Below are 115,343 nucleotides of genomic sequence, written 5' to 3'. Positions count from 1 at the left end.
CAAGTCATATTTACTGGAGAAGAATTTTCCAGAACTTCGAGATATTCTCGTGTCAAAAAAATGTTGTTTGCTGCTAGCGAGTTCCATTCTAAAGGCAATAACGATGCGCTTTTATAAATTTGGAAAGAATATGTTGTATTCAAAAGAGTGAGCTAATTTCTTCAAAATTAGATAATATTTGCAATAACTAACGGAGTTTGAGCTATTATTTGAGAAAAACCCGTTTGAGTTATCTTTCCAAACGGGTTTGAGTATTTTTTATTTAAGCAAATCCGCAGATAATTCCTCCCATAAGAGTTAAGGTAAGCATCCAGTATCCAGCGTGAATAAAAATATATTTCCAAGATTTTCTTTCGAATAAACCATTAATTCCAATTAGCGGAAACGCAAAAAACAATCCAGACATAAAACCATGAAGAGCGCCATGTTTGAAAGTTCTGTAAGCCATTCCGTAATCTGCCATAAAAGCTGCAAATGAAGGTTTTGCACTATCCATTAATGGTGGTCCGCCAACCATTCCGATTGCGCCAGATTGATGGATGGTTAGCGACATTAAAGTCATTGTAATCATTAAAGAAAAGAGGTAAGTCAATCCGAAGATTTTAAGCATATTTCCTTTTCTTAATTCCTCTTGGGTAAGATTGTTTTCCTTCATCCAGATAGTTCCGAATACTTTTGGGCTGTACCAGATAAAACCAGTTACTAGTGTTACAATTGCTGCAATAAATAAGGCAACGAAGTTAATTTGCATAATATGAGGTTTTTAGAATTAGTTAGTCAAATGTAGTTAAAATAAACGCAGATTTTATGAAATATTATAAAGTAGTTTAAATCTTACTAATTATTTTTTTATTAACAGTTTATCGATATTTAGCGTATTATAGCTATGAATTATATAATTTTACGATTGTAACAAATCCCAAATCTGTTATGAAAATTTTAATTACATTTTCTTTAGTGTTTGCTTTTTCGCTAAGTGTTTTGGCAGATACCATTTCGGATAAAGAAAAAGAAGCGCTTATAAAATTATATCACGCAACAAATGGTTTGGAGTGGAAAACAAAGTGGGATTTAAATCTGCCGGTTTCTACTTGGTATGGGGTTAAAACTCAAAATGGAAAAGTAGTGGCACTTAATTTAGCAGATAATAATCTGCAAGGCGAATTGCCCGAAGCTTTTTACGATCTTGTAAATTTAGAATCGCTAAATCTGGAGAAGAATAAAATTGAAGGGAGTTTGTCTCCTTCGGTTTTTAATTTGAAAGAATTAGAATTGCTCAATATTGCTAATAATAAATTGTCTGGCGTAATTCCGGCTTCAATTTGTCAATTAGCAAAATTGAAAGACTTGGAGCTTTTTATGAATGCTATTTCAGGAGAGCTTCCGTCAGAAATTGGAAAGTTGAATAAGTTGGAAATTTTAGCAGTTTTTAATAACGAAATTAACGGAAAACTGCCTGTTTCGATTTATAAAATTTCTGGATTAAAAGTGTTGCTTTTGAATAATAATAAGCTTTCAGGAAGTTTGACCAATGAAATTATGAATTTGAATGCGCTGCAGAATTTCAGTTTGTTTGATAATGATTTTACAGGAGCGATTCCGATAGAAATTGAAAAGCTTGCCAATCTGAAAGAATTGAATCTTTCGTACAATAAGTTTACAGGCGAAGTTTCAAAAAAAATAGCACTATTAGATGTGTTGAATATGACAATGATGGATGAGAACGGAAATCCATTTTTATTAGAAATAAACCAAGAAAATAAATTACAATAGTTTACCAAAACCAATCGATGCTTATGAATGAATTTTACATTTAGTTAATTGTTAAAACCGTAATTCCTTACGGTTTTCGTTTTTTTAGACTTTAAGGTTTCTTAAAAAAATAACATATAATTTAGAAAGGATTTTTTATGTTTGTCTTAAATTTTTATAACTTTAATAAAAGTATCTAGAGAATCAAAAGCCAAGTAATAGGCGGTAGTACTAATCATTTAATAAAAAGAAATCATGACGCTACAATATCAGGGAGAACAATACGGAAAACCAACAACTTTTACAATTAGAATTATTGGTAACAACTTGTCAAAAAGCAGTTCAAACTACCAGATTGATCTTTTGGTAGGAGATAAAAAATTGCCAACATTTACAAGCGAAATCCACCAAAGCCTTTCTAATTGTTTGAAAGAAATTTATTTGTTTAGAAAACACAACGGAATCCAATTTGACGAGTCAACAGAGAAGATAGTTTCGCTTTATGTTCCTTATGATAAAGTTTTGTATAGCTACAATAAATATGCTTTGTTTAGAGCATAATTTTTCTCAAAAATAAGATAGTAAAAAGACCATTTATAATGGTCTTTTTTATTTGTTGCAATCAAATAAAAAAAGAAGCTTTTTCATTTGAAAAAGCTTCTTTTTTTATTATCGAATTATCTTTAAATAAGCGCTATAAGGATTGTCTGTAATTGAGGTGCGCATATAATATACATTTTCGTCTTTTTCTTTTAAATCGAACTGAATTAATCCTGCGTCGCAATAGTAATAAAGCAAGTTGTCATCATTTGGAAATTCAATGTTTGAAATAGGCAGCGTAGTTAGCTTTTCTTCAAAAGCCATTTCGCCGTTTGATAAGTCTAATTCAAAAAGTTTCTTTTTTTGCGTGTATCCCCAAAGATTATCAACTTCTTTAACTATATATTCAACATTGTCACCCTTAAAATTTGTTTTCCAAAGCTGAGTTCCTGTTTTAGAATCAACAGCATAAATAGAGGAAACTTCTGGGCCTTGTGCTGCAAAATATAGTTTTTTGTCGTGGCAAACTATGCGTTCTTTAACGTTGTTTTGGTTTTCGTCTATTTTAAATTGCCATAAAACATCCAAGCTGTTTGGTTTTAATGCGTAGAGCCAATTTTTGTCGCCAGCTATAAAAACACTTTCTCCGTCAGTAACTGGTTTTCCAGTCATAGTTTCGTCAAAACTTTTTTGGTTTAGCAATTTGCCTGTATTGGCTTCAAAACAATACACATTGTTTCCGCTTTGGGTGAAAATCTTATTGTCGAAAAATAATGGCTCTATGTCGTTGTTTGGCGTATCTAATTTGTAGTTCCAAGCCAAGCTTCCATCTTTTAAGTCTAAAGCGTATAAATTACTGCTCTGATTTTGATTTTGAGCCGTTATAAATAATTTTCCGTTAGCAATAATTGGAGTTTGATCTTTTAGAACAATCTGATCTTTGATGTTGCCTAATCTTGATTTCCAAAAAATAGCGCCCGTTCCGTTATCTACAGCATAAATTTCGCCATTAACAAACGGAATATATACAACTCCGTCTTGTATCGTTATTTTATTGGCACACATTTCAGAATTAGCATCCGAAGCTTTTACGGTCCAAACAATACTTTCAACTTCCAGATCCCATGAAAAAAGAGAACCGTCGTAGTCGTAAATTAAAATAGAAGTATCGTCTAAAGAGATTTTTTTTAGCTGTTTTAGAGACTTGTTAGTAACAGCTTCTTCTGCAGGTAATTTGCTGTTGGTATAATTGGTTTTACTGGCGGGTGCTTGTGCAGATATATTTGCAAAGACGAATACAAATAAAAGGGCTGTTAATTTGTGTTTCATTTTAAGATTTGGGTTGATTTTTTTTGATTGTTTCTTATAATCTGAAATTACTTCATTCATAACTTCTTGTTTGCTTTGTTATTGTGTTTGCTGTTTTTGCATTTCTATTTATTGCTAATTTGTAGGTTTTGTGCGTCTCAATAGTCTTTTTAAAAACTCGAACATTTAACGAAGTAAATATAAACAAAAAAAGCTCCAGATTTCTCTAGAGCTTTTGGCTTATTAAGTAGTCCGTGGGGGAATCGAACCCCCCTTACCAGGATGAAAACCTGGCGTCCTAACCGATAGACGAACGGACCTGCTTTGTTATTGCGGGTGCAAAAGTGCAACTATTTTTGAGATGTACAAAGGATTTTGAGAAAAATTTTTAATTTTTTTTTGATGAAAAAGCATTTTAGGCAATCAATATTGGTGTGTTAGTCGAGTTAGTGTATTTGTATTTGTTTGATTAATAAAAAGTTGTTGTGAGATTATGTGGGTAAAATGTTTAACTCTTTAAGGAAAAATATTTTTTCTAAATATTGAATAATTTTGTTTTTGAAAGAATAATCTCTCTCTCATTCTGTCAAAATTTAGAGTTCAAATAGGGGAATAATTGTCTTCCTAATTTTTAACAGATGTATTTGACTGGATAAATACGTTCGTTATTTTTCATTTACGTACTTATAAATTTGTCTAATAGAAAAAAGTATGATTATAAAATGAGAAAAGTTTCTATTGAGGATTAAAACTTATGTTTTCAAGTGTTCAACCGAAAAGCAGTGCAAATGTCTGCGACTTTGCGTTTTTTTTAAATATAGAACTCCTAAAAAATCTCTAGTTTTTACAGGAATGTTTTGATGAAATTATTACAAAAGGTTTTTGGTATGTAAACTATAAAGTAAGTTCATTTTTGAATACTATTTTGTGGTTTTATTTTAAGATCAAGTTTGTAGTGAGAATTTTATAATTGCTTCATTTGTAGTTGACTTGTTGCGTGTTTTAAGTCTTATTGTGTTGTTTTTTAGTCTTTTACAGGGGTTCTGTTGCTTTTTATAACCTGAAATTTGCACCATCAAATAATAGACTTAAAAACAAAGCTTCTGTTTTGCAACATAAGCAATATGAGGCAAAAATGAAAAAAACATTGCAAAAAGGATTATTGATAGCATTTGTCTTGATTATAAATGCTTGTTCTGCTGATTCCTCTGAAGGGATGCAAACGAATTATAAAGATGAAATTATGGCGAACTATACTTATAGTGCTGTAGAATTGGAAACGATGAAATTAATAAATGATTATAGGATGTCAAGAGGATTGGATTCTATACAAGTAAAAGATTATCTTTCTTTCAAGGCTGAAGAACATGATAATAATATGATCGAAAGCAATTTGGTAAGCCATAATGATTTTGTAAGTCGATCTGAAAATATAAGAAGAGTATTGGGGGCAAAAAATGTAGGCGAAAATGTTGGATACAATTATCAGTCTCCAGAAGGTGTTTTAAATGGATGGTTAAATAGTCCAGAACATAAAAAAATTATTGAGGGAGATTTTAATTATTTTGGCATTTCGATGAGGATAAGTCCTAATGGTAAAAAATATTACACTAATATTTTTGCAAAAATTTAGAAGCTTATGTTTTACAATGCATCCAACTGAAAAGCTGCGTAAGCGTCTCTGGACTGTCCCAAAAAAGTTAGACACTATTTGTGAGCGTAAGAGTGAGAAAGTCTTGTTTTTTGTTATTATGTGGTTTGTAATGAATAAGTTATATCTTTAGGGTAAACATTGTAAAATGACAAAAGCGAAAGAAGAAGTAATATGGATAACAGGCGCTTCATCTGGCATTGGAAAATCAATGGCTTTTGAATGGAGCAGATTAGGATATAAAGTTGTTCTTTCGTCAAGGCGTAAAGAATTATTGGATAAAGTTGCCGACACAATTAGAGATTCTGGCGGACAAGCATTAGTAATTCCGTGTGACATAATGGAAGAAACCTCTATTGAAAATGGAGTCCAGCAAATCATTAAAGAATGGGGGCGTTTGGATGTAGCTATAGCCAATGCTGGTTTTGGTGTTTTTGGTAGCATCGAAAACTTAACGGCTAAAGATTGGAACAGACAATTGCAAGGCAATGTTACAGGTTTGGCCTTAACGGTAAAATATGCACTGCCACATTTAAAGAAAAGCAAAGGACGAATTGGTTTAGTTGGAAGTGTAAGTGCTTATCTTCCTAATCCTAATGTTGGTGCATACGGAGCTTCGAAAGCTGCTGTAAACTCTATTGGACAGACTTTGCAGGTTGAATTAATGGGAACGGGCGTTACTTGTACCACAGTGCATCCCGGATTTGTGGTTTCGGAAATTGCACGAATTGACAATGACGGAGTCTGGCATCCTGAACAGCAAGATTTACGGCCGTCAAGTTTAATGTGGCCTACCGATAAAGCTGCAAAAGTAATGGTACAAGCTATTTTAAAACGAAAGAGAAATTACATTTTCACAGGTCATGGCAAACTTGCTGTTTGGCTGCAAAGATGGTTTCCTGGAGTGATGAGATCTATAATTTCAAAAGGTCCAAAGCCTGATTTATGATTAAAAAGCTTAAATTAAATCTATGTTAAAAAAGCGACTTTATTTCAATATTAATGTGAAATTTGTGAAATGTCTAATTAATAACAAGATGATATGGAAGGTCAAATTATAGAATTGGAAAAAAAATACTGGAACGGAGTTGAAAATAATGATTATGAAACAGTAAGAAATTTGACATTTTTTCCTTGCATAGTTGCCGGAAAAAATGGTATTCAGAGCATCAGTGAGACTGAGTTCAAAAATATGTTCGACTCTGGGCAGACCAATAAAATAAAAGTGCTGAACATCTATGATGTAAAAGAAAAACTAATTGCCGAAAATACTGCTGTAATTGGATATCGTCTCGATTTTGAGATAGTAGATCAAAGTCAAAAAGCGCCTATAAAGTGTGTCTGCACTTCTACTTGGGTTAAAGAAAACAACAAATGGGCATGTGTGATGCATACCGAAACAGAACTGGAAATAAAATCGTAATTTGGTATTGCTTTAATAATAAAATTAACCGCAATTTTATGAGTACTACATTCAATTATGAAATTTATTTTGACAAAAAAATGACAGATGAAGAATCAACGGTATTCTGTACATTAATGGAAGAAGCAACTACTAATCCGAAATTGATAATTTCGCAAGCTATAGGCGAAGATTTTGTGAAAGGATTTGTAGAATACTGTTTTAGTGGAATGGATAAAGAAAATTCGATAAAATATTTTATTCAACAAATCAATACATTGGATTATAAACTTGAAATAAAAAATTGTAATTGAGGCATCCTTTCTTCTGTTTGTCACTAACGCCAGCATCCCACCTGTGAACAAAACAATATAAAGCTTCAGAAAAAGTTTCAAAAAATAAAAAAGCTTCAGAGAAATCTGAAGCTTTTTTATTTAGTACAAGGAAGCATTCAAATAGCTAACCAGATCATCTTGGATTATCACAATATTTTAGCATGTGCTTCTTAATTTTTTCTATTCTTTTTGCTTATATAACCACTCATATTAAGTGTTAAAAAGCCTCAATCAAATTTAGTGTCCTTTTAACAGTTTGTAGCGAAAAAAATATATATTTGAGAGATAAATAATGTATGAAATTTATCACACATAGCTATCCAAATTTGGATGGCTATGTGTGGTTTTGTCACACATGTAAATAAGTTGGTGGCTATTTTTGCGAGACATCTCACCTACATTAATTAACAAAAAAATAAAAAATGAAATTAACAATTACAATTGGACTTCTTTTAATTGCACATCTTACATTTGGACAAGACAGAATTCAAAAAATTGACAGTTTGCTCAATTCACTTTATTCAAAAGAGAAAATCAATGGAAATTTTCTAATTGCAGAAAAAGGGAAAGTTATTTATAAGCATAGTTTTGGACTTGCAAACGAAACAACAAAAGAAAAATTGAACGAAAATTCGATTTTTGAATTGGCATCTTGTTCAAAGCAGTTCACAGCTATGGGGATAATGATACTTAAAGAAAAAGGGAAGTTGAATTTGGACGATGACATCAAAAAATACTTACCCGAACTTTCTTTTTATAAAGGTGTAACTGTAAGAAATTTATTGAACCATACTGGAGGTCTGCCAGACTATATGCAGCTTATGGATAGTCTATTTGATAAATCTAAAATTGCCACGAACAAAGACATAATTGATATATTTAGTAAACATCAGCCAAAAATATTATTTGAGGCAAACACTAAATGGGAATATAGCAATACGGGCTATGCACTATTGGCATCAATAATTGAGAAAGCATCAGGTATGACATACGCTGACTATCTAAAAACAGCTATTTTCCAACCGTTGAAAATGAAAAATACCTTTGTTTACAATCGTAGATTATCGCCAAAGAAAATTGACAATTATGCTTTTGGTTATGTTTACTCAGATAGTTTGAAAAAATATGTTTTACCAGACGAATTGAAAGAAACTAAAATGGTTATTTGGCTTGATGGTATTGTTGGAGACGGAACAGTCAATTCAACTGTAAACGATTTACTGATTTGGGATCGAGCATTATATACCAATAAATTACTCACAAAAGAGGGAATGAAAGCAGTTTTTGAATTAACAACTTTGAAAGACGGAGCTAAAAGGAATTATGGTTTTGGTTGGGGAATTGAAGAAAATGCTGATTTTGGAAAAATTGCAAACCATGATGGGGGTTGGCCAGGTTATGTAACTTTTATCGATAGACATCTTACAAATGATAAAACAATAATAATACTTCAAAATCACAGCAATGTTTCAATTCCTTCAAAAGCAATTAGAAATATTTTATATAATAAACCATTGCCTGCGCAAAAAATCAGAAAAGAAATTAGTATTACAACTGAAGAACTTCAAAAGTTTGTGGGGACTTATGAAGTTGAAAAAGATTTTGAAATCAAAATTTCATTAGATAAAGACCAACTATTTTCACAATTGACAGGACAAGATGCGTTCCGAATATTTGTAGAAAGTGAAATGTTATTTTTCTACAAAGTAGTAGATGCGCAAATTCAGTTTGAAAAGAACGAAAAAGGAGAAATTTCAAATTTGTTTTTATTACAGAATGGAAAAAAGATAGAAGCAAAACGGATGAAATAAAAATCCGATAACTCCAATATACGCAGATTTGCAATTTGTGGCTCCCTGCTGGTGCGAGCTTCATGCTCGTGAGCCTAAGTTTGGTTATAAAAAAAATTTTAGCATGAGCAGGACGCTCGCGCTAGCAGGGGGGAGTATTTCTTACAAAGAATCAGATAAAAGCATAGTAATATGAGAAAAAGCATGCCAATATTAATGTTACTAATTTCTATTCTATCTTTTGCACAAAAGAAAAGCAGTTGGAATGAAGTTGCAATTAAAACTTTAGACTCAATAAAAAACGAGTTAGAACCAGAACAAATCAAGTGTTTCAAATTGTTAATTTCAAAAAGAGAAGAGTACCAAACACAAAAGCGAATTGACACAACAGGTTCGACAATTTTAATAGTTGAGGGATATAATTTCTTAGAAAGAAAATATGGAATTTATGAAGATTTTCTTTTTGATAATGATCATATCTATTCTTACGAAAATGATAATAGAGAAATTGGGGTAAGCTTTAACGATTACGAAAATTTTATAGAACCTGTTCTCAATAAAAAGGTTTTGGACTCTATTCAACCAAGAAAATATAAAGCAGTTTTTGGTTGTTCACCTACTAAAAGAACAATTAGAAAGTCAAGGAAAATAATAAAAATGGCTCAAAAAGAAGGGATAATACTTGAGAAATATGTAAAAATCTTAACCTTGATTGATAATCGAACTGGAAAAATAAAAGTCTCATTTTTGATTCCGAAAGCAGGAAAAAGAGAAGTTCAAATTTTTTATGGGCCTTACTACTCAGAAAAAAAATTGGAATATTGGTTGTAGATATTTTTCTCTTTTCATTGCCTCAGATTTTGAATTAAAAAACTCAACATAAATTACTGCCCAAGGTCTATATTTTGGAGTATAACCTTTCGTTTCAATAAAATTATGAGATTTAAATCTTTCAATTAAATTGGAAGTAAACCCAGTATAAGTTTTCTTGAATTTTTCAGAATAAAGAATGTAGACAACAAATTCATCCATAATTACAAAATGCTATAAACAAAAAAACACCACTTGTAATAAGTGGTGTTTTTTATTAGTAGCGGGAAGCATTCAAATATCTAACCAACTAATTGAAGATTACAATAGAATTTTAACATGTGCATCTTAATTAGTCTTTAGTTAACGTCTTTTAAGTTGTATATATCGTATAAAGTTGTCTTACTTATATCATTGGTAAATGTTTTCAAAATACACGTAAACTCTTGAGGCGTCCAATTTGACATTTGGTTTAGCAATCTTATTTTAATTTGAGTGTTATCAAAAAAAGTCAAAGTGAGTTCCCCCTTGTTAGGATCAATTAGTTCACTAACTTTTGTAGATAATTTGATTGCTTGTTCTCTTGTGTTCATATATGTTAATTTTAAAATGATTAATTGGCATATACACTAAAATACTGAAAATACTCCAAATCATAGCTGATTATCTCTATTGTAATAATGAACCAAATAAATAGTTGTTGTTTTATTTAAAAATTAGATATTTTAATAAAAAAAACAGGAAAAATCTAAGCTGGACATACTACTAAAACTTTATTGAAAACAGAAGATCCTTAAAGGAGTTTGAATGGGAATAACTTATAAGGCCTTCATATTTTTAAAGTTTTTTACAGAATAGAAATTAATTAACTCTAGTCAAATAAAACGAAAGACTTTAAATTTCTATTTTCATTCTTGATTTGCTATTTACTATATATCTAAGCGGATTTGTTTTTTTTAATAATAATTTTTGCTCGACACCCATTTTTAACCATTCATCTACTTGTTTAGAGGTTAAAACAAAAAGCTTCAATATTTCATCTTTAATTATTTCATTTGTCTCAAATTTAATATTTAATTTATAAATAAATAAATCAAAAAGTGAGGCATCTTCTATATTCAAATTAATTTGATTTACTTCATTCTTTAAGATATGATCTGTAGTTTTTATATCTTTTGTGTTTTGTAAATCTTTATTATCGCTGTCAATACTTTCTCTAAATAAATCTCCTTGTTTTAAATTAATTGGCTCTTTGTAAGGATTAACAAACAAGTCCTGTATATTGATTTTTAAATCTTCTGGTAACCATTTTGCACCTAGTTTAAAAACTTCTTCATTGCCTTTATTTTGATTCTTATTATTACAATTAACGACCCATAACGGCACCCATTTATTTAAAATATTTTCTTTAGAACCTTCCCAAGTTCCCCCTTTAGTATCTGATTTAATTACGATAGTAGCATTGGAAAGCACATAAATTAATTTATTTCTTCCCATTGCATTTCCTACATTGAAACCAGCTTCGGGGTTATATGGAGATATCAATACTAGCCTATTATTAATGATACTTTCACGATATATTTTTGCAGAAGATTTTTTTAATAGACTGTCGGCAACGATACCTATTGAATATCCATTTAAAGCTAAGGCATCAACCATAGAGTGCTCATCAACACCTCTTGCACTTCCAGAAACTATTCCATATCCTTGATCAACAATTTGCTTTACAATTACTTTAGTAGTATCTATATCTTGTATTGATATATTTCTTGAACCGACAATTCCAACATAATTTTTGTTTAGTAATTCCATATTACCAATTCCAAAAAGTATCGGAGGAACACGATCTTTGAGTTTTAATTTTAAATTTTCAGGATAAAATTCATCACTTCTATTAATTATCCAAATTCCTGCTTTAGACCATTTTTCTAACTTAATGGCAAGTGCCATTTTTCTATCTAACAATGATATTATCCTATTTTTTTCAATAGTCTTATCTGCCCAATTCTTTAAAATTGAATTTAATTCAATAGTTAAAAGATCTTCTGGTTTTAAATCATTTGACAATAGCCATCGAGCCATTCTGTTCCATTCCAATAAAGATAATGGTTTATAAATATTATCTAAATCTTTTGAAAAATATGATGTTAATAGTAATATGGCTTTTGTTCTTTCTGAAATCATACTATTCACTTACTGATGTTGATGTTAATGCTATTGGATAAACTAAACCTGAACCAGATTGTTTTAATAATGTTGTAGCTATAGTGAATGTCCATCTTGAATCTACAGCATCGTCTAACAAAAATACGGGTTTATTTTCAACTATACCATTAATTTCAAATACTCCATCTAAATTATTACATTGATGAAAACTATTTTCCTGTTCTTTTTGAGGTTGAGAATCTTTGATTTTTTTAATGATTGGTAAGAAAGGAATTCCTAATTTTTTAGATAATCTTTCAGCAAAATTAGATACTAGTTCCGGATGTCTTAAAGAAGGTATGCAGGTTAACCATTCTGGAAAAGGATCTGGTTGCCATCGATCCACTATCATTTCATACATAGCATCTACAAGTTCATCCCTAAAATGCCCAGAATGTTTATCATCAGAAACTATTTTGCCCCAGCCAGCGTCTCCCCAACGAGATAGAACTTTTCCTGTTTCCGCCTGTAAGTCTTTCTTTAAATTGCCTTTTAAATTATATTCGGGTAATGCATTTGGGACTATTTGTTTTCTCGGTAAAATATCAAATTCTGATTGCTTCAAATATATAGATGCTTCAATGACATTATTGTGAGCTACGGAAATGGGTAATATTGCTTTTCCTAAGCAATTTGCGCATTTACCACAATCTTCAATATTTGGGTCATCTAATTCTTTCTGTAAAAAAGACATTAAACACTTTTTCGTACTTAAATAATCATGAACTATATTCCATTCCAATAAACGCTGGTTTGTTAATCGTTCAATTTTTTCAGTATCCATTTGGTAATTAACAGCGGATCGTTTCAATTGTGCACCATCTTTAATAATTGGCGAAGGTTCTTCAACACTTAAATATTTAATTGTTTGATTAATCTGCCCAAGTTTTATATTTAGTACTTCTTGTATTTTTGGAATAGATAATCCATCATGGTCTTCCAGTGCTTTCAGTATATCTGCAACTGTTTTCTCAGGAGGGAAAGCATGTTCTCTAAAATATTCATGAATTTCTGCATCTTCTTGTCCAGATAATAAAATTCCATGAGCACTTTTTATCGCTCTACCTGCACGCCCCACTTGTTGATAATAGCTAATAATGGAGTCAGGCGCTTGAAAATGAATTACAAAACTAAGATCTGGCTTGTCATAACCCATTCCTAAAGCTGTGGTCGCTACTAGTACTTTTAAATCGTTATTATACAAAGCATCTTCTAAATACTCTCTGTATGTGTTCGAGTCGTCAAAATTATCATTTTGAACATCAGAATAATATGATGCTGAATCAATTCCACATTCATTTAACCAATCTGTAACTGTTCGAGCATCACGTTTAGTTAAAACATAAATAATACCGCTACCTTCTAATTTAGGAATATTTTCTTTAAGCCAAGCCAATCTGGATGCTTGATCATTTAGTTTAATATTTTGAAGATTTAAACTTTCTCTAGTTAGCAAACCTCTTATTATGCTAATACCGCCAATTTGTTCTTTGATATCATCTATTACTCTATCATTAGCAGTTGCTGTAGTCCCTAAAACAGGCATTCCTTGAGGCATTACTTTTAAGATTCCCACAATTCGTCTGTAATCAGGACGGAAATCATGACCCCAATCTGAAATGCAATGAGCCTCATCAACTACAAACAGCCCTATTTTGTCGGCAATTGGATAGAGGACTTCATCAATAAATCTCTCGTTAGACAATCTTTCTGGCGAAATAAGAAGGCAGTCAACTTCATTCCTGAGAACTGAGTTTTTAATATCTTTCCAATCCTCAATATTAGTTGAATTTATTGATACAGCCTTTATATCTAAACGTTCTGCAGATTCAATTTGATTACGCATTAATGCCAATAAAGGAGATATGATAATAGTTGGGCCTTTTCCTTGATCTCTCAATATTCTAGTGGTTATAAAATAAACGGAGCTTTTTCCCCAGCCCGTACGCTGTATAACAAGTAATTTTTCTTTATTAAAAATTAATTTTTGTATAGCTTCCCACTGACCATCTCTAAATTGAGCATGATTATTATTGAGAGATTTTCTAAGTAGTGTAATTGCTTTATCCTTATCCATACTATGTTCGTAGATTTAATAATATTAAAGTTGGTTACTACATTTTCATTTCAACCACTATCTAAGATTTCTTAAATAAGTTTGAAATAACTTTGTTTGAATGAAATTCTTATTAATTCAATTACTGTGCTCGGTAAGAATTATATTGCTAATATATTAAATAGTCATAAATTATAATTATCATTTTAATCTAGATTTGTTATTTATATTAAAACCCTCAACATGATTAAGAGTGCCATAGTATTAAATAAGGTTATTTAAAATTAAATTTCATATAAACAGGTATAACTACTTATTAATAGATATTTAATAATTGATATTTTTGAGCGAACTGTAATATTTAAAATACTTGCATTATGGTTTTCCGTAAAAGAAATTAAGTACTAAATATTAATATTTAATTACTTCACTGAAACTAATTGTTGATCTTTGGAAAAGAGAATATCAGAATCAGAATGCTGTTGAAATAGCAGAAAGAGGCGCAAAATTATATGATAAATTTGTAGGATTTGTGTCAAATTTAGAATCTGTGGGAAAATCAATTGATAGAGCCCAAGAAAATTATAACGATGCATTCAAACAACTCAGCACAGGTAATGATAATTTGGTTATACAAGCTACAAAGCTTAAAAATCTAGGATTGAAAAATAAAAAAGATCTGTCCAAAGAAATAGTTTCACTATCATCAGTTGACATATTATCTGATTCGAGCAAAGAGATTTTATAAGTTATTATGTAAATTCATTAATAGGGAAAAGAAATTGTACATTTGAAATTATAAAATTTTTAGATTAATGAGTGTTATAAATCAATACATTACTTTTTTAAAAGAATATAAAAAACTTCTAGAAAGAGGAGTTAAAGACGTATTATCTAAAAGTTTATCATCAAATTTTGTTTGGATAGATGAAATAAATGAATTAACTAAATCAGAAATTTGCAACTCTAATTTAGTAAATATCTTTTCAACAAATTTTGAAAGGCAAACGATTATATTTTCGCTAGCAAAGCCCAAAAAGCCAAATATAAAAATACCAGATGAGTTTATACAAACCATAGAATTTGATGAAGCTAAAAATAATTTTTCAAGTATTAACAAGGAAGATCAAGAACTTATTCTTTTCCAAAATAGTATAAAGGGGAAGATTGAAATCGATAAAATAAAAGTATTTGAAAAAAATAAAGCCATCTATTCTAAATTTTATAGAGCTTATAACGATATTAAGAATGATTCAAATTTAGAAATTGTTTTAAGTTTAGCTCTTATTCAATTCTCAAAAAATAATCACAATAAAAATATTTCTAAAGTTAACCAGCATCTATTTCATTTTCCCTTAAGTTTAGATATTAATTCAAATAATGAAATAAGAATTAAATTTTCTGAGTTAGAAAGTCCATATTCTGATTTTTTTTTCTTAAATAATACCCCTATTGAGAAAGATATTTTAAGTAATATCGTTGATAGTTTTGAATCTAAAATTCTCGAATTTGGTTATGATTTTATCTATGAGGATGATTTGAAAAAATTAATTTCAAATTCAATACAGAAAATTTCTGATAATTCGGAATTTCAAAATTCCATTTTAAAGCCAGAAAGTGATTTTTACAAAGAAGATTTTTTTAAAATTTCATTTTCACCCGCAATAAATTTTAAAGTTAAAAGACCACGATTTTTTGAAAAATTAACCGATTCAATAATTGATTATAATTTAAAGAATGAAAATGATTCAGACCTTTTAAATTTATTAATTAGAAATCCTGAAATTAAACATACTAATTCATATCCAAAATCAAATTACTTTATTGATGAGCTTTTTGAAAATCACAAAGACAAAGCAAATTCACTTAATGCTGAGGAGGATTTTTCGGTGTTTTTTCCTTTACCGTATAATAATGAACAAAAACAAATTTATGAAAATTATTTAAAAAATAGATTAACAGTTGTTACAGGTCCTCCTGGGACTGGTAAATCTCATACGATTGTAAATATTTTATGTTCACTACTAGCTCAAGGTAAAAGAGTCTTAGTAACTGCCCAAACTGATAAAGCTCTAGAATCACTTTTAGATAAAATCCCAGAAACGTTTGATGATTTAATTTTTACGAAAATTCAATTAGAAACAAATAAAAACAGATTTTCATTAGAAAATAGTATTAGCAAAATTTCAAGTATTCTAACAGATAATTTTCATACAAACATTGAATCTAAGATAAAAGATTTAAATAAGCTAAAAGAGGATTACGTAAGTTTGAAATCTAAAATAATAAACGCTTTAGAAAAAGAATATAATGAAATAACTATTAATGAATCTTTTTCAAATTTAAAAGCTTATCAAATAGTTGAAAAAATTGAAAGCAAAAATTCAAATGATTGGAATTGGATAAAAGATAATTTATCACTTGAGCATTTAAATGACTTTAATAGTTTAAAAAAAACAATTGATAATTATATTAAGTATCAAAATGTAAATACTAATTACAGCCAAATCATTGATTTTGATCTTAATGATATTTATAAAAAATTAAAGACCTATGATTTTTCTGAATTTATAGAAATGCAGAAAAATATTGAACGATTGACTAGCAAACTAAAAGTAGATGATGAATTAAAAGATAAATTTTTAAGCATTGATTTAGAAAAAATTGTGCAAGTTTTGAGTACTTTTTCAAATTCTGAAGTTGTTTTAAAAAAACAAAATGATTTAGATGTTTTATTAAAAAAGATAAAGCCTATTCCCCAGCTAGAAAGTATTACGACAAATATTACCTTTTCTAATATTGTAAATAACGAAACGAAATATCTCTTAGATATCGAAACTTATTATTCATTCATTAGTGAAGAAAAAGTAGGTTTTTTTAAACGATTAGATTCTAAATTTAAAAAAGTAGCTTATTTAGAAGATATAACAATCAATGGGATAAAGACAAATACCAAGCAGGGTATGTCGAAACTTAAACTTTTTTTTCAAGCTATTTGCCTTATTAATAAAAACTTCGATTTATTAAAAAGTAATGGTTATTTTTTTGATTACGATGACAAAGCTGATATTGAATCAAAATCAGAAATTTTAAAAGAAACAATCTCACAAGTTAAACGAAATGGGGAATTACTTAAAATAATTCAGTTTACAAATATCGTCGAATTCACAAAATTTGTGAATATTGACAAATTTGCAATAGAAGAATTAACAGAGAAAGCAATTGAATATCAGGAGGATTTTAATGAATTAAAAGTATTGGAGTTTAAGTTCAAAAATATTTCTAGGGAATTAGCCGAAATCAGTTCAATTATTCTAAAATCAAAAATCCGAGACGATTTTAAAAGTTTATTACCACTCGAAAGAATTGTTGATATTGAATCTTTTGATCGACTTTTTTCAAAATTAGAAGATATTAAAAATCAATTGAGTAACGAGAAAATTTTTAAAGAATCTAAAGAGCAATTAAAAGTAGTTTTACCTTTAACTTTTGAAAAAATAAATCAAACGTCATTAAATTTTATTACTAAAGAAAATTTTGAATTTGCTAATGCAAATGCATATTTAATATTAAACGAATTTATTGATATTCAAAAGACTAAAGAGGATCTTTCTTTTATTAATAAAAAAATTTACAGTACTAAATGCGATATACTTTTTGATTTAGCAAAAGACAATTTTAGAAAAAAATTCGACGAAAATGAGATCAATGATTTTATTAATTTGCTAGAACAGTATAAATATAATTTAAATCAAAGTAATAGAAAAATAAGAAATCAAACTCAATATCAAATTTTAACAAGAAAAAATAGTGTTCAAATAAGCAAAAAACTTTCTTGTTGGGTTATGAAATTTAATGATGTTTTAAATTCTGTTGGTAACGAACCAGAAATCTTTGACTGTATCATAGTTGATGAAGCAAGTCAGTTAGATTTTAATAGCTTACTGCTTGGTTATTATACTGAAAACATGATAATTGTTGGTGATGATAAACAGACCTCTCCTAGTAGTTTAACGGGAGCGGATGGAAATGATTTTGAAGCAATAAAAAACAAATATTTGCATTTTTTGGATTCAAATATTGTTCACATAAAAAGTGATAATAGCTTATTTACGCTTTCAAAAATGATTGCTGGGAATTCTAATCTCGAATTGAAAGAGCATTTCAGATGCGTTCCAGAGTTAATTGAATTTTCAAAGTTGAATTTTTATAATAATTCACTTAGACCTTTAAAGCAGATTAATGGAGATAGACTTCAACCGAAAGTGGCTATTTTTATTGAAGGTGCTTTTACAGAAGAAAAAATTGTCAACAAAGAAATAGAGCAGATAAAATCTTATCTACGAAATATTTTAAACGATGAAAAGTATTCAAATAAAACAATTGGTGTTGTTAGTTTAGGTCTGGCAAAACATACTGAGAAGTTAAAAGATATAAAAGAGGATTTAGCTAACGAATTTGGAAAAGACAAAATCGATAAACATAAATTAATTATCGAAGATTCTCCTAAATTTCAAGGAGATGAAAGAGATGTAATGCTTGTTTCACTAGGTGTAGCTATTGATTTTGAAAAATTAAATAAAAATGAAAATTCAAAGCCACGAGCTATAATTTCTGATCAAGATGAATTTAAGAAAATCAATGTTGCATTAAGCAGAGCTAAAGAACAAATGATTTTATTCCATTCTGTTAAGGCAAAAGATTTAAATTTACATGATTTTAGAAATAAAATTTTAAACTTTTTCTATGAAGAAGTGAAATCAATAGAAGAGTTAAAATTGGATTATAGCAGTGAAATTCGGAATTTACATAATGTGCCGAATATCTTTGATAGCTGGTTTGAATATGATATTGCGAATGCATTAATACAAAGAGGATTTGGTTATATTGAGCCTCAGTATAAGGTGAAAGAAGCTGAGACTTATTATAATCATAAAACAAGTAAGCAATCATATGTGAATTTTAAACTTGATTTAGTGGTTCATAATAATGGAAAAAGGGTAGCAATAGAATGCGATGGTGATCCTTTTCACTCTTTGCCTGAAGATGTTTCTTATGATATTGAAAGACAAGAATTCTTAGAAAGAGTTGGATGGAAAGTTTATAGGATTTTATATTCTGCGTACAAAAGAAATCCAACTAACGAAATAGAAAAAATGATTGATTTCATAAATAAAAACACAAAGAAGGATGAAGTAAAAACATTTGTTATTTCAGAAGAAGAAATTGAATACGATGAATCTCAAAGTGATGAAGAAGTTCATACCCTTGAACTATTTGAAAGCCCTACAAGAACGTATCAACATAAATCGTTCATTGATTTAATAGAGGATGAAATTGTTGAAACTGAAAAAGATCATTTCTCAATAAAAGAAAATGAGAATATTGAAGATGAAATTTTGAGATATTTTAATCTTTTTGAAAATGGAATATATAAGATGCAAAAAGATCCAGAAGAATTTTGTTTGCATTCCTTACCAATTAGTAAAAAATATATTGACGGATATTTATTACAGTGTTATGACAATGGTCATATTAATAAAGTTTATGTTAGAACATTATTGGAAAAAAGAATTGATTATAAATATTCAAATGGTAAAAATCCAAATGCCAAAATTCAATATTTAAAACTTATAGAGGATGATGCAGTAATTGGTTTGAAATTTAATAAGGGTAAAGAAATAATTTTTAAAGCTCACAAAACTGAAAATATTTCAAATAGGGAGCAACTACATTTACAAGGTTATAAAGTTATTTATCAAAAATTTGAAAATGTAGAATATAAAGTATTACCTAAAAAAATATCATCTGAAATTGCTAGGTTAACATTTGAAAGTTTTAGCGCAAATGGAAAAGAGACTAGTAATAAACACTATAAAGATGAATGGAATATAATTAAGAAATTTATACCAAGTATAATTGAATTGTAATTAAAGTGTAAAGACTTTAATTACAATTCAGTTCATTAGAGATTAATTCGTTTTTATATTTCTTAATTTTATTTACAAGTTCTTTTTTTGATGATCTATACTTTATACTCAATAAATTTTAAGCTAATTTCAATATCCGTTATGCAAATTTCCCTTTTCTGGCTTTTTTTGGATGTGTTAACAAAAATCGGAGACAAAGTTTAGGGTAAAAAAATGCAACCTAACTATTTTAAATCCCTTTATAAAATCTTCTTTTCTTCTTTTGTTTAAACTGTTTCGAAACATAGTCATTTATCTTTTCCCCGCGAAGCAGTATATCTGCCAGATTTTCTTTTACATACTCTTGCGATTCGAGATTTTGAAGCTTTTCTGAAGCAGTTGAATTGGAGTTTTGGTATTTCCTTTCAAGTTCAAGAATGTTCATTGCACAGCTTTCCTGAATCCCTTTTGCGCTGAATTCTTTTCCTAGACTGCTTCCATTGACAACCGACTGTGTCTTAAAGTCTATAAAAGTAATTCCATAAAGTTTTCCCTCACTGCTTTTTCTTAAAACAGTATGAATGGCTTCATCTTTGAGCCTTTCGGATAATCTCTCGACAGAAATCATTCTTTCATCAGAAAAAGCCTGTCTCAAAGAATTTCTGATACGGCTTTTGCAGTATTGTTTCTTTGCTTCATTGACTCTGAATTTTTCCTCCAGAAATTTTAAGGTAGGTCTGCTGTAGAATTCGCTGGCTTTTATCGGCACACCTATCGGTTTTGAATTCTGGTCAAGTATCTTGTAAAGCAGTCCATTGTTTTTAAAAACTCTTGATTCCTCGCTTCCCCTGTCAGCATGAACATTATAGAGGTTTAAAATCGCGTTGAGTTCAGGCAGACTTGAGTACTTGTAATCAAGTAAAACCTTGTTTAAAACTGTATTGATCGCCTTTTTGGACTCTGCTTTTCCATACTGGACTTTGCCTACATCTATCGGATTTAACGAAAACTGTTCTTTCTGTTTTCTTCCTTCGGCTTTTACAAGCCCGAACATTTCTTCAATTTCTTTTCGGGCAGGTTCTGATTTTCTAATACCTAATAAATGCAGATCGATTCTTTTTCCGTCTCTCTGAATGTTGTTTGTCACTATATGGCAATGCGGATGACCCGCATCATGATGCTGATACACCAGATAAGGTTGTCTGCCGAATCCCAGTTTTTCCATATAGGTGTCTGCTATTTCAGCCAGTTTTTCTTTCGAATGATTCTCTGAAGGATCAAAGTTTAGCGAGATATGCACCGTGTTTCGCTTCGCATTGGTATTGAGTTCTGCCAGTTTTAGAAAGCGGTTTAATTTTGAAGTGAAACTCAGTTTTTTCAGTTCCAGCGGATAATTAACCGCACTGATGCATTCCGCTTTTCCGATCTCAACTTTATTTTCGTTGTAATTCAGAATGGCTTTTATGGACGAGCTTGTTTTTATCACTGCAACCATTTTTCTGCTATTTTCTGGGTGTGGCCTGAGACCTCTTCCATTTTATCAAAAAGTCTTTTTCTCTGGATTTCGAATAGATAAAGATGCCCTTTAAAATCGGGAACAGTTTTGAGCGTGTTTATCTTTCTGGCAATCTGATTGATATTATTGCCGATTGCCCGTAATTCGGAAGTAAGTACGGCTGTCTCTTCCATCAGTTCGTCTAAAGACTGGTTTCTGTAGGTGGCTACAATTGGTTTGTTGAATAAGTGGCTTCTGATGTGGTCACTTAATTTTCGGCAGGTGCTTGCTCTGAATCTTTTTTCCAGTTCGGCATACTCCAAAGGAGTGAATCGCAGTCCCACGATTCGTGTTCTGTTTGAATTTTCTCTTTTCATCATCTTTCATTTTCATTGTTATCAAACTCTTTTCTTTTAAGTTTCTCCACCGCCGAGTTCCGAGGCAATAGGTGGCAAGATAGGCGGTTGTTAAACAACCGTTCATCTTGCTGATTGCAGGAACGTGGCAATCTTTGGAGATTTTTAAAAGCAGGCTTCTAATTTAGCGAAAATATTTATATGTATCATGCGCAAAATATGGTCATGATAGCTGTAGGCTGTTACAAATGGACAAATGCTAAAAAAAAGAAAAAGGAAAAAAAGAAAGCAGTCTTGAATTGGACTTTCAGACAGGTGAAGTGCTATAAGTCCCGAAGGGCATTTTTTGAGGAACGAAGAAAAATGTTATGCGCACTTCTCTGGCTGTGTCCAATATTTTGCTTTGCTTTTTTTTCTTTTACTGGGAGTAGAATTTAGGATACTTAAAAACTGTCTTGAGTACTTCACTGTAGACCATAATTTTGATGCCATAGAAAACAATTTTGATTTTATGGGAAACCGTATAGTTTATCTGTTTTTTTTATGTAGTATTGTGGTTAGACGCTAGTTTATATCTCGTGAACGTCTTTAAGAGATAAACATTCGATGTAAATCGCCAATACGAAGCTGTTAGTGACATAAAGATGGTTAACGTAAATAATAAAACATAATTAACGGACAAAATGAAAACGTTTTTAATAATATTAGGACTGATAGTTTTAGTAATTATAATTTTTGGTCTTTACAGACTTGTAACGGTAAAACGACAAAATAGTAAACTAAACGCAGAACGATTTGAAAGAGTAAAAGAACTTTACGACAAACTTGAAAGCGGCCAAAACCTAATAGAAAAAGATGTTTTGCCGTTTGCTCAAAATCTTTTGACAAGAGAATCATCATACCAACTTTTAAGAGACCAAAATAAGACCGATATTTTTCCGAACGAATATTATACGATTGTAAAAGGTGCAGAAAGTAATCTTGCAAATTGGTTGGAATTTCCAACGGAGCTTAATGCTTGTCCTGATGAAATAGAACACTTGAAACGAGTGACTTATGACTTCGACGGACAAAATAATTTTGTCCATTATGAAGTTTTCAAATGCAGAGTTAATGAGCCGCATTGGGCAGCAAAAGACGGTTGGTTTTTAGGAGTTGTAGGACCATATTTTGACGACAGTAAACCATACGACTTTCCTCATGCAACATTTAGTAGAATAAATAGCACATTGAATAATGTAACAGCAGAGGAAGAAGCAAAATGGGTTCACGAAAATATATCCTTGAGACGATAAACAAGAAACCTAGTTGACCAAATCAGTTTTGCATCAGTAGGCAGACATATAGTGGAACTATTAAAAATTTGCCAACGCAAAATCCGAGTCTATAAACAACAATTTTAAAGAGAACAGAATAATGATATATATAATTCCAACAAGAGGAGGCTTAGGAGTTGAAATTTGGGGGACATCTGAAGATTTAAATAATTTTTATGAAATTATCAGCAAGTTTTGGAATGATGAAAACAAATTAAACAAAAAAGGATTTAAGAATAGAGATGATTTAATTAGTGGGTTTTCTTATGAAATCCGTAAGGCAAAGGACGGAGATAGATTAAAACGAGACAACAGCCATTTTTCATTTACTCAACAAAATCATTATGGTGCTCAAATATCTTGGGTTCATTTTTTATTTTCACTTGCTTCATTGAAATTTAACATGAGATATAGTGAAACTAATAAACTTGATATTTCACAAATTCTTTTAATTGAATTTTGGCTCGAAAAAGCAATGAAGGACTATGATGAAATTGGAGCTAAGAATTTAATTGGTTTTATAGAAGATGGGCTTTATGGAGGTAATGATTATATATATCAATTTATGAGAAGCATTAATCTTGATTTCTTCCTTTTAGGAGGTGGAAAGCGAGCTTTCAGAAAGCTGCCTGAATTACTAAAAAGAGGTGTGTTTTATACAGAGGAATATAAAAGTTATCTAACGTTTTTAGAAACAGACGCTAAGAAGCTAAACTGTGAAATATCTGAACTTGAAATAAATGATGATGATTTTGACTATGAAAATTTGAAATGGTAAAAATGATTACATATTGCTGTTGTAAATGATCTATGGAGTTAGATCAATTAACTTATGAAACCTTATTTTCAATTAGTCGAAACATTTAGCTCAATCTTTTAGTTTTTTAAAATATGAAAAACATTATAATTTTATTAGTCTCTTTGGTTTTTACAAGCTGTCTAAATAAAAATCATTCTTCAGATGGGGAAGTTATTGCTGTTAAACAAAATGATCTGAAAAATGAGAAGATTAGAAATTATAGGATTTTAGAAGAAATGTACAACGATTCTTATTTCCCTTCACAATCTGTTGACAAGGTCAGAGATGTCTTATTGGAATTTTGTTTCAATATTGAGAAAAGCAAGCCTAAGAATCTTGATCAATTATATGAATTGTCTCATACTGCTACTGAGAAAATTAATAACCTGCAAGATGATTTCTATAGAAACGGGAGCGAACTTGAAACAGGGGCTAGAGAAGCAATAGCGATGGATTTCGATTTTATTTGCAAATCATACGGTTTCAAGGCAGATGTCGAAGAGCTTATTGCAAATAGGGATTGGTAAAGTTAGAATTAACTTGCTTTACAATTAGCTAATAAACTTTTAGCATGAAATAAAAAAAGAGACTGTAAAGTCTGTTTTTGTGCGAATTAATATATCTTTTATAAAAGCTTACTTGGCTTTTAGTAATTTTTCTAAATATTCAACTTTGTCTTGTTCAATTTTCAATAATCTTTTGTAAAGTTCTTTATTTTACCTACAGATTCCATTAATTTATCAGATCTGTTAAAAGTCTCGAATGGCATTTTTTTGAGGAACGAAGAAAAATGTTATGCGCACTACTCTGGCTGTGTTCAGTACCGTACTTTGCTTTTTTTTATTTGCTTTTTTCACTTTGAAGAGAAGAAATTGTTTTTATATTCGTACAAAAATAACACTTAGCATTTTAATCAGAGTTTGTGATTTGCTGATACATTTACAGCTAGGATTACTATAAAAACATTAGATATGGCATATGAAGATTTCTTAACAGATTGTTTTCGCGAATTACAAAAAATGCAAGATGATTTAAATAAAGCGTATGATATTAATTCTTTTACAAGTTGGAACTATGACCAGCCGAGTGGTATTATAACACTATCTAAGCCTGATAAAACTATTAATTTCAGATATTATCAAGTTGGCACTTATTCCACAGCATCTAAAACTTGGAAATGGTCGTGGGACAATGAAAATACATCTAAAAACGTAGTTGTTGATATTGAAAAAATTAGAGGTTTTGGAATTGCAAATAAATATGAGAATCTAATTAATGGGAATTATCTTCTATCTGCTGTAATTTAATGGGCGGTATTGGAGTGTATAGACCTGTTGTTGATCACTTAAAAATTCACATTGTATTAACTGAACTGATAGATAATGGTTTAGCTGAAAGAGAAAAGACCAAATATGTTGATTGTGAAAATCATGATAGAAGAAGAAGGGCATTTATATGTCAGCATTTAAAAGAAGGAAGCAGAAACGGATTCGAAGAATCATTTGAAACATTTGAAGATATGGAATTCGAATATGAAGATGATGATTTTGTGGCTTGGTGTAACGAATGTGAGAAATTGAGAATCAAAGAAGGTGGTTTGTCAGAAAAATGCTGGGAAGAAGGCAAATTTAAAATTGTTTGTGAAAAGTGCTATTTCAAAATTAAAGAAACAAATACCTAAAATGAAAAATCAAATTCTGATTTTATTAATATTTTTAAAAACGTTAGCAGCCCAAGGGCAAAGTAAAATGGTAAATAAATTTATCACTTGGGATGATTTTGTAAAAGGATTTGGCAAAGAGATGGTATCCGCTGAAGACGTATTTAAAAATATGTCTAACAGCGGATTGAAGGACAATTGCTTAACTAAAATGGATTTTACTTTTATTTCTGACGATAAGGAAAATCTAATCCGATTATCCGAATTCTTAAACTCCCATTATCCATATGTATTGCATGAAGTTAAGAAATATGGATCTCTTTGGGAAGTAAACGGAGAAACAAATGAAATACCAATGACTGCAGACAATTTAATGTATTGGAGTTTGGATATGTACAAAAGAGGATATGAATTTGATTCGACTCTTGATGCTTATGGAGGATTATTTGATCCACGAAACCCAAATTTTCCAGACTTGGATAATTCGAAAGCGGAGTACTATTTTGATAAAGGTATTGACTGTTATAACAATGGAGATTTAAGCGGCTCAATATTTAATTGGTCATTGGTAATTGCAATTGATTCAAAAGATCCAAATGCTTATTATTCAAGGGCAATCGTAAAGAATGAACTTTACACTTGGAAATCTGCTCTTAAAGATTATGACAAAGCTATAGAGATTGCTCCAAAATTTGGAAGCGCTTTAATTAATAGAGGCGGATTAAAAGATGAAAACGGAGACTATCAAGGTGCGATTGCAGATTATGAAAAAGTACTGCAGCTTGATGATTCATCACTTGAAAATAAACAGCAGGCATATTTTAATCTTGGAAATACAAAACTTAATTTAAAGGATAAAAGAGCAGCTTGTGAAAATTGGAATAGAGCATTGGAACTTGGTGCAGATTATGCTAGAGATAAAATTGATGATTATTGTAAAGGAAAAAAGAAATGAATTTTCTTAAAACTATTTTTGGCAGTAAAAAGCCAGTCGTACAAAGTATTAGTGTAATAAAATATCCTGATAGAATTTTCTTTGAAACTTATTATAAAATAGTTAACTCATATTCTACAAGATCGACGGAAATTACAATCTCAGAAATCAATATTTCAGATTTTGAGATAGGTAAAACAATTCTTAGACATCTCGATTTATCCAGAACAATAAAGAAATTTACGAACAAGGAAAGAGTAGGAAATTATGAAGCGTACAAAAAAATTACGGGATTAAAATCTATAAAAGCTCAGATGAAAGATTCAGTTTATGTATCTATTAGCCGCCAAAATAATCAGATTACATTCTACCCGACAATTAATGGAGGAACTTCTGGTCAGCGAAAAGGATATCATTTCTTAGACAAAGAAAAAATCGTTATTGAAGATAGTGATGATTTCCAATCAATTGGGGAAGCATTGAAATTAGCTTTGGAGAAATGTAGCTGAGTAAACCAAAAGTTAAAAAAAAAACAGTAGTTAATAGTAGAAAATGAAAAAGTTTAAATTCATATTATTTTTAGTGTTGGCAATAATTTCATGTCAGTTAAAAAACAAAAACGAATCAGAAGAAAAAAGTAAAAAGATAGTTAGTGAATTTATAAAAGGAAATAAAATGGATGAAACCGAATTCTGGAAAATAATTGATTATTCAATTGCAAATTCCAAGAATGACAAATTAGAACAGGAAAAAATAATTGTTGAAAAACTATCAGCGTACAGTCCTGAGCAAATTATTGAATTTGAAATAATTCTTAGACAGCTAATTATTCAAGCAGATGATTTTAAAATAATGGGAGCTCAAAAAATTATAGAAGGATATGTTTCTGATGACAGTTATTTATATTTTCGCTGTTGGCTAATTGGAAAAGGTGAAGAAATTTATAATGGAACCACTAAAAATCCAGATTTTTTGTCAGAAACAATTAGCCGAGACGAGGAGTTCTATTTTGAAGGGTTGCTTTATGTTTCAACAAAAGCATATAAAATAAAAACAGGTAAAATTGAAGAAGATGCAACCTTTCCAAGAGATGTGGCATATCTAAAAGGTTTAGACTATGATTTTGGGGCACCGCCAACGAAAGGTGTGGATTGGAAAGAGGAAGATCTGCCGACATCATATCCTAAATTGTGGAGGTTCTTTAATTAAAAAAATAGCCAATATTTATCGAAATGAAATAAACAAAAAAATGTGAGATATGACATTAAGCCAAGCGATTATAAACTGTATGGATTATATGGATACTGAGGAATCTATTTATTCAATTTATGCTAAAAGAATAGATGGAAAATTTCAGCCAGATTCTGAAGCTTTAGTTTTAAAATTGACAGTTGAAGAAATGGAAATGAAATCAATTGAAGTGGCCGAAGAAAAATGTCCAGGATTTGACTATTTTTTAGAAATTTTTGTTTTAAAAGATTTTTACGAAGATTTATTAAAACTTGAAGAATTCAAATCAGATACGAAAAAGGTTGAAAGAATTATTTATTATGCAGAATTTGATGCCTAAATAAAACGGATAATTATTAAAAACATTATATGATAGAAGAACTGCTTAAAAAAACTAACAATAAAAAGTTTTATAATGATTGCGATTTGAAGCTTGAATCTTATAGATTTGAAACTTCAACAAGTTCTTTGGAAATGATACTTTCAATTAATCAGAACAGTTATGATATACCTATTGAATATGAACAATGGAAATTATCATGCAGAAATACTGAAAAATTCGACGGTTTTTTTTGGAGCTTAACTTTGCCTTACGTTAAAATGAAAATTTTGCACCATCATCCTTTATTATTAATCTTTCATGAAAACGAAATTGAATGTGAAATCATAGGCAGGCCAGCGAATGTCAATGAGTTTATTGGAGATATCAGTAATGCTCTGGAGAAAGAAACTGGAAATTGGATTACCGTCAATGAATACTTTTGGAATAATGAGGAATTCTACCAAAATTATGCAAAGAGAACAATCATGACGCCTAAGTCTTTAGGTAATTCCATACTGAAAGTTTGTGAAAAGCATAATATGGGCTTTCAAATAAAAAGTGAACTCGTTGGTGAAAAAAAAGGGTATGCAGATAAACCAAATGCTAAAATTCTAATTTTTGGCAATGAAGATGTTAGTCCTAATGATTTTAATCTTAGACAACCATATATAATTGCAGAAGAATTTATCGCAGAAAGAATTAAATAATGCGACGGAATATTTAATTGGAATTTTGTTAAACAAAAAAGAGACTCTAAAGTCTCTTTTTGTGCGAATTAATATATCTTTTATAAAAGCTTATTTGGCTTTTAGAAGTTTTTCCAAATATTCGACTTTGTCTTTTTCGGCTTGAACCAAACGTTCATATAGTTTGATCTGCTGTTCATGAGCTTCTATTAGTTTATCTAATGGATTAAACGAACAGTGATTAGAATACGGTGCATTAACAATACCACCAGTAATGTCGTTATCGTATATATTGTTGAAATAATTAATCACACCTTCATCAGAAAAGTTTTTAATTGCCTCCACACTTACATCTAAAGCTTTTGCCACTTCTTTTAATTTTTCATCGTCAATTGTTTCACTGTTTTCTAGAATAGAAACAGCCTGCTGGTTTGTACCCATAGCCTGTGCCAATGCTTCCTGCTTCATGTCTTTCAGTTCACGGATACGGCTGATCTTGCGCCCCATGTGGTTTGGTTTTGTTAGTGTGCTCATAGCTCAAAGGTAATAATTAAGAATAAAAAAGCCACATTTATGTATGATACATATTTTCTCATGTACGGTACGGGACATTTTGATAGCGTACCATACAGGTAATCGCTTACTTGCCAGTGTGTTTAGCAAAAATACAATTTTTCAGACAAGTATTAACTAAAATGAGTAAAATTATGAAAGCAATTCAAAACACCGCATCCGACTTGATTTATCGAGTTATTTCACAGAACATCGATCCAATAGGCATCTACTGTTTTGCAGAAAAGAAAAGCAGTTATACTTTTAATGAGCCTTTCCAGAAATCTGTTCAGAAAGAAAAGCATATCCATCTTTATCTGCTTGTCGTAGCCGAAGAGTTCGAAGATAACATAGGCAATGACATCACCGATAAAATAAAGAGCAGGTCAAGAGGCGAGATAACGGTAACCATTCTGCTTCACAGAGTAAGAAATATTATAAAACTATATGGAGACCAGCAGTATTTCTTCTGGAACATTTTTAAGAATGCACAGAGAATCCATAGAGACGCACACAGATCGCCTATAATCTGGGCTAAGAATCCAGAAAAGAGATATGTGAAAAGCACTTCAGCATACGCAGGAGACAGAAGAAATGTTACGGCATCAATTTGGGATCTCATTTATAATAACGATCAGTATTTTTCCTATGAAGTCAGAATGTGCTCCCTTCATCAGATAGTGGAACAGACCTGTCTTTCTCTTATAAGGGTATTTCTTGGATATACGCCTAATCACTTCTCACTGGGCTACTTATTTGAGCTTTGCGAATACTTCACCAGCTTGACTTCTGAATACTTTCCCCGAAACAGCAGGGATGAAAAAAATATGTTCAAGCTTTTGAAAAAGAATCCAAACACGCTTCGATTCAGCAGAAGGAACAGTTTTGATTATCTGTACTATGGGCTGATGGAAGACAGATGCCGTGATTTTATGAAAGAAGCAGAAGCCATGATTCAGAAGGAACTGGATAGGCTTGAGGGAATTCTTCAGGATGTGACATTATCAGCATAAAAGCGGAAATCATGGAAACCGATGAAATCAAAAAACTGGAAGACATCAGGGTGTTAAGCGGAAAACTGCTTAATACCCTGAAAAAAGCAAAGGATAAAAGAGGGATGTATAATGCAGAAATCAGGGTTTATGGCTATTGCGAACTCGGTTCTGTTGTCAGAAACCTTATGAAGCTGTGCATTATCGCTTTAGATCAGGACAGCGCAGAAGTTCCGCCTACAATTCAAAACCAATACATTGATATTGGGCTTATACTGGGAATTGCTTTGCAGTTATTTCCAGTTGACGAACTTGAATTTTTAAATGAGATTACGGATCTGTTTTCAGAAAATAAAGAAGAAACAGAATAGCCAGCATAAAGTTTTAATATTTAGAATTATGGAAACTGATAAAATAAAAACACTGGAAGAATTTAAAGATTTTGCATCCTATCATTTTAAACTGCTCAAACCTGTTCAGGACAAAGACGGGGAATCAGTGCGGGAGATAAGATTTTATGGATATTCAGATATGACGAGTCTGGGAGTGAATCTGATCCGCATGTGTTTGAATATCATTTATTCGGATGAAATTGATAACAGAGAAATATACATGGGTTCCGTTCTGGAACTTGCCCTTCAGCTTATTCCAAGCGCAGAAATAGAGGTTCTAGATGAAATATACAGAATGCTCAATGAAAAGAAAGAAGATGAATGAATATTGGGCTTATCAATGGTTTAAGTACCGTTTTCATGAACATATTATGTCCATGACATTGAGGGAAAAGCATTTTATCTTTGTTCGAATCAAAAATTGGATTGAGTGATGATAGGTAAATTTTGCTTATGATCCTCAGTGGATTAGGTTTTATATTTGTATTATCCCCACCATATTTTGATCAGGATAAAATGAAAAAAGTTTTTTAACTTTAGAGCGGACAGTGATTGTGGAACAAAAAAGACCGAGATTCGGTCTTTTTTTAATGAAGAGGAATTTCAAATGGAGAAGGATGGAAGAGAAGAAAGAGGAAAAATGACGGCGGAAAAGACCAGAAAAATGCTGAAAGATGAAGGAGTGGAAGTAACGCTGGAACAGGCGGTAATGATTTTAGAATTTTTAAGAAAACTGGCAAACATGGCAGTTTCAAACTATTTAAAGAAAAAAGATGAGAAAAATAGCAGACCTATACGTGAGAGTGAGTACCGATGAGCAGGCAGACAGGGGCTACTCACAGAGAAATCAGGAAGAAATGCTTCGCAAGTACTGCGATATAAATGCAGTTGAAATAAGACATATTATTTATGAAGACCATTCGGCAAAGACATTCAACCGTCCGAAGTGGAAGAAACTGCTTGCGGATCTAAAGAAGCATAAGAATAAAACCGATCTTCTGCTGTTTACCAAATGGGACAGGTTCAGCAGAAATGCAGGGGATGCCTATCAGATGATCAGTATGCTCAGAAAACTGGGAGTTGAGCCTCAGGCTATAGAACAGCCTTTGGATCTTTCAATACCCGAGAACAAAATGATGCTGGCTTTTTATCTGGCTGCTCCCGAGGTGGAGAATGACCGTAGAGCCCTTAATACCTTTCACGGAATGAGAAGAGCTAGAAAAGAGGGAAGGTATATGGGAATTGCTCCTATCGGTTATATTAACCGAGTAAAAGAAGACGGAATAAAATACATTGCATTCGACCAGCCAGAAGCCTCTATCTTAAAATGGGCTTTTGAAGAACTTTCCAAAGGAATTTTCAATACGGAACAGGTGCTTCACATGGCAAAAGAAAAAGGGCTTAAAGCAGGCAAAAACCATTTCTGGAGAGCGATCCGCAATCCTCTTTACTGCGGTAAGATCGAAGTTCCTAAATATAAGGATGAGGAACGCACTTTAGTGAGAGGACAGCACGAAGCTTTAATTTCGGAAATGCTTTTCTATAAAGTTCAGGATGTGCTTGACGGAAGATCGCGCAAATATCTTCCAAAAGCTCTTTCAGCCAAGCCTTTTCCGCTGAGAGGTTTTTTCATCTGTCCCGACTGCGGGAAAATATTGACTGGAAGCATATCTAAAGGACGACATAAGTATTACCCGTATTATCATTGCAGTGCAGGTTGCAGATACAGGATTAATTCGGAAACAGCGAATGAGATATTTATACAAAACCTTAAAAAATATGTGCCAATTCCTGAAATCAAAAACATCTATGCCAATGTCATAGGCGACTGTTATAAAGAACAGATTAAAGATGTCTTGGAAGAGAAAACTAAAATATTAAGCCAGATCAAGGATTATCAGACCAGAATCTCAAATGCAAGAGATCTTCTTGCAACAAAACAGATAGACGCCTCGGACTACCGAGATATGAAGTCGGATTACGGAGAGATGGTAAGGAGGCTTGAATTAAAATTATCTGGTATCGATGATGAAAATAAAGATATTCAAGAGCTTTTAAAAGCGGGAGTAGACAACCTGATGAAGCTTAACGAATATTATGAAAACGGCAACTGGATTGAATCTAGAGATTTATTAGGTTCGATTTTTCCTGAGAATTTTACGATCTCAGAAAATGGGTTTCGAACCGCAAGGGTAAACGAAGTAGTGCATCTCATTTACAGTATTAACAGGCTGATAGGGTTAAATAAAAAAGGGACAAAGAAGAAAATTTCTTCTTTGTCCCAATTAGTAGCGGGAACAGGACTCGAACCTGTGACCTTCGGGTTATGAGCCCGACGAGCTGCCTACTGCTCTATCCCGCGATGTTTCGGGTGCAAAGATACACACTAAATACGGTTATGCAAATAATTTTAGTACTTTATTTTTTATAATTTTTAAAAACAACGTTTTTTCTCATACTTTATATTTCAATAATTCTTTGTAAATGTTTCCTTCTAAGCCTAATAGCAAGCCAAATGCAGGTTCGGTTTTTATGCCACTTTCTTTTAGTTTTATGATCTCCAATCTGAAGTTTTCGTCTTTTGAGCTTAAAATTTGGTGCTCGATTACCATATGTTTATAGCCATTTTGATGTTCGGTTGGTATATTTTGTCCAAAGATTTCGATTTCAAAAGCATCAATAAAGAAATTTGCAATAACAGATTCTTGATTATTAATGAGATCTTCTTGAATGGTAAAACGATCTTCTTTTTCAAACAGTTTTTTTACCTTATCAATAAAATTAGATTTGTTTTTCCAGTAACAGATAATATCCAAATCACTGTTTTCGATATCAATATTTATCGGAATCGTACCAACCAAAATAGGATCAAATGCAGCAAGATTTTCTAGAACTCTATATTGGGTTAAAACAGTAAATGCAGCTTGCTGTTTAGTATTTCCGGTTTGCAAATAAGATAAATCCTTGAAATTAATCATTTATAATCTTGTTTTTCTCTTCGTTGATTTCTTGCTCTAATCTCTTATTGATATCGACTTTTGAATTCCTGAAAACAAAAATTGTAGCGCCATATCCTCTAGCGTATTGATTTGTGACTTGACCGCCAATAACAGCAGACTCAAAATACGGACTTGTTTCTTTCATTTCTTTCTCGTTTTCTTCAAAATCTTTAACACGAATAAGATTTTTATACTTAATGCTAAGATCAAACCAATTTAGATAATCGGCATTGAAAGAAACAGCTTTAATTCCTTTTTTAGAATAATAATTAATCGCTCCGGCTTGTCCGTAATTATCGCAAAGTACAATAGTTTCTTTTTGATTTGGGAGCAAGGCATAAAGCGAATCTGTTTTTCTAGCCAATTCTTTCCAACCTAGCATATCGGCAAAATCCTGAGGAAGATGATGATCTTTTCCGTCTTCCCAACGAAGCAGTCCCAGTTTTTTGTACGGTTCTGAATGTGCAACCATATATTCTGGACTTTTATTTGGAAAAGCAACATGATAAATGGGAATAAAAAGCAATAGCGGAATCAGAATGAAAATAGGTTTTAAAAAACGTTTCCATCCGTTATTTATCATTTCTGAAATATAAGCGGCTCCAAAAGCAAGATAAATAGGATACAATCCAATCACGTAATAGGCTTTTGCTTTGAAGTAAATAAAAATTAAAAGTGTGAAAACAAATGATGCAAAAAAGAGCTGATATTTTCTGAAAGGCTGATAGAATAAAACCGAATAAAGTCCAGCTAAAATCACAAATAATCCGCCAACAAAAAATAGAATTTGTTCTTTTAGAAAATCACCTAAATCTACATTTACCAATTGCGTTTTCGCCAATTCTTTCATGTGATGCACAATTGGAAAATGATTGCTGTATTGCCAATACAAATTGGGTAGAATTAAAACCAATCCTAAAATTAGAGCAAAATAAAATTCTTTTTTTGCTAGTATTTTTCTTTGTTTAGAAAGCAAAATAGCAGGAACTAATCCGAGTAATAAAAACACGATATTGTACTTATTCAAGAAACCAAAAGCGAAAACTACGCTGCCAAAATAAAGCCATTTTGTATTTTCTGAAGTCAGATATTGAATTAAAGCATAATAAAGTGCGGTCCAACATAAAATATCGAGCGAGTTTGGCTGATAGAGCATGTTTAAACGCAGTAGGCATGAAAGCAAAACGCACAAAGCTCCAAGTATTAAAGCGTAAAGATTGCCTTTGAGAAGTTCAATAGTTTTCCAGACAATTAAAAGCGTTAAAGCACCAAATAGAGCAGGGAAGAACTTTACCCAGAAAACCGAATTTCCAAGCAAAAGAATAGTATACGAAAACCAAGACGTAACCGGAGGAACTGATAAATAGCCCCAAGCTAGATGGTTTGCTTGATCCAGATGTAGATATTCGTCGCGCTGCAAATCATATTCGGGACTGATTAAGACATATTGCAGAATGAATTTTAGAATTATAAATCCGAATAGAATCAGGTTTTTTTTGGTCATGTAGATTTTGGCTTTTAGGGTTGTTTGATTTTTATGTTGCAAGTGGTTTTAAATCAACGGATGATTTTGTAGCTAAGATAGGACTTATTTTGATTTTTGAATATCTGAAATATTTCGGGATTAAATGGTTTAAAGTTCAGATATTTAAGTGTTTAAGGTTTTAAAATGTGAATTGGACTAACATTTTTATTACCTTTAGTATCAAGCAAATAACTTTAAAAGCAAATACCATGAAAAAGAAATTATTGATTTTAGTTGTCTTTTTAGGGACAATTTCACTTGCAAATGCACAAAGCATAGGAGACGTTACAAAAGCGGCCAGTAAAGCATCGACAACGGCAGTACCCGCTTTTGATGCTGCTAGTATCGCGAATCAGGTTATGGGAGTACTTTCTCCAAAATTGAAATTAACCGATGCTCAAAAACCGGTTGTAAATTCATTGGTAAATGAAACTCTAAATAAAAAGAAGAATATTTTGCCTACAATGGCTACAGACAAAGCAAGTTATACTTCTAAAATGACTACCACTAGAGAGTCTTTTATATCCAAAATGAAAAAAAATATTAGTCCGACACAATTTGATGCCTTAACAGCTTTATTGCCCAAATCAGCTTCGGCAGTAACACCATTGGCAAAAATGCTTTATTAAAATTGGCCAAAATAAAAAAAAGCTTCAGATTATTCTGAAGCTTTTCGTTTTTATATTTTTTAGGATATTATTCCTCGACAGCAGTTTCAAATTCCATATGGTCAATCATTTCTGCTTCTGTTTTTTCTGGTTTAGAAGCTTTTAAAGTATTAAATCTTTCCAACATTTCTGTTTCGCCCTCTTCACCGCTGAAATAAGGAAAAACATCCATAATTGCCGTTTCTGAAATAGCAGGAATAGAATATTCTCCCATTGTATTTTTCATTATATGAAGTGTGTTGTCATAAGCTTCGCGAACATCATTTGCTTGAACCAGCATATACATGCTCGTTTTTCTTTCTTTTCCACTTTCTTCATCGTAAGCAATTAAAGTGATTTTAGATTTAAACCATCTGTCTGCATTTTCAAAAGGATGAATTTCGGCATAATTTGCCACTTTAATAGCTGTGATTTTAAATTCTTCACTAGTGTACGCAGCCATTTCTTCAGTCATTCTTTTTTCAGCTTCCGTATAAGACAAAGCATCAACCAAATAAGGCTCGGTTAAAACTTTTTGTCCTCCAGTTTCATCTGTTTTTCTATATTTTACTTTGCATTCGTACCAAATTGCGCTCATCTCTTTATTTAATTTTTAAGGATGTCAAAGATAGATTATACTGCAAAATAAACAGTTAAAACTTTAAATAGATATTCACAATTTTAACTGATTTTAGGTAACTTTTTGATGCTCTGAAAGTTGTGTTTTTGATAAACAATTTGTCTTCATTACAAAAAATAAAAATTTTCTCTCTTCTATTTTATTGATTAAAGTGTTGAAAAATAGGTATTTATTTTGTTAGAAAAGAATTATTTAAAAAAACTGAAAAAACTGAAATCCAAAAAATCAATTTGCACGTAGATATCGGTAACAATGGCTAAGAATGAGGTAAATTCGAATGGTATTGGTTTTTGGAGCATATTGAATCTTACCGCATTTTTGGCTATTGTTTTTTTATAAATTATTAAAAATAATAGGTTGGGGAAATTAAACGTTCAAAAGTTAAAAGAGACTTTAAAATATCTGGAAAGCAAACAACGCGAATTAAAAAGACAAGATCAAAACGATGTGAGAAGTCTAGAATCGATGATTAAATATCTGAAAAAGGATATGATGGAACAGCACAATTTGGCTGAACATCACCAGCTGATAAAACAAGAAATTAAAGACACCGAAAGTTTTATTGAGAATGTTAAAAACATCATTAAAATCAATTCTTAAAACAGTTTAGTATTGCAAAATTTTACTTTTATTCTAATCTAAATTTTTCGTTTTTACAATCCAAAATAAGTTTGTGATTGAGGAAAAGTTTGTTGCCAATCATTCCCTGCATTCCAGAACGCTTCATTAAGAATTTTTGAAGGTCTGAAGTGCCTTCTATATATGTAACTTCAGAAAGGTTCAAAGTCAATTTATCAAATTGTATTTTCTTTTTCGCGGAAGCAGAATAAACATGCAATGTATTTCCCCAAGAATTCCCTTTTTCGGTTTTTACTGCGCTGTTTTTAAGTCTGTATTGCTGCCAAATTTCTTTTGTAGTTATCAGTTCGTAACCGCTTGTTCCAGAATCGTATAATAGTTTTAGATTTTCATTTTCTATAATTGAAGGGATTAAAATTTTGCGTTTTTTGAATTCAAAATCAGAAAAATCATTTTCTTGAATTTTCTCTATAAATGAACATTGATTGTTTTTGAAATCTAAAACCGTAACTCGTTTTTCTAATAAATCGGTTCCAATTGTTCCAATACTATTTTCAGCATTTGGATTGTCAAAACTGATTTCTTCTCCATAATTCAAAACTTCAAAAGTATTGGAAACAATTTTCATATTTCCGATTGAAAAAGAACTTGAAATTTCATTGTTTTTAGTATCAATTTTTAGCTGATTTTGAAACTTTTTAGCAATCGACTCTAATGATTTTTTGTAGAAAACCGTTGTCGACGAACCCGAATCAAACTGCATAAAAAAGGTTTGATTGATTCCGTCAATTTTTATTGGCAAAAGCAAAGCAGAATGGGGGTTTTCATTGCTAGAAATCCATTTAACTGGAATGTTTTCGGCAATTCCAGAAACCTTCAAATAATTCTCAGGCGGACTGAATTTGTGTCGGAAATATAAATATCCTCCAAATAAGAATAAAACGATACTGGCGAGAAATACAACGGCAATTTTCTTAAATAATTTCATGGTCATTTTTTCCTGCAAGATTCGGGTTTAGATTCCGATTTTCGTGCAAAAACAATACGACAGTTTTACGTCATTTTTATGACTTTAATTATAAGAAGTTGTTTTTCAGTTTTATAGCTAAATCTTGTTTTTGGTTTAAACTAATTCCGTTTAAAATAACAATAAGAAGTTTTAGACTAAGAATTGCAATTAAAGGAATAATGAAAAGCGGAAATTTTAGAACAAAAGACTTTTGAATAAACGGACTTGCAATCATTAAAACGGAAAGTAAAAGGCTTAAAACAATTTGAAGACTTTGTTTTCCTAATTCTTTGTTTGTAGCATCTTTGGTTTTATAAGATAATATTAAAGGAAAAATAACGCTTCCAAACGGAATTATAAGTCCAGATAAAACAGAAAGATTAATAAGTTTAGCTCTTTCGATTTGAATATTTTCCTTTTTAAAAATGAGGTTTTCAAGATCGGTTTCTAAAGCTTCGGCAATAGTTTTTAATGTAAAACCTTTAAGAATACTTCCTGCTTCAATTCTCTGAATCGTTCGTAGAGAAAGGCCAGATTTTTCGGCAAGTTCATTTTGAGTCATGTTTTTTTCTTCCCTCAAAAATTTAACTTTATTCTTCATTGTTTTGTGTTAGTGGTCTGAGACGAAATTATGAAAAAAACTTTTGATCAAAGCCGTGTGAACAAACCTGAAATTATAGGCTAATTCGAAGTTTTAATAAAAAATTAAGTTTTTTTCTTTAACAAATTTTAGTAACTTGTTGTGTAATAAATAATTCCTAAGAGTTGTTGCCTTAAAAAAACTAATTATGCGAGTATCCGTTGTTCGAAAAAATATAAAATTATTACCAGATTCCAAAAGAGTTGTTGCCCGATATTTTATGAATGGGCAAGAAAGAACCCAGCAAATGGTACTTCGGATAATGATGCTAGACGAAAAACAAGTTTTGCAGACTTTGGAGCAGACGCTTCGTGAATTTGCTAGAAGACACCGAAATATTTCGGCAGTATTTTTTAGACATTGCGAAAGAATACGACCAATAATCGAAGCAATGCAAATTGATTATGAAGCGATGTCTCTAGACCGAAAAATGCTGATTGGTTCTTATTGCACTATGGAATATGCGATAGAATCGGCTGCGATTTTTAATCCTTCTATTGTTGAAGATTTTGACCAGACAGGACTTGAAGTTGGAGAAAAACGCGTTATTATTTCATTTCGGGCAACTGGTGAAGGTCATATTTCGTCGATTGTTTTTAGAAGAGCAATTTTAGATCGTGACAATAATCTGCATATTATGAAAATAGGAAATCATATTGATCAAGCAGAAATTGAGCATAAAACATTGTTTAATAAAGAACGATTTTTGACCAAGCTGTATGAGATGCATACAACTGATAAATACATTGCTCAGATTATGCAGGATCTTCCTGAAGAATTTGAATTTGCTGTTCTTAAAAATATGTTGATTGAGGCTTTAAAAGATCCTTTAATTCGTGAAGAAAGAAAAGTTGCACTGGAAGAAATTTTGTGGTTGGCAAATTCTTTTTACGATTTGCAGTTCAAACACGATTCTGATATTACAGAGCGTGTCATTTTTCCAATTTCTGATTCTGAAAGTCGCGGAATTGAGGATGCGCGTTTTGTTCGTTTTACTGATGATAATGGCTCTGTTAGAGTTATGGCAACATATACAGCTTATAACGGACATACAATTTTGCCGAAGTTAATTTCTACTGAAGATTTTTATAGTTTTAGAGTTATGCCGCTTCATGGAGAAGGTGCACAAAACAAAAATCTGGCTCTATTTCCTCGAAAAATAAAAGGCAAATATGCCATGCTGGCGAGAATTGATGGTGTGAACAATTATATTATGTATTCTGATCGAGTAACACAATGGAACACACCTGTTCTCTTGCAAAAGCCTAAATTTACTTGGGAACTTACTCAAATAGGAAATTGCGGTTCGCCATTATGGACCGAAGAAGGTTGGCTTGTTATTACGCATGGAGTTGGTACTATGCGACGTTATTGTATTGGAGCTTCGCTATTTGATATTGATGATCCTTCAAAAGAAATAGGAAGACTTACAGAACCGTTGCTTTCTCCTTTAGAAGATGAACGAGAAGGTTATGTGCCAAATGTAGTGTATTCTTGCGGGGCAATTATTCATAACAATAGTTTAATCTTGCCTTATGCCGTATCTGACTATTGTTCTACTTATGCTGTGGTAGATATGGTAGAGTTGCTGGATGCACTTAAGAAAAGCAAGTAAAATTACCTTTTGTTGAGGTTTGGAATTTTCTCTGTCAAATTTTTCCAATATCGTTTTGGCATGTGTTTGATATGAAGTTTCGTGTTTTTACGCGATTCTATATTGACACTACAAAAATAGTTGCGCCATAAATTCTGAAAAAACTCCTCGTTTTCATCATTTATTTCGGCTAAAAAACTCGAAGAAGCATTCCATTCAAACTGCATTTCGACAGTAGAGACATTCTCTAGATCGTAGTAAATTCCGTATTTGCGCTTGGAGTCGTAAATTAGCCAGCGTTGATCTGAATATCGATTTTTAAAATGCTGTTCAATAAGTGGTAAAACATCGCAATCTGGATCTACAATGGCGTAGTATAAATTGTCTTTTGTTAGTTTAAACCGAACAAAAGCTTTCATTCTATGACTTTCTTTTCCCGTTAAATGCGCTGCTTTTTTTACATTCGAAACTTCGATTCGGCTTAAATCTCCTTCTATATTAATTGGACTTGCAAAAGCATATTCGACAAATCGAAACAAGATTTCTTCTATCTTTTCCAATTCAGATAAAAAGGCAAAATAAATATTGTTGAAACCGTGATGCGAAAGACGCTGGTGCAAGCCATTTAAAACTCGATTTGCTTTTTCTCCATTTGTTGTTACAAAATGGGAATTGGAAAAAAGAAGGGTATTTGAAATTTCTTCTTTGGCAAAAACAATGTCTTTAAGTTTGTACTCGTAAATTTCAAAAACCGCGGTGAGCCAGCCTTCATAACTTCCATCATAAACTATTTGTGTCATTTGAATTAAAATAAAGAAAGCTGGTTCGAAAAATTATTCTTGTATTTACTGTTTTGCAAATTCAAAATCTGACTTTTTATTTGAACAGAAGTTAGGTCTTTTTGCATATAGAAAGGCGAAGAAAAAGCCAAGAAAAACTTCGATCGGCTGTAAGCAATTCCTAATTTCTTTAAATCTTCTGGCTGTAATTTTTTGAAATTTCTTGCAGCAACAATCTTTTTCGCGTTCAAAAATCCGATGCCCGGAATGCGCTGAATTAATTCTAAATCTGCCGTATTGATATCTACTGGAAACTGATGCAGATTTCGCAATGCCCAACCCAATTTAGGATCAATATCTAAGTCAAGATTTGGCTGGTCAAAACCAACAATTTCATTGACATTAAATCCGTAGTAGCGAATTAGCCAATCTGCTTGATACAATCGGTTTTCGCGAATCATAGGCACAGGAGTTCCAATGGCAGGAAGTCAGTTATCGTGGCTTATTGGCACATAACCAGAATAATAGACACGGCGCATTTTCATTTGTTCGTAAAAATAATTGGCCATTCCGAGAATTTCCAAGTCATTTTCTTTTGTTGCGCCAATTACCATTTGCGTGCTTTGTCCAGCTGGAGCAAAAAGCGGTGTTTTGTAATTGGATTTTTTCTCTTCCTGATAATCGATAATTTCGTTTTTAAGATATTCCATTGGCTTAATCACGTCTTTATGACTTTTATCTGGAGCCAATAGTTTAAGACTCTGTTCTGTTGGCATTTCAACATTTACGCTCAAACGGTCGGCATATAATCCAGCTTCTTTTAGCAATTCTTCGCTGGCACCTGGAATTGCTTTTAAATGGATATAACCATTAAAATTTTCCTCCAATCTAAGTTTTTTGACAATTCTAACCAGACGTTCCATAGTATAATCGGCATTGTCGAAGATGCCAGAACTCAAAAATAACCCTTCAATGTAATTTCTTCGATAAAAACCAATTGTCAAATCAACAACTTCCTGAACGGTAAAAGCAGCTCGTTTAATATCATTGCTTTTACGGCTTACACAATAGGCGCAGTCAAAAATGCAATGGTTGGTAAGTAGGATTTTTAAAAGCGAAACACAGCGTCCGTCTTCTGTAAAGGCATGGCAGATTCCGCCTCCTGTGTCGCCCAATCCTTTGTTTTTGTTTTTTCGTGTACTTTGTCCCGATGAGCAAGAAACATCATATTTGGCTGCATCTGCTAAAATCGCCAATTTCTCCATTACTCTTTCCTGTACCATTTTGCTCTTTTTTTAGTTGTTTTTTGAAACGAAAATTCATTCTTTCAAAACTAGGAATTCATGCTAAAAAAGAGGCGAAAGAAACTGTTCTAAATTGTATCAACTTTTTTTTGAAAGGTTATTTTTACATTCAAATTTTAACTATCTTTAAACTTCAAAACAGGTATAAATACGGGGTTGTAAGTTGTCAAAACTTTTTACATTCGCCCAAAGTAGAAAAACTGATTTTCCCCCTTAATATTAGTTTTTCAGATTTAGAAGTATTAGCAATTATTAGGAACAAACGGCTAAAACAATGAAATTTGTAAAAGGACAAGATGTTTCCTACACAGCATTGAGTGGGATATCTTATAAGGGAACCATTATCGAAAGGAAAATGGATTTTAAAAAGGGATTGATTATAAAATCGACTTCAAAAGAAAGAGATTTTCATTACCTCATCGAAATACAAAAAAACGGCACGACCGAGAAAATTCTGTGTGCCGAAAATCATCTTAAATTACTGGAGAAGAAAAAACGTGTAGCAAAGAAAGTAGCTTAGTTATAAGCTGTAATAAACGCGACTACTTTTTCTATTGCAATTTCTGGAGTTTCTTTGTGCGGTGTATGTCCTGTATTTGGTATTATATACTTTTCAGCTTTTCCAGATGTAGCATTTATTGTTTTTTCGACTTGATCTAAAGTTCCATATTCATCTTTTTCACCTTGGATAAATAGTAGCGGAGATTTGATTTTGGGAAGGAAATGTTCAATATTCCAGTTTCTAAAATCATTTCGCAACCAAGTTTCAGTCCAAGCTTTAAAAATAGTTTCGGTTTTGTTTCCGTGATATTTTTGGAGCCTTTGAGGCAAGTTTGTATTTTGATACGCTTGAGCAGCTTCGCGAATACCGTTTAGGGTAATTTCTTCAACAAAAACATGAGCCGCTTCACAAATAACCATTTTAATTCGGTTTGGATATTTACTTACGGCAATTAATGCGATCGAACCTCCATCGCTGTGGCCAAATAAAATGGCATTTTCAATATTTAGATTTTCGAGTAATAAGTTTAAGACGTTAGCTTCTTGTTCCAGATAATTTACAGGACGAAGATAAGTCTGCATAGGATCTGATTTTCCGTAGCCTAATCTGTCATAAATTAAAATGTTGCACCGGCAAACGGTCGCAATTCTTCTTGGAAAATCTCTCCATAATTCTACACAACCTAAAGAATCATGAAGGAAAACAATAGTCGGACGATTTTCAAAATTATTGTGATATTCGGCGTAAAGATTATTTTCGTTTATATGGATTAACATATTGCGGTTTCGTTTTGAATCACTTTTTCCTTTTTAGCTTTCGATATGTTAAGATACACGATTGAGCCAAGCATTATCGCAATTCCGATAATTTGCAGAAAAGTGACTTTTTCTCCCAAAATAATATGAGCGCAAAAAACAGCTGCAGGTAATTCTAAAGTTAGTAAAACAGAACTTAAGCCGGCGCCAATTTTAGGCATCCCGACTGTAAAACAGATAGGCGGAATTACAGTTCCAAAAATGGCTAAAAATGTTCCCCATTGCAGCAATCCAAAATCTAAATGTGTGCTTGTAGTAATGGCTTCACAGTTAATTAAAAATATAATCATGGCAGAACCACTGGTCATTAAAGCACTTTTTTCGAACATGGGAGTTTCTTTGCCAATTTTGCTCGTAAAAACGATATAAAGTGTATAAAGCAAAGCCGATAATAAACTCAAAGCTATTCCTGTAAATGATATATTGGCATTGCTTAAGTCTAAAAGGTTTCCTGCCAGAATAGTTCCTAAAATGATAAAAAGTGCCGAACCGACTTCTACCGTATTTGGTTTTTTCTTGAAAAATATCCAATCGACCAAGATACTTAGCCAGGTAATTTGCATTAATAAAACAATTGCTAATGATGCCGGAATATAAGCCACAGATAAATAGTAAGTATAAGCCGAAGAGCCCATTGTAGTTCCTGCTAAAAGCAATTTCCAATTTAATGTTAGTTTAGTGCCGTATTTTAATTTTCTGAAAATGACGATAGACCATAAAATTAAAGTTCCCGCAAGTGCTTGTGTCAAAGTGATTTCGGCAGGAGAATAACCTTCTCCGTAAGCGATTTTGGCAAAAGAAGACAGCATTCCGAAACTTAATGCGCCCAAAGCGACGATGATAATATATTTGTTCATTTTTATTCTTGAAAATATGTTTTGTACAGTCAAAAGTATAAAATGAAGAATAATGGTCGTTATTTTTAATTTAAATATGTATTTAATATTTTAAAATGCGTATATTTATGTATTTTGTCCTAAAATGAATTATTTTTTACACTTTAACTGGAAAAAATCCGATGCAAGAATTAAGCAAACAAGAGATAGAGTTACTTCGAATTCTTCAAGAGAACGCAAGATTTGATATAACCGATTTGACAGAAAGACTCAATATGTCTAGAACTTCTGTTTACGACCGAATTAAAAAACTTGAAAACGAGGGGTATATTAAAGATTATGTCGCTATAATTGATCCTAAAAAAGTTGGATTAAATTTTACTGTTATTATAAATCTTTCTCTAAACAGCCAACGTTTAGATCTTGTAGAAGAATTTTCGAGGCAAGTCGCAGCACTCGATGAGGTTGTAGAAGGATATGTTACAGGCGGAATTTTTGATTATGTTTTGAAAGTTGTGGTAAAAGATCCAGAATCGTTTAATGATTTTATTAGAAAGCTTTCAGATATTCCAAATATCAGTAAAGTCCAGAGTTCTTTTGTTATGAGCTACATTAAGCAATCAACTAAATTACATTTTTAACTTAGAGTTAAAAACAAAAAACTACGCAAAGCCTTTTTTATTAGGACTTGCGTAGTTTTCTATATTTTATAAATAATCAAATATCTTCTTTTAATCCAATTCTTTTTAAGCTGTTTACCATTCTAAAAACAACCTCATCAGAAAACATAAAACTGCAAAATATTTCTTTGATTTCTGTTGGAGTTTGGGGTTGTAGTTTTAGAAGGTTGTTTAGCTGTATTTTAGCTTTTGCATCTTCATTTAGCAGGGATAAGGAAACCGCTTTTAGCAAAGAATCCCAAATGGTTTCGTTAAAATCCATATTGTCTGCCCAGTATAAGGACTTTTGATATTCTTTTTTATGAATGTAATAGTAGCAATATCCAATATTAATCCACCACGGATGCGAAGTATTTATTCGAATTGCATTTTCTACTAAATTAAAGCCTTTCTCAAAATAGCCTGCAAAAATTAACATGCAGCCTATTCCTGAGATAATGCCAGAAGAATTAGGGTTTATTTTTATGCATTGCTCTGCGGCAGAAAGACAGTTATCTTGATCTTTTTTAAAACAGCTTAAAAGTGCTAGCGAATACCAAGCCTGTTGGCAGTTGGGATCTATTTTCAATGCTTTTGTAATGCAGTGACTGCTTTTTTCGATTGTTTTCTTGCAGTTGTCTATTCCGAGAGCAATAGCAGCCAATTGCATTTCGCCCAACATTGCCCAAGCTATAGCATGGTTTGGATCTAATTCTACGGCATCATTTAAATTGGATAATGCATTTGCATAATTTTCTATAGAATAGGAGCATTGATATTCGTGATAACTGCAGATTGCTTTTAAAATACCCGAATTGTTTGATATTTTAGAAGGTGCTGTTTTTACCATTTCTTTAAAGATAATGCCATAATAACCGCCCATGCTCGAAACGATATCTTTCACGATTTCATTTTGTATTCTAATACCGTCATCGATTGTGGCAGGCGTAAACAATTTAGTCAATATAAATTTACCAGATGATGAGTTTACAAGATTGACTCTGATCTGCATTTTATTATCAATAATTTGAATATGTCCTGTTATAATGAAATCGGCTCCTACTAAACTGGCGGCTTCTAGAATATTTTCATTAATTTTTGAAATTACACTAGATGCAAAATGGCCTATTACAGAAATGTCTTGAAAACGTGAAAGTTCTGCACTTACTTCTTCGGAAAGAATTTGAGAGAAAGCTTCTAAATCGGGCCTTTGAGAAGTCGATTTAAATGGAAATACTGTGATGACCAGATTTGATTTACTTGTGTTAATAGGGAAATCAATGTGCCTCATTTTGTTATTATGAATAAATTCGGGAACGTAACCGCCTTTGGGGACATGAATAATCACCGAATTATCTTTTCCGTCAGAAGAATAATATTCATTGAGAAGTTTCCTTAATCGCCCTGCATGAATACGAACCATTGCGTCGTCGTGAGGATTGAAATGAGAAGGTCTGCTTAAAGCATTTACAGCTATCGAATATTCTTTAATAAACTGCTGTCTTTGGTCTATGGTTTCTGTGACTATATATCGCAGAAAATTGCTTAACAGCATTGAATTCTTGAAAGAATTAAACTTTAAAACATTTTCCAGTTCATTGTAAATGGTATCCGGGGAGATTTTTTTTATTGACTCCATAATAAATTATTTGAAATTATTAACGTCGAAAAAAAAGTCACTGGGCGGGTAAAGTGTTAAATATGATGTAGTTACAAATTTATAAAAATATGTGAATATTTAACATATTAATATTATTAATCTGATTTTTTAACCGTTAAATGTAACCGTTAATAACTCTAATCATGCACTAGTATTGATTATATTTGTCTGATAATCAGTTAGTGTAGCGTCTTTTTTTGCTTTTTTAACAAAAAAGAAGACGACATTATCAAGTTCTTGATTTTTTTGTCTGCCCAAAAAAGAAAAATTTAAAGAATATTGAAAAGATTTTTGAAGCTAAAAGCCAGTTCTGAGAAATACAGATTTTTAAAATAAAGTCACTTTTATTTTTAAGCCCAGATTGTAAAAAACAAATGAATAGTAGTAAAGCATCCCACAATAAACAAACTATAATCATTATGAAAAAAAGGTTTTTACAAATGGTCACGATCAGGCATCGAGCCATTATAATTTGTTTTCTCATTTCCGCTTTAGCTCAAGCTCAAGAAGAAGGATCTAAAAGCATGGAAATCTATGGTTTCATTATGACCGATGTTGGTTATAATTTTAATCAAATTCAATCAGATTGGTATGATGTGGTAAGGCCAACTAAACTGCCTTCGTATAAAAATGAATATGGTCCAGACGGCAATTACTATGCTTCTGTACGCCAGACTAGACTTGGCTTTAAAAATTATTTTAATACTGGACTTGGAGAATTGAAAACACATTTTGAATTCGAGTTGTTTGGTACTGGTGTAGATGCTGGACAGACTACTTTTCGTTTGCGTCATGCTTATGCCGAGTTAGGAAAATTTGGAGCTGGACAAACTTGGAGCCCCTTTATGGATATTGGCGTATTTCCGAATTCACTAGAATATTGGGGGCCAACTGGAATGGTGTTTTTTAGAAACATTCAAATTCGATATATGCCAATTCAAGGCGATACTCGTTTAACCATTGCATTAGAAAGACCTGGAGCAAGTGCCGATCAGGGAGATTATGCCAATCGTGTAGAATTGCAAGGCGTAAAAGCAAGATTTCCGTTGCCAGACCTTTCAGCAGAATACCATCTTGGAACTAAATGGGGTTATATTGAGCTAGCAGGTATCGTAAGAAAAATTGAATGGAAAGATCAAAACAACGATCAGTATAATTTATCAGGAGATGCAGTAGGCTGGGGACTTAACTTAAGTACCAATATTAACTTTAGTAAAAATGATGTTTTTAGAGGGCAAGTTATGTATGGAGAAGGAGTACAGAACTACATGAATGATGCTCCTGTCGATATAGGTATTAAAAATAATCTAAGTAATCCTGTAACTCCTGTAAAAGGTGTTGCGCTTCCTGTGGTTGGTGTTGTCGCTTTTTTAGATCATAATTGGAGTGATAAGTTTAGTACTGCAATAGGATATTCGATGATTGATATTGACAACTCAGACGGACAAACAGACAGCGCCTTTAAAAAGGGACAATACGCTCTCGCAAATATCTTGTATACTCCTGTAAAAAACTGTATGGTTGGAGCTGAATTTCAGTGGGGTAACCGCGAAAATTACAACGACGGATGGAGCACTTCCATAAACAAAATACAGTTTTCTTTTAAATATAATTTCTCTGAAGCATTTTATAGAAAAAATCAATAGAAAGCTTTGTGTTTATTAATCACTTAAAAAAGAAAAATATGTGTAAAACTGTACAATATCTGCTATTGTTCGGATTGTCTGTAATTGCTCTTAATGCTCAGACTCGAACTGAAAAGGATCTTCTGGGAGAAAAACAGATTCCTGCAAACGCGTACTACGGAGTACAAACAGCCCGTGCATTAGAAAATTTTCAGATAAGTAGCTTGACTACGCAATCTTATCCTGACTATGTAAAAGCTTTTGCAATGGTTAAATTAGCTGCAGCACGTGCCAATGCAGATGTAGGCCGACTTAAAAAAGATAGACTTGCTGCTATAGAAAAAGCTTGCCAAGCTGTAATTGATGGCAAATATCATGATCAATTTTTGGTCGATTTGTATCAAGGCGGTGCTGGTACTTCTGCGAATATGAATGTAAACGAAGTTTTAGCCAATATTGCATTGGAATTAAGCGGTCATAAAAAAGGAGAATATCAATACATTGAACCTCATGATGATCTTAATATGGGACAATCAACAAACGATGTGTACCCAACAGCCATAAAAGTGGCATTACTTCTTCATAACGATAAACTGCTTCAAGAGGCAGATCTTTTGGCTAAAGCTTTCCATAAAAAAGGCGATGAATTTAAAGACATTCTAAAAATGGGAAGAACCGAAGGGCAAGATGCTGTACCAATGACTGTAGGTCAGGAATTTCATGCTTTCGGGAATCAGCTTGACGCAGAAATTAGCGCTTTAAAAAAGGCGGAGGTTTATTTATGCGAACAAAATATGGGAGCTACAGCAATCGGGACAGGAATTACTGCTTCTCCAGGTTATGCTGAAAAAGTAGCAGCGCATTTGGCAAAAATTACAGGAAAACCAATTGTAATGAGTAAAGATCTTATTGCTGCTACGACTAGTCAACAAGGGTTTGTAATGTATTCTTCTACACTTAAAAGCATGGCAGTAGCTTTGGCAAAAATAAGCAGCGATTTGATCATTTTGGCTTCTGGTCCTCGTACTGGTTTTTTCGAAATCAATTTGCCTGCACTTCAGCCAGGATCTTCAATTATGCCAGGAAAAGTAAATCCGGTTATGCCAGAACTTATGAACCAATTGTGTTTTAAAGTAATGGGAAATGACTTGACCGTAACGATTGCCGCACAATCTGGTTTATTGCAATTAAATGCTTTTGAACCTGTTCAGGCCATTGCCATGATGGAATCTCAAGGATTGTTTTTTAAAGCAATGCCATTATTTAGAAAAAACTGTATCGATGGCATTACAGTAAACAAAGACGTTTTGGCGCATTATATGGATCGAAGTGTTGGTGTTGTGACGGCTCTAAATCCGATTTTGGGTTACGAAAAAACAACTGAATTGGCCAAAGAAGCATTGGCAACCAATAAAGGTATTTTAGAACTTATACGCGAAAAGAAATTGCTGACAGAAGACCAAATTAAAAAATTGCTTGATCCAGCAACTTTAACAGGCCAAAAATAATTCTCAACCTTAAACGACAAAATGATGAAATTAAATATCAACTTTTACAAAAAAATACTTTTACTGCTGTTATTATCACTCAATATCAGCATGTTCGGACAGGCTAAGCCTAAAGTTCTAATATTAGCAACAGGCGGAACAATTGCCGGTTCTGCTCAAACAGGAGTACAGTCAGGATATACTTCTGGTCAAGTTACCATTGATGCAATGGTAAATGCAATTCCAGATGCTTTGAAAGTAGCCGATATAAAAGGCGAGCAAATTGCGAATGTCGGATCTCAGGACATGTCATTTGAAATTATGCTGAAAGTAGCCAATAGAATTAATGAGTTAGCCGATAGCAATGATGTAGACGGTTTTGTAATTACACACGGAACCGATACAATGGAAGAAACGGCCTTTTTTTTAAATCTAACTACAAAAACAGATAAACCAGTAGTGCTTGTAGGATCCATGCGTCCGTCAACAGCAATTAGTGCAGATGGGCCTTTAAATCTTTATAATGCGATTGCAGTAGCTGGCGATCCTAAAGCAAAAGGACGCGGTGTACTTTTGGTAATGAACGATTGGATTCATTCGGCACAATCTTTAACAAAAGTGAGTACAACGGCCGTTCAGACTTTTATGTCTCCGCTTAGAGGACTTATCGGTATTACTTCTTACGGAACAAACGATTTCTTTAATTATCCTAGTCAAAAATTTGGAAAAAACTCAGAGTTTGATGTAAAAGGCGTTAGCTCTTTTCCTCGTGTAGACATTATTTATGCCGATGCAGATATGAAACCAGATTTAATTGATGCTTCGATAGAACGCGGTGCCAAAGGAATTGTAATTGCTGGAGTAGGAAACGGAAATATGAACAAAGCCTCTCTAGATGCTTGTGCAAGAGCTAGCAAAAAAGGAATTATAGTAGTTCGAAGCACACGTGTAGCGACTGGACTTGTAAGCCGTAATGTAGAATGCAACGATGATGAACTTGGATTAATTGCTTCATATGCTTTAAATCCGCAGAAATCCAGAATCTTATTGTCGGTAGCATTGCTGAAAAAAAGAAGCTTGGCCGAACTTCAAAAGATATTCGAAGAATATTAAAAAGAACTGTGTTTACGAACAAATTTTTGAATCTGTTTGTAAAACGAAATAGTTTTATATCAACTTGAAAATTTAATGTCTATGAAAAATAAAATAATTATAAGAGCGGTTCTCTCTGGGTTTTGTGTTTTATTGGTTTCCTGCAATACAAAAAAGGACGAAAATGTTGTGATTGACTTAAAGCAAGTCAAGAAAGAAATTCAGGCAAAAGAAAATGAATATGCTGCAACATACAATGCTGGTCAATTGAAAGAGATTGGATATTATGCAGATGACGCCATTACTTTTTATCAAAACAGACCGCCAATTATTGGTAAAGATGCTAGATATGAATTTTTAAAATCAGATTTAGAAAATAATACAAATGTAATCTCATTTGAAACCAAAGAAGTTTTTGTTTCTCACGATGGTAACATGGTGGTAGAAGTAGGATATTATAAAGTAACCGACTCGACAAAAACGCCTATAAATACTGGAAATTATATGAGTCTTTTTGAAAAAAGAGATGGCAAATATGTTTGTTTAAGAGATATGAGTGCTTCTGATGGATTGACAGAATAAAATGCATTTTAAAACTTTTCAATTTGATTTAGGAGTAATATGTAACTATCACTTTAGCAAATTATTTAAACTTTAAAATTAAGATTATGAAAAAATTACTATTTATACTTTCGTTGGTTTTCGGATTAAGTGCTTTTGCACAATCTTCTGTAGATGAAATTAATTTGATCCAAGATCTTTATGGAAAATCAAAGGCAGATGTAGTCAAAGAATATTTGGATTTGTCTGACACACAAGCAGCAGCATTTCAGCCTATTTATGATAAATACGAAGCAGAGCGCAAAGCCTTAAGTCAGCAAAAGATTAAAATTCTCGAAGACTATGCAAACAATTATTCGACTTTAAGCGATGCTAAAGCCACAGAGCTAACAGCGGCAAACTTAAAATACAATCAAGATTCAGAAAAATTACTTGCCAAAACGCATTCTAAACTGGCAAAAGCTATTGGCGGAATCAATGCAGCAAAATTTGTACAGCTTGAGTTGTATCTGCAAGTGACTATACGCGCTGAAATTCAGAATGCTATTCCTTTTATTGGCGAACTGGATAAAACCAAAAAACACTAGACGATTTCTGGGTACAGAGTGGAAAGTATAGAAAGATCATTTTCTACACCGCTTACTAATATTTTATACTCTTAATATGATAAAGAAATTTACAAAATATTTGACAGTTGCATTAATCATGTCTGCCCAGCTAATTTTTAGTCAGTCTGATAACGATGGTAAAGAACTAGGACTTCCAGGCGACAATCTAGATTTGTATGCTGTAATGACACTCTTTCAGAAATCAAAAACCATTGAGGAGTTTGAAAAAAATCTGAATTTGGAGAAAACAGGAATCAATAATCTCGATTTGAATCTAGACAAAAAAGTAGACTTCATAAAAGTAATTACCAAGAAAGATGGTAACTCGTTTACATTTGTTCTTCAAGTTGCCGTTAGCAAAACAGAGAATCAGGACGTCGCTGTTATTTTTGTCGATAAAGACAAAAACGGAAAAGTAAAAATGCAGATTGTAGGCGATGAACTGCTGTATGGAAAAGATTATATTATCGAGCCAGTAAGCAAATCCTCGGCAGCAAAAACATCAAACCCTGCTTATACAGGAGACGATCCCGTACAAAGCGCGCCAGCCGTAACAGCCGTTGTGGTAGAAACCGTGCCAATTGTACAATATGTATATTCACCAGCTTATGTGCCGTATTACCCACCTTATTATTACGGATTTTATCCGCCTTATTTCGCTGCTTTTACTGTATTGGCGGTCGGAATTTATCGTCATAACCATTATTACCATCATCATGGCTATCACGGCGGGCATTATCATGGCGGACATAACAATGTATATATTAATAACAGAAACAGTTTTAATAATTACAATAATAATAGATCGAGATCTAATACAGTGCGAGACAATTCGACCAATAATAGATACAATACAAATCGGGGTAATTCGCGTCCTTCGGCAAGCACACGACCATCAGCAGGAAACTCCAATCGTGCAGGGAATACTAATGCATCTGGAAGAACCCGTCAGAGTTCATCGCCAAGTGCAGGGACTTCAAATATTAATAGAGGAAGTTCTTCGAACTCCAATTTTAATAGAGGAGGAGCATCTTCAAGACCAAGCGCTGGACAAATGGGAGGCGGTTCTCGCAGCATGGGAGGCGGTGGCTTCGGTGGCGGAGGCGGAAGAAGAAGATAAACGGCGTTTTTTATAATGTTTCATCAGAAAAAATGCGTAAGTCCTTTTTGGGTTTACGCATTTTTGGTTTTTATATCTAATGAAGTCATGTTTAAAAATACACACAAGATTTTTGGAGCAATTCATTTCGTAGAAATGTTTCATCGGTAGAAACGAAATTTGAATTAGAAATATACGTTCCATAGGAACGTCTCATCGGTAGAAACGAAATTTAAATCACGATTACACGTTCCGTAGGAACGTTTGATTGGTAAAATTTTCGCAAATAAGGTGTACAGGAGACAATGCAAAACGATATTATTTTTTTTTCTACCGACGAGATATTCCTAACTGAATATTAAATAATGTTAATTTAGATTTTCAGTAGCAAAATTTCTGCAATACTCTTTTATCTGTTCTCTAACGGCTCTAAATTGTTCCATGATTTCAGAATCCGTTCCAGTTGCTTTTGCTGGATCTGGAAAATTATAATGAAATTTGATTGCCTTTGTTGGGAAAAACGGACATCGCTCTTTAGCATTATCACAGACCGTAATCACAAAATCAAAATCGATATGAACATATTCATCAATATTATTTGATGTATGATTTGAAATATCTATTCCGTCTTCTTTCATTATCGAAATAGCTTTGGGATTAACGCCATGAGTTTCTACACCAGCGCTATAAACCTCAGCTTTATTTCCAGCAAAAAGCTTCATGTAGCCTTCGGCAATCTGACTTCTACAGCTATTTCCTGTACAAAGTATTAATATTTTCTTTTTCATAATTAAACAAGTAACCAAATGATATTTATAATGCAGAATTTGGGTTCAAAACCAAAAATAAGCTGTAATAAAATAACAGATGAGGTTATTACAATTGGTTTTTTGTATTTAAAGATTTGCGATCTCATTTTTAGCAGCATCCTGAATTTGGAGTACAGCAAGAAGCAGTGTCATTGGTTAGTTGAGTAAGATTGATCTTTTGCTTTTCAGCAGGAATTCCGCAAGCATCTTGTGCCAAACAAGCTGTTGTTTTATTTTTTAGAATAAACGTTTTTCCATTAAACTCTAAATCATATTTGCCAATTGTATTGCTTTGGTATTCCACTTCAATTTCTAAGTCTTCGATGTTTAGTTTATCTTCAGACAGCTGAATGATGTTCAATAGTTTATTAGGTTTTAAACGATGTTCAAAATCGTTAGCATCCCAAAGCTGAAAGTTTACTGCTTTTTCATTTCTGATTACGCCACCGCAATCAATAAAATTTTTGGTAACTACTCCGACTTCTGTTACATGAAAATGTTCTGGCACAAAAGTTCCGTTTTCTAATTGAAATTCAACATTATCTAATGTTGGCAAAATCTGTTTTACTTCTGATAATTTCATTTTGTTTTATTTATTTGTTAATTGCAATATTGCGATATACTTGGTCAAAAAAAATGTTTTAGCAACATTTTGATTTTGAAATAGTTTGTGTGATGTTTAAAAAATAGGAGTTTAAAATGTCAATTGTTTTTTCGTCAATACAATAGCAAATGGCATTTCCAGAAATATTTCCTTTAATGATTCCCGCATTTTTTAATTCTTTTAGATGCTGAGAAACTGTAGGCTGGGCAAGAGGCAGTTCGTTTACAATATCGCCACAAATACATTCATTCACTTTTAGTAAATATTCGATTATAGCAATTCTTGCAGGATGTCCTAATGCTTTAGCAATTGTAGCAATTTGATTTTGTGCGTCTGTAAAATGTTCAGTCTTAGTTGCTCCCATAGTAGATTATATTAATATTGCAATATTACGATATAGTTTTGAGATGATGAAATTTTTAACAGATTAATTAAATAAAAAAGCTCCAGATTTCTCTGAAGCCTTAATTTTATTGACAATACTATTTATTTAACTTCAACCGCTTCAGGGAATTTCCATGAGCCATTAAGTATTTCTTTGTGCGGACGATATAGTCTAACCCAGTAATTCCAACCTGCAGTAACCGGAATACAATTTGGTGTTTTTCCGTCACAACCTCCAAACTGTATAGTAATCGATCCGTCAGCATCTTTTTTTGCTGTAATATTATTTAAGGTATACATATTGAGATCGTTTTTTTCAAAGTAACCTTCTTTATTGTATACACTTATAGACCAAAATCCATCAACAGGAACATTTTTAACTTTAAGTTTATAGACCGTTTTTCCATCATTTTTTTTAGGATAAACAGAAAGATAAAGTGCATCTTTTTCTGGATTTCCGCCCCATCCTGTTGCGCTTCCTAATAAATGGCGTGTTTCATCAATTTTACCTTTTAAGCCAAACATTCCTTTTGTATCAGTTAATTTTTTAGAAACGCCAATTAAAGAATCTCTAACTTTCTTTTGACTCACAAGGTCCCAATTTGGAACCGAAAAAGTTCCTTTATCTTTTTGGCTAATTTTAATTGCATCTTGCAATGCTGTAACTTTCGGTAAATCATTCGGATCGTTAGGATCAATAAAAGTTCTTATTCCTAACATCAAATAACGTGTCCCGATTTTTTCCTTTGTAAAGGTAAAAGTTCCGGGAGCGTAATACGTTTCAGAATATTGATCTTCGTCGATAGTCTGCATAGACATAAAACGTTTTCCAGGATCTGGCAGTGTAACAGTTATTGGTCCAGCATCGAGATCATAAACTCCAGAAGAATACAGTACATCTCGGTTAGCACGAATTACAGCTTGTTTGTCAATTGGCATTAAAGTTCTATAATGATGTATATTACCAATACCACCAGCATCTTTAACCGAAGTCGTAAAGTAAAGATCTGTTTCTGCGCGGTTAAAATTTGCAGCAGTAACTGGAACACTATTTTTTTGTGCGACTGAATCAGAAGTCACAGCAGTTGAATCTTTTAATGCAGAAGAATCTGTTTCTGATTTGCCGTTATTCTGTTTGCAGGAAGAAGTCAGTAACGATATAGCAACTAAAAATAGACCTGATAATAATTTGTAATTTTTCATATTATTTGAAATTAAAATTAGAAAAATGGTTATGATTTTATTTCTGGAGCAATGATTTTCATTTTACAATTTCTGGAAGAGGCATTTTCCAAATGTTATTAATAACTTTTGGCTGCGGACCGTAAATTCTCATCACAAATATGAATTTTTCATCTTTAGGTGTTGGAAGCCAGTTGCTTTCTTTATCTTTTCCAGGAGAAGTGCTTTGCAGATAAATAACTAAATCTCCATTAGATTCATACTTTAAACCTTTGGTTTTATTGCCGATAGAATATCTGTTAATTGGGTTTGGAATCAGAAAACGTTTAGGAAGATTGTACATCGTGATGCTCCAAAAGTATTTGGCTTCAGGCAACTGATCTTTAGTAAATTTTAATACATATTTATTGTTTCCTAAAAGCTGCTGATTGTTTTTATCAACGTTGCTTCCGGTATAAACAGCTTCCTCTTTAGTGTTTCCGTAAATTCCGGCAGCTGCAGCAATTGCACGATTTAGAAAGTTATTTTTAAGTTCTGCACGTGTACCAAAAAGACTTCCGGCATCTTTGACATTATCTATTTTAGAGTTCAGTTCTTCTTTGGCTTCGGCAATTGCTTTTTCAATTGCTTTTATCGTTTCTGGCGAATATTTTGAACTGTCAAAAGGTTGTCCTGGCACAATTCCAATTTTGGCAAAACGCTTTCTCAGTTCTTTTTCGCTGCTGTCTTCGTTTGCATATTGTAATAAAGCATTTAGTGCACTGATAAATTGAAGCGAACCATAATCGCTTTCTTTCCAGACTGGCAAAGGTAAATTGTATTTTTTTACAGGAGGAGCAGGCTGTTTTGTATATTCATGCAACGGAATTAATTTATACTGCGCCTGTATTTTTTTAAGATTTGATACATCGGCTGGATCGTGTAACTGAGTGCGGCCTACAAGATATATTAAATTGGTTTCAGAATGTAAAACCTTATCAATGCCTTTAGGAGTTTCTCCTTTCCAATCTGGTCCTGCAATAAGATATTTACCTGCATTATTGCCAGTTGCTCGCGATCCTACATATTCAAAATTGAAGGTGTAGAGATCTACCAACTGCATTACATAATATCGGTCGTTTTCTATTTTTGGCACTTCAAGAATAACAGGTTCGTCTGAAACATTAATTGGTGCCATTGAGTACGGAGTATCATTATTTATGGTTATGATTAAAGTATCTGCGGGAGTTGCGCTTGCAGCTACGCTTTTGAATTTGTTAAATCCTGAATATTCTTTAGCTTCTTTGTTGATTGCACTGGAGTAAATCGCTTTGTAATTATAAAATATTGGATATCCGTATATCCAGGCTTCTTTTGCAATAGCAGTTATAGAATCAGTAGACGTTGCATTTGCATTTTCTGAATTATCTTTTGATTGTTCTTTTTTGCAGGCTGTTAATGCTAAAAGTACGACGATAAAAAAAGCGGTTAAATTTTTCATAATCAGATAGATTTATTTCACGTAAGATTTTTTCCTGATTTTAAAATTAGAATTTAAAAGAAAAACTCAGCTTTTTTGAATGCTAAAGATGGTTGCAAATTATAAGTTGCAACCATTTTAAAAGGCTAGAAATTAAAAAGATCAACTTGTTTTTAGACTGAAATGAAAAGGAATAAAAAAAGCTCCAGATTTCTCTGAAGCTTTATGATATTTTGAAAAAAAATACTTAGAAATTAGTATTGATCTTTTTTGAACGATCTGCAATGTAAGAGATCAACCAAATCACTTGTCCTTCTTTTACAAAGTAAATTTTCTTTGTTGCATAGTCTGGAATACTTTCAAGACAAGTCACAAGAATGTTGTTTGCCGAAATCAAGTATTTTTGGTCATAAGTGCTTAAAACTCTCGCAGCTTCTTTGTTTGTTTTGGCAAGGTTAGTAAACTTACCGAAATTGTTTTTAAGAATAGCATCATAATCGATAACATCTTGAAGCGTTAAAGCAACATAATGGTCTTTATTAACGGTTTCGTCATAAAAAAGAGTTGAAAACGCCCAAACAGCACCACCAGATAAATATAATTTATCTTTTTTAGCTAAAGGAGGATTTGCATCAAATAATTCTTTTGTCTTTTTACGTAGAATAACATTATAATCAAAAGATTTTTCTTGGTAGGTAGACATATCGTTTACTTGACTTTTGTTTACCACTGTTTTTTCTACGGCATCAGTAAGAGTCATTGTTCCAAAACTAAGTTCTAATGGAACAAATTCTAATTTACCGTCTTTAAGTTCGTCAATGTAACCGCCTTTAGTAGTTTGAGCACCAATATCAAGAAGGAAAGCATTAGCAAAATCAACAGGAGGTATAGCACCTTTAACAAGCGTTTTTGCTTCTTCGTTTACATCTAATACTTCTAATTGTTTACCGGTTAAAAGGGCAATTTTGTTTTTTAGAACGTCTAAGTTACGTGCAGAAGCAAAAACAGGAGCTGCTACAACAAAGATGTTTTCTTCAAGAATTTTGTTTTCAGCTTTAATCTTTTGCAATTGCGTGGTAACCGTAACGCTAGTTTTACTAATATCTTCTGCAGTAAGCTCGCCATTAGCAGTAATATGGTCGGCAAAAGGGATTCTTTCAGTCCAGAAAGAAAGTATTTTATAATCGGCTTTTCTAATGTTATTTACATCAATAACAGAAACTTTTATAGCTCTACGTCCAATTTCGATTCCGGCGTAGACACTTTTTTGAGAAAATAAATTAACAGAAAAAAATAAAGTTAATAGGGCAATAAATAAGATTTGGGAGTTGTGTTTGTTTTGCATTGTACTGATTTGCGGTTATAATATAATTAAAGTATGTTCTAAATAGTTTTAGTCGGCTTAAACGAATATGCTATCAAACCTAGAAATACGAGGAATAAAACCTACGAATTTTAAAGCTGCAAATTTATGAAAAACATCTGCTAAATAGAAAGCCAGTTATTAAGAAAATATTATTTTAATGACCAAAAAGAGGAATTAAGATGCAAAATATTGAAAATTCTAGTCAGAATTCGAAGATTTGTAGTGGAGAATTGGAGATGAGAATGAAAAGGCTTCTCGTCTCTCTAAAATTTAAATAACAAAGTTCCTGATTTTAAATATTGTTAATTTGAATTATTAAATTTGACGGACAAGGTTTTTTAATGGTAATTTTTAAATTTTATAATTAAGAGTTTTGTAATATCTACACAAATGATCGTAAATAATAAGTTCGTACATTCTTTGCTTAGAATTGTATTGCCTATTAATCATCATATGGATATGACTTGCAACAAAATCTGATATTGAAAATTGAATTCTAATTTTGATTTCGGCAATTCTGTCTGATATTTGATTTTGTTTTTCATTGATTATTTCAAAAAACTCAAGATTGTCGTTTTTGACATTTTGATTTAAGAACAATTTTATATCATTGAAAAGTCGTCGATATTCCTTATCTAATTGCTTTTTCGAATCTTTATCAATGCTAAATTCTTCCTTAAACGAATTTTGTAAATTATTCATTAGTGTATATTTTTCAAAATTTGTGAAAGAAAATGAATTTAGAAAAGAATCGATTGCACAAAAGCTAAAGAAAAGTGGGATTTCTTTTTTTTGAAATTCTCTTTTTAGCGAAATATAGCGAAGAATCATCTCGCTGTCTTTCCAAAATAAAAACTCAGAATCTTCTATTGTATTTTCTCCATATCTTTCCAATTCTCTTTTATATGTATCTGTTTGAATTTTCCAAATTAAGTTTTCTTCCATTAATTTTTCAAAAACAGGATAGAAGGCCTTAATTACTTTTGGTAGATGATTGTTGGAGGGTAATAAAAATCTTACACGAAGATGCTCGTCATTGTCTTTATATCGAATAAAGAACCATTTTGAGATAATTTTCTTTTTTAGCAGATTTGATATAATAGGTTCGAGCTGTTCTAATAATATAAAATCAGAAGTTTTGACTCCTGTGTAAATTTTATAATATAACCATTCACTTCCTAGGCAGAAATCTCTTTTCATTGCTATACTTTTTCTCTATAATAAGATATGATAATCTGGTTAGAAAAAGAATCTCTGTTGTTATTTTTCACAATAGATTCTTCTGCAAATAAAAATTCTTCTAGGAAGAAAGTTTCTTTGTTTTTAACAGATTTTAAAAATAAAGAAATACAGATAGGAGATTCAAAATCAAACAAAAGAGTATTGTCAAAATTGGTCCAATTTACAAACCTAGGTATGTTTTTTAGATTCCTCCAATTTGTAAATTCTTCTTCAAGTTTACTAGATTCAAAATTATCCAGAAATTTAATTTCTTCATTTTTAATTTTCCATTTTGCTTTAGAAAGAATAATGTTTTTGTAAATCACCCTTGGAAAAAAGCTATAGTGGTTTTCTAAAACTCCCCAATTGAAACGAAATATAGGTTTTATATTTTGCAGTTCCATATCGCAAAGGAAATGATAAATAGGAAGCGCATTCTTTGAGAAATTATGTGCGTTTGATAAGCAAGGTAAAATTTCTTTATTGAATTTTTTTGAGCGTAAAATTACTCTATCGCCTTTTACAGAGATATATAAATCATCCAAATCGAGATTGTTTTCAAGAGAGACACCAGATTGCGAAAGATAGCTAATTTCGTGTTTTCTTAATGAAGGTCGTTTTAAAATGTTTCCTGTTCGGGATTCGGGAATGTGTACAATTTCTGCTAAGATTTTGTCATTGTAATAAGTGTCCTCTTTTCTGATAATTTCTTTTACCAAATTATAAATATCTTTATTGCCATTACAAAAACGTCCCAATAATTTAGAAGCGCTTATATTTCCAGAAGAAGTTATAGCAATTTCTTTATCGTCAGAAACTTCAATTATTACAGAAAATGTAACGGGTGTATTTTTTAAATTATTGTCAAAATAAGGAAAATCATTTTCTCTAAGTGGGATTATTTTTTCATTTTTTATATAAGAATCATGAAGTTTTTTTTGAAGAATAAAATCAAATTCGGTCCAAATCTCTTTTTTCTCTTTTGAAGTTTTACCTTTAAAAGAAAAGGAGTCTAGTATTTCGTGTGTATCATTCATCTCACGATCTTGTACATATCCAATTCCGATTTCGGTATCCAATACTGTTGTCAAAGGCATTTCAGCATGTTCATATCTTCTAATAAAAGCCTTTTTGAAGTTTTCAAGATTTTCAAGATTTGTTTTGGGCTGTATGCCATTTAAAAAATAAATAGCTTGTAATGTCTTTTTTTGGATATGAATGTCTAGAGAATTATCGGAGGTTGTTGTATTGAGATCTGTTTGAAAGAGATGTTTTTCTTCAAAGTCAGTTCCAAGATTTTCAACAATATGTATAATTTTATTATAAACTTCACTAGAAGGAACAAGCGTTTTGTCTAAATCAGATAAACAGGATTGAAGGTTTTCAAGTGCCTCAGTTTCTAGATTAGTTTTAGAAAACTTTTTTAATATCGACAAGACTCTTTTCCACTCATTATTCACTGTTACAGCGCCATCAAGTTCACTTACAAGAAATTGATAAGAGATCAATAGAAAAATAAAGTTTTCTGCATCTTCTTTTTCCGATTCATCATCTGCGAGAAAATTAATCATTTCGCTAATCGTAATTCCACTTTTTGCTTTAAGCAGAATTTGTTCTAAAAGAAATGATTTACGCAAAGCGGAAATACTATGTTCACGTCTCGTATTGATATATTTGTATTCAATATATCTAAAAAAATCACCTATTTTATAAATTGAAGAGTTTGGATAATATCTAAGCTGTAAAGCTATTTCTTTTCTTTTTGCAATATCTTGAAGGAGTGAAATCCAATATTGCATATCAAGTTGTGTAAAACGTGTGTGTTTTTCAGGAGACTCTAGTATTACAGCAGTCTGAGAATTAAAATTGCCAACAGAACACCCTGCAAATAATCCAAAAGGAGTGCAACGGGTAGACATTCTTGCCAAATACTTTAAGAAAGTTAATTCTAAAGCCGATTTTTTTTCAGTAGATATTGAAGATATATCTGAAGCCCATCGATCTAATTGTTTTTTTAGCTCAGGAGAAGCTAAATTAATTGCTTCTTTTACGAGAGGATTATTATATATTAGAATAGCTTCTTCGGATCTATAATTTTGAATTAAATTAAGATATGCCGATACAGGAAATAAAGGCGTTCTCAATACATATTCTGAAAAACAATTGATTTTATAAGGATACATTATTTCTTTTTACTGACTTTTTCAGCAAGTTTCATCGCATTATAAACATTTAAAACTTTTCCTGATTTTGATAATTGAGAAAATAAAACTTTTTTATCTTTTGTCCCCGGTACATTTACCTCAATATTGTACTGTGATCCTGAATCTATAATAATTTGTTTTACTTCTACAGCGGTAAGTTTTGGATAATAGGACCAAATTAGTGCAGCAGTTCCCGAAACCATTGGTGCGGCTAATGATGTTCCTGAATCAGTACCATAACTATCATTTTTTGTTGTAGTGTAAATTTCTTCGCCAGGAGCAAATAAATCAACATTTTGTTTTCCATAGTTCGAAAAAGCAGAAACAAATGTGTTGTCTAATCTTCTTGAAGTTGATCCAACATTTATAAAATTATTGCATATTTCAGGAGTGCCGTCATAATTATTGTCACTAGGGTAGTATGGTACCGTATCGTTATCAGATTTTTCGTTTCCAGATCCATGAACTACAAGAACATTATGATTTTCAGCATATTTTAAAGCGTCTGAAACCCATTGTTGATGTAAAGAAAATTCTTTACCAAAAGACATATTAATTACTTTGGCGCCATTATCAACAGCATAATAAATAGCCATTGCAATATCTTTGTCATTTTCGTCTCCAGAGTAGGAAATATTAAGTGACATAATTTTTATGTTATCTGAAAAACCTTTTATACCGATATCATTTTTTCTATTTGCACCAATAATACCAATTACTTTGGTGCCATGACCTTGTAAATTTTTAAAACCTTCTTTAGATATGCTAATATTACCGCTCCCATAACCTTTTTCTAAAATATTTGGGTTATCACCTAATAAGGCCCTGTCATTAAAATTCTTGTTTAGATTTTTGTTTAGGATCGAATCTATTCCGGTCTTACTGTCGTTAAGAAGTTCAAGTGTGTTTTCTTTATTTCTGATGTTGACCATCATGTAATAAATTAATGCCCCTAAGTCCTTATCATCAGATTCACGCATTTGTCTATAAGTCTTGTCATTAATCTTATACTTTTTGTACAAACTGTCAAGTTGCGAATATGTGTAGTCTTCTTTAGGAAAGTAGTATTTTAAAGTGTCTTTAACTATTGGAAACATCTTGATACTATGTTCTAATGAACTAAGCCATCTTCCGTAACCAGTATTTTCAGATTCAAATAGTTTTAACGCTCTTTGGTATTCTTTGTAGTTGGTTAAATCTTTTGCTGAGATTTCATTTTCTTTTTTATTCTTAAAAGTTTGATCATACTCTCTGATTAATCTAACATATTCGAAGTTGCCCCAAACAATATAGTCTTCTTTTTTGTTTGATGTAAAATTCCAGCCATGAATATCATCAATGTATCCATTATTATCATCATCGATATTATTATTTGGAATTTCTTTAGAGTTTACCCAAAATTGGTTTTTGAGGTCCTCATGGTTCGAATCAACTTGGGTATCTAAAACCGCTACGATAATAGCGGTTTTAGATTTTTTTTTATTTTGCTTATACCATTTGTCAATTGAAATTCCTGGAATACTATCTTCTTTGTAATCTTTTCGATACCAAGTTTGTATTTGAGAATCTGATAAGTTTTTAAAAGCATGCTGTTTTTCTTGAGACCTGCCTATTATCAATGTAAAAAATAGTAATAGTGTATATTGAAATTTCATAAAATGGTTTTATAGCAATTAAGCTTTCCTATCTCCTCCGTCAATTGTGTCGGTTACAGTTTTAGGATCATCATCAACTGGAGTTCCTCCTCCTTTAATAGCGCGCATATTTTTTAGTTTTGCTACACTAAATTTCTCTAGATCAAATTTATTGATTTCCTTTTTTGAATTTTTAGTTTTCATAAATAGTTATTTTTTACAAATATATATATCAGGTATATTTGAAATTAAGTAATTTCTTATGCTATTTGTAGAAATTCATGAATTTCGATATTTTTAGTGCTATAATTTGCTGTATTTTAGTTTTGTATGTTTTTTAGGTCTTCTAGTTGACGGATGTAAAAAGTTGGTTTAATTCCCGTTTTTTTATTAAAAGCAGAAGAAAATGATTCCGCATTATTAAATCCAAATTCTAAGGCAAGGGCTTGTATAGTATATTTTCTGAGCTTGTTTTTTTCTTTTAAGGTTTTTAAAGCATATTCAATTCTTAAATCATTAATGTATTGAACAAAGTTTTTCTCTTTATAAACATTCACAATTTTAGATAGATATTTATTGTTTGTTTCCATCATATCAGATAAACTCTGAATGGTAACGTTGGCATCTAAGAAACCTTTGTTTTTTTCAAAATTCAGTAATTTTTTTAAAATCTGTTTTACTATTTCTTCATTGATCCCGATGTTCTCTGTCTTTGATTTTTGTATTTCAGAATCTTTATTTTCTTCTGTGACTTTTACTTCATTTGCTTCTGATAAGTTCTGTATAATACTTTCAAAACGAATGTGAAATCTCTTTTTTAATTTATATTGATAAATTGCCAGTCCAGATGTTATAATGATTATTAAAATCAAAAGAAGAATTCCCCAGTAAGAAATTGTCTTGTCTTTTTTTAGTGATTGGATTAGATTTTCTTTTTCCTGAATGAGATAGGGAGTATCGTATTCTTTTTGTAATTTTTTAGTTAGCTCTTTATAATTATGTTGCAACAGACTATCAATTTCCATGTATTTTGTTAAATACTTTAATTGATTGACTTTATCTCCATTCTTTTTAAAATATGAAATTAAATAGGGGTATCCGTTGGCAAATTCGGGTGTAATTCTTTTGTTGATAATATACATTGAATCGACCTTAATGAAGTTTTTAACTGCTTCTTTTTTGTTTTGCAAGCCTTCATAAGATTTAGCAGTATAATAATAAGCAGCCAATAAGTTTCCTTTGTCTTCACTATATTTTACTAAAGGAAGAGCTTTATTTATACTGTCCAAAGCTTCTTTAAAATTTCCTTTAAATACTTTATTAGCACCTTCATTTAAAATAAAGAGTGCGTTTATGTGTTTGTTTTTTGTTGCCTTTGATTCAAAATACCCTAATTTATTATAATAGGTTGCAGAATCGGATATATTTAAAGTTTTATAAGCATCGGCTAGACCAAAAAGCAGTAATTGATAGGAATAAGAATATTTAGGATCTCTTACATTTTTATCACTATAATAATCTAAACAGTTTTTATATAAATTAAGGGCTTCTTTTACTTCTCCTAATTCTTCAGATCTTAATACAGCAATAGAAAATTTGGTGTCATAATATAAATCGGGATTATTTTTTTTTGCAATATTCTCAGCAATTAAAAAGTTATCTATTGCTTTTTTATAGTCATGCTGTTTTTTATAAAAGAAACCTTTTTGTGAATAAGCATAAGCGGGATAATTTGGATCATTTAAATTTTTTGAAAGCGTGATAGAGCTATCAATGTAAACTAATGCTTTGTTATCTTCGTGCAACATTGAAAGTAAAATGTAGCCTCTCGCTTTTTCTACTGGTATGTTTTCTTGTTTAGCTTTAATTAAATATGCATTTGCATATGATAGCTGTTTTACCCTATTTTTTTCATTATTAAAAAAGTTTTCTTTCAGATTTTCAAAAGAAAGACCCTCTAAATTTTCTTTTGCAGATTGGCAAAATAATAAAGTAGGGCTCAATATGAATAATAATAGAATATATAGGTGTCTAAAGCGGGTCATTTTAGTTTTGATTTTCTTCAAAAATAGAATATTCAGTCTTATTTTTTCTTTAAATAAAGCTAAAAAAGTAAAAAAATACTGTGTTTGTTTAGAAGGAGTTACGTGATTTTTAATAAGGAATTCATGAATTCAGCGCCGAAATTCCCGAATTCCGTTTTGCAAAGTTTGTGCTGACTATCTTGTTTCTCTAGTTTTGGCTTCAAGAAATTTAAAAAGAATAGCAGGTCAAGACGTCACCAGTTAACTAATTAATTTTCTTAATGCATATGGCCATATTGCAGGGATTGATTTCCAGTAAACGGTAACCCAAAAAACTATACTGAGGAAGGGAGAACTATAAATCTCCATAATTAATTAACAACTTTTTAAAAACCTTGTATTATGAAAAAATTAGAAGATTTCGAGTGCGAAAAAGTAGAAGTAAAAAATATAAATGGTGGTACTGCTAGAGAAGCATACACATTCTGTAAAGTTTCAGCTGACTGGAACGAATTTGATGGTATGGAACCAGATAGTAATTAGTATTATTTTTCAATTCACATATTTAGGCATAGCATATATGCCTAAATATGCTTTATAATATATAGATTATGATATTAATATTAAGTAAGCCAGGTGATAGGGATACTGACAGCGTTGTCGAATGGTTGAATTTTCTAAATGCACCTTTTATTAGGATTAACGATGAAGAAGTAATGGAAGGAAAAACATCTTTTTCTTATAATATTGATTGTGCTGAAAATTCTTATTTTGAAAATTCAATGCAAAAAGTCTTTTTAAAGGATATTTCGGTAGTTTGGTGCAGAAAATTTGGTTTTTTAGATAGTTATGAAAAAAAACTTAGCCTTTCAAGAGATTTGACAGATTTTTTATATAATGAATTTAAAGGCTTACGGGATTTGATTTTTAATCTTTTAGAGCATAAAAAATGGCTGTTTAAAAGAAGCTCATGGAGTTCTAAGTTGGAGGTTTTAAATCAAGCTAAAAGGGCTGGTTTAAATATACCTAAAACGATAATAACCACAGAGAGGAATAATCTAAAATCATTTTTAGAAGAAAACAATAATTTTATCATAACAAAGCCCATACACGAAGCTATGCATGCCCAGCTGTCAAATGGTTCAATATCACTAAGTACTAAAGAAGTTGAAAATGTAAAGAATTTAAATAAAACTTTTAGTCCTTCTCTTTTTCAAGAGTATATTGAAAAAGAAATTGAATTAAGGGTCTTCTATATTTTAGGTAAGTGCTATTCGATGGCCATATTTTCGCAAAGCAATCCACAAACCCAATTAGATTTTAGAGCATTTGACTTTAGTAATCCAAATAGATTTGTTCCTTATCAGCTTCCAGATCATATTGAGCATAAGATAGATAATCTTATGAAAAATCTAAAAATCAATACCGGATCTATCGATTTAATTAAATCACAGAAAAATGGAGACTATTATTTTTTAGAAGTTAATCCCTCTGGACAATTTGGAATGACAGCGTTCCCGTGTAATTTTCCACTCTACAAGATAGTTGCTGAAAATTTAATATTACTAAATGATGAAGAATAAACGAAAGATAAATTTACCTGTAATTGCTGAAGCTGCTAAAGAAAATCTTGTCTTAACGATGAATAAAAGAAGCTACTATAAATATGTTGAATCAAAGTTTTATCAAACTTCAAGAACTATTTGCGGGGACCCTGATAAACCAATTTATTTAAAAACATCCGATGATAAATAAAAAATTTAAGTTGTTTTCAAACTGCTTTGCAGTTAAAGGTATCAATAGAGGAATAATAATTGATTTCCAAAGAAAAAACTATTATACGGTGCCAAATCAGATTGTCGATCTGCTCGATGAATATTCTGGCAAAGAAATATATTCTTTATTTAGCGACTTTAATAATGATAAGCCTATTTTAAAAAAGTATATTCGGTTTTTTCTTTCAAACGAACTAATTATTGTCAATAATGACATAAGTCAATATCCAGCAATAAGCACAAATTTTGAACGCCCTTATAGTATTGATACTTTAACTTTAGATTCAAATCTAGATAAATCAATCTTGAAAAATTTCTTAGAAATGAAAATTGATGGTTTGGGTGTATCTAATTTAAGAATGATCAACGAGGTTTTTAATTTACAAGAGATCATTGAAACTCTTAAATTTATTGATAAATCAAGAATCAAGTCTGTAGTTTTATATTTAAAATATGCTGTTGGATTAGAAACTGAATTGATAAAGCTTCAAAATAAATTCCCAAGAATAGTGGAAGTTGTTTTTTATGATGCTAAAGAAATTCCTAATAATAGTAAGTTTATTTATGAACAAAAATCTCTAGAAGAGGTTTTAGCCATGAAAATTAGAAATCATGATGATTTTACCATGGAGCTATCTAATTTTAATGAATCATTGAAATATAACTTTGCCTACAATAGAACACTTTTCATAGATTCTTTTGGAAACATAAAGCGATATATAACTGATGAATCAATCTTTGGCAATCTTAATACGCATGATTTAAACAAAATAGTTCAAAACAATGAAATAATAGATTTTTGGGAGATCAGCAGAGATAAAATAAATGTTTGTAAGGATTGTGAATTCAGATATATCTGTCCAGATGGTAGCGTTCCTTTAAAAACGACTCAAGATAAATACTACACCAGTTCTCAAAACTGCTCTTATAGCCCTTATTCTAACAAATGGAGCTAGGAAAAATATTTCCAAAATAATTTAAGTCCATACTTAATGCGATCTGCGTTTAAAAATCATGCAAAAAAAAGTAAAATTAATTTTAAGTACATCTATATTAATATTTTGTATTTCGATTCAGTTTTCTTGTAAAGGAATCAATAGCAATATCATTAAACATAATTATATAGTTGGATATAGAAATTCAGGAGATTTATTTTATAATGATTCTATTGATATTTCTATTGATTTTTCTAAAAATACTACTTATCAAGATCTTTCTAAGATTAGAATAGGTAAACTTAAAAGTGAATTGGTTGGTGTTAAAGGTATTGATGTCGGTAATTTAATAGTTAGCGCTAAGACCGATAAAATTAATATTTACTACTTTTTTGAAAGCGTGCAGCACCCGATAGATACATTATTGCATGAGCGAATAATAAAAGAAGATAGGGAGAATGGAATTGCGATAGGAGAGAAACAGAAGGGAGCAAAAAAAATAATTTGTGTTACAAAATCTTTTAACAGCAAGGATAGTATATCGATAATGAATAGCGAAGTATTAAAAAAAGTTTATTTGGATTCTAGCAATTTAAAGCGCATCACTTCTTTAAATATCTTTAATTATTATATAAACGGAAATAGAAATTTTCTTCAGGGAAGAGATAAGTTAAAAAAAGCTCCAATTAAAGACCCTGAAAAAAATATGTGGAAAGATGCCTTTATCATGACCTTTAATTCGTTTATGTCAGATAATAATGAATACAAGGAATTGATTCATGACTATGAGAGTAAAAAGGACCATTTTGAGAAAACACTGCAGTATGGATTATCATCAGAAGGTGTCAAAAAAGATGCTTCTGTTTTTACATTGATTTCTGAATTGGCAAAGGACAATCAGGTTATAATGCTCAATGAAGACCATTTTTATCCAAAACATAGATTATTTGCAATGCAGCTTTTGGATGTCTTAAAGCAAAATGGATTCACTTATTTATCAATGGAGGCATTTACCGAAACCCCTGACGAAAAAGTAATTCCTAATTCTAAAAACGGACTCTACACTAAAGAACCTTATTTTGGACATTTTATAAGAAAGGCAAATAGCATGGGATTTACTATTGTAGGACATGAAAGTTATGATAGGAATATAGATAGAGAAATTGGCCAAGCGCGTAATATAATGAAGATACTTGAAAAGGATCCAAAAGCAAAAATATTTGTTTATGCTGGTCATGGTCATATTGAAAAAGAAGGGAAGAACCGTCTTATGGCGAACTATTTTAAAGATTTCTCTCAAATAAATCCGGTTACAATTAATCAAGAAACAATAGTAGATAAAACAGAAGAAGATCTTGTTTTAATTCCCAGAGCAGTTTTTGAGAAAGATACTCTAATGCACTCAAGTGCAGATTATTTTCTGATAAATAACCTAGAAGCAAAATTGACCAATGTTTATCCGGATAAAGTTTTCAAAACTGGTTTTGTAAAAAATAGAGAGTTTAGTAATTATAGGAAAGGGGAGTTGCTATTAGAGGTTTATAGCGACGAGGAATATAGAAAAACTAAAAGCGCGGTTGTATTAATTCCCATTGCCGTATTACTAGTTAAGCCAAAAGGGAACAAGGTTGAATTTAGTTTACCAGTAGGGAAATATTATATTGAAGTAAAAACTATTGATAATCAGGTGTTTAAGTTTGATGATTTTGAAATTAAATAATGCGTAATCTTTTTCCATTTTATAAACAGACAGATAACAAAGATTGCGGACCAACATGTTTAAAAATAATAGCAAAATATTATGGAAAAACAGTTAGTATTCAGGGGCTTCGTGATGCAAGCGAAACAACTCGTGAGGGAAGTAATTTACTTTTTTTAAGCGATGCAGCCGAAAAAATAGGGTTTAGAACTTTAGGGGTAAAGTTTAGTTTAGAAAGATTGGAAGAAGCGCCTTTGCCTTGTATTTTACATTGGAATAAGAATCATTATGTTGTACTTTATAAAATCAAAAAAGAGACTTACTATATTTCGGATCCTGCATTTGGATTAATAAAATACAATAAAGGAGACTTATTGAAATTCTGGATTGGAAACAATTCAAATGTACATACCAAAGAGGGGATTGCATTGCTAATAGAAGCCACACCAAAATTTTTTGAGTCTGATTTTGATAAAGAAGAGGGTAAAACATTAGGTTTTGGACTATTGTCTCAATATGTTCTTCGATATAAATCATTTCTTATTCAGCTAAGTATTGGTCTTTTGGTCAACAGTTTATTACAACTTATTTTTCCTTTTCTCACACAAAGTATTGTTGATATCGGAATTCAGAATCAAAACATCCATTTTATTTATTTAATTCTTTTTGCTCAACTATTTCTTTTTGCAGGCAAAACAGGTTTAGAACTTATTAGGAGCTGGATATTACTACATCTTTCAACAAGGATAAACATTTCATTAATATCAGATTTTTTTATTAAGTTGATGAGTTTGCCTATTTCTTTTTTTGATGTGAGAATGACAGGAGATATCATGCAGCGTATCAATGATCATCGTAGAATTGAAAAAATTCTTACAACATCTTCATTAAGCGTATTATTCTCAGTAATCAATATGTTTGTTTTAGGTGGTGTTCTCGCATATTTTAATTTGAAAATATTCTTAGTATTTTTTATTGGGAGCCTATTTTATTTTGGATGGATAACATTGTTTTTGAAAAAAAGAGAGGTATTAGATTATAAGCGTTTCTCAGAAGTTGCACAGGAGCAAAGCAAAGTAATGGAGCTCATTAATGGAATGCAAGAAATCAAACTTCATAATGCCGAAAAACAGAAACGCTGGGGGTGGGAATATGTGCAAGCAAGGCTCTTTAGAGTATCAATAAAAGGTTTGATTGTAGAGCAGGCTCAAACTATAGGCTCGTCAGTTATTAACGAATTAAAAAATATATTCATCATATTTCTTTCTGCTAAATTAGTAATTGACGGCTCTATTACTCTTGGTATGATGTTGGCTATCAGTTCAATTGTAGGAAGTTTAAACGGACCTATAACGCAATTAATCGAGTTCGTAAGAGAGATTCAGGATGCAAAAATATCGCTAGCCAGATTGTCTGAAATCCACTCAAAAGAAGATGAAACCCAGCAGGAAAGTAACCAAAGTAGCGATGTTCCTTATAATTCTGATATTGAGATAAAAAATTTATCATATCGCTATCTGGGATCTGATACACCAGTTCTAGATAATTTAAATTTGACTATTCCTGCCAACAAAGTAACTGCAATTGTAGGTACGAGCGGCAGCGGAAAAACAACATTAATGAAACTGCTTTTAAAGTTTTATGAACCTGAAAAAGGTGAAATTATTATAGGAAGCTCGCAATTAAAGAATATTTCACAAAGAGCCTGGAGGGACAATATTGGAGCAGTGATGCAGGAAGGGTTTATTTTTAGTGATACTATTGCTAATAATATTGCCATAGGCATCGATACAATAAATAAAGAAAAGTTGGTATATGCGGCAGATGTCGCTAATATAAAAGAATATATAAATGAACTTCCTCTGAATTATAATACAAAAATCGGAGCAGAAGGAACAGGAATGAGTACAGGCCAGAAGCAAAGACTGCTCATCGCTAGAGCAGTATATAAAGATCCAGAAATATTGTTTTTTGATGAAGCAACATCGGCACTAGATGCCAATAATGAAAAAACAATAATGAAGAAACTCGATATTTTCTTTAAAAACAAAACCGTTATTGTAATTGCACACCGTTTAAGTACGGTTATGAATGCTGATCAAATTGTGGTGCTTGATAAAGGAAAAATTATAGAAATTGGAAATCATTCTGCATTGGTAGAACAAAAAGGAAATTATTTTGAATTGGTTAAAAATCAATTGCAGTTAGGAAACTAGTATGACAGAAGATAGCATTACATTAGAATTAAGAAGTGAAGAAGTTCAAGATATTCTCACTAAAGTGCCTTGTTGGATGATCCGATGGGGAACAGTTTTGATTTTTGCCATAATTATAATGTTATTTTTTGTCTCTTGGTTTGTAAGATATCCTGATGTAGTCCATACTGAAATCGTAATTACAACCAATATTCCGCCAGAAAAAATAGTATCAAAATCTTCTGGAAGAATTGAGGCAATTTTAGTAAAAAACAAAGTACATGTTTCTAAAAATAATACGCTTGCAATTATAGAAAACACGGCTAATTATCGAGATGTTTTTCTTCTGAAAAGTATTGTAGACAATTATAAAATTAACGACCCCAGAAAAGTTTTTCCTTTTGAACGACTTAAAAATAAACAATTTGGAGAAATAGAAAGCGCTTATGCTGTTTTTCAGAAAGATTACCAAGCCCAAGATTTAAACAAAAATCTGCATCCTTTTGAAGTAGAAAATAGAGCGCAACTCTCAGAAAAAATTCAAATAAAAGAAAGACTCGAAATTCTTCAGGAACAAAAAGTAATAAATGAAGATGAACTAGAACTTCAAAAAAATGAAATTATGCGATTTGAAACCTTATTTAACAAGGGAATAATTTCTGCTCAGGAAATGGAAACTAAAAAATTAAGTTTTCTTCAAGCGCAAAAAAATTACAGAAATCTTCTTTCTTCTATTTCGCAGCTAAAATCCTCACTAATAGATAATACAAAATCAAATCAAAATTCTCTGATAAACGGAACAAAAGAAGAAGTTAACCTTGGGCGCAGTGTATCACAGTCGTTTTATCAATTAAAAAAAGTTATAAAAGATTGGGAGTTGGCTTATGCTTTAAAATCCTCTATTAGCGGTACAGTTACATTCTTACAAGTCTGGACAGAAAATCAAACTATTAATGTGGGTGATAATGTTTTTTCAATTATTCCCAATTCTAAAAATAGTTTTATAGGGAAAGTGAAAGCTCCAGCATTAAATTCAGGTAAAATAAAAGTAGGGCAGAAGGTTAATATTCGTCTTGCAAATTTTCCTGATAAAGAATTTGGAGTTTTAAAAGGTGAGATTAAAAATATTTCACTTGTTCCAGATAAAGAAGGGAATCTACTTTTGGATGTTGGATTGTCAAAAGGTTTAGAAACTTCGTACCACAAACATATTGTTTTTCAGCAAGAAATGAAAGGCAGTGCAGAGATTGTAACTGAAGATTTGCGTTTAATAGAAAGAATATTGTATCAGTTTAAAAATATTTTTGAGAAGGTTTGATTTTTATAAATCAGAAAATGAGGTTAATTAAGAGAAATTCTAAAAAGCACGTAAGGAAAATTAGGAATGGTTTCAAAAAACTCAAAATCGGATAAATTGGTAATTATTTATGAAAACATATTTCTTAGAAAGGCATAGGGTTAGAAACATATTAGAGGCGTATTAAGAGAAAAAAACACCACTCAAAATAAGTGGTGCTTTTTATTAGCTATAATAGTTTTTAGAAAAAGAAATAACCAACAGATACTTGAAATGCCGCGTTTTTATTTTTGCTAGAAGAACCTTCTACATTATTAATATCTGTTAATCCGAGATTATATCTTACGCCAAAATTAAGTCCATTGTCTAATTTATATCCTACACCAAAATTAACACCAAAATCGACTGTATTGAATGAATCTTTTACATTAGTGCTTTCATTTTTGGCAGAAAGTAAAAATCCTACTTGTGGTCCAGCTTCAATACTCAATCCCTTTGTTATATAATATTTTCCCATTAAAGGAATGTTTAGGTAGTTTAGGGCAACTGTATCGTCACCAAAGCTATATCCCTGACCAGAATACATTATTTCGGGTTGAAAAGAGAATTTTTCTGAAATAGGAATTTCTGATAATACACCAAAATTAAACGATGTTACATAGTCTATACCGTTGGTATCATCTCCACTTACAGTTGAAAAGTTTAAACCTGCTTTTGCACCAAATTGAATTTTTTGGGCATTTACATTTACAAATGCTAAAACTGTAAAGACAGCTAATAATAAAATTTTTTTCATAAAAATTGTTTTGAATTATTCGAAGGCAAAATTCAGATAAGGGAAGTTAGAAAAGGTTTCAAAAGCTTAAAATTGTACAAATCGGTACTTATTTATTGGTGTTTTTGTACTCATTTGGTGTTTGGCCAGTAACTTTTTTAAAAGCTTTGTAAAAAGTGGTTTTAGAAGTAAAGCCAGATTCTAAACCCATTGATAGCAAATTATAGTTTTCGTATTCAGAATTAGAAATCATTTCTTTTACGGCCTCAACCCGATAGCTATTAATGTAATTGGCAAAGTTATCTTCTGTTATTGTGTTTACAATTAGAGAAAGATATCCTGGACTTATGCCTAATTTTTCAGCAACTTTTTCTCTGTTTAATGTACTGTCAGTATATATATGCTGCTCTTTGCAAAACAACTCTAGTTTTTGAAAGTAAAGATTATCTGCCGTGATAGATTCACTATATTCTTCTTGAGTGTCATTTTCTACAATCTGAAGATTGACGGGAGAAATGGCTAAATCTCTATTCAAAAAATGGTAAACAGCTTTGTGGTCTTTGGCCAGTTTGTATTTGTAAATGCCAACATAAGCGGTCCAATGAATTATGAATGTGGCACAAAAAGCCAAAATACTCATCGTTGCAGAAAGGTCAAACGGAATAAACAAGTTGGCTAGAGCAATAATAAGAAAAGCGAATAGCGATGAAGATACAATTGTTAAAAGGATAAAAATCCAATTTTTCTCCTGTGGATCTTTTAAATGTTTTAGCATAAAATAAGAGTAGCACAACAGAAACGGAATGAATGTAATAGCTAAAACAAGATGAATTAAACCAAGTATTTTGAGTAAGCCAGTGGCTGATTCGGGAATAGTGTAAATTCCCGCAATACGATCAAGATCGCATATAATATGAAGGATAGCGGTATACGCAAAGGGAATAAAACACAAATAAGATTTTTGCCTGTTTTTTACACTATCATCAATTCGGTTTATAATAAACAGAAACAGAAAAGCTGGTATTAGAAACGTCCATTCAATATGATCAATAAAGCGTAAGAAAGGATAAGAAGTAAATGCATCTTCAACCTCAAAAACATGATTCAGTAAAATGATCGAAAGTGTAAATAAAAGACCTGCAAGATATTTATTTGAATTACTGTTGAATATAGAAGACTTTAAAATAATTAAGCCTAAAACTATTCCCTGAAAAACCGCAATGTTTAAAAGTGTGGTATAAATCACGTTTTTGGTGTTAAGTTGTTTTTGAGATAATATGGTATTTATTATTTTTTAAAGTATAGCTTATTTCATACGAATTAACAGGACGAATTTATACTAATGCAAATTATTTTCTTAACAGATTAAGAAATGATTAACTAAAACGATGAAAGAATTATAAGATGTTTTAATTTAGGTAAAGGAGGAGGTCGCTGGAAAAATTTTATTATACATAACAAAAAAAGCTTCAGAGAAATCTGAAGCTTTTGTTTTAATAGTGAGAACAGAAATATCCTCGAACTGATAATTTTTAGGATTAAAAATAGGTTGACTCCGAATACGGATCGTAGATGTCTACATCCCATTGATTATCATTATATAGATCTGCAAAATCTTCATCGGCTTCTGCATCAATAGTGTTTTCATTTTCTTCGCTATAGCTAATGCCGTGCAGAAATTCACAGTCAAAATCTGGTTCGTCATCATGCTTATCGTACAAGTCTAACGAAGCTGAAGTTTGTTTTTCAGAATAAAATTCAGCATCTATCAGATTTGCATTAGATTGAATAGTAATCGAGTTAAAATTTGTAGAGGTAGTTATAGATGATTTCATGATTTTTATTATTTATTGGCTTTATAAAAACATATTTTCTTAATTCAAAAATACATGGTGCAACAATGTTTTTATTTACAGAATTTCGCCTTGAGTTTATATAATTAATCATTGTAGAATATGATTTCCACTTAATTAGTGTTTTTTACAGAGTTTGTTGGTTTATTTAACGCTGAGATATACTCGTTGTAAAAGCTATATAAGTCTCCTTGATTTTGCAGAAATGTTTGAACAAAAAAAAGCAAATTGAAAAATGTAGTTTAATTCTTTTTCTGCTTTTTTTATTTACATATCCATATATTTGAAAACTCGTCAATGTGTAATATTAATTAACAGAAAAAATATAGAAGAACTATTTTATGGAAATAAAAACTAAAAATAATCGAACATTAATTTTTAGACAAACTACAGATGAAAGGATATGGGAAACTAAGGCCGAATTTTCTGCAGGTAATGACTTCCGTAAATTCAATTATCAATTTTCTTTTAATGAAAAAATAATTTCTAAAAAATACATTATTGAAGGTTATGATTTCAATTCATATTTAATAAATTTAATTGATAGGTTTATTGAAAACGAAGAAAAAATATTAAAGATTTCTAGAAAAATCTTAGATGATATTAAGAGTATAAACGATAATTTGACGTTCAAACATAATTCAGAGAATTCACCATTATTTTATGTGCGAATTTTGGACATTGTAAATTATTCTTTTAAAGTATATTTTTCAACAAATTATGGTTATGAAGAATATATTATAAAGTTTTTATTATATGATAATGGAGATTTTATAATAACCAAAGTAAAAAGGAAACTTTGTTATTAAGATATCTAATTCAATAATCTGAATCAGACATTATAAAAAAAAGCTCCAGAATTCTCTGAAGCTTTGTCTTAGTAGCGGGAAACATTCAAATATCTAACCTGTTTTCAAATGATTTCTATAAAATCGTTTCTTGATCCTTTTGTATTCTAATTAAAATTCAGTTTCATTTTTTTCTAAAATAATAATCATTTAGATCATCGTTTCTTTGTATTTGTTATCTTCACAATAGTGTGTGATTTTTATAAAACCTTTGCAATAGGAAACTAAATCATTTCGATCTTCTTGAATCAAATTGGCAATTCTTGCTTGTACATTATAGTAAATTTATCATACTTTTTATTGATTTATAAAATTTGCCGGTTGATTTTTCCAATAATATTTGCTTATTCAAAAAAACTTTAAAAGTAAAGTTAAACAAAAGTTAATTGTTTACGGAAAGCCGTAAAGATTTGTCGTTTCGTTGAATTATTTTCGCCCGAATTATAGTAAACAACTTCAAATTTATAAAATATGCGTATGCAGAAATTTTACCTACTACTTCTTTTTTCCATTTCTTTTGTAGGTTATTCCCAAGATATTCTTTGGGAGAAGTCTTACGGAGGCACGCACGCTGACTACCTTTTTGATGCGCAGCCGACTGCTGATTATGGATTTATTTTAGCGGGAAGTTCCTTATCCGATAAGACGGGAAATAAAACAGATGACAATCATGGAGATTTAGATTTCTGGATCTGGAAGATGAAAGAAAACGGAGAACTTGACTGGCAGAAAAGCTTTGGCGGTTCTGGCTTTGACTTTCTTCAGAGCATTAAAAATACTAGAGATGGCGGATTTATTCTTGCTGGTACTTCCAATTCTTCGAAAAGTTTTCAAAAGAAAGATAATTGTAAAGGTCTATCAGATTTTTGGGTTATCAAATTAAATGCTGCTGGAGATGAGCAATGGCAAAGGACTATAGGAGGAAGCGGACAGGACGAGCTTGTGTGCGCTTTTCAAACTAAAGATGGGGGCTATATTTTGGGAGGTTCTTCAAGTTCAAATCCAAATTCAATTTCAGATTCAAAACTTAATGAAGATTCTTTCGCCACAGATATTTATTCTAAATCGGAAAAGTGTAGAGGAAGCATGGACTATTGGATTGTCAAATTAGATAAGGAAGGCGTCATTCAATGGCAGAAAACTTATGGTGGCCAATACTCTGATGTTTTACGAAGTATGGAACAGACTTCAGATAACGGATATATTCTTGCCGGATATTCCAATTCTCCTGTTTCAGGCGATAAAACGGAACAAAATAAAGGAGTTGGCGATTATTGGATTTTGAAAATAAACGATGTTGGTGCCATTCAATGGCAGAAGACCTATGGTGGTGATGGAGATGATCAGCCTTATGTAATTCATCAAACTAAAGATGAAGGTTATATTGTGGGAGGAAACTCAAACAGTACTAATGCATTGACTGCTGAAGGAGGAATCGTTGGAAATGGTACAGATTATTGGATTCTTAGAATAGATAGAGAAGGAACAGTAGTCTGGAGTAAGACCTATGATTTTGGTAAGGTAGATATTTTAACTTCATTGGTTGAAAATGATAATAAAACTTATTTAATAGGTGGCCATGCACGCAACTCGCGTCCAAAATCTAATGGAGGTAGTCTAGTGTCAAAAGCTGTTGGATTGGTTGCTAAAGAAAAAGATGGCATAAACGATTACATCGCTATAAAAATCAATGACGAAGGCGAGGAAATCTGGAATAAGAGTGTTGGAAGCGGAGGCGAAGACATACTCAGAAAACTAATTGAAACCAGAGATGGCGGATACCTTATGGCCGGAACTTCCAATTCAGGCTCTTCAAAAGATAAAAATTCCAATATAGGATCCAATGATTTTTGGGTTGTAAAACTTAAAGATAAAGCTAAGGTAGAAAAAGTGAAATCTAGCATTGAAGCAATTCCTAATCCTGCCAATATCTATACAAACGTTATTATCGGTTATGATTTTAACAAAGGAACCGCATCGGTAATAGATATTCTGGGCAGAGTTTTACAGTATTTTGAGATAACTAGTAGAACGGTTCCTATAAATTTAACTGGTTATGCAGAAGGAATTTATATTGTAAAAATTCAAACCGATGTAAAAACAGAATCAGTTAAAATAATTAAAAAGGTGCATTAAAATGTATAACAAGATAAATAATTTAAAGAGTATAAAAGTTCTTCTTTTTCTGCTTATTTCAACAATAGCTTTAGGACAGACAGAAAACGATCCATCTAAGTTTGTTCCTAATATTATACCGCCTTCACCAACTGCTTACGGATTAGGAACTTATGGTAATACGCCAATTGGTCTGTTTACAGGATCGCAAAATATAAATATCCCAATTTATACCTATAAAACAGCAAATTTAGAAGTGCCAATTAACATGTTTTATAGCTCTAACGGCATTAAAGTAGACGAAATATCTTCAAATGTAGGACAAAGCTGGAATTTAAGTTTTGGAGGAGTCATTACCAGAGTCGTTAGGGATAAGCCCGATGAAGAGAGGGGCGAATATCCTATTCCAATGTCATTGACAGAAGATATGGGACGTTATTCGCCACAGGCTTTAGAATTTTATCAATATATTGGTGAAAATGATGTGGATACAGAAGCAGATCTTTTCAGTTTTAATTTCGGAAAATATTCTGGGAAATTTGTCTTTGACAATGAAGGCGGTATCGTATTAATGCCAGCTCAGGATTTTCAAGTCTATTGTACAGTTTCTCCTGATGGATTTAATTTTTTAATTGTTTCTCCTGATGGTGTAAAATATTATTTTAATGATTTGGAAAGTACAACACAGCGAATACTTGGATCAGGGCATTCTATCCCAAACACAGTAGTATCTTCATGGTATCTAACTAAAATTGTTCATCCAAAAGGAGATGTTGTACAATTTCTGTATGACAATGTTTCAACAAGTTATGTTGCCTCACAATCACAGACATTTAGAATGCTTTCTCCTCGAATTCAGTTTGATGAAGCTGGTAATCTTGAAAGTGATTCCCCAGCTCTTAGTGCGATTTTTGATCATACCATTGCCGTGAATGGGAAGTCTATTAAATCCATTAAAAGCAATAATCCAGAATACGGAGAAGTTGTTTTTACTTCACGTAATGAATCAAGTGCTGATGTAACTACTGGAAACAAGAAAATTGATAAAATTACAGTTAAGAATAAATTGGGAAATGAAGTTGAAAATATTGATTTTACTTATACCACAACAAGTAACAAAAGGGTTTTTTTGGATAAAATCCAATTTAAAGATACTAATCAAAATTACCAATTTGAGTATGGGAGCAGAGACAGTTTTCCAGAAAGATTATCGCACAGCCAAGACCATTGGGGATATTTTAATGGAAAAACCAATACTAATATCGTTCCTAAAGGGATTACAGGTTATGAACTGGAAAATGCACAGTATAATGGAGCAGAAAGGGAACCTAGTGCTACTGATGCTAAAAAAGGGCTTCTAACAAAAATTACTTATCCGACCAAAGGCTATACCATGTTTGATTATGAATCCAACACTTATTATGGCACAAAAAAGGTCTATCCTCCTAGAACTTATAAAAGTTTGAATGTTGTTACTAATGATACGCTACGTAATGTTTCAAAACAATTAAATTTTGTTAATCCAGTGAGACAGAATATTCCTTTGGTAGCTGGAGTTAGTTTCTACTGTCCATCAGAGCTTGATAATGACGGTAAAAGTCAAGCATATGTTGGAGTGTATGATCTTACTGCAAATCAGTATGTAACTTTAAAAAGATCGGATAATGGTTTCACCGTAAGCAGCGGAGGTTCATATACTATCAAGCCAAATACGGCGGCTGAAGCAAAAAGTCTTGTTTTTAGTGGAGAAGAAAATCACGAATATAAGATTTCACTAACTGTACCAAGCAGATGCACTTCTTCTACAATAAATTTTAATTATTATCCAACTGAACCTGCCGATGTACCCGCCAATATAATAACGGGAGGAGTAAGGGTCGGGCAGACGAGAGATTATTCTGTCAACAAAACGGAGCCTGTCGTTAAAATATTTAATTACGCAAATAGAGATGAGCTAAATAAATCGTCTGGAGATAAAGGGCAAAATCCTTATTATATCGACAAATTTAGAGTTGACCGGATTATGGAGTCGCCAGGGGCGGGAATTTTTGGAGTTGTGACTAGTAAGACGTTTGTCAATTTATCTTCTAGTAGTCTTACCTCTTTATTCGATAATGGTGGTTCAAGTATTTATTACAAATATGTAACGGTTTCTTATGGCTATAATTTTCAGAATGGAGGAGAAGAACATGAATTTATTATACATCGCGATGCTCCAGATGGTTTTGTGATTGGCGAATATAGTACCAGCAATGCTCCATTCAGCAATGTAGGCTGGGATCATGGTCTTCTAAAGAAGATTAGTTATTTTAATAAGAATTTAAAAACTGTTAAAGAAACTGTTAATACATATGAGGAAAGAACAGAGTTTAGAAAAGAAGTAAGATCTTTTTACAGTAGAAAAAATTATGAAAAAATTGCTTCTGCTCCTGTTAATTATATATGTACGCAAGCAGATTTATCAAAGAGAAGCCAATATAGAAGATGTATAACAGAGCATAAACATGAAAGGGCAGGTAGTCTTATAAAAAATTTAAGTGGAGGAGTAAAGAGTGAAAATGACTGTATAGCCCCTGGTAATAATAATGTTACATTATATATTACGCATCCTTGCTATGGAGCGCAGCTTCCAAAAACAATTTCAAATCTTGAAAATATTGATAACCTGAGTATTGTTTCGTATAAAAATATTGGATTTTGGCATTATCTGAAATCAAGCGAAGATATAACTTATGATCTTGATGGATTAAATCCTGTTCGTAATTCTACAACTTATAATTACCGAGGGACAAATCATGTTCAACTATCTTCTCAAAGTTCAAAAGGCTCAAATCAGGAAAAAATAGAAACCAAATATTTTTATTCAAAGGATAGCGAAATGACAGGCAAACCATTTGTTACTGATTTAAGCGACGCCAACATAATTGGGATCCCTCTGGATACTCAGACCTACAAAGGAGATGCAAAAATTTCTGAACAGCTTACAGTTTACGATAAAAGCACTTCTACAAGCAATTTGCTCTTGCCAAAATCTGTATACGCTGCTAAATTCCCTAACACTCTAACGGAGATTGAAGGGGTTGGTGCACAGGATAGAAAAATAACTTTTGACAAATATGATGATCGGGGGAATATTGTGCAATATACAGTAGAAGGAGGAGCTTCGACGGTTATAATATGGGGTTATGGCAAGACACAGCCAATAGCTAAGATTGAAAATGCAGTCTACAGCGATGTGTCCGGCCTTGTTTCAAACCTTCAGACAAAGTCAGATACAGGAACGGAAGGGGCTCTGCTCACCGACCTGAACAGTTTAAGAAATGCTCTGCCAAATGCAATGGTAACAACTTACACTTATTTGCCGCTAATAGGAATTAGTACGATTACAGATCCCAAAGGAAATGCAACGACTTATTCGTATGATGAATTTAACCGTTTGAAAACAGTTAAGGACGGACAGGGAAATATAGTTTCAGAAAACCAATACCATTACAAAAATTAACTAGCTTAAAATGAGAAAAAAAATAGTACTTGTGCTGTTGCTGCAAATATTTGTTTATTTAGGGTATTCGCAAGACACAATTCAACAGCCTGTAAAAACCGATTTAAAAATTCAGGTTGCACCATTAATTGTTATTGATCCAGGAGGAGGAGGTGAAGATCCAGGAGGAGGTGATCCTCCTAAAGGATATCAATGGAACAGAGATGCTGACGGAGATGGATATGGCGATCCTAATGTCTATGTTTTTAGTAATACGAAACCTAATGGATATGTTTCCAACCAGCAGGATTGTGATGATACAAATCCTTATATAACAACTTCAGATAAGATTTGGTACCGTGATGCAGATGGAGACGGTTTCGGTGCGAAGAATGGAACTACTACCACAGGCTGCTTTCAGCCAGGAGGCTATTCGAGTAATAATTCAGATCTGGACGATACTAACCGCAATATCACTAATATACCGCCTCAGTATTTTTATCATGATTACGATGGAGACGGTTTTGGAGATCTAAATGTAAAGGTTTATTACAGTGTTAAGCCGGCAGGCTACGTAACAAACACTACCGATTGCAATGATTTGGATGCTACCATTAACCCGAATACAATCTGGTACCGCGATGCTGATGGAGATACATTTGGAACTGCATCAACTAAATTGGTCCAATGCGTCCAGCCAACAGGATATGTGAGAAACTCGTCAGATTATGATGATACGACAGCAAACATTACCAATATTGCACCTTCTACTTTTTACAGAGATGCTGACGGAGACACTTTCGGAAATGCTTCGATAAGTGTTTATTATAGCGTGAAACCGACAGGCTATGTAACCAATAATACCGATTGCAATGATTCAGATGCTACTATTAATCCTAATACGATCTGGTATCGCGATGCCGATGGAGATACTTTTGGAACTGCAGCAACTAAATTAGTCCAATGCACTCAGCCAGCAGGTTATGTAAAAAATAGTACAGATTGTAATGATTCGGATGCTACGATTAATCCTAACACGATTTGGTATCGCGATGCTGATGGAGATACTTTTGGAACTGCAGCAACTAAATTGGTTCAATGTACCCAACCAACAGGATATGTGAGAAACTCATCAGATTATGACGATACAACGGCTAATATTACCAATATTGCACCCTCTACTTTTTACAGAGATGCAGATGGCGACACTTTCGGTAATGCTTCAGTAAGCGTCTATTATAGTGTGAAACCGACTGGTTATGTTACCAATAACACTGATTGCAATGATTCAGATGCTACGATTAATCCTAACACAATCTGGTATCGCGATGCCGATGGAGATACTTTTGGTACTGCAGCAACTAAATTGGTACAGTGTGCACAGCCTGCCGGATATGTAAGAAACTCATCAGATTATGATGATACGACAGTGAATATTACCAATATTGCGCCTTCCACTTTTTACAAAGATGCTGATGGCGACACTTTCGGAAATGCTTCGATAAGTGTGTATTACAGTGTGAAACCAACGGGTTATGTCGCAAATAATACAGATTGCAATGATTCAGATGCCACCATTAATCCTAACACGATCTGGTATCGTGATGCTGACGGAGACACTTTTGGAACCCCAGCAACTAAATTGGTCCAATGTACGCAACCTGCAGGATATGTTAGAAACTCATCAGACTATGATGATATGACAGTGAATATTACTAATATTGCGCCTTCTACTTTTTACAGAGATGCAGATGGCGACACTTTCGGGAATGCTTCAATAAACCTATATTATAGCGTTAAACCGACAGGATATGTAACCAACAATACAGATTGTAATGATTCGGATGCCTCAATCAATCCGAATACGATCTGGTATCGTGATGCCGATGGAGATACCTTTGGAACTGCAGCAACTAAATTAGTGCAATGTGCCCAGCCAGCGGGATATGTGAGAAATAGTACAGATTGTAATGATTCAGATGCTACCATTAATCCTAACACGATCTGGTATCGTGATGCTGACGGCGACACTTTTGGAACCGCGGCAACTAAATTGGTTCAATGTACACAACCAACGGGATATGTAAGAAACTCATCGGATTATGATGATACGACAGTAAACATTACGAATATTGCACCCTCTACTTTTTACAGAGACGCCGATGGCGACACTTTCGGTAACGCATCAGTAAGCGTCTATTACAGTGTAAAACCAACGGGTTATGTAACCAATAATACAGATTGCAATGATTTGGATGCTACCATTAATCCCAATACGATCTGGTACCGTGATGCTGATGGAGATACTTTTGGAACAGCTGCAACTAAATTGGTTCAATGCACGCAGCCAACGGGGTATGTGAAAAACTCATCAGATTATGATGATACGACAGTGAATATTACTAATATTGCACCCACAACTTTTTACAAAGATGCTGATGGCGACACTTTCGGAAATGCTTCGATAAGTCTCTATTATAGCGTTAAACCGACAGGATATGTAACCAACAATACAGATTGCAATGATTCGGATGCTACCATTAATCCGAATACAATCTGGTATCGTGATGCCGATGGAGATACTTTTGGAACAGCTGCAACAACTTTAACTCAATGTGCTCAACCAGCAGGATATGTGAGAAACAATAGCGATTGTAATGATTCTGATGCTTCAATCAATCCCAATACAATTTGGTATCGCGATGCAGATGGGGATACTTTTGGAACCTCAGCAACTAAATTGGTTCAATGTACGCAGCCAACAGGATACGTTAGAAACAGCACCGATTGCAATGATTCGGATGTTTCAATTAATCCGAATACAATTTGGTATCGTGATGCCGACGGAGACACTTTTGGAACCTCAGCGACTAAATTGGTTCAATGTACGCAGCCAATGGGATATGTGCGAAATTCATCAGATTATGATGATACAACAGTAAATATTACCAATATTGCACCCACTACTTTTTATAGAGATGCCGATGGCGATACATTTGGTAATGCTTCAGTAAGCGTTTATTACAGTGTGAAACCGACTGGTTATGTTACCAATAATACAGATTGCAATGATTCAGATGCTACCATTAATCCGAACACGATTTGGTACCGTGATGCCGATGGAGATACCTTTGGAACTGCCGCAACTAAATTGGTTCAATGTACGCAACCAACGGGATATGTAAGAAATTCATCAGATTATGATGATACAACCGTGAATATTACCAATATTGCACCTCAGTATTTTTATCAGGATTTAGATGGAGACGGATACGGGAATAGCTCTGTAAGTGTTTATTACAGTGTGAAACCTGCTGGTTATTCAATATATGGAGGAGATCTCATAGATACAGATTTTTACATAACCAATGTTCCTGCTCACGATGTATATAGAGATGCCGATGGAGATGGTTTTGGATATCGCTGGAATACATCGGCTGCAAGTGTTTCCCGACCAGGATATGTAGACAATAGCACAGATTGCAATGACAATGATGCCGCAATTAACCCTAATACGATATGGTATTTGGATGACGATTTAGACGGTTTGGGAGATCCTGCTCATTTTTTGAAACAGTGTGCAATTCCAAATGGGCATTACGTGTTAAACAATTCAGATAACTGTCCGCTTATTACTGGAACCTATTCAGATTGTTCGGCTATAACAACACCATCGTCAGATCAGAATTACGTTATCACTAAAATCTATAAACAAGCTTTGACCACTGCAGTAGATTTCCCTACTGGAGATCAGGTTCAAAGCAGCATAACCTATTTTGACGGTTTAGGAAGACCAATGCAGAAAATTGCCAGCAGACAGTCTTCTTCATCAAAAGATCTTATAACAGCTATGGGTTATGACGATTTTGGAAGACAGACAAAGGAATATCTGCCTTATGAAAGTTCTTCGGATAATATGGCTTATGATAAAGACGCTGAAACTACTGGCGCCATTAACTTTTATGCAACAGAGTACTACGAAAATACTTCTAATCCTTTTTCAGATAAAAAGTTTGAAAATTCTCCTTTAAACAGAGTTTTAAAACAAGCGGCTCCAGGAACGGCATGGACTATGGATTCTGGACAGGAAATTAAATTCAGCTATCAGACAAATAGCAAAGATGAAGTGAAATTGTATAAAGCGACAACTTCTTGGGATGCGAGCGCTGGGCTTTACGGAATCGCTTTTTCTGATGGGGGAATGTATCAGGCTGGTGAGTTAATAAAGACCGTTACTTATGATGAAAATACAGCACCAAAGGCTAATGTTGGAACAGAAGAATTTAAAAACAAAGAAGGACAGATTGTGCTTAAACGAACATACGATGCAGAAGTTGCCCATGATACCTATTATGTTTATGATATCTATGGCAATCTTACCTATGTAATTCCACCAAAAGTGGAGGGAGATATAGATTTTACTGTTTTAAGCGGTTTATGCTACCAATATAAGTATGATGATCAAAATCGTCTGGTAGAGAAAAAGCTTCCAGGAAAGCAGTGGGAATTTATTGTCTATGACAAATTAAACAGACCAGTTGCCACAGGACCTGCATATTCACCATTTAAAGATGAAAAAACAGTAGGTTGGATCATCACAAAATATGATGTTTTTGGAAGACCTGTTTACACGGGCTGGAGCAGCGGAACCGCAACATCAGCCTCACGAAGCACCATGCAGGCAAGTCAAAATATTGCTACTGTTATCAATGAAAGCAGACAGAGTTCGGGAACAATTGACGCAATTGAAGCGCATTACAGCAATAATGTGGCGCCAGCAAGTTTTAAACTTTTAACAGCTAATTATTATGATAGCTATGAGTTTCCTAATGCACAAACGCTTCCATCTGCAGTAGAAGGACAGACTGTTCTGACAAATGTTAAAGGTATGGCTTCAGGAAGCTGGACAAGAGCTATAACAACAGCGTCTTCAACAGCAGGAGAAACAAGCACCATATTTTATGATAAAAAAGCAAGACCAATAAGAAACTATCTTCAGAATCATATGGGAGGATATACCTCAAATGATAGTAAAATTGATTTTACAGGAAAAACACTTTATACAATTACGAAACATAAAAGAACTTCTGGCAGTACTGAAATTACGGTAAAAGAAGAGTTTACTTATTCGCCACAAGAACGTTTGCTTACCCATACGCATCAGATAAACGGTGGCGCAGTACAGCTTTTAGCTGCGAATACTTACGATGCTTTAGGGCAGCTTACAAGTAAGAAAGTAGGAAATAGCATTGGAAACCCATTGCAAAAAGTAGACTTTCAGTATAATATCAGAGGTTGGCTCAAAGAAATTAATAAAATAGCCAATCTGCAGCAGGATACCGATCCAGCAGATTTATTTGCTTTCAAAATTAATTACGAGACATCGCAAACTGATATTTCGGATGTAAAACCACTCTATAATGGAAACATCTCAGAGACATTCTGGAAAACGGCTTCCGATTTACACGAAAGAGCCTATGGGTACAAGTATGACAAGTTAAATCGTCTGACTAATGCTATTTATGAAAAGAATGGGGTAACCACTAGCGCCTATGATGAAAACCTTTCATACGACAAAAACGGAAATATTAAAACGCTGAGCCGTAAAGGAGATTATGATCCTCAACTCGGTAATCTTGATATAGACAATCTAGTGTATACTTATCCGGCTAATTCAAACCAATTGTCTAAAGTTGCAGATAATTCCAACAACAGCAGCGGATTTAATGATATCAATAAAATTGGTGATGATTATGGATATGATGATAATGGAAACATGATTAGTGATAAAAATAAAAACATTACAGAAATCAGTTATAACCATTTAAATCTGCCAAAGAAAATAACATTTGGAACAACGGGGGCCATTGAGTACTTTTACAGTGCATCTGGGCAAAAAATAGGAAAAACTGTAACTGAAGGCACGGTTAGCACTGTGACAGATTATTTAGGCGGGTACCAGTACAAAAACAATGTTTTGGAGTTTTTTCCAACAGCAGAAGGTTATGTAAAGAATGTATCTGGAGGACTTTCATATGTTTTCCAATACAAAGATCATCTGGGGAATGTTCGCGTAAGCTACGCTAAAAACCCGACAACGCAAGTTCTTGAAATTATTGAAGAAAATAATTATTACCCTTTTGGATTAAAGCATAAAGGATATAATGATTATCCGCTAACAGCGAATAATTATAAGTACAACGGAAAGGAGCTTCAAGACGAGCTGGGGCTTGTGGTTTACGACTTTGGTGCTCGTAATTATGATCCTGCGCTTGGTAGGTGGATGAACGTTGATCCATTAGCGGAAAAAATGCGAAGATTTAGTCCATATAATTATGCTTTTAATAATCCCATTCGCTTTATTGATTCTGATGGTATGGCGCCAGATGATATTATCGTTTTATTAAGCAAACCACAATCTGGGCACCAGACAGGACATCAAGCCATATTGATTGGTGATGACAAGAATGGTTGGACATATTACTCTAAAGATAAGGATGATTCGGGAACAAGTCCAGATAAACCCTATAATGATCAATATACAATATCGACATTTAAAAGTCTAAATGAGTTTGCCGATTCAGCTTATAATACTTTTAAACAAGAGTATGATGTTAATTCAAATGCCCCAGAAAAAGACAAAACGGATAAAACAAATTCAGAAACTGATAAAGAAGGTTCAATTAAACAACGATATACGGAAGGGTATAGAATTAAGACATCCGCAGAACAAGATGAAAAGATGAATGCAGCTGCAAAAGAAGAAACTACAAAAACATGGACACCACTTTCAAATTGTACAAATGTTGTTACTAAAGCTTTAGATGCAGGGGGCTTAAAGAATGGTGAAATAAGTAGAGGAGAAGGTCTTTTTGGCACTCCAATATTAAACTTTGGTACTGATGCAAAACAAACTGAAATAGAGAGAAGTAATAAAGGAATCAATGTTGATCGAAAATTAATACCTACTAAAAAATAAGATGAGAAAACTAATATTAAGATTTAGCCCAATTATCATTTTAATCCCAATTGTTGCATTTAGAACACAATTAGAATTTTATGATATTTTATTATTTTGTACAATTATTTTAAATGCTATTTTATCATACCAAACGAGATTAATTTCCTTATATGATAAATACTATAGTTTAATCAATTATATTATATGGTTCATTTTTATTTTAACGATTGTATTTATTAGGTCAGTTCCTTTTGATTATGTAGTTTTTTCTATTTTACTAATTCGATTTTTGATTTTAATCTTGAATTATTATAAATTTCAAAATTTTTATGTCCCTAGAACTATACTGGATAACATATGGGGAATATCTTTAGTGGTTTATTTAAGTGAATTAGTTTTAAATTCGACGCATGGAACAAAAGGTTTTTTTATTTTATTAGGTGAGATTTCAACAATTGAAATGTTATTCATTTTACTATTGTTAAAAGAATGGAATGCAAAAATAAATAGTATATTGACCATTTTGAAGAGAAAATTATGTAGGTAGTGTTACAGATTAGTTGTTTTTATAAATTAACAACGTAATGAATTGAAGAAGAATTTCCAATCTTGACTGTTTAGAAGAAAAGACGACCAAAAATGGTCGTCTTTTTTTTGGGTTTTAAAAAACGTTTATTTTACCAGAATGCTTCAAATTAACACGAACACATTTAGTAAGCAAAATTGAGGACAAAATTACATACACTTTTTTACATCCGTTTTTAGGGTTAAATAAAAGTATTTCCAAAAGGAAATTTATATTTTGCTCTAAGGATTGTAGAATAAACTTAAACAGTGGTATGCTAAATAATATTTAGAATATCTGGCATTAAATCCAATCTTTTGTCTAATATTTTTTTAATTTCTGGTGTAGATTCCAAGCTATAAATTCGATCTATTTTCTTTGAACTTCCATCTTGATGTATCTCCATTCCTACATAAAAAATTTTATTTAAATGATAAATAGTTATTTTCTGTACAAGCATTTTATTTCGTGTAAATAACTTTGCGTAAAAGTTCCCTTCATGTACATCAGTTATATATATACCCCGCTCCCCGAAGTGTTCATCTGAAAAGCTGCGCAAATGTCTCTGACTTTGCGCAATTTTTTTTTGCCTTAGAAATTGTAAACGTGAAAAAAACTCCTGACTTTTTTTTACACAGCATTAAATAATAAGTTAAATCCTATATTTTTGTTTAAAAAGAAAAAATGAAAGAAGGTTATGTAATTAGAGATCAAAAACTGCCGCATTTTATCACACCGACAATTGTAGATTGGATTGATGTTTTTACACGTCAGAGTTATAGAGAAGTTATAATTGAATGCTTAGATTACTGCATTAAAAATAAAGGAATGATTTTATATGGTTATGTCATAATGAGTAATCACATTCATATGATTGTGCAGTCTTTCAGATTTAATAAGAGATTTTAAAAAGTTTACAGCAAAAACTATCCTAGACAAAATACAAAATAGTCCAGAAAGCAGAAGAGATTGGATGCTGGAAAGATTTAAACTTGCTGCAGAAAAACACACTAGAAATAAACTTTATCAATTTTGGCAGTACGGAAATCACGCAGAAGAAATTTACAGTAATAAATTTATGTGGTCTAAATTGGATTATATACATTTAAATCCCGTAAGAGCAGGTTATGTGAATCGAGCATCAGAATATGTTTATTCTAGTGCAAGCAATTATATAAATGGTAAAGGATTGTTAAGCATTGAAAAAGCAGATAACCCGATTGTAGATGTTTTGAATTTAAAATCTATTTTTCGAGATAATCTTTATTCGTAATTTTATAATAAAGTCGGAAACTTTTACAAGTGAACGGTTTAATGGACTGTTGTATAAAAAGCGCAAAGTCAGAGACATTTGCGCAGCGCTAATGAAGAACACTTTGCGGAGCGGGGGGCTCTTAATGATATTTTTACAAATCCAACGAGTATTAGAGCTTTCGGGTTGTTTGTTAATACTTATACTATTTATGATTATAAAAATTTAGTAGAACAAAAAAATAAAAAATAAAAAAATATGGTATATAGAATTAATAATAATTTTGATAAATGGATCGAAAAAACACAATTATACTTTTTTATAAGAACTATTTGCTCTGTTCCAATAGCCATTTTTACCGCTTACGCTATATTTTTAGGTTCAAATAGTAACTCGTATAGTGACGCGAAATTTGGTATAGCAGGGGTAATTGTAATATTATTGTTTTTCTTTTTCGCTTATTTTCGAGCAGGATCCATATTTAATAGAACTATTAAGGAAATTGAAATAAATGAATTTGGCTTAGTTATAACAACATATAAATTTAAAATCTTTGGAATATTTGCCATACTTGGAAAATATATAAAATATGATTACAAGGAATTGAAGTTTTTTCTTAATGAATTTCCACTGAAACAAACTAGTAAAAATGCCACAATAGAATGTTACATTTTAGTAATAAAGGAAGTTGAATATTACTTAATCTATAAAGAATTTGGCGATTCATTAATATCGGATTTGTTTTTAAAAACAAATAATTAAATGAACTATACAGCTAGTTATAAACTTTCGGCATTTGTGAAAAAAGTTGAAAAATTAATTGTTGGTAATGGTTTATCTACTTTTATCTTTATTATTTTTCCCCCCCGCTCTCCGAAGTGTTCATCTGAAAAGCTGCGCAAATGTCTCTGACTTTGCGCAATTTTTTTTTGCCTAAGAAATTGCAAACGTGGAGAAGTCTCCCGATTTTTTTACATTTTTAACTTAAAACAAAAAAAGCTCCAGATTCCTAAGAAGCTTTTGTCTTAGTAGCGGGAACAGGACTCGAACCTGTGTCCGCCGCGGCGGATATGAGCCCGACGAGCTAAATTTTAGAAATGAGATTTTTAATAAATTCTCTCCCGATTCCAGTTTTTAGATATTTTTCTCTTTTCATAGCTTCAGATTTTGAATTAAAAAACTCAACATAAATTACTGCCCAAGGTCTATATTTTGGAGTATAACCTTTCGTTTCAAGAAAATTATGAGATTTAAATCTTTCAATTAAATTGGAAGTAAATCCAGTATAAGTTTTCTTGAATTTTTCAGAATAAAGAATATAGACAACAAATTCATCCATAATTACAAAATGCTATAAACAAAAAAAACACCACTTGTAATAAGTGGTGTTTTTCTTAGTAGCGGGAACAGGACTCGAACCTGTGACCTTCGGGTTATGAGCCCGACGAGCTGCCTACTGCTCTATCCCGCGATGTTTCGGGTGCAAAGATACGGCGATTTTTGAGAAATCCAACGAAAACTTTAAAAAATGTTTTATTTTCTGTATTGAGTTGATATGACTACCTTTGCAAAATAAATAAAGCAAAAAATGTCACATAAAGCAGGTTTCGTAAATATTATCGGAAATCCAAATGTTGGAAAATCAACATTGATGAACGCTTTCGTTGGAGAACGATTGTCGATCATTACATCAAAAGCACAAACTACACGTCATAGAATTTTAGGAATTGTAAACGGAGAAGACTTTCAGTTAGTTTTGTCTGATACTCCTGGAATCATCAAACCAGCGTACGAAATGCAGGAATCGATGATGAACTTTGTAAAATCGGCTTTTGAAGATGCTGACATTTTAATCTACATGGTCGAAATAGGCGAGCAAGATCTTAAAGATGAAGACTTCTTCAAGAAAATCATTCATGCTAAGATTCCGGTTTTATTACTTTTAAATAAAATTGATAATTCAAACCAAGAGCAATTAGAGCAGCAAGTTACTTTCTGGAAAGAGAAAGTGCCAAATGCAGAAATTTTCCCGATTTCGGCTTTGCAGAATTTCAACGTTCCGGAAGTTTTCGGAAGAATTATCGAATTATTGCCAGAATCACCACCTTATTATCCAAAAGATCAATTAACAGATAAACCAGAACGTTTCTTTGTTAACGAAACAATCCGTGAGAAAATCTTATTGAATTACGCTAAAGAAATTCCATACGCAGTAGAAATTGTAACAGAAGAATTTCATGAAACCGATAATATTATCAGAATCCGTTCGGTAATTATGGTAGAACGCGATACGCAAAAAGGAATCATTATTGGACATAAAGGTGCAGCTTTGAAAAAAGTAGGAACCGATGCCCGTGCTGATTTAGAGAAATTCTTCGGAAAACAAATTCATATTGAGCTTTATGTAAAAGTGAACAAAAACTGGAGAAGCAATGCCAATATGCTGAAACGATTTGGCTACAATCAGTAATTTTTGTTTAATCGGTTAATCGTTGATTTGTTTAATCGTTATACGAAAGTTCTTTTGAAAATAGGTGCCCTAGCCCAGATGGTAACGGCATCCTTTTGTGGCGGGGTTCGCCACAAAAGATATAGTGGACAGCTGGATTAAGCTCCTGAAAATTATACAAAAAACAATAAAAACTTAGGTACTTAGAAACTTAGCGTCTCAGCAACTTTTTTTAACTACCTTTGCAAAAAATTTAAATAAGGCATTTACGGTTTTTAGTGATTGGGTTTTTAGGAAGCTAAAAATCTGAAATCTAAGTCTAAAGCCTAAAATTCAAAAAAAATGAATAATAACATTGTTGCGATAGTAGGAAGACCTAACGTAGGGAAATCGACCCTGTTTAATAGGCTGATACAAAGAAGAGAAGCTATTGTAGATTCAGTATCTGGGGTTACCCGTGATAGAAACTATGGTAAAAGCGAGTGGAACGGAAAAGAGTTTTCTGTCATTGATACAGGTGGATACGTTCGAGGGTCTGATGACGTTTTCGAAGGTGAAATTCGTAAACAGGTAGAACTTGCTATCGACGAAGCCGATGTTATTATCTTTGTGGTTGATGTTGAAGAAGGAATTACACCAATGGATGAAACTGTTGCAAAATTACTTCGTAAAGTAACAAAACCAGTTTTATTGGCTGTAAATAAGGTTGATAACGCAATGCGTGAGAAAGATGCAATTGAGTTTTATAATCTTGGTTTAGGAGATTATTTCACATTTGCAAGTATTTCAGGAAGTGGAACTGGAGATTTATTAGATGCTTTAATTGAAGCTTTTCCAGAAAAACCAGAGCCAGTTACGCCAGAAGTAGAATTGCCTCGTTTTGCAGTTGTAGGACGTCCGAATGCTGGAAAATCTAGTTTTATCAATGCCTTAATTGGTAAAGATCGTTATATTGTTACAGATATTGCAGGAACAACTCGTGATGCTATTGATACTAAATTTGACCGTTTTGGTTTCGAATTTAATTTGGTTGATACTGCGGGAATTCGCCGTAAAGCAAAAGTAAAAGAAGATTTAGAGTTTTATTCTGTAATGCGTTCGGTACGTGCGATCGAACATGCAGATATTTGTATCTTGGTTATCGATGCAACCCGCGGATTTGAAGGTCAAGATCAAAGTATTTTCTGGTTGGCTGAGAAAAACCGTAAAGGAGTTGTAATCTTAGTAAACAAGTGGGACTTAGTAGAAAAAGATACGATGTCGACTCGTGACTACGAGGAGAAAATCAAAAAAGAATTGATGCCTTTTACAGATGTGCCAATTTTATTCGTTTCTGCTTTAACAAAACAGCGTTTATTAAAAGCATTGGAAGCTACGGTTCAAGTTTTCGAAAATAGAAAACAAAGAATTCCAACTTCAAAATTCAACGAATATATGTTGAAAGTAATTGAAGCATATCCGCCGCCAGCAACAAAAGGTAAATATGTAAAAATTAAATACTGCATGCAATTGCCAACTCAAACACCGCAATTTGTGTTTTTTGCTAACTTGCCACAGTACGTTAAAGAGCCTTATAAGCGATATCTTGAAAACAAAATTCGTGAAAAATGGGATTTCGCAGGAGTTCCGATCGATATCTACATTAGAGAAAAATAAAAAAAATCCCCTTGAAAATAGGGGATTTTTTTATGATTTATTTCTATTTACTTAAAAGATCAATTTTTTATTGGCATTATATTTGAATAAATGTAAAAAATACAATTAAACCTTTTGCGTTTTTGTAAGTCTTACAGATCTAACTAACCCAATTTTATGACCAAGATTTATTCATTTCTATTGTTTTTAGCTTTTGTTTATTCGGCAAATGCCCAAAACAATATTGTTATCAAAGGAACTGTAGTTGATATTAACTCGCAACTTCCGCTTGAACTTGCAACCGTTTATTTTACAACTGTAAAAGATTCTACAATTATAGAATATGCTACAACAGATAAAAACGGAAATTTTATTATCAATACGAAAAAGTATGATAAACCGGTTTTTTTAAAGGTAAATTATACTGGATACCAAACGTATTTTGAAGAACAAAAAGGACTTACAGAAAGTAAAGACTTTGGTAAATTGTACATGCTTGAAAATGCAAATGTTTTAAATGAAGTAATAATTAAGAGCGAAGCCCCACCAATTACGATTAAAAAAGATACTTTAGAATTTAATGCCGGCTCTTACAAAGTGCGTCCAGATGCAAATGTGGAGACCTTACTGAAACAATTGCCCGGATTTGACGTAGATAATACTGGAAAAATTACGGTAAATGGGCGAGAAGTCAATCAGGTTTTAGTCAACGGAAAAGCATTTTTTGATAAAGATGGTGCCATTGCCATTAAAAATCTTCCTGCTGATATTATTAAAAAAGTTCAAGTTTCTGATTTTAAAACCAAAAAAGAAGAATTGGCCAAACAAGAATCGACTTCAGATTATTCGAGTATAAATATTACCATTGACGAAAAGAAAAACAAGGGATATTTTGGTAAAGTACTTGGCGGATACGGCTCAGACGAACGCTACGAAAGCAGTTTGATGATGAACTTCTTTAAAAACAAGCAAAAAATCAGCGTTTTAGCCTCTTCAAATAATATCAATTCGACTGGATTTTCTATGGATGAAGTTTTTGATAATATGGGAGGCGGAAGAAATGCAAAAGGAGGTCAGGGCGCAAGCAGTGGAGGAAAAGGAATTACGCAGTCGACTTTGGCTGGAATTAATTATTCTGACGATTGGTCAAAAGATTTGGAGTTTATGAGCAGTTATAACTTTACAAATGCGGTGACTAAAAACGATAGCAAATCCAATCAGCTTAGTTTATTGCCTACAGGAAATATTTTAACTGAAGCAGATTCTAAAACAAGAAATGAAAATACTGGAAACAAGGCTAATTTTGAGTTAGAATACAAAATTAATCCTACTATGCAAATTGTTGTTGCACCTAAACTGAATGTGTCTCAATCAAACAGTAATTCTAGTTCTTCTACTTCTTCAGAAAACCAAAATGGAGAGGCGTTGAACGAAAGTACGGCAACATCTCATACAGAAAGTTCGAATACGAGTTTTGCGAATAGCATTAACTTCAACAAAACTTTTAAAAAGGAATCGAGAAATTTAAGTGTGGTTTTTAGCAATAGCAACACTAAAAATGATTCGAACGGAATTAATATTTCTGAAACCATTTTTTATCAAGATGCAAAACCAAATGATGAAAGAAATCAGAATGCAAAAAATACTTCAAAAAGTGATGCGTACTCGCTTGATTTAGAATATACAGAACCTATCACAGATTCGCTTCGATTGCGTTTTGGAACCGATTTTGACTGGCAGAGTTCAATGAACGATCAGAAAACATATAATTTTGATGATGCTTCACAAGAATATTCAGATTTAAACTCATCGCTAACGAATTATACAACATCAAAACAAAATTCGATTACGCCAAAAGTGGGGATTAGTTGGCAGAAAAGAAAATTTACACTTAATGTAAATTCTAGAACATCAATTGTTGAGTTTGATAATCATTCTTTCTATTTAAATCAAGCGACTGATTTGAATAAAAGATATATGCTTCCGTATGGAACAGCACAGTTTCGATATAAATTTAATCGTTCTAAAAACTTAACGTTTAAGTATGATTATTCTAATGCGCTTCCATCGGCAACACAATTAATGCCGGTTGCAGATTTAAATAATCCGTTAAATAGTGTAATTGGTAATCCAAATTTAAATCCGATTGAGAAAAATACTGCTGGTATCGATTTTAAAAATTTTGATTTTAGAACGCGTTCTGGCTATAGTTTATTTCTTAAAGGAGATTACTATAATAATGATATAGTTTCGACTTCTATTTATGATGACAGCGGAAAAAGAAATACAACTTATGTAAATATTTCAGGAACTTATTCTGCTTCGGTTGGAGGAAACTGGAATCAGCAGATTAAAAAAGATGCACACACCATTAGATACGGTTTGCGTTTAAGCGGTAATTATAATTTTGATAAAGGATTTACAAATGCAGTTATGTACAATGCAAAATCGGTTGTAATTACACCTAGCGTTTATGCTTCTTACGATTATGGAGAAGTGCTTTCAATTTCGCCGTCTTACAGTTTATCGTATAACGAAACGAGATATGAAAATTATTCGAGGGATGCGACTTCAAACGTAATTCATAGAATTAATATGCAAACAACTTCTTACTGGCCAGCAAATTTAATTTTCGGAAATGATTTTGGGTATACTTATAATTCAAATATTTCAGACGATTTCAAAAAGGATTTCTTTTTATGGAACACCAGTTTGTCTTACGGATTTTTGGATAAAAAATTATATGCAAAAGTGAAAGTTTACGACGTTTTAAACCAAAATCAAAGCGCAACAAGAACCATTTCGCCAACGTCTATTCGCGATGAAGAAAACACGGTTTTAAAAAGATATGTAATGTTTTCTCTTGCCTATAAAATCGGTAATTTTGCAGAAAGCAAAAAAGGGAGAAAGCAGAGAGGAGCGTAATTCTTGAGGGACAAAGGCTCAGATTTACAAAGGTTTAAAGGTTACAAAAAATGCCTGTCAAATTCAATTTGACAGGCATTTTTTGTATAACTCATAACTCATAACTCATAACTTTTTTCGATTAATTCGATGATAAACCGTAAGTCTGAAAATATCACGATCATAGAAATCTACACCGCTTGCGCGTCTTTGAAAGTTCTTTAAATAACCCAATTCTACACCAAGATTTGGATTGAAGTGATAACGCAAAGCAACATAAAAACGGTTTTGATCAAATGTATTTTTACGATTGTCTTTTCCGAAATTAAAAAGAACTTCGTCTGAAATAGTTCCTTTTACGCTTCTGCCTTCTTTTTCCCAAAGGGTAAACATAGATTGTAAACGATATCTAAATCGGAAAGCATATGAAAATTCGTCCAGTAATCCTGTTTTATCTGCTTTTTGAATGAAGCGTTCTTCTAACTGAAAACGGTTGTGAAAAGTGATTTTAGCAAGATCATTAATCAGAGTTACATCTTGTTGCCCTCTATATTCAGGAACAGAATAATCAGGATCAACATACGGATTTTGGGTATTTACATTGAAAAAAGCAAATCCAGCTCCAACTTCAATCATTTTATTGGCCCGATACCTAGCTTGAGATCTAATGACAAAAAGGTTTTCATGAATAGGATTTACAAAACTTCTATTATCAAACTCAGAATGAAGCGCCCACTTTTCAGACAAGGGAAAAATATTATAATAACGAATCCAGGTTAGAGTTTGCTGGTCGATATTTCTTTTATTTTGCCCTGTAATTAGTTGGCTAATAAAGAGTAAAGTGAAAAATAGTTTAAAAGATCCTTTCAATTGCGATAAATTCAGGCTGCGAATTTATACAAATGATCTCATTCCTAATTATTTTAAAATCTGTTTTATGTAATTTTTTGTGAAAATAAAAACGAGACACATTCTAAAATACATCTCGTTTTTAATACTAAAACTAACTAACCTAACCGCTTACAGTGAATACTTAAAAGTAACTCCGTAAGTTCTTTGATCACCAAGAACTCCAGCATATTGTCCAGTGTTACCACTTGCAGGCAATAATTGCTCATAGTAATCTTTATTGAAAAGGTTTCTTCCCCAAATTTGAATAGATAAACCTTGCGAAGCACGGAAACCTAAACGAGCATTAAAGATTGCATAACCTTGAACTACTAAATATTTTGAAGCCGAAGGGCTTGAAGAAAATTCAGAACGAGCATAACTATCAGCAGCGAAGAAAATTTTTCCAGCATTACCAAAGAATTTTGCATGATCAGAAAGCTCACCTCCAAGAGAACCAGCCCATCTTGAAGCACCTGGTAAATCAGTTCCAGAAACATCTTTATAAGCCACCTGAACTCCATCAACAGTAAGTCCTGTTTCTTCTAACGGAAGCGGTGCATTTGTAAATTTTACATATTTACCATCAGTATAAGTAGCAGCACCATTTATCGTTATGTGTGAATTGATAACAAAGCTCGCATCCAATTCTGCACCTCTTACACGTACTTTATCAGCATTTGCAAGATAACCGCGGTTTACACCTAATTCAGCTGCCTGAACGTTAGTTTGGAAATCTTTGATGTCAGTATTAAATAGCGTTAAATTTAAAATAGAGTTTTTAAACGGAGATGTTTTTACTCCAACTTCGTAATGATATACTTTTTCTGGTTTAACTACCGCAAGTTCAGTCATTGGCTGTCCTGCTGAGTTTGTTGGAAGCCCAGCTACGTTAACTCCAACTGGTTTGTAACTTTTAGCAAATGTTGCATAAGCATTGATTTTGTCTGATGCTTTGTAAGTAAGCGTTAAGTTTCCAGAAAAATCTGTGTTATCTGTATCTGAATCAAATGCTTGATCTGAGTAAACTGATTTTTTCAAAGCCAATAAGGCAGGATCTGTTGTTTGAAGACCTCCGTAAGTTTTACGAGAATAACTCGCGTCTTTTTTGTCAAAATTATATCTCAAACCTGGTAAAATGTGAAATCTTTCTGTAACTGACCAATCAAGCTGACCAAATACTGCTGCGCTCGAAGCTCTAATTCTTGCATCGGTATGAATTCCGTAACCTTCAAAAAGACCTGGTGTTTTCCATAGTGGGCTAGTTGAGCTTTGTGAGAATCTCCATTGCGCATTTCCAGATTCTTCTGTACCATCTGTTTGAGAAGTTTGATCAATAAAGAATACTCCACCAACACCGCTTATTTTTGAAGTTATTTGTCCAGCATAACGAACCTCTTGTGTAATTTGTGTTTGTCTTGTTGGGTTTTGAGATTTAGCTAAAACCTGTAATCCTGTAAAATCTCTATCATTTGATGGATCCCAATTCCAGAAACGCCATGCTGTTGTAGAAGTAAGTGTTCCACCTCCAATTTTTGTATCGACATTTAATGAAACTCCTCCCAAATCTTGTCCAGAACGCCAAGGAGTATCATGATCAATTTTACGATCAAAAGCATTTAAACTTGGCAATTGATAATTTAAATCGGCGATAATAGCATCAAACTGACGGTATGCAGCCCTTTTAGTAGGGGCAACACCAGCAACAACCTGCGCATATCCGTCAGGACGCTGTGTGGTAAGGTCACCTGCAAAAGTAACGTTTGTATTTTCAGTAGGAGTCCATAATAATTGTCCTCTAAAACCTTGATTGTTTAAAGTATTTGTAGGTCTTCCTGTAGCAATGTTATCGATTAAACCATCTCGTTGTGTTCCAGAAAAAGATAAACGACCTGCCACTTTTTTTCCTAATGCTCCTGTAACAGAAGCTTTAGCTTGTAAAAAGGCATAATTTCCGTAGCTAAGTTCAAAATCGGCACCAGTAGTAAAACTTGGTTTGCGAGAAGTAATGTTAAAAGCTCCAGAAGTTGTATTTTTTCCGAATAAAGAACCTTGCGGACCACGTAAAACCTCGATTTGTTCTACATCAATAAAATCTAAAGTAGTCGCTGCTGGACGTGCATAATAAACACCATCAACATAAAAACCAACTCCAGGATCGATACCGTCGTTTGTTAATCCGAAAGGAGAACCTAAGCTTCTAATATTGATTCCTGTATTTCTTGGGTTAGAAGAATACAACTGAACAGAAGGAACTAATTCTTTAATACGATTTACGTTAAATGCTCCAGCTGCTTCCGCTTGTTTTCCTGTAACTACCGAAACAGCAATTGGCACATCTTGTACTTTTTCTATTCTTCTTCTTGAAGAAACTACAACTTCTACAAGTTTGTTTTCTTCACGTAAAGTAACCAATAGAGGTGAAGCTGGGATAGCCGTGATTTCAAGTTCGGCAGTGTTGTAGCCAATGTATTGAACCAAAAGGGTAAGCGGTAATTTTCCTTGTGATTCTATCGAAAATCTTCCTTCAGAGTCTGTAATTGCACTAAAAGTTGTTCCTTTAATAACCACGTTCGCTGCTTCTAAAGCAATATTTTGATCTGTTGTTACAACCCCGTCTATTTTTTGTGCGAATGAGATTGAGAACGTTAAAACTGCAAGTATTGTAAGTATATTTTTTATAGATGTTTTCATTTTTATATTAAGTATATGTGATTAGTAGAATTTAAAATTAAATTTTTTTTACCAACACATACACATCATAAATGAACCAGTATTCACAGTTGTGAATTTATAATTATAGTTTTTTTTCAAAAGATTTTGTCCACCTGATTTACTAGAATGTACTTTCATGAGTTAAAATTTTGTAAATGATTAGTTAATTATTTTTGGCAAATATATATAATTAATTCTATCGATTTACTAGACTTTAGAAAATATTTTTTTATTTTTTTACAAGAGAAGCGATTGTAATGCCTTCCATGGCCTTCAAAGTTTTGTCTCTAATAAGCATTAGACCGTGACGCAGACTGCATTCAGACTCGGTTTTACAATCAGAACATGGTTCGTAAAAATTTAAAGAAGCGCATGGCAAAAGTGCAATTGCACCGTCAAATAATCGGTGAATTTCTGCCAAAGTAATGTCGTTTTTAGATTTTATCAGATAATATCCGCCAAATTTTCCTTGCTTACTGCTTACAAAACGACCGCGTTTTAGATCCAGTAAAATCTGTTCTAGGAACTTTTTAGGAATATTCGCTCCATCAGCAATTTCTACAGTTCTAGAAATGTGATTTTCGTCTTGTTCTGCTAAATAAAGTAAGGCCTTAAGGGCGTATTTTGCTTTATGTGATAACATCTATTAATAAATTGTAAAATGTAAATGTATGATTTTTTAAGATTGAAACCTAAACCTGAAACCTCAAACAATGAAAATTAGAACCAGAATAAATTACCAGCTTCCTCCAGAACCACCTCCAGAGAATCCTCCGCCTCCAAAGCCTCCACCGAAGCCACCGCCGCCGCCAAAACCGCCTCCAGATGATCCGCCTCCGAATCCTCCAAATCCACCTCCGCTTCTTCCAAGATTACTTAGAATAATAGCATCAAGTAAACTAGGGCCACCGCCACCGTTGTTGCCTGAATTTCCGCCACCGCCTCTTTTATTTCGGGAGAGTAAGATCAAAACAATTACAACAATTACAATAAAAGGCAGAAAAGGAAAGTCTTGTCCTTTGTTCTGTTTGCGTTCGCCTTTGTATTTTCCTTTAAAAACATCAAAAAGCGCATCGGCTCCTTTGTCAAGACCGTTGTAATAACTTCCTTTTTTAAATTCTGGAATGATAATATTTCTTGTTATTTCTCCACCAATACCGGCCGTAAGTCGGTCTTCAAGTCCATAACCAGGAGAAATCCAGATTCTTCTTTCGGCTTTAGCCAATAAAATTAAAACCCCATTATCTTCTTTAGCTTGTCCGATTCCCCATTCTTGAGCCCATTTAGGAGTAAGAATGCCAATATCTTCACCTTTTAGGCTTTCGATAGTAATAACAACAATTTGAGTAGAGGTAGAATCGGAGTAACGAACTAATTTTTCCTCTAATTGTGTTTTTTCAGAAGCGCTTAAAACATTTGCATAATCGTAAACAGAAGTTTGGAAATCAGGCTTTTTGGGAATATCAAATTGAGCAAAAATAGCATTGCTGATAAATAATGTGATAAGCAAAAGAGTAATCTGAAAAATTCTATTAGAATTTGAGATTTTAATTTGGGAATTTTTCATTATTTATCCTTTTGAGATTTCGTTAGATAATTCGTTTGTATCGTCTTCCTGAGAAGGGAAATATTTTTTAAGCTGTTCTCCAGCATTCAAAATGCCATCAACAATTCCTTGTTTAAAATTGCCAGATTTAAAATGATTAGTCATAACATCTTTGGTACAATCCCAAAAATCATTTGCGACCACATCGTTAATTCCTTTATCTCCACAGATAACAAAGTTTTTATCTTCAACTGCAAAATAGAGTAGAACACCATTCTGCAATTTTGTTTCATTCATTCTTAATTGATGAAAAACTTCTAAAGCTCTATCGTAATGAGCTTTAGAAGTTGTTTTTTCTATATGAACTCTAATTTCGCCAGAAGTATTATTTTCGGCCATACGAATAGCTTCAACAATTTCTTGCTCTTCTTCTTTGGTTAAAAAATCTTCTACTTTTGACATAAAAATGATTTTAGAGTTTAATTTTTTTTTAGAATTTTACTTCAACAGGTTTGTCTGCTCCAGTAGAAGCTTCAAAGTATGGTTTCTCTTTGTATTCGCTCAAGAACCAGTTGTTTGGAATCTTTAAAACATATCCGTTGTAATCTTGTACAGATTCATTGAAACGAGTTCTAGCTGTTAAAATCTGATTTTCAGTGCTAGCCAATTCGTCTTGTAATTTTAAGAAGTTTTCGTTTGCTTTTAATGTTGGATATTGCTCAACAGAAACTAATAATCTTGATAAAGAAGAAGATACACCGCTTTGCGCTTGGTTAAATTGTGCCAATTGTTCTGGAGTTACGTTGCTTGGATCAATTGTTACAGATGTAGCTTTTGCACGAGCTTCGATTACAGCAGTTAAAGTTCCTTTTTCAAAGTCTGCAGCACCTTTAACAGTGTTTACTAAATTTCCGATAAGATCATTACGTCTTTGGTAAGCGGTTTGAACATTTCCCCACTCTTTGTTAACAGCTTGACTTTTTTGTAAAGCAGTATTTTTAATTCCAATCGACCAAAATGCGATAATAGCAATAAAAGCTACAATAATTCCAACAGGGATCAACCACTTTTTCATATTTGTTTTGATTTAAGTTTATTTCAATTTTTAATTACAATTCGTTTTTGATGTCGTTTAGTTGCGTTTTTATCAATTCTAATTTACGTATTATTTCGAATTTATCTAACGTCTTCTTCTGACCTTCTTTTAAGTGTGTTTTGGCACCTTCTAAAGTAAATCCTCTTTCTTTTACTAAGTGATAAATCAATTGAAGGTTGGTAATATCTTCTGGTGTGAACATTCTGTTTCCTTTGGCATTTTTTTTAGGTTTTAGAATGTCAAATTCGCTGTCCCAAAATCGTATCAAAGAAGCATTGACATTAAAAGCTTTGGCTACTTCGCCAATACTGTAATATCTTTTGTCTTTAGAAAGTTCAATATGCATGGTTTGTTTTTTTCTATTTTACATCAAAAATAGTATTTTTTGTACTATTAATCTAATGATTGGTTTTCTTGGTTTGCCATTTGTGAAATTGCCACATATTCTACAGCTGAAATATTTCCGTAATAAAAATTCAACGGATTAACTACTTTTCCGTCTTTATGCACTTCGTAATGACAATGCGGGCCTTCAGATCTTCCTGTGCTTCCAACGTAACCAATAACATCGCCGCGTTTTACTCGCTGTCCAGGATGACAGTTGTATTTGCTTAAATGCGCATACAAACTTTCATATCCAAAACCATGCCTGATCACAATATGATTTCCGTATCCAGAAGCAGTATTGTCAGCTCTGTCAACGACTCCGTCTCCTGTTGCGTATATTGGAGCGCCTGTATTGGCCGTGAAATCCATTCCGTTATGCATTTTTCTGACTTTCGTGAAAGGGTCAATGCGGTATCCAAAACCTGACGCGACACGTTTTAAATTTTCATTTCGTACTGGCTGAATGGCAGGAATTGCTAATAATAAATTTTCTTTTGCTCCAGCTAATTTTAAAATTTCATCTAAAGATTTGGACTGAATTGCTAATTGTTTTGAAAGTTTATCAATTCTTTTGGTGGTATTTAAAACCAATTGCGAATTATTATATCCTTCAAGAATTTTATATCGGTCAGAATTTTTAAAACCAGCTTTTCTTATAGAATCTGGAATTTCAGCTTTATTAAAATAGACGCGGTAAATATTATTGTCACGTTCTTCTAATGCATCTGCGGCTTCATCAATTTCATCCAATTTTTTATTCAAAATAGCATATTGCAGTTTTAAATTTTCGATTTCGCGGGCTTGTAAACGATCTTTTGGGGTTTCAAAATAAGGGGTATTAATTAGAAGTACAAAAACTAAAAATCCAAATAGTGCTGATGCCAATAAAAACAGTAATGCGTAACCAATTTTTATTCTTTTTCTGGTTTTTATTTTCGTATAAGCCAGATTTTCTGAGTCGTAATAATATTTTACTTTCGCCATATTTTAAAATACGCTATTTTTGCAGCTTGTAAAATAACTTAGACGAACAATTTGACAAAATGTTTCAGTTGTTTGGGCTTTTTTACAAGAACAAAATAATTTGATAATTTGGGGAGAATTACTTAAATTATATAATGCGCAAATTAGCAATTTTATTGTTGTAAAACATAAGTTTTTAGTTTTCGATTTTAAAAATTAACGCATTATTGATTGAAAATAAAACGTAATCAGCACGTTATCAAATTGACACATTAAACAGACACATTTTCTAATTAAAATATGAAATCACAAGACGTACGTAAACAATTTTTAGATTTTTTTGAGAGTAAAGGACATACTATTGTTCCATCAGCTCCTATTGTTCTTAAAGACGACCCAACCTTAATGTTCAATAACTCGGGAATGGCCCAGTTTAAAGAATTTTTCTTAGGAAACGGAACTCCAAAAAGTCCAAGAATAGCCGATACACAAAAATGTCTTCGTGTTTCAGGAAAACATAATGACCTTGAGGAGGTTGGTATCGATACTTACCACCACACAATGTTTGAAATGTTAGGAAACTGGTCTTTTGGTGATTACTTCAAAAAAGAAGCGATCAACTGGGCTTGGGAATTATTGACTGAGGTTTATAAGATTCCAAAAGAAAATCTTTACGTTTCTGTTTTTGAAGGAAGTAAAGAAGATAATGTTCCTTTTGACCAAGAAGCTTGGGATATCTGGAAGACTTTAATTGATGAAGATCGAATTATTTTAGGAAATAAAAAAGACAATTTCTGGGAAATGGGAGATCAAGGACCATGTGGACCTTGTTCTGAAATTCATGTTGATTTACGTTCTGCAGAAGAAAAAGCTTTGGTTTCTGGAAAAAGTTTAGTTAATAATGATCACCCGCAAGTTGTTGAAATCTGGAATAATGTATTCATGGAATTCAACCGTAAAGCAGATGGTTCGTTAGAAAAACTTCCGGCACAACACGTAGATACCGGAATGGGATTTGAGCGTTTGTGTATGGCTTTACAAGGAAAAACATCAAACTATGATACTGATGTTTTTATGCCTTTGATTAGAGAAATCGAAACGATTACTGGAGCAAAATATACGGTTAAAGCTTCAAATGAAGCCGAAGAAAAAATAAATATTGCAATTCGCGTAGTAGCAGATCACGTTCGCGCGGTAGCTTTTGCTATTGCTGACGGACAATTGCCTTCTAACACTGGTGCGGGTTATGTTATTCGTAGAATTTTACGTCGTGCTATTCGTTACGGATTTACTTTCTTAGGAACAAAAGAGCCATTTATTTATAAATTGGTTGAGACTTTAAGCGAGCAAATGGGAGATTCTTTCCCAGAAATCAGAACGCAAAAAGCACTTTGTTCGAATGTAATTCGTGAAGAAGAAAACTCTTTCCTAAAAACATTAGATCAAGGATTGATTCTTTTAGATGCTGTAATTTTAAATAATACTGGCGATACAATCGATGGGAAAAAAGCTTTCGAATTGTATGATACATATGGTTTCCCAATCGATTTAACGGCTTTGATTCTTTCAGAAAAAGGATTGAAATTGGACGAGGAAGGATTTAAAGAACAATTGCAATTACAGAAAGAAAGATCTCGTGCAGCTTCTAAAGTAACAGCTGGAGATTGGCATGTAATTATTGAAGATGATGTTCAGGAATTTGTTGGTTATGATAGATTAGCGCAACAAGTTAAGATTACAAAATATCGTAGAGTTGAGAGTGCAAAAGATGGAGAAATTTTCCAATTGGTTTTTAATGCAACTCCATTTTACGGAGAAAGCGGAGGACAAACTGGAGATAAAGGATATTTAGAAGCGCAAAACGGAGATATTATTTATATCATTGACACTAAAAAAGAAAACAACCAAACGGTACATTTGGCAAAATCATTGCCGGAGAACCTTACAGGAACTTTTAATGCTGTTGTTGATGCAATTCAAAGAGCTAAAACTTCTTCAAATCACTCGGCTACACACTTGTTACACCAAGGTTTACGTAAGATTTTAGGAACTCATATAGAGCAAAAAGGTTCGATGGTAAGAAATGCTTCATTACGTTTTGACTTTTCTCATTTTGCTAAAGTTACAGATGAAGAATTATTAGAAGTTGAAAACTTTGTAAATGCAAGGATTCGTGAGAGTTTGCCATTAATCGAAAAAAGAGCAATTCCAAAAGATCAAGCCCTTGAAGATGGTGCAATTGCATTATTTGGTGAGAAGTATGGAGATTTAGTTCGTACAATTAAATTCGGAGATTCTGTTGAATTATGTGGAGGAACGCACGTTGCTAACACATCTGACATCTGGCACTTTAAAATTATTTCTGAAGGAGCAGTTGCGGCAGGAATTAGAAGAATTGAAGCAATTACAAGTGAAGCTGCAAAAGAGTATTTTGAGTCTCAAGCAATTTCTTTTGGAGAAATTAAAGAAGTGCTTAAAAATGCTCCAGATCCTGTAAAAGCAATTCAGGCATTACAAGACGAAAATGCTCAATTGAAAAAACAATTAGAAGCTCTATTGAAGGATAAAGCTAAAAATATGAAAGCTCATTTAGCTAAAGAATTACAAGAAATCAACGGAGTTCAATTTTTAGCAAAACAGGTAGATTTAAATCCAGAAGGAGCAAAAGATTTAGCTTACGAGTTAGGTGGTTCGTATAACAATTTATTTATTGTTTTGGCTACAGCGCACGAAGGAAAACCAATGTTAACATGCTATATTTCTAAAGAAATTGTAGCAGCCAAAAACTTAAACGCAGGACAGGTTGTTCGCGAATTAGGGAAATACATCCAAGGTGGCGGCGGAGGCCAGCCTTTCTTTGCAACAGCAGGAGGTAAAAATGTTGACGGAATTGGGGAAGCACTTACTAAAGCTGTAGATTTTGTTAAGTAGATTCTAAGATACTAAGCTTCTAAGAGGCTAAGTTTTTAAAAAGTAAACCCGATAAGTTTTAAAACTTATCGGGTTTTATTTTTTGCCACAGATTAAAATGATTAAAAAAGATTTTTCTCTCATTTTCTGTCATTTCGACAAAGGAGAAATCTTCACGAGAAGCTCGACAAAGATTGAATTTTCGTTGCGGAGTTGCTTGCGAAGATTTGCTTCGCCTGTTCGCTATCGCTCGGGTCTCCTTCGTCGAAATGACAAATAAGGATAAAAAAAACTTAGCACCTTAGCAACTTAGCACCTCAGAAGCTTAGAAAACTATTTTCGCTCTCCAATCTGCTGGCGCCACATAGCGTAATACAATCCTTTTTCTACAATCAAATCTTCGTGTTTACCTTGTTCGATAATTTTACCTTGTTCTAAAACAAATATCTTATCAGCGTGCATTACAGTAGACAATCTATGAGCAATTAAGACGGTGATTCTATTTTTGTCTGAGATATTTCTGATTGTATCGTTGATTTCTTCTTCGGTAATAGAATCTAAAGCAGAAGTAGCTTCATCAAAAATCAATAAATTCGGATTTCTTAAAATTGCTCTCGCGATAGATAAACGTTGTTTTTCTCCACCCGAAACTTTGATTCCGCCTTCACCAATTGTAGTATTTAGACCATCTTCGGCACGTCTTAAAAGCTTATCGCAGCTTGCGCGTTTTAAGGCATCATATAAATCTTCGTCGGTTGCGTTTGGCTTAACAAATAATAAGTTTTCTCGAATTGTTCCTGAGAATAATTGAGCATCTTGAGTAACAAAACCAAGCTGTTTTCTTAAATCTAATAAATCAACATCTGTAGAATCAATGTCGTTATACAAAACTTGGCCTTCGGCAGGAGTATATAATCCGACTAATAATTTTACTAAAGTTGTTTTTCCAGATCCAGACGGACCAACAAAAGCAACGGTTTGTCCTTGTTTGATTTCGAAATTAATATTTTCAACCGCTTTAAATTTGGCAGTTTTGTGCTGAAAACTAACATTTTGGAAAAGTAGTTTTTGAATTGCACCAATATGTTTAGGACTTTTTGGACGAAACTCTTTTGGAGCATTCAGTAAGTTTCTGAAATTTTCCATAGAAACTTTTGTTTCATTCAAAGCAATAATAAAGTTTCCTAACTCTTGTAAAGGACCAAAAATGAAAAAAGTAAAAAATACCATTGTCAATAAATCACCAACAATGATTTTTCCTCCGAACAAGAAATAATAAAGAGCAAAAACAACGCAAGTTCTTAAAAAGTGAACGGTTGTTCCTTGAATAAAACTCAAACTTCTGATGAAACGAATTTTCTCTAATTCTAATTGAAGAATTTTGAAAGTGTTTAAGTTCAGACGCTTTTCTTCTTGATACGTTAAACCAAGACTTTTTACTAACTCAATGTTTCGTAAACTTTCCGTTGTAGAACCTGCCAATGCATTGGTTTGATTCACAATTTTTCGAGAAACAATTTTAATTTTCTTTCCTAAATACAAACTCACCAAAGCAATAATTGGAGCTGTAATTAAAAAGATAATAGAGATTCTAAAATCTATTCGGGCAACATAAACAATAACGAAAATGAAACCTATAATAGTTTGAAAGATTAGCGAAATAGAAAGTGTGATAAGTTTTTCAGAATCAATTCTAACTTTTGTCAGTTTGCTCAACGTTTCTCCGCTTCGCTGATCTTCAAATTCAGCATACGGAAGATCGAGAGATTTCTTAATTCCGTCAGTATACATTTGAGCACCGGTACGCTGAATGACAACGTTGGTAAAATAATCCTGAAAGTTTTTGGTGATTCTAGAAATCATCGCAGCACCAAGCGAAAGACCGAGCCAGAAAGCCAATGATTTAATAAATCCGATTTCATTTCCTTTGTATTTTGCCAAACCAACCCCGCAATCCTGCATAAGTTTTCCGGTAATTACTGAATCTGATAAACTGAAGCAAATGTTGATAGTAGCCATAATCAAAGCAAAAAACAAAAGCATTTTATGCTTGATAATGTAGGTATATAATAATTTCATATAAGAATTTTAAAAAAATGGAAGATGCAAAAATAAGGAATTGTTTTAGTTTGTGTAGTCAGTTTCTGTTATTAAAAATGTAATTTTTTAAAAGTCCTTCGAATGATATAAAATAAAAGAAAAAACCTGAGTATTTATACGCATTTTTGGTCTTTAGTTTTTTTTTAATAAGGCAATTATTGGGCTATTTTGTTTGTTAATAGGTTATTGAAAAGTGTTTGAAAAAGTGTTATTTTTTAAAATGTGGAAACCCGTAAGGATTTAATTTTTTGTTGTGTTACGTTTGTGCCAATTAACAAATTAACCAAATCAAAATGAAAAAAATTTTATGTCTATTTGGTGCTTTAGCACTAGTTTTAACTTCTTGTTCAAGTGATGATTCTTCTTCAGATTCTTCGGATGGTGTATTGCTTAGAAAAACCGTTATTAAAAATACAGAGGGAGATACATACACCATTAACTACAAATATGATGGTAATAAAATAGTAAGTGCCATAGATGATACGGGTGATTCAAACATGTATTATACTTATACAGGGAATTTAATTACGAAAATAGAGTTTAAATATCCTGACGGAACAATAGATCAAGTAAATACTTATTCTTATAATGCTGATGGTAAATTGACAACTTTTCTTAGAGTAGAGCCAAATATGGATTGGGGACACAAAGAAGTTTATACTTATAATACTGATGGAACGATTACAGTTAAATCATATTCAGGAGATAGTGAAAGTCAAACAAGTGAAGGGTCAACTAGTACAATTAAATTTGTAAATGGTGAAGTAAGTGAGATCATAAGTGAATCAAGCTCAGAAAGTCATAAATACACTTATGACAATAAGAACAACCCGATGAAAAATATTTTAGGTATGGATAAAATTGCATTCGTTGATGGAGAAGGAAGTGGAGTTAAATTCAACATTTTGACTGATACATCAGACGGTGATTTATGGACAAATAGTACTTTTACTTATAATGAAAGTGGTTATCCAGTTAAAGAAGTAGATGCTGGATCTGATAGTTTAGGTACTTCTGAATATTTTTATTAATATTTGAATTAGTAAATTAAAATAAGAAAAAGCCAGATGCAAATGTTTCTGGCTTTTTTTATTTAGAAAAAACTCAATTTATCAATTATGAAAAAGAACTTGATCTAAACTAGATGTTTTAGATATTTGTTTTTTTTTGAATAGCAGAATGATTAATTTATAATCATTCTTTTTTGATAAATTTTCTCGTTAATTTTTAAGTTTTATGTTGTTGGTTATCATTGGGTTATGTGTTTATTGCTGTGTTGTGTTTCTTTGAATGTGGAATCCCGTAAAGGTTTGGTTATGAATTTTAGTAAGTTCGCGCTTATAATCAATTTAACCAAATCGAAATGAAAAAAATTTTATGCTTATTTGGTGCTTTAGCACTAGTTTTAACATCTTGTTCAAGTGATGACAATCAAGATGGAGGTGCAATTTTGCCAAAAACAATTAAATATTCTAGCGTAGCATATCCTTCAGAAAATTCTACTTATGTAGCAACTTACAATGGTACCAAAATCGTAAGCATGAAAGATGAAGCAGGAAGAACTGACTATACTTATGATGGTAATCTTGTGGTAAAAGAAATTAACTATGATACTGAAAGTGGTTCAGATATTATTAGTGACATCACAACTTATAAATATACAAACGGAAAACTTACAGAGTCTACTTATGCAGAAGGCTTTTCGACAGCATTTCCTAATGGTGAATACAAAAGTAGAATCGTATTTACACATAACGCAGATGGAACAGTAAAAAGAGAACGTTATAACGTAAATGGTACTACAGGAGCAGAAACAAAAAGTGTTTATTCTGAGGTGTTAACTTTTGCGAACGGAAATCTAGTTAAAAGTGTTCAAACAGAGTCAGAAACAGGTAGTGTATTTACAGCTCAATATGAATATGATAATAAAAACAATCCATTTAAAAACATTACAGGATTCAATTTGTTAATAGATCATAGTGAAGGTGAAGGTTCTGTTTATAGCTCTGTGAACAATGTTGTTAAGTATACAGCATCTTATTCAAACGAAGAAGGGGCAAGAGTATACAAAAGCGAACTTGTATATGATGCAAATAATTTTCCGACAAAAATTACGAATTACAAAGATGACGGAACAACAGCTGCCGAATCAAAAGAGTTTTTTTACTAAGTAAAAGCATACTTTAATTATAGAAACCAAATACTTTTGTATTTGGTTTTTTTATTGGTTAAAATTGATGAAATTCGTGTGTAAATTAGAAATCATGCAATTTAGAACTCAAATACCAATTTCAAAAAGCAAAAATCCTATCGAATATAATTCAAAAGTACTTTCTATTGGATCTTGTTTTGCAGAAAATATGGCGGAGAAATTCGATTATTTTAAATTTCAAAATGAAACCAATCCGTTTGGAATAATTTTTAATCCAGTTTCAATTGAGAAATTATTCGATAGAATTTCTAAACAAGAAATGTTTGGAGAAAAAGATGTTTTCTTTCACAATGAACGTTGGCATAGTTACGAAGTGCATTCTGATCTAAGTAATTCTGATCGTCAAGAATTGCTGGAATCTTTAAATAAGGCAATTGCAGAAACGCATAAACAAATTAAAGAAGCTACGCATATTATCATCACTTTTGGGACTTCCTGGATTTATAGAAATCTTGAAAAAGATGAAATTGTAGCCAATTGCCATAAAGTGCCTCAAAAGGAATTCTCAAAAGAATTATTGCCTTCAGAAGTAATTCAGAAAAGCATTCAAAATACAATTGCGTCAATTCAATCTTTAAATTCAAATATAAATTTCATATTTACCATTTCTCCAGTTCGTCATATCAAAGACGGTTTTGTAGAAAATCAATTAAGTAAATCGCATTTATTTACAGCATTGCATGGCTTTTTAAAAAATCACACTTCACACTTCACAATTGACAATTATTTTCCATCGTACGAAATCATGATGGACGAACTTCGCGATTATCGCTTTTATGCCGAAGACATGCTTCATCCTAACCAAATAGCGATAGATTATATTTGGAAGCTTTTTAGCGAAAGCAATATTTCAGAAGACAGTTTTTCTACAATGAAAGAAGTAGACGAAATCCAAAAAAGTCTACGTCACAGAAGTTTTAATCCAGAATCAGAACAGCATCAAAAATTCCTGGCAAAATTGCAACAGAAAATTGAAGCTTTAGGAAAAAAACAACCGCACATTAAATTTTAATTTTGTTTTAAGAAATTCACAGAATTTAAAAAAAAGACTTCGTGCCTTACCGCCTTTATAGCAAGAAAAAAACTTATTTAGCAGTAAAATTTTAGAATAATTCCTCATAATTGTGTAAATTGTTAAGGTTTAAATTTTACATTTTTGTAAGATGTCTAACTCTGCTTTTTTCAGAAGCAATTTTAATCTAAAAGATTTTATTGACGTATGAATAAGAAACCGAAACATTTTCTAAAAAAAATACTTCGTGTACTATTATGGTGCGTGGTTTCTATAGTTGCACTTTTATTGTTTCTCATTATTTTAATTCAAGTTCCATCAGTTCAAAATTTCGTTAAGGATAAAGCGATAACATATCTTCAGGGTAAGATAAAAACCAAAGTTTCATTAGATAAAATCTTAATCAAATTTCCGAAAGATGTAGTGCTGGAAGGTTTCTATTTTGAAGATAAAAAAAAAGACACTTTACTGGCAGGTAAACGATTAGAAGTTGATGTTGATCTTTTTAAATTGGTAAGCAGCGAACTGGAAATCAATTCGGTTTCATTAGAAAATGTAAAAGCTAATATTTCAAGAAATAAAGAAGGTGTTTTTAATTTCGATTACATCCTAAAAGCATTCGAGTCTAAAGAACCAAAAGTTGAAGATCCAAATGCAAAACCTTTCAAAGTCTCTGTTGTAAAAGTAAATCTCGATCAAGTTAAATTTAATTTTAAGGATGATTTTTCTAAAAATG

Annotated in this window: 99 protein-coding genes, 3 tRNA genes and 3 pseudogenes (2 of these 105 running past the window's edge); 57 read left to right on the top strand and 48 right to left on the bottom strand. The window is 32.3% G+C overall.

The window, feature by feature from the left end; all coding sequences use genetic code 11:
- Both AC1Q5Z_RS19400 and AC1Q5Z_RS19395 read right to left on the bottom strand, forming a co-directional pair.
- A protein-coding gene (locus AC1Q5Z_RS19400; protein ID WP_492446472.1) for a peptidogalycan biosysnthesis protein crosses the window boundary here: on the bottom strand, positions 1–143 show its beginning. 1,003 nt of this gene lie to the left of the window's left edge; the window shows 143 of its 1,146 coding nt (coding positions 1–143); it begins with the start codon at positions 141–143; its stop codon lies beyond the left edge, outside the window.
- Positions 144–262: 119 nt separating this feature from the next.
- Entirely contained in the window at positions 263–751 is a 489-nt protein-coding gene (locus AC1Q5Z_RS19395; RefSeq protein WP_198854303.1) for a DUF1761 domain-containing protein, read from the bottom strand.
- 179 nt (positions 752–930) lie between these two features.
- On the opposite strand from AC1Q5Z_RS19395, the gene AC1Q5Z_RS19390 reads away from it, so the two are divergent.
- Together AC1Q5Z_RS19390 and AC1Q5Z_RS19385 are read left to right on the top strand one after the other, a co-directional pair.
- Positions 931–1,773 carry a leucine-rich repeat domain-containing protein gene (locus AC1Q5Z_RS19390; protein WP_492446470.1) on the top strand — a complete coding sequence of 281 codons (843 nt, stop codon included), beginning with the start codon at positions 931–933 and terminating at the stop codon, positions 1,771–1,773.
- Between the two features lie 234 nt (positions 1,774–2,007).
- Positions 2,008–2,313, top strand: a complete 306-nt coding sequence (locus AC1Q5Z_RS19385) for a hypothetical protein (protein WP_278022676.1) — start codon at positions 2,008–2,010, stop codon at positions 2,311–2,313.
- Positions 2,314–2,421: 108 nt separating this feature from the next.
- Here AC1Q5Z_RS19385 and AC1Q5Z_RS19380 read toward each other — a convergent pair whose 3' ends face one another.
- Positions 2,422–3,681, bottom strand: coding sequence for an outer membrane protein assembly factor BamB family protein (locus AC1Q5Z_RS19380; RefSeq protein ID WP_492446468.1), 1,260 nt, complete (start codon positions 3,679–3,681; stop codon positions 2,422–2,424).
- A 167-nt stretch (positions 3,682–3,848) separates the two neighbouring features.
- Positions 3,849–3,920: transfer RNA gene (locus AC1Q5Z_RS19375), tRNA-Glu, on the bottom strand.
- Positions 3,921–4,708: 788 nt separating this feature from the next.
- Here AC1Q5Z_RS19375 and AC1Q5Z_RS19370 point away from each other — a divergent pair.
- The 6 genes from AC1Q5Z_RS19370 to AC1Q5Z_RS19345 all read left to right on the top strand — a co-directional run bounded on the left by AC1Q5Z_RS19370 (position 4,709) and on the right by AC1Q5Z_RS19345 (position 9,609).
- Complete coding sequence (locus AC1Q5Z_RS19370; protein WP_492446466.1) at positions 4,709–5,233, top strand: CAP domain-containing protein; 525 nt, start codon at positions 4,709–4,711, stop codon at positions 5,231–5,233.
- A gap of 166 nt (positions 5,234–5,399) precedes the next feature.
- The gene (locus AC1Q5Z_RS19365) at positions 5,400–6,200 is read left to right on the top strand and encodes an SDR family NAD(P)-dependent oxidoreductase (RefSeq protein WP_343587390.1); all 801 of its coding nucleotides are present in this window, start codon (positions 5,400–5,402) and stop codon (positions 6,198–6,200) included.
- A gap of 93 nt (positions 6,201–6,293) precedes the next feature.
- Positions 6,294–6,674 (top strand): nuclear transport factor 2 family protein, encoded by a 381-nt coding sequence (locus AC1Q5Z_RS19360; protein ID WP_198854296.1) that lies wholly within the window; start codon positions 6,294–6,296, stop codon positions 6,672–6,674.
- Positions 6,675–6,712: 38 nt separating this feature from the next.
- Complete coding sequence (locus AC1Q5Z_RS19355; RefSeq protein WP_492446463.1) at positions 6,713–6,967, top strand: hypothetical protein; 255 nt, start codon at positions 6,713–6,715, stop codon at positions 6,965–6,967.
- Positions 6,968–7,410: 443 nt separating this feature from the next.
- Entirely contained in the window at positions 7,411–8,799 is a 1,389-nt protein-coding gene (locus AC1Q5Z_RS19350; RefSeq protein ID WP_492446462.1) for a serine hydrolase, read from the top strand.
- Between the two features lie 171 nt (positions 8,800–8,970).
- Positions 8,971–9,609, top strand: coding sequence for a hypothetical protein (locus tag AC1Q5Z_RS19345; RefSeq protein WP_492446460.1), 639 nt, complete (start codon positions 8,971–8,973; stop codon positions 9,607–9,609).
- Here AC1Q5Z_RS19345 and AC1Q5Z_RS19340 read toward each other — a convergent pair.
- The 4 genes from AC1Q5Z_RS19340 to AC1Q5Z_RS19325 form a co-directional block, all read right to left on the bottom strand.
- Complete coding sequence (locus AC1Q5Z_RS19340; protein WP_492446459.1) at positions 9,580–9,810, bottom strand: GIY-YIG nuclease family protein; 231 nt, start codon at positions 9,808–9,810, stop codon at positions 9,580–9,582. The genes AC1Q5Z_RS19345 and AC1Q5Z_RS19340 overlap by 30 nt on opposite strands.
- 137 nt (positions 9,811–9,947) lie before the next feature.
- The gene (locus tag AC1Q5Z_RS19335) at positions 9,948–10,181 is read right to left on the bottom strand and encodes a hypothetical protein (protein WP_492446457.1); all 234 of its coding nucleotides are present in this window, start codon (positions 10,179–10,181) and stop codon (positions 9,948–9,950) included.
- Between the two features lie 301 nt (positions 10,182–10,482).
- Entirely contained in the window at positions 10,483–11,772 is a 1,290-nt protein-coding gene (locus AC1Q5Z_RS19330; protein ID WP_492446455.1) for a DNA-processing protein DprA, read from the bottom strand.
- 1 nt (position 11,773) lies between these two features.
- Positions 11,774–13,870, bottom strand: coding sequence for a RecQ family ATP-dependent DNA helicase (locus tag AC1Q5Z_RS19325; RefSeq protein ID WP_492446453.1), 2,097 nt, complete (start codon positions 13,868–13,870; stop codon positions 11,774–11,776).
- Positions 13,871–14,267: 397 nt separating this feature from the next.
- On the opposite strand from AC1Q5Z_RS19325, the pseudogene rmuC reads away from it, so the two are divergent.
- Positions 14,268–14,597 (top strand): annotated as a pseudogene (gene rmuC / locus AC1Q5Z_RS19320) (DNA recombination protein RmuC); the annotation flags it as partial.
- A gap of 67 nt (positions 14,598–14,664) precedes the next feature.
- Positions 14,665–19,779, top strand: coding sequence for an AAA family ATPase (locus tag AC1Q5Z_RS19315; RefSeq protein WP_492446452.1), 5,115 nt, complete (start codon positions 14,665–14,667; stop codon positions 19,777–19,779).
- Between the two features lie 229 nt (positions 19,780–20,008).
- Here the strand turns inward: AC1Q5Z_RS19315 and AC1Q5Z_RS19310 are convergent, their stop codons facing one another.
- Together AC1Q5Z_RS19310 and AC1Q5Z_RS19305 are read right to left on the bottom strand one after the other, a co-directional pair.
- Positions 20,009–21,253: a relaxase/mobilization nuclease domain-containing protein gene (locus AC1Q5Z_RS19310; RefSeq protein ID WP_492446450.1), complete on the bottom strand. Its 1,245-nt coding sequence runs from the start codon at positions 21,251–21,253 to the stop codon at positions 20,009–20,011.
- Positions 21,241–21,597 carry a plasmid mobilization protein gene (locus tag AC1Q5Z_RS19305; RefSeq protein WP_295094033.1) on the bottom strand — a complete coding sequence of 119 codons (357 nt, stop codon included), beginning with the start codon at positions 21,595–21,597 and terminating at the stop codon, positions 21,241–21,243. The genes AC1Q5Z_RS19310 and AC1Q5Z_RS19305 overlap by 13 nt, the downstream gene beginning before the upstream one ends.
- Before the next feature lie 695 nt (positions 21,598–22,292).
- Here AC1Q5Z_RS19305 and AC1Q5Z_RS19300 point away from each other — a divergent pair.
- From AC1Q5Z_RS19300 to AC1Q5Z_RS19255, 10 genes are all read left to right on the top strand, one after another.
- A complete protein-coding gene (locus tag AC1Q5Z_RS19300) occupies positions 22,293–22,904 on the top strand; it encodes a hypothetical protein (RefSeq protein WP_492446449.1) in 612 nt (203 codons plus the stop codon).
- 121 nt (positions 22,905–23,025) lie between these two features.
- Positions 23,026–23,703 (top strand): DUF6904 family protein, encoded by a 678-nt coding sequence (locus AC1Q5Z_RS19295; protein WP_492446448.1) that lies wholly within the window; start codon positions 23,026–23,028, stop codon positions 23,701–23,703.
- Between the two features lie 113 nt (positions 23,704–23,816).
- Positions 23,817–24,251 carry a DUF5713 family protein gene (locus AC1Q5Z_RS19290; protein WP_492446447.1) on the top strand — a complete coding sequence of 145 codons (435 nt, stop codon included), beginning with the start codon at positions 23,817–23,819 and terminating at the stop codon, positions 24,249–24,251.
- A 444-nt stretch (positions 24,252–24,695) separates the two neighbouring features.
- Positions 24,696–25,031: a DUF6882 domain-containing protein gene (locus tag AC1Q5Z_RS19285; RefSeq protein WP_492446446.1), complete on the top strand. Its 336-nt coding sequence runs from the start codon at positions 24,696–24,698 to the stop codon at positions 25,029–25,031.
- Complete coding sequence (locus AC1Q5Z_RS19280; RefSeq protein WP_492446444.1) at positions 25,031–25,405, top strand: hypothetical protein; 375 nt, start codon at positions 25,031–25,033, stop codon at positions 25,403–25,405. Before AC1Q5Z_RS19285 ends, AC1Q5Z_RS19280 begins: the two co-directional genes overlap by 1 nt.
- 1 nt (position 25,406) lies before the next feature.
- Entirely contained in the window at positions 25,407–26,339 is a 933-nt protein-coding gene (locus tag AC1Q5Z_RS19275) for a tetratricopeptide repeat protein (protein WP_492446442.1), read from the top strand.
- Positions 26,336–26,827 carry a contact-dependent growth inhibition system immunity protein gene (locus tag AC1Q5Z_RS19270; protein WP_492446440.1) on the top strand — a complete coding sequence of 164 codons (492 nt, stop codon included), beginning with the start codon at positions 26,336–26,338 and terminating at the stop codon, positions 26,825–26,827. The genes AC1Q5Z_RS19275 and AC1Q5Z_RS19270 overlap by 4 nt, the downstream gene beginning before the upstream one ends.
- 43 nt (positions 26,828–26,870) lie before the next feature.
- The gene (locus tag AC1Q5Z_RS19265) at positions 26,871–27,527 is read left to right on the top strand and encodes a DUF4240 domain-containing protein (RefSeq protein ID WP_492446439.1); all 657 of its coding nucleotides are present in this window, start codon (positions 26,871–26,873) and stop codon (positions 27,525–27,527) included.
- Between the two features lie 49 nt (positions 27,528–27,576).
- A complete protein-coding gene (locus AC1Q5Z_RS19260; RefSeq protein WP_492446438.1) occupies positions 27,577–27,888 on the top strand; it encodes a hypothetical protein in 312 nt (103 codons plus the stop codon).
- Between the two features lie 29 nt (positions 27,889–27,917).
- On the top strand, positions 27,918–28,577 hold the full coding sequence (locus AC1Q5Z_RS19255; RefSeq protein WP_492446436.1) for a hypothetical protein: 660 nt from the start codon (positions 27,918–27,920) through the stop codon (positions 28,575–28,577).
- 90 nt (positions 28,578–28,667) lie between these two features.
- Here AC1Q5Z_RS19255 and AC1Q5Z_RS19250 read toward each other — a convergent pair whose 3' ends face one another.
- Positions 28,668–29,090: a helix-turn-helix domain-containing protein gene (locus AC1Q5Z_RS19250; protein WP_492446435.1), complete on the bottom strand. Its 423-nt coding sequence runs from the start codon at positions 29,088–29,090 to the stop codon at positions 28,668–28,670.
- Positions 29,091–29,263: 173 nt separating this feature from the next.
- On the opposite strand from AC1Q5Z_RS19250, the gene AC1Q5Z_RS19245 reads away from it, so the two are divergent.
- From AC1Q5Z_RS19245 to AC1Q5Z_RS19225, 5 genes are all read left to right on the top strand, one after another.
- The gene (locus AC1Q5Z_RS19245) at positions 29,264–30,121 is read left to right on the top strand and encodes a hypothetical protein (protein ID WP_492446433.1); all 858 of its coding nucleotides are present in this window, start codon (positions 29,264–29,266) and stop codon (positions 30,119–30,121) included.
- Positions 30,122–30,132: 11 nt separating this feature from the next.
- Positions 30,133–30,471, top strand: coding sequence for a hypothetical protein (locus AC1Q5Z_RS19240; RefSeq protein ID WP_492446431.1), 339 nt, complete (start codon positions 30,133–30,135; stop codon positions 30,469–30,471).
- 28 nt (positions 30,472–30,499) lie between these two features.
- On the top strand, positions 30,500–30,817 hold the full coding sequence (locus AC1Q5Z_RS19235; RefSeq protein WP_492446429.1) for a hypothetical protein: 318 nt from the start codon (positions 30,500–30,502) through the stop codon (positions 30,815–30,817).
- Positions 30,818–31,099: 282 nt separating this feature from the next.
- Complete coding sequence (locus AC1Q5Z_RS19230) at positions 31,100–31,309, top strand: hypothetical protein (RefSeq protein WP_492446427.1); 210 nt, start codon at positions 31,100–31,102, stop codon at positions 31,307–31,309.
- Positions 31,266–32,822: a recombinase family protein gene (locus tag AC1Q5Z_RS19225; protein ID WP_492446622.1), complete on the top strand. Its 1,557-nt coding sequence runs from the start codon at positions 31,266–31,268 to the stop codon at positions 32,820–32,822. The genes AC1Q5Z_RS19230 and AC1Q5Z_RS19225 overlap by 44 nt, the downstream gene beginning before the upstream one ends.
- Here AC1Q5Z_RS19225 and AC1Q5Z_RS19220 read toward each other — a convergent pair.
- The 3 genes from AC1Q5Z_RS19220 to AC1Q5Z_RS19210 all read right to left on the bottom strand — a co-directional run bounded on the left by AC1Q5Z_RS19220 (position 32,782) and on the right by AC1Q5Z_RS19210 (position 34,995).
- Positions 32,782–32,854, bottom strand: a tRNA-Met gene (locus tag AC1Q5Z_RS19220). The genes AC1Q5Z_RS19225 and AC1Q5Z_RS19220 overlap by 41 nt on opposite strands.
- A 91-nt stretch (positions 32,855–32,945) precedes the next feature.
- Positions 32,946–33,470: a DUF4269 domain-containing protein gene (locus AC1Q5Z_RS19215; RefSeq protein WP_492446425.1), complete on the bottom strand. Its 525-nt coding sequence runs from the start codon at positions 33,468–33,470 to the stop codon at positions 32,946–32,948.
- The gene (locus tag AC1Q5Z_RS19210; RefSeq protein ID WP_492446423.1) at positions 33,463–34,995 is read right to left on the bottom strand and encodes a glycosyltransferase family 39 protein; all 1,533 of its coding nucleotides are present in this window, start codon (positions 34,993–34,995) and stop codon (positions 33,463–33,465) included. The genes AC1Q5Z_RS19215 and AC1Q5Z_RS19210 overlap by 8 nt, the downstream gene beginning before the upstream one ends.
- A 230-nt stretch (positions 34,996–35,225) precedes the next feature.
- Here AC1Q5Z_RS19210 and AC1Q5Z_RS19205 point away from each other — a divergent pair, with 230 nt between their 5' ends.
- A complete protein-coding gene (locus AC1Q5Z_RS19205; protein ID WP_286971961.1) occupies positions 35,226–35,645 on the top strand; it encodes a hypothetical protein in 420 nt (139 codons plus the stop codon).
- A 67-nt stretch (positions 35,646–35,712) separates the two neighbouring features.
- Here AC1Q5Z_RS19205 and AC1Q5Z_RS19200 read toward each other — a convergent pair whose 3' ends face one another.
- Positions 35,713–36,261 carry a DUF4494 domain-containing protein gene (locus AC1Q5Z_RS19200; protein WP_488755174.1) on the bottom strand — a complete coding sequence of 183 codons (549 nt, stop codon included), beginning with the start codon at positions 36,259–36,261 and terminating at the stop codon, positions 35,713–35,715.
- Between the two features lie 399 nt (positions 36,262–36,660).
- Between AC1Q5Z_RS19200 and AC1Q5Z_RS19195 the strand changes: the two genes are divergently transcribed.
- Complete coding sequence (locus AC1Q5Z_RS19195; protein ID WP_198857598.1) at positions 36,661–36,903, top strand: hypothetical protein; 243 nt, start codon at positions 36,661–36,663, stop codon at positions 36,901–36,903.
- 28 nt (positions 36,904–36,931) lie between these two features.
- Here the strand turns inward: AC1Q5Z_RS19195 and AC1Q5Z_RS19190 are convergent, their stop codons facing one another.
- Together AC1Q5Z_RS19190 and AC1Q5Z_RS19185 are read right to left on the bottom strand one after the other, a co-directional pair.
- Entirely contained in the window at positions 36,932–37,870 is a 939-nt protein-coding gene (locus AC1Q5Z_RS19190) for a hypothetical protein (RefSeq protein ID WP_492446420.1), read from the bottom strand.
- A gap of 88 nt (positions 37,871–37,958) precedes the next feature.
- Positions 37,959–38,492, bottom strand: a complete 534-nt coding sequence (locus AC1Q5Z_RS19185) for a helix-turn-helix domain-containing protein (RefSeq protein WP_492446418.1) — start codon at positions 38,490–38,492, stop codon at positions 37,959–37,961.
- Positions 38,493–38,679: 187 nt separating this feature from the next.
- Here AC1Q5Z_RS19185 and AC1Q5Z_RS19180 point away from each other — a divergent pair, with 187 nt between their 5' ends.
- On the top strand, positions 38,680–40,146 hold the full coding sequence (locus tag AC1Q5Z_RS19180) for a glycoside hydrolase family 130 protein (RefSeq protein WP_492446416.1): 1,467 nt from the start codon (positions 38,680–38,682) through the stop codon (positions 40,144–40,146).
- Between the two features lie 2 nt (positions 40,147–40,148).
- Here the strand turns inward: AC1Q5Z_RS19180 and AC1Q5Z_RS19175 are convergent, their stop codons facing one another.
- Together AC1Q5Z_RS19175 and AC1Q5Z_RS19170 are read right to left on the bottom strand one after the other, a co-directional pair.
- Positions 40,149–40,925 (bottom strand): TIGR03915 family putative DNA repair protein, encoded by a 777-nt coding sequence (locus tag AC1Q5Z_RS19175; RefSeq protein WP_492446415.1) that lies wholly within the window; start codon positions 40,923–40,925, stop codon positions 40,149–40,151.
- Positions 40,926–40,930: 5 nt separating this feature from the next.
- Positions 40,931–42,187: pseudogene (locus AC1Q5Z_RS19170) on the bottom strand (putative DNA modification/repair radical SAM protein).
- Positions 42,188–42,482: 295 nt separating this feature from the next.
- On the opposite strand from AC1Q5Z_RS19170, the gene AC1Q5Z_RS19165 reads away from it, so the two are divergent.
- Positions 42,483–42,728, top strand: a complete 246-nt coding sequence (locus AC1Q5Z_RS19165; protein WP_111362850.1) for a hypothetical protein — start codon at positions 42,483–42,485, stop codon at positions 42,726–42,728.
- On the opposite strand, the gene AC1Q5Z_RS19160 is transcribed toward AC1Q5Z_RS19165, so the two are convergent.
- Positions 42,725–43,486 carry an alpha/beta fold hydrolase gene (locus tag AC1Q5Z_RS19160; RefSeq protein WP_492446412.1) on the bottom strand — a complete coding sequence of 254 codons (762 nt, stop codon included), beginning with the start codon at positions 43,484–43,486 and terminating at the stop codon, positions 42,725–42,727. The two genes, AC1Q5Z_RS19165 and AC1Q5Z_RS19160, sit on opposite strands and share 4 nt — an antisense overlap.
- Positions 43,480–44,382 (bottom strand): EamA family transporter, encoded by a 903-nt coding sequence (locus AC1Q5Z_RS19155; RefSeq protein WP_343587358.1) that lies wholly within the window; start codon positions 44,380–44,382, stop codon positions 43,480–43,482. The genes AC1Q5Z_RS19160 and AC1Q5Z_RS19155 overlap by 7 nt, the downstream gene beginning before the upstream one ends.
- Positions 44,383–44,543: 161 nt before the next feature.
- Here AC1Q5Z_RS19155 and AC1Q5Z_RS19150 point away from each other — a divergent pair, with 161 nt between their 5' ends.
- Positions 44,544–45,002 carry an Lrp/AsnC family transcriptional regulator gene (locus tag AC1Q5Z_RS19150; RefSeq protein WP_278022657.1) on the top strand — a complete coding sequence of 153 codons (459 nt, stop codon included), beginning with the start codon at positions 44,544–44,546 and terminating at the stop codon, positions 45,000–45,002.
- Positions 45,003–45,078: 76 nt separating this feature from the next.
- Here the strand turns inward: AC1Q5Z_RS19150 and AC1Q5Z_RS19145 are convergent, their stop codons facing one another.
- Positions 45,079–46,659: a tetratricopeptide repeat protein gene (locus tag AC1Q5Z_RS19145; protein WP_343587354.1), complete on the bottom strand. Its 1,581-nt coding sequence runs from the start codon at positions 46,657–46,659 to the stop codon at positions 45,079–45,081.
- Between the two features lie 440 nt (positions 46,660–47,099).
- Here AC1Q5Z_RS19145 and AC1Q5Z_RS19140 point away from each other — a divergent pair, with 440 nt between their 5' ends.
- The 6 genes from AC1Q5Z_RS19140 to AC1Q5Z_RS19115 all read left to right on the top strand — a co-directional run bounded on the left by AC1Q5Z_RS19140 (position 47,100) and on the right by AC1Q5Z_RS19115 (position 53,173).
- Positions 47,100–48,326 (top strand): DcaP family trimeric outer membrane transporter, encoded by a 1,227-nt coding sequence (locus AC1Q5Z_RS19140; protein ID WP_278022655.1) that lies wholly within the window; start codon positions 47,100–47,102, stop codon positions 48,324–48,326.
- 38 nt (positions 48,327–48,364) lie between these two features.
- Positions 48,365–49,813 carry an aspartate ammonia-lyase gene (locus AC1Q5Z_RS19135; RefSeq protein WP_198857588.1) on the top strand — a complete coding sequence of 483 codons (1,449 nt, stop codon included), beginning with the start codon at positions 48,365–48,367 and terminating at the stop codon, positions 49,811–49,813.
- Between the two features lie 21 nt (positions 49,814–49,834).
- Positions 49,835–50,905 carry a type II asparaginase gene (locus AC1Q5Z_RS19130; RefSeq protein ID WP_233074163.1) on the top strand — a complete coding sequence of 357 codons (1,071 nt, stop codon included), beginning with the start codon at positions 49,835–49,837 and terminating at the stop codon, positions 50,903–50,905.
- Positions 50,906–50,986: 81 nt separating this feature from the next.
- Positions 50,987–51,466, top strand: a complete 480-nt coding sequence (locus AC1Q5Z_RS19125) for a YybH family protein (RefSeq protein WP_343587346.1) — start codon at positions 50,987–50,989, stop codon at positions 51,464–51,466.
- A gap of 86 nt (positions 51,467–51,552) precedes the next feature.
- Positions 51,553–52,032: a hypothetical protein gene (locus AC1Q5Z_RS19120; protein ID WP_198857586.1), complete on the top strand. Its 480-nt coding sequence runs from the start codon at positions 51,553–51,555 to the stop codon at positions 52,030–52,032.
- A 76-nt stretch (positions 52,033–52,108) separates the two neighbouring features.
- Complete coding sequence (locus tag AC1Q5Z_RS19115) at positions 52,109–53,173, top strand: hypothetical protein (protein WP_343587343.1); 1,065 nt, start codon at positions 52,109–52,111, stop codon at positions 53,171–53,173.
- 347 nt (positions 53,174–53,520) lie between these two features.
- Here AC1Q5Z_RS19115 and AC1Q5Z_RS19110 read toward each other — a convergent pair whose 3' ends face one another.
- The 11 genes from AC1Q5Z_RS19110 to AC1Q5Z_RS19060 form a co-directional block, all read right to left on the bottom strand.
- Positions 53,521–53,940: an arsenate reductase ArsC gene (locus tag AC1Q5Z_RS19110; RefSeq protein ID WP_343587340.1), complete on the bottom strand. Its 420-nt coding sequence runs from the start codon at positions 53,938–53,940 to the stop codon at positions 53,521–53,523.
- Positions 53,941–54,070: 130 nt separating this feature from the next.
- Positions 54,071–54,544: a DUF6428 family protein gene (locus tag AC1Q5Z_RS19105; protein WP_111362836.1), complete on the bottom strand. Its 474-nt coding sequence runs from the start codon at positions 54,542–54,544 to the stop codon at positions 54,071–54,073.
- 58 nt (positions 54,545–54,602) lie between these two features.
- Positions 54,603–54,929, bottom strand: coding sequence for an ArsR/SmtB family transcription factor (locus AC1Q5Z_RS19100; protein WP_111362835.1), 327 nt, complete (start codon positions 54,927–54,929; stop codon positions 54,603–54,605).
- A gap of 122 nt (positions 54,930–55,051) precedes the next feature.
- Positions 55,052–56,152, bottom strand: coding sequence for a DUF1254 domain-containing protein (locus AC1Q5Z_RS19095; RefSeq protein WP_492446407.1), 1,101 nt, complete (start codon positions 56,150–56,152; stop codon positions 55,052–55,054).
- A gap of 58 nt (positions 56,153–56,210) precedes the next feature.
- Positions 56,211–57,611: a DUF1254 domain-containing protein gene (locus AC1Q5Z_RS19090; protein WP_492446405.1), complete on the bottom strand. Its 1,401-nt coding sequence runs from the start codon at positions 57,609–57,611 to the stop codon at positions 56,211–56,213.
- A 226-nt stretch (positions 57,612–57,837) separates the two neighbouring features.
- Positions 57,838–58,935: an exopolyphosphatase gene (locus AC1Q5Z_RS19085; protein WP_343587333.1), complete on the bottom strand. Its 1,098-nt coding sequence runs from the start codon at positions 58,933–58,935 to the stop codon at positions 57,838–57,840.
- A gap of 372 nt (positions 58,936–59,307) precedes the next feature.
- On the bottom strand, positions 59,308–60,156 hold the full coding sequence (locus AC1Q5Z_RS19080) for a thiopeptide-type bacteriocin biosynthesis protein (RefSeq protein WP_492446403.1): 849 nt from the start codon (positions 60,154–60,156) through the stop codon (positions 59,308–59,310).
- 2 nt (positions 60,157–60,158) lie between these two features.
- On the bottom strand, positions 60,159–62,360 hold the full coding sequence (locus AC1Q5Z_RS19075; protein WP_492446401.1) for a lantibiotic dehydratase family protein: 2,202 nt from the start codon (positions 62,358–62,360) through the stop codon (positions 60,159–60,161).
- Positions 62,360–64,036 (bottom strand): S8 family serine peptidase, encoded by a 1,677-nt coding sequence (locus AC1Q5Z_RS19070; protein ID WP_492446399.1) that lies wholly within the window; start codon positions 64,034–64,036, stop codon positions 62,360–62,362. The genes AC1Q5Z_RS19075 and AC1Q5Z_RS19070 overlap by 1 nt, the downstream gene beginning before the upstream one ends.
- An 18-nt stretch (positions 64,037–64,054) precedes the next feature.
- Positions 64,055–64,219 carry a hypothetical protein gene (locus AC1Q5Z_RS19065; protein WP_343587323.1) on the bottom strand — a complete coding sequence of 55 codons (165 nt, stop codon included), beginning with the start codon at positions 64,217–64,219 and terminating at the stop codon, positions 64,055–64,057.
- A gap of 116 nt (positions 64,220–64,335) precedes the next feature.
- Positions 64,336–66,060, bottom strand: coding sequence for a helix-turn-helix domain-containing protein (locus AC1Q5Z_RS19060; RefSeq protein WP_492446397.1), 1,725 nt, complete (start codon positions 66,058–66,060; stop codon positions 64,336–64,338).
- Positions 66,061–66,441: 381 nt separating this feature from the next.
- Between AC1Q5Z_RS19060 and AC1Q5Z_RS19055 the strand changes: the two genes are divergently transcribed.
- From AC1Q5Z_RS19055 to AC1Q5Z_RS19025, 7 genes are all read left to right on the top strand, one after another.
- Positions 66,442–66,582, top strand: coding sequence for a hypothetical protein (locus tag AC1Q5Z_RS19055; protein WP_343587318.1), 141 nt, complete (start codon positions 66,442–66,444; stop codon positions 66,580–66,582).
- 68 nt (positions 66,583–66,650) lie between these two features.
- A complete protein-coding gene (gwsG, locus tag AC1Q5Z_RS19050; RefSeq protein ID WP_343587315.1) occupies positions 66,651–67,622 on the top strand; it encodes a grasp-with-spasm system ATP-grasp peptide maturase in 972 nt (323 codons plus the stop codon).
- On the top strand, positions 67,609–67,794 hold the full coding sequence (locus AC1Q5Z_RS19045) for a hypothetical protein (RefSeq protein ID WP_343587312.1): 186 nt from the start codon (positions 67,609–67,611) through the stop codon (positions 67,792–67,794). Before gwsG ends, AC1Q5Z_RS19045 begins: the two co-directional genes overlap by 14 nt.
- Positions 67,784–68,770 (top strand): hypothetical protein, encoded by a 987-nt coding sequence (locus AC1Q5Z_RS19040; protein WP_343587309.1) that lies wholly within the window; start codon positions 67,784–67,786, stop codon positions 68,768–68,770. Before AC1Q5Z_RS19045 ends, AC1Q5Z_RS19040 begins: the two co-directional genes overlap by 11 nt.
- A gap of 58 nt (positions 68,771–68,828) precedes the next feature.
- On the top strand, positions 68,829–70,469 hold the full coding sequence (locus AC1Q5Z_RS19035; protein WP_492446394.1) for a hypothetical protein: 1,641 nt from the start codon (positions 68,829–68,831) through the stop codon (positions 70,467–70,469).
- Positions 70,469–72,664: a peptidase domain-containing ABC transporter gene (locus AC1Q5Z_RS19030; RefSeq protein ID WP_492446392.1), complete on the top strand. Its 2,196-nt coding sequence runs from the start codon at positions 70,469–70,471 to the stop codon at positions 72,662–72,664. The genes AC1Q5Z_RS19035 and AC1Q5Z_RS19030 overlap by 1 nt, the downstream gene beginning before the upstream one ends.
- A 1-nt stretch (position 72,665) precedes the next feature.
- On the top strand, positions 72,666–73,961 hold the full coding sequence (locus tag AC1Q5Z_RS19025) for an HlyD family secretion protein (RefSeq protein WP_492446390.1): 1,296 nt from the start codon (positions 72,666–72,668) through the stop codon (positions 73,959–73,961).
- Between the two features lie 220 nt (positions 73,962–74,181).
- Here the strand turns inward: AC1Q5Z_RS19025 and AC1Q5Z_RS19020 are convergent, their stop codons facing one another.
- From AC1Q5Z_RS19020 to AC1Q5Z_RS19010, 3 genes are all read right to left on the bottom strand, one after another.
- Positions 74,182–74,736, bottom strand: coding sequence for a porin family protein (locus tag AC1Q5Z_RS19020; RefSeq protein WP_343587301.1), 555 nt, complete (start codon positions 74,734–74,736; stop codon positions 74,182–74,184).
- 88 nt (positions 74,737–74,824) lie between these two features.
- Positions 74,825–75,961, bottom strand: coding sequence for a helix-turn-helix domain-containing protein (locus AC1Q5Z_RS19015; protein WP_343587299.1), 1,137 nt, complete (start codon positions 75,959–75,961; stop codon positions 74,825–74,827).
- A 292-nt stretch (positions 75,962–76,253) separates the two neighbouring features.
- Complete coding sequence (locus tag AC1Q5Z_RS19010) at positions 76,254–76,550, bottom strand: hypothetical protein (RefSeq protein WP_492446388.1); 297 nt, start codon at positions 76,548–76,550, stop codon at positions 76,254–76,256.
- Between the two features lie 359 nt (positions 76,551–76,909).
- Between AC1Q5Z_RS19010 and AC1Q5Z_RS19005 the strand changes: the two genes are divergently transcribed.
- The 4 genes from AC1Q5Z_RS19005 to AC1Q5Z_RS18990 all read left to right on the top strand — a co-directional run bounded on the left by AC1Q5Z_RS19005 (position 76,910) and on the right by AC1Q5Z_RS18990 (position 89,991).
- Positions 76,910–77,377, top strand: coding sequence for a hypothetical protein (locus AC1Q5Z_RS19005; protein WP_492446386.1), 468 nt, complete (start codon positions 76,910–76,912; stop codon positions 77,375–77,377).
- 516 nt (positions 77,378–77,893) lie between these two features.
- Positions 77,894–79,552 carry a T9SS type A sorting domain-containing protein gene (locus AC1Q5Z_RS19000; RefSeq protein ID WP_492446384.1) on the top strand — a complete coding sequence of 553 codons (1,659 nt, stop codon included), beginning with the start codon at positions 77,894–77,896 and terminating at the stop codon, positions 79,550–79,552.
- Position 79,553: 1 nt separating this feature from the next.
- A complete protein-coding gene (locus tag AC1Q5Z_RS18995) occupies positions 79,554–83,033 on the top strand; it encodes an RHS repeat domain-containing protein (RefSeq protein ID WP_492446382.1) in 3,480 nt (1,159 codons plus the stop codon).
- Between the two features lie 10 nt (positions 83,034–83,043).
- Positions 83,044–89,991: a DUF6443 domain-containing protein gene (locus AC1Q5Z_RS18990; protein WP_492446381.1), complete on the top strand. Its 6,948-nt coding sequence runs from the start codon at positions 83,044–83,046 to the stop codon at positions 89,989–89,991.
- A gap of 824 nt (positions 89,992–90,815) precedes the next feature.
- On the opposite strand, the gene AC1Q5Z_RS18985 is transcribed toward AC1Q5Z_RS18990, so the two are convergent.
- Entirely contained in the window at positions 90,816–90,944 is a 129-nt protein-coding gene (locus AC1Q5Z_RS18985; RefSeq protein ID WP_492446379.1) for a hypothetical protein, read from the bottom strand.
- 278 nt (positions 90,945–91,222) lie between these two features.
- Here AC1Q5Z_RS18985 and AC1Q5Z_RS18980 point away from each other — a divergent pair.
- Positions 91,223–91,811, top strand: a pseudogene (locus AC1Q5Z_RS18980) (REP-associated tyrosine transposase).
- 237 nt (positions 91,812–92,048) lie between these two features.
- Positions 92,049–92,552: a hypothetical protein gene (locus AC1Q5Z_RS18975; RefSeq protein ID WP_111283114.1), complete on the top strand. Its 504-nt coding sequence runs from the start codon at positions 92,049–92,051 to the stop codon at positions 92,550–92,552.
- A 322-nt stretch (positions 92,553–92,874) separates the two neighbouring features.
- Here AC1Q5Z_RS18975 and AC1Q5Z_RS18970 read toward each other — a convergent pair whose 3' ends face one another.
- Together AC1Q5Z_RS18970 and AC1Q5Z_RS18965 are read right to left on the bottom strand one after the other, a co-directional pair.
- Positions 92,875–93,129 (bottom strand): GIY-YIG nuclease family protein, encoded by a 255-nt coding sequence (locus AC1Q5Z_RS18970; protein WP_343587374.1) that lies wholly within the window; start codon positions 93,127–93,129, stop codon positions 92,875–92,877.
- Between the two features lie 59 nt (positions 93,130–93,188).
- Positions 93,189–93,261: transfer RNA gene (locus tag AC1Q5Z_RS18965), tRNA-Met, on the bottom strand.
- A gap of 117 nt (positions 93,262–93,378) precedes the next feature.
- On the opposite strand from AC1Q5Z_RS18965, the gene era reads away from it, so the two are divergent.
- The 3 genes from era (at position 93,379) to AC1Q5Z_RS18950 (ending at position 98,799) form a co-directional block, all read left to right on the top strand.
- A complete protein-coding gene (era, locus tag AC1Q5Z_RS18960) occupies positions 93,379–94,260 on the top strand; it encodes a GTPase Era (protein ID WP_111422569.1) in 882 nt (293 codons plus the stop codon).
- A 321-nt stretch (positions 94,261–94,581) separates the two neighbouring features.
- Positions 94,582–95,895: a ribosome biogenesis GTPase Der gene (gene der, locus AC1Q5Z_RS18955; protein ID WP_198857575.1), complete on the top strand. Its 1,314-nt coding sequence runs from the start codon at positions 94,582–94,584 to the stop codon at positions 95,893–95,895.
- Positions 95,896–96,051: 156 nt separating this feature from the next.
- Positions 96,052–98,799: an outer membrane beta-barrel protein gene (locus AC1Q5Z_RS18950; protein WP_343587291.1), complete on the top strand. Its 2,748-nt coding sequence runs from the start codon at positions 96,052–96,054 to the stop codon at positions 98,797–98,799.
- Between the two features lie 105 nt (positions 98,800–98,904).
- Here AC1Q5Z_RS18950 and AC1Q5Z_RS18945 read toward each other — a convergent pair whose 3' ends face one another.
- From AC1Q5Z_RS18945 to AC1Q5Z_RS18910, 8 genes are all read right to left on the bottom strand, one after another.
- A complete protein-coding gene (locus tag AC1Q5Z_RS18945; protein ID WP_343587289.1) occupies positions 98,905–99,648 on the bottom strand; it encodes a DUF2490 domain-containing protein in 744 nt (247 codons plus the stop codon).
- A gap of 150 nt (positions 99,649–99,798) precedes the next feature.
- Entirely contained in the window at positions 99,799–102,360 is a 2,562-nt protein-coding gene (locus AC1Q5Z_RS18940; protein ID WP_492446375.1) for a TonB-dependent receptor, read from the bottom strand.
- A 250-nt stretch (positions 102,361–102,610) separates the two neighbouring features.
- Positions 102,611–103,024 carry an RrF2 family transcriptional regulator gene (locus AC1Q5Z_RS18935; protein ID WP_012023964.1) on the bottom strand — a complete coding sequence of 138 codons (414 nt, stop codon included), beginning with the start codon at positions 103,022–103,024 and terminating at the stop codon, positions 102,611–102,613.
- A gap of 93 nt (positions 103,025–103,117) precedes the next feature.
- Positions 103,118–103,948 (bottom strand): TPM domain-containing protein, encoded by an 831-nt coding sequence (locus AC1Q5Z_RS18930; protein WP_492446373.1) that lies wholly within the window; start codon positions 103,946–103,948, stop codon positions 103,118–103,120.
- Positions 103,949–103,951: 3 nt separating this feature from the next.
- Positions 103,952–104,389, bottom strand: a complete 438-nt coding sequence (locus AC1Q5Z_RS18925) for a TPM domain-containing protein (protein WP_198857571.1) — start codon at positions 104,387–104,389, stop codon at positions 103,952–103,954.
- Positions 104,390–104,417: 28 nt separating this feature from the next.
- A complete protein-coding gene (locus AC1Q5Z_RS18920; RefSeq protein ID WP_198857570.1) occupies positions 104,418–105,002 on the bottom strand; it encodes a LemA family protein in 585 nt (194 codons plus the stop codon).
- A 34-nt stretch (positions 105,003–105,036) separates the two neighbouring features.
- Complete coding sequence (locus AC1Q5Z_RS18915; protein ID WP_198857569.1) at positions 105,037–105,369, bottom strand: MerR family transcriptional regulator; 333 nt, start codon at positions 105,367–105,369, stop codon at positions 105,037–105,039.
- Positions 105,370–105,416: 47 nt separating this feature from the next.
- Positions 105,417–106,394, bottom strand: a complete 978-nt coding sequence (locus AC1Q5Z_RS18910) for a M23 family metallopeptidase (RefSeq protein WP_278022635.1) — start codon at positions 106,392–106,394, stop codon at positions 105,417–105,419.
- Positions 106,395–106,673: 279 nt separating this feature from the next.
- Between AC1Q5Z_RS18910 and alaS the strand changes: the two genes are divergently transcribed.
- Positions 106,674–109,304 (top strand): alanine--tRNA ligase, encoded by a 2,631-nt coding sequence (gene alaS / locus AC1Q5Z_RS18905; RefSeq protein ID WP_492446370.1) that lies wholly within the window; start codon positions 106,674–106,676, stop codon positions 109,302–109,304.
- A gap of 312 nt (positions 109,305–109,616) precedes the next feature.
- Here the strand turns inward: alaS and AC1Q5Z_RS18900 are convergent, their stop codons facing one another.
- Positions 109,617–111,362, bottom strand: a complete 1,746-nt coding sequence (locus AC1Q5Z_RS18900) for an ABC transporter ATP-binding protein (protein WP_198857566.1) — start codon at positions 111,360–111,362, stop codon at positions 109,617–109,619.
- A gap of 314 nt (positions 111,363–111,676) precedes the next feature.
- Between AC1Q5Z_RS18900 and AC1Q5Z_RS18895 the strand changes: the two genes are divergently transcribed.
- From AC1Q5Z_RS18895 to AC1Q5Z_RS18880, 4 genes are all read left to right on the top strand, one after another.
- Complete coding sequence (locus AC1Q5Z_RS18895; protein ID WP_343587279.1) at positions 111,677–112,414, top strand: hypothetical protein; 738 nt, start codon at positions 111,677–111,679, stop codon at positions 112,412–112,414.
- A 332-nt stretch (positions 112,415–112,746) separates the two neighbouring features.
- Positions 112,747–113,553 carry a membrane lipoprotein lipid attachment site-containing protein gene (locus tag AC1Q5Z_RS18890; RefSeq protein WP_198857564.1) on the top strand — a complete coding sequence of 269 codons (807 nt, stop codon included), beginning with the start codon at positions 112,747–112,749 and terminating at the stop codon, positions 113,551–113,553.
- A gap of 94 nt (positions 113,554–113,647) precedes the next feature.
- Positions 113,648–114,607 carry a GSCFA domain-containing protein gene (locus tag AC1Q5Z_RS18885; protein WP_343587415.1) on the top strand — a complete coding sequence of 320 codons (960 nt, stop codon included), beginning with the start codon at positions 113,648–113,650 and terminating at the stop codon, positions 114,605–114,607.
- Between the two features lie 207 nt (positions 114,608–114,814).
- On the top strand, positions 114,815–115,343 hold the beginning of the coding sequence (locus AC1Q5Z_RS18880; RefSeq protein WP_492446367.1) for a translocation/assembly module TamB domain-containing protein. The gene runs 4,583 nt beyond the window's last position; only the first 529 of its 5,112 coding nucleotides appear in the window; its start codon is at positions 114,815–114,817; the stop codon falls past the right edge of the window.

The organism is Flavobacterium sp. GW823-FHT06G12 (assembly GCF_058794775.1).
The sequence above is the reverse complement of the archived record's forward strand: the minus strand, read 5'-3'. Positions and strand labels throughout refer to the sequence as shown.

What these genes read in the sequence shown, in the direction of transcription:
- AC1Q5Z_RS19125 (WP_343587346.1), top strand. Translation starts at nt 50,987, where the DNA reads ATGAAAAATAAAATAATTATAAGAGCGGTTCTCTCTGGGTTTTGTGTT.
- AC1Q5Z_RS19180 (WP_492446416.1), top strand. Translation starts at nt 38,680, where the DNA reads ATGCGAGTATCCGTTGTTCGAAAAAATATAAAATTATTACCAGATTCC.
- AC1Q5Z_RS18935 (WP_012023964.1), bottom strand. Translation starts at nt 103,024, where the DNA reads ATGTTATCACATAAAGCAAAATACGCCCTTAAGGCCTTACTTTATTTA.
- AC1Q5Z_RS18925 (WP_198857571.1), bottom strand. Translation starts at nt 104,389, where the DNA reads ATGTCAAAAGTAGAAGATTTTTTAACCAAAGAAGAAGAGCAAGAAATT.
- AC1Q5Z_RS18900 (WP_198857566.1), bottom strand. Translation starts at nt 111,362, where the DNA reads ATGAAATTATTATATACCTACATTATCAAGCATAAAATGCTTTTGTTT.
- AC1Q5Z_RS19385 (WP_278022676.1), top strand. Translation starts at nt 2,008, where the DNA reads ATGACGCTACAATATCAGGGAGAACAATACGGAAAACCAACAACTTTT.
- AC1Q5Z_RS19295 (WP_492446448.1), top strand. Translation starts at nt 23,026, where the DNA reads ATGATATATATAATTCCAACAAGAGGAGGCTTAGGAGTTGAAATTTGG.
- AC1Q5Z_RS19395 (WP_198854303.1), bottom strand. Translation starts at nt 751, where the DNA reads ATGCAAATTAACTTCGTTGCCTTATTTATTGCAGCAATTGTAACACTA.
- AC1Q5Z_RS19390 (WP_492446470.1), top strand. Translation starts at nt 931, where the DNA reads ATGAAAATTTTAATTACATTTTCTTTAGTGTTTGCTTTTTCGCTAAGT.
- AC1Q5Z_RS19300 (WP_492446449.1), top strand. Translation starts at nt 22,293, where the DNA reads ATGAAAACGTTTTTAATAATATTAGGACTGATAGTTTTAGTAATTATA.
- AC1Q5Z_RS19035 (WP_492446394.1), top strand. Translation starts at nt 68,829, where the DNA reads ATGCAAAAAAAAGTAAAATTAATTTTAAGTACATCTATATTAATATTT.
- AC1Q5Z_RS18990 (WP_492446381.1), top strand. Translation starts at nt 83,044, where the DNA reads ATGAGAAAAAAAATAGTACTTGTGCTGTTGCTGCAAATATTTGTTTAT.
- AC1Q5Z_RS19025 (WP_492446390.1), top strand. Translation starts at nt 72,666, where the DNA reads ATGACAGAAGATAGCATTACATTAGAATTAAGAAGTGAAGAAGTTCAA.
- AC1Q5Z_RS19115 (WP_343587343.1), top strand. Translation starts at nt 52,109, where the DNA reads ATGATAAAGAAATTTACAAAATATTTGACAGTTGCATTAATCATGTCT.
- AC1Q5Z_RS19040 (WP_343587309.1), top strand. Translation starts at nt 67,784, where the DNA reads ATGATAAATAAAAAATTTAAGTTGTTTTCAAACTGCTTTGCAGTTAAA.
- AC1Q5Z_RS18920 (WP_198857570.1), bottom strand. Translation starts at nt 105,002, where the DNA reads ATGAAAAAGTGGTTGATCCCTGTTGGAATTATTGTAGCTTTTATTGCT.
- AC1Q5Z_RS19350 (WP_492446462.1), top strand. Translation starts at nt 7,411, where the DNA reads ATGAAATTAACAATTACAATTGGACTTCTTTTAATTGCACATCTTACA.
- AC1Q5Z_RS19210 (WP_492446423.1), bottom strand. Translation starts at nt 34,995, where the DNA reads ATGACCAAAAAAAACCTGATTCTATTCGGATTTATAATTCTAAAATTC.
- AC1Q5Z_RS19365 (WP_343587390.1), top strand. Translation starts at nt 5,400, where the DNA reads ATGACAAAAGCGAAAGAAGAAGTAATATGGATAACAGGCGCTTCATCT.
- AC1Q5Z_RS19120 (WP_198857586.1), top strand. Translation starts at nt 51,553, where the DNA reads ATGAAAAAATTACTATTTATACTTTCGTTGGTTTTCGGATTAAGTGCT.
- AC1Q5Z_RS18995 (WP_492446382.1), top strand. Translation starts at nt 79,554, where the DNA reads ATGTATAACAAGATAAATAATTTAAAGAGTATAAAAGTTCTTCTTTTT.
- AC1Q5Z_RS18910 (WP_278022635.1), bottom strand. Translation starts at nt 106,394, where the DNA reads ATGGCGAAAGTAAAATATTATTACGACTCAGAAAATCTGGCTTATACG.
- AC1Q5Z_RS19045 (WP_343587312.1), top strand. Translation starts at nt 67,609, where the DNA reads ATGATGAAGAATAAACGAAAGATAAATTTACCTGTAATTGCTGAAGCT.
- AC1Q5Z_RS19360 (WP_198854296.1), top strand. Translation starts at nt 6,294, where the DNA reads ATGGAAGGTCAAATTATAGAATTGGAAAAAAAATACTGGAACGGAGTT.
- AC1Q5Z_RS19325 (WP_492446453.1), bottom strand. Translation starts at nt 13,870, where the DNA reads ATGGATAAGGATAAAGCAATTACACTACTTAGAAAATCTCTCAATAAT.
- AC1Q5Z_RS19380 (WP_492446468.1), bottom strand. Translation starts at nt 3,681, where the DNA reads ATGAATGAAGTAATTTCAGATTATAAGAAACAATCAAAAAAAATCAAC.
- AC1Q5Z_RS19130 (WP_233074163.1), top strand. Translation starts at nt 49,835, where the DNA reads ATGATGAAATTAAATATCAACTTTTACAAAAAAATACTTTTACTGCTG.
- AC1Q5Z_RS19065 (WP_343587323.1), bottom strand. Translation starts at nt 64,219, where the DNA reads ATGAAAACTAAAAATTCAAAAAAGGAAATCAATAAATTTGATCTAGAG.
- AC1Q5Z_RS19340 (WP_492446459.1), bottom strand. Translation starts at nt 9,810, where the DNA reads ATGGATGAATTTGTTGTCTACATTCTTTATTCTGAAAAATTCAAGAAA.
- AC1Q5Z_RS19290 (WP_492446447.1), top strand. Translation starts at nt 23,817, where the DNA reads ATGAAAAACATTATAATTTTATTAGTCTCTTTGGTTTTTACAAGCTGT.
- AC1Q5Z_RS19275 (WP_492446442.1), top strand. Translation starts at nt 25,407, where the DNA reads ATGAAAAATCAAATTCTGATTTTATTAATATTTTTAAAAACGTTAGCA.
- AC1Q5Z_RS19020 (WP_343587301.1), bottom strand. Translation starts at nt 74,736, where the DNA reads ATGAAAAAAATTTTATTATTAGCTGTCTTTACAGTTTTAGCATTTGTA.
- AC1Q5Z_RS19255 (WP_492446436.1), top strand. Translation starts at nt 27,918, where the DNA reads ATGATAGAAGAACTGCTTAAAAAAACTAACAATAAAAAGTTTTATAAT.
- AC1Q5Z_RS19245 (WP_492446433.1), top strand. Translation starts at nt 29,264, where the DNA reads ATGAAAGCAATTCAAAACACCGCATCCGACTTGATTTATCGAGTTATT.
- AC1Q5Z_RS19055 (WP_343587318.1), top strand. Translation starts at nt 66,442, where the DNA reads ATGAAAAAATTAGAAGATTTCGAGTGCGAAAAAGTAGAAGTAAAAAAT.
- AC1Q5Z_RS18970 (WP_343587374.1), bottom strand. Translation starts at nt 93,129, where the DNA reads ATGGATGAATTTGTTGTCTATATTCTTTATTCTGAAAAATTCAAGAAA.
- AC1Q5Z_RS19145 (WP_343587354.1), bottom strand. Translation starts at nt 46,659, where the DNA reads ATGGAGTCAATAAAAAAAATCTCCCCGGATACCATTTACAATGAACTG.
- AC1Q5Z_RS19265 (WP_492446439.1), top strand. Translation starts at nt 26,871, where the DNA reads ATGAAAAAGTTTAAATTCATATTATTTTTAGTGTTGGCAATAATTTCA.
- AC1Q5Z_RS19165 (WP_111362850.1), top strand. Translation starts at nt 42,483, where the DNA reads ATGAAATTTGTAAAAGGACAAGATGTTTCCTACACAGCATTGAGTGGG.
- AC1Q5Z_RS19005 (WP_492446386.1), top strand. Translation starts at nt 76,910, where the DNA reads ATGGAAATAAAAACTAAAAATAATCGAACATTAATTTTTAGACAAACT.
- AC1Q5Z_RS19315 (WP_492446452.1), top strand. Translation starts at nt 14,665, where the DNA reads ATGAGTGTTATAAATCAATACATTACTTTTTTAAAAGAATATAAAAAA.
- der (WP_198857575.1), top strand. Translation starts at nt 94,582, where the DNA reads ATGAATAATAACATTGTTGCGATAGTAGGAAGACCTAACGTAGGGAAA.
- AC1Q5Z_RS19160 (WP_492446412.1), bottom strand. Translation starts at nt 43,486, where the DNA reads ATGTTAATCCATATAAACGAAAATAATCTTTACGCCGAATATCACAAT.
- AC1Q5Z_RS19095 (WP_492446407.1), bottom strand. Translation starts at nt 56,152, where the DNA reads ATGAAAAATTACAAATTATTATCAGGTCTATTTTTAGTTGCTATATCG.
- AC1Q5Z_RS19105 (WP_111362836.1), bottom strand. Translation starts at nt 54,544, where the DNA reads ATGAAATTATCAGAAGTAAAACAGATTTTGCCAACATTAGATAATGTT.
- AC1Q5Z_RS19060 (WP_492446397.1), bottom strand. Translation starts at nt 66,060, where the DNA reads ATGACCCGCTTTAGACACCTATATATTCTATTATTATTCATATTGAGC.
- AC1Q5Z_RS19230 (WP_492446427.1), top strand. Translation starts at nt 31,100, where the DNA reads ATGGAGAAGGATGGAAGAGAAGAAAGAGGAAAAATGACGGCGGAAAAG.
- AC1Q5Z_RS19030 (WP_492446392.1), top strand. Translation starts at nt 70,469, where the DNA reads ATGCGTAATCTTTTTCCATTTTATAAACAGACAGATAACAAAGATTGC.
- alaS (WP_492446370.1), top strand. Translation starts at nt 106,674, where the DNA reads ATGAAATCACAAGACGTACGTAAACAATTTTTAGATTTTTTTGAGAGT.
- AC1Q5Z_RS19185 (WP_492446418.1), bottom strand. Translation starts at nt 38,492, where the DNA reads ATGAAGAATAAAGTTAAATTTTTGAGGGAAGAAAAAAACATGACTCAA.
- AC1Q5Z_RS19110 (WP_343587340.1), bottom strand. Translation starts at nt 53,940, where the DNA reads ATGAAAAAGAAAATATTAATACTTTGTACAGGAAATAGCTGTAGAAGT.
- AC1Q5Z_RS19135 (WP_198857588.1), top strand. Translation starts at nt 48,365, where the DNA reads ATGTGTAAAACTGTACAATATCTGCTATTGTTCGGATTGTCTGTAATT.
- AC1Q5Z_RS19175 (WP_492446415.1), bottom strand. Translation starts at nt 40,925, where the DNA reads ATGACACAAATAGTTTATGATGGAAGTTATGAAGGCTGGCTCACCGCG.
- AC1Q5Z_RS19345 (WP_492446460.1), top strand. Translation starts at nt 8,971, where the DNA reads ATGAGAAAAAGCATGCCAATATTAATGTTACTAATTTCTATTCTATCT.
- AC1Q5Z_RS19150 (WP_278022657.1), top strand. Translation starts at nt 44,544, where the DNA reads ATGCAAGAATTAAGCAAACAAGAGATAGAGTTACTTCGAATTCTTCAA.
- AC1Q5Z_RS19270 (WP_492446440.1), top strand. Translation starts at nt 26,336, where the DNA reads ATGAATTTTCTTAAAACTATTTTTGGCAGTAAAAAGCCAGTCGTACAA.
- gwsG (WP_343587315.1), top strand. Translation starts at nt 66,651, where the DNA reads ATGATATTAATATTAAGTAAGCCAGGTGATAGGGATACTGACAGCGTT.
- AC1Q5Z_RS19330 (WP_492446455.1), bottom strand. Translation starts at nt 11,772, where the DNA reads ATGATTTCAGAAAGAACAAAAGCCATATTACTATTAACATCATATTTT.
- AC1Q5Z_RS19285 (WP_492446446.1), top strand. Translation starts at nt 24,696, where the DNA reads ATGGCATATGAAGATTTCTTAACAGATTGTTTTCGCGAATTACAAAAA.
- AC1Q5Z_RS18940 (WP_492446375.1), bottom strand. Translation starts at nt 102,360, where the DNA reads ATGAAAACATCTATAAAAAATATACTTACAATACTTGCAGTTTTAACG.
- AC1Q5Z_RS19070 (WP_492446399.1), bottom strand. Translation starts at nt 64,036, where the DNA reads ATGAAATTTCAATATACACTATTACTATTTTTTACATTGATAATAGGC.
- AC1Q5Z_RS19190 (WP_492446420.1), bottom strand. Translation starts at nt 37,870, where the DNA reads ATGAAATTATTTAAGAAAATTGCCGTTGTATTTCTCGCCAGTATCGTT.
- AC1Q5Z_RS19215 (WP_492446425.1), bottom strand. Translation starts at nt 33,470, where the DNA reads ATGATTAATTTCAAGGATTTATCTTATTTGCAAACCGGAAATACTAAA.
- AC1Q5Z_RS19225 (WP_492446622.1), top strand. Translation starts at nt 31,266, where the DNA reads ATGAGAAAAATAGCAGACCTATACGTGAGAGTGAGTACCGATGAGCAG.
- AC1Q5Z_RS19260 (WP_492446438.1), top strand. Translation starts at nt 27,577, where the DNA reads ATGACATTAAGCCAAGCGATTATAAACTGTATGGATTATATGGATACT.
- AC1Q5Z_RS19155 (WP_343587358.1), bottom strand. Translation starts at nt 44,382, where the DNA reads ATGAACAAATATATTATCATCGTCGCTTTGGGCGCATTAAGTTTCGGA.
- AC1Q5Z_RS18885 (WP_343587415.1), top strand. Translation starts at nt 113,648, where the DNA reads ATGCAATTTAGAACTCAAATACCAATTTCAAAAAGCAAAAATCCTATC.
- AC1Q5Z_RS19090 (WP_492446405.1), bottom strand. Translation starts at nt 57,611, where the DNA reads ATGAAAAATTTAACCGCTTTTTTTATCGTCGTACTTTTAGCATTAACA.
- era (WP_111422569.1), top strand. Translation starts at nt 93,379, where the DNA reads ATGTCACATAAAGCAGGTTTCGTAAATATTATCGGAAATCCAAATGTT.
- AC1Q5Z_RS19355 (WP_492446463.1), top strand. Translation starts at nt 6,713, where the DNA reads ATGAGTACTACATTCAATTATGAAATTTATTTTGACAAAAAAATGACA.
- AC1Q5Z_RS19280 (WP_492446444.1), top strand. Translation starts at nt 25,031, where the DNA reads ATGGGCGGTATTGGAGTGTATAGACCTGTTGTTGATCACTTAAAAATT.
- AC1Q5Z_RS19010 (WP_492446388.1), bottom strand. Translation starts at nt 76,550, where the DNA reads ATGAAATCATCTATAACTACCTCTACAAATTTTAACTCGATTACTATT.
- AC1Q5Z_RS19000 (WP_492446384.1), top strand. Translation starts at nt 77,894, where the DNA reads ATGCAGAAATTTTACCTACTACTTCTTTTTTCCATTTCTTTTGTAGGT.
- AC1Q5Z_RS19240 (WP_492446431.1), top strand. Translation starts at nt 30,133, where the DNA reads ATGGAAACCGATGAAATCAAAAAACTGGAAGACATCAGGGTGTTAAGC.
- AC1Q5Z_RS19235 (WP_492446429.1), top strand. Translation starts at nt 30,500, where the DNA reads ATGGAAACTGATAAAATAAAAACACTGGAAGAATTTAAAGATTTTGCA.
- AC1Q5Z_RS18915 (WP_198857569.1), bottom strand. Translation starts at nt 105,369, where the DNA reads ATGCATATTGAACTTTCTAAAGACAAAAGATATTACAGTATTGGCGAA.
- AC1Q5Z_RS19085 (WP_343587333.1), bottom strand. Translation starts at nt 58,935, where the DNA reads ATGCAAAACAAACACAACTCCCAAATCTTATTTATTGCCCTATTAACT.
- AC1Q5Z_RS19335 (WP_492446457.1), bottom strand. Translation starts at nt 10,181, where the DNA reads ATGAACACAAGAGAACAAGCAATCAAATTATCTACAAAAGTTAGTGAA.
- AC1Q5Z_RS19200 (WP_488755174.1), bottom strand. Translation starts at nt 36,261, where the DNA reads ATGAGCGCAATTTGGTACGAATGCAAAGTAAAATATAGAAAAACAGAT.
- AC1Q5Z_RS19250 (WP_492446435.1), bottom strand. Translation starts at nt 29,090, where the DNA reads ATGAGCACACTAACAAAACCAAACCACATGGGGCGCAAGATCAGCCGT.
- AC1Q5Z_RS19075 (WP_492446401.1), bottom strand. Translation starts at nt 62,360, where the DNA reads ATGTATCCTTATAAAATCAATTGTTTTTCAGAATATGTATTGAGAACG.
- AC1Q5Z_RS18890 (WP_198857564.1), top strand. Translation starts at nt 112,747, where the DNA reads ATGAAAAAAATTTTATGCTTATTTGGTGCTTTAGCACTAGTTTTAACA.
- AC1Q5Z_RS18950 (WP_343587291.1), top strand. Translation starts at nt 96,052, where the DNA reads ATGACCAAGATTTATTCATTTCTATTGTTTTTAGCTTTTGTTTATTCG.
- AC1Q5Z_RS19100 (WP_111362835.1), bottom strand. Translation starts at nt 54,929, where the DNA reads ATGGGAGCAACTAAGACTGAACATTTTACAGACGCACAAAATCAAATT.
- AC1Q5Z_RS19205 (WP_286971961.1), top strand. Translation starts at nt 35,226, where the DNA reads ATGAAAAAGAAATTATTGATTTTAGTTGTCTTTTTAGGGACAATTTCA.
- AC1Q5Z_RS18975 (WP_111283114.1), top strand. Translation starts at nt 92,049, where the DNA reads ATGGTATATAGAATTAATAATAATTTTGATAAATGGATCGAAAAAACA.
- AC1Q5Z_RS19080 (WP_492446403.1), bottom strand. Translation starts at nt 60,156, where the DNA reads ATGAAAAGAGATTTCTGCCTAGGAAGTGAATGGTTATATTATAAAATT.
- AC1Q5Z_RS18985 (WP_492446379.1), bottom strand. Translation starts at nt 90,944, where the DNA reads ATGGAGATACATCAAGATGGAAGTTCAAAGAAAATAGATCGAATTTAT.
- AC1Q5Z_RS18930 (WP_492446373.1), bottom strand. Translation starts at nt 103,948, where the DNA reads ATGAAAAATTCCCAAATTAAAATCTCAAATTCTAATAGAATTTTTCAG.
- AC1Q5Z_RS19310 (WP_492446450.1), bottom strand. Translation starts at nt 21,253, where the DNA reads ATGGTTGCAGTGATAAAAACAAGCTCGTCCATAAAAGCCATTCTGAAT.
- AC1Q5Z_RS19140 (WP_278022655.1), top strand. Translation starts at nt 47,100, where the DNA reads ATGAAAAAAAGGTTTTTACAAATGGTCACGATCAGGCATCGAGCCATT.
- AC1Q5Z_RS18895 (WP_343587279.1), top strand. Translation starts at nt 111,677, where the DNA reads ATGAAAAAAATTTTATGTCTATTTGGTGCTTTAGCACTAGTTTTAACT.